Below are 92,460 nucleotides of genomic sequence, written 5' to 3' on the forward strand. Positions count from 1 at the left end.
AACAAGTGATTACTGGTTTGTAGTAGAATATAATGAACCTAATACAGGTGATAAAAAAGAATTTAAAGCCCATTTTACCCTGAAAAGATAAATTGGATTTTTAAAAGAAAGAATAAAAAGCAAAAAGCGGAGTGATAAATCTATCACTCCGCTTTTTTATTTAATGGGTTTTATTTTAAAGGTTAAAAGCTAAAGATAAAGTTACATTAGAATTTTTACCATCAATACGAGCTGCTTCTGTAAGACCAGTAGAATATAATTGATTATTAATTGTTCTGTCAGATTGGTCAAACGCTAAATCTAGTTTAGTGTTTCCAAAGCTATAACCTAAACCTAAAGAGTATCCTGTTAAATCACCATAAAAAGATTCATCATTATATGGGCTTTCCTCAAAACGGTAACCACCTCTAAAACTAAATTTTTTATAACGATATTCGCCTCCAAACTTGTAAGTGTTAGCTGTTTTAAGCGAGTTATTGATAATAGTGTTTTGTGCAGCAAATTGTGGGTCTGATGTTGGTTTAAATTTTGTATTCCCAAAATCTTTTCTAGAATAATCAAAACTAATTAATCCTTGTTCACCAAAAACATAAGCTAAGCTTCCTGTTAATTTCCCAGGTGTTTGTAATTTGTAATCTGGAAATATAGTTAAGACATCTGAAACATATATGATGTCTGGATCAGCATTATTTGAGCTTATGTTTTGAATTAATTCATCTTTAATTGTATACCAAGTAGGAGAGTCATAGGTTAAACCTGCTCTTAGCTCTTTAGTTACCTTTAGAATAGCGCCTAGTTGAAAAGAAAAGCCATTTCCAGTTGTTGCTAAAGAGTTTTCAAATAAGATATTATTGACAACAGATACAGGATTATTGTTCGTTTCTCTTAAACCTGTGTATTTTTCAAAGTTGATAAAATGAGAATTTAAATTTAAACCTAAATAAAGATTGTCTTCATATTGAGCAGCAATGTTAAAACTAAATTTTCCATTATAACCTTTAGATAGGTATAGGTAATTTTGATTAAAATTTCCAGGAGACACGTTAGTATTATAATCTATATTGTCATCATTTGTGTCATCGTCTAAGTTTACTGGATCTATAATACCAGACCAATACCCTAAAAACGCTTGTTGAAACCCATAACCATAGTTTGGGTTGCTACCAATGTTTACATAGGCTTCTTCAACAAATTCTCCAGGTTGTAACTTTAATACGCCAAAAGGGATTTCTTGATTATCAGTAAATGATAAAAAATAGCTATCAATAGAGTTTGTGTTTGTGCCTGAGGCAACCCAATCATTATCATAATTAGATGTTTTATCATAAGCAATACTTAAAACGAATTTTTTCCAAGAGGAGTTTTGATTAGAATTACTAAATACAAAAGCTGCTCCACCTTGATTTAAATCAATATTAGAATCTGATGAAGAGCTAAACCTATTTAGATAAGAGACATCATTATTTACATTTAAATTTGATAATGATATCGAAGCATGACTTCTAGTAAATATTGCTGAACCTGCAGGATTAATACTTACTGCAGACATATCACCTCCAAGTGCTCCAAATGCGCCACTCATACTTCTAAATCTTGCAGTTCCTTGAATTTCATCTGATGAAAATCGAACTGCATCAGTAATGTCTTGTGCTATCAAATTAGACATAGATAGAACACCTATGAATAGTAAACTTAACTTTTTCATATTAGAATTTTTATTTTTTTAACTGCTTATCTTCTTCTTGAACTTCTTGTAGATGATGATCTTGTAGAGCTACTACTTGAACGTCTAACAGAAGAAGAACGACTAGGTGTAGAGCTTCTTCTTATAGATGGCGAGTTACTTCGTCTAGGACCTGAATTAACTCTAGTTCTTGTATTACTTCTTGAAGAATTTGCATTGGGTCTAATTGTTCTTCTTGTTGTGGTACGAGGTGTTTGAGAATTAGTTCTTACTCTTGGTGAAGTAACTCTTGTAGAATTGCTTCTTCTAATCGTAGTTGAGTTTGAACGAATTCTTGAAGAGTTATTTGATCTTCTCGTTCTTGTATTTGAATATGAGCTTCTTCTATTGTTATATCCATTTCTGTTAACAACAGAGTTTCCACGTCTGCTAGAATTATATGCTAAGTTACCTCTTCTGTAATAATTGTTTCCATAAAAGTTATTGCGATAACCTCTATATGGATAGTAATAATTGTAACCGTAATTGTAATAAGGAGGACACCAATAGTTATTCCAGCCAAACCCTGCATTCCATCCCCAATTATTATAACCCCAAAAACCAGTATTCCAACCCCATCTATTCCATCTGTTCCAGCCATATCCATAGTTCCAACCCCAAGGTTGATTCCAACCATAGTTTGAATATACATTTATAGTAACATCGGTATTGTCTTGTCCCCAACCAGCATAACCAGTTTCAATATCTACTTGCTCTTCTTCATTATAATTACCTGCGTATGCATCTATATCTGTAAAAATTACATCATCTTCAACAATATCATCATATTGTTGAGATTTTTCGTTAAAATAGTTTTTATAGTAGCTGTTACCTTCGGTACTTGCAACTTCTACATTAGAAGCTTCTTGATAAGTTGAGTCATCATCACTATAAATACCATCACTGCTATTACCTACATATTGGTAAGAGCCACAAGAAGCTAAAACAAAAGTAAAGCTTAGTGCAACAAAAAATGGCAATTTTGATTTTAAGTAGTTATTAAATTGCATATCTCTATATTTTTATTGTTGAACATTACAAAAATAGTTAGTTTTGTTGAACTATTTTTTTATTTAACATAAGCACAAATTTTGTGCCAAAATACTGACAATGAGCAAAAACCTTACAAGTAGGACTGAAGATTATTCTAAATGGTATAACGAATTGGTTGTAAAGGCTGATTTAGCTGAGAATTCAGCCGTTAGAGGATGTATGGTAATTAAGCCTTATGGCTTTGCAATTTGGGAGAAAATGCAAGCTGAATTAGACAGAATGTTTAAAGAAACAGGTCATGAAAATGCATATTTTCCACTTTTTGTGCCTAAAAGTTTGTTTGAAGCCGAAGAAAAAAACGCTGAAGGTTTTGCAAAAGAGTGTGCAGTTGTAACTCATTATAGATTACAAAACGATCCAGATAATGAAGGAAAACTAAGAGTTGATCCTGAAGCTAAGTTAGAAGAAGAGTTGGTTGTTAGACCAACTAGTGAAGCTATAATTTGGAATACTTATAAAGGTTGGATTCAATCTTATAGAGATTTACCATTATTAATAAACCAATGGGCAAATGTTGTACGTTGGGAAATGCGTACACGATTGTTTTTACGTACAGCAGAATTTTTATGGCAAGAAGGTCATACAGCGCATGCTACAAAAAAAGAAGCAATTGTTGAGTCAATACAAATGCAAGAAGTTTATGCTGAATTTGCTGAGAAATTTATGGCAATGCCAGTTATTAAAGGCGCAAAATCTGAAAGTGAACGTTTTGCAGGAGCTGAAGAAACTTTTACTATTGAGGCTTTAATGCAGGACGGAAAAGCTTTGCAAGCTGGAACGTCTCACTTTTTAGGACAAAATTTTGCTAAAGCTTTTGATGTAAAATACACATCTAAAGAAGGAAAACAAGAATATGTTTGGGCAACTTCTTGGGGCGTTTCTACACGTTTGATTGGTGGCTTAATAATGACACACTCTGATGATAAAGGTTTAGTATTGCCTCCAAAATTGGCACCAATACAAGTTGCTATTGTTCCTATATATAAAGGAGAAGAACAATTAGAAGCAATTTCTAATAAAATGGACATTATTGTAAAAAAACTTCGCAAAAAAGGAATTTCTGTAAAGTTTGATACAAGAGATACTTTTAGACCTGGAGCTAAATTTGCAGAATACGAATTAAAAGGAGTTCCTGTAAGAATTGCTATAGGGAATCGAGATTTAGAAAACGGAACTTTAGAGATAGCTAGAAGAGATACTTTAGAGAAACAAACAGTTACTCAAGATGAAGCAGTTTCTTTTGTTGAAAACCTGTTAGAAGAAATTCAAGAGAGTTTATTTAATAAAGCAATTGATTACAGGAAAGAACATACAACTGAAGTTTCTACTTTTGATGAGTTTAAAGATGTAATAAAAAACAAAGGAGGTTTTGTTTCTGCGCATTGGGATGGTACTGAAGAAACAGAAGATAAGATTAAAGAGCTTACCAAAGCTACTATTAGATGTATTCCTATGGATGCAAAAGAAGAAGAAGGAAAGTGTGTTTTTACTGGAAAAACATCAAGTAGAAGAGTGCTATTTGCAAAAGCATATTAATTTTTTTAAAAAAAGTTGCACTAGGTGTTGCAACATTTAAAAATAGTTGTATTTTTGCATCCGCAATGAATAATTGCATGTTCATTTGAAAATAGTATTAGTTTATCTTTTTTAGTTTAAATTAATATTGATAATAAAACAAATGGCCCGTTCGTCTATCGGCTAGGACGCCAGGTTTTCATCCTGGTAAGAGGGGTTCGATTCCCCTACGGGCTACAATTTTTAATAAGAAAGAATAAAATGGCAAATCATAAGTCAGCATTAAAGAGAATTAGAAGTAACGAAGCAAAGCGTTTAACTAATAGATACCAACATAAAACTACGCGTAATGCTATTAAAAAATTACGTGATATGGAAAAAGCTAAAGATGCTCAAGCATTTTTACCTTCTGTAGTTTCTATGATTGATAAATTAGCTAAGAAAAATGTTATTCATGTTAATAAAGCTGCTAATTTAAAATCTGGATTAACTAAGCATGTTGCTTCTTTATAAGATTTAATTTAAAGTATTATACAATTTAAAGCTTCTCATTTGAGAAGCTTTTTTTGTTTGCCTATGCTAGATTTTAATTAAAAATAATATAGAGTTTTCATTTGTAAGCATAAAAAAACCCTTGATTAATCAAAGGCTTTTTTATTTATGTTTAGGTTATCTTTTACCCATTCATTGATACTAAAAACTCTTCGTTGTTTCTAGTTTGCTTAAAACGGTCATTAATAAATTCCATAGCTTCAACAGGATTCATATCTGCTAAGTACTTACGCATCACCCACATTCTTTGAATAGTAGATGGATCTAATAAAATATCATCACGTCTTGTACTTGAAGATGTAAGGTCTATAGCTGGAAAAATTCTTCGATTAGATATTTTTCTGTCTAATTGTAACTCCATATTACCAGTTCCTTTAAACTCTTCAAAAATTACTTCATCCATTTTAGAGCCAGTCTCTGTTAAAGCAGTAGCTATAATGGTTAAAGACCCACCATTTTCAATATTACGAGCTGCACCAAAGAAACGCTTTGGTTTGTGTAAAGCATTAGCATCAACACCACCACTTAATATTTTTCCAGATGCAGGCTGAACCGAGTTATATGCTCTAGCAAGTCTGGTAATAGAATCTAGTAATATAACAACATCATGTCCACACTCAACTAAACGCTTTGCTTTTTCAAGAACAATATTTGCAATTTTTACATGCTCATGAGCTTCTTTGTCAAATGTAGAAGCAATTACTTCACCACGAACGTTACGTTGCATATCTGTAACTTCTTCAGGACGTTCATCAATTAGTAAAATCATTTGATAAACTTCAGGATGATTTGCTGCAATTGCATTAGCGACATCCTTAAGTAGCATAGTTTTACCAGTTTTTGGTTGTGAAACAATCATACCACGTTGCCCTTTTCCTATAGGAGCGAACAAATCCATAATACGTGTAGATATGGTTGCTTGCTTTTCTGCTATATTAAATTTCTCTTGTGGGAATAAAGGTGTTAAGTGTTCAAATGAAACTCGATCTCTAACAACCTCAGGTTTTTGACCATTAATTTTACTTACTTTAATTAAAGGGAAATATTTTTCACCTTCTTTTGGAGGTCTTACATTGCCAAAAACAGTGTCGCCCATTTTTAACCCAAATAAACGAATTTGAGATTGTGATACATAAATATCGTCTGGAGATGATAGGTAGTTATAATCTGATGATCTTAAAAAACCATAACCATCTTGCATAATATCTAAAACACCTTCACTCTCAATAATGGCATCAAACTCAAAATCTGGTTCTCTATAACGGTTACGACTATCTTTGTTTCCGTTATTTTTATGAGTATTCCCATCTTTTTGACGAGGGTTTGGTTTGTGTTCGTTTTTCTGACGAGGGTTTGGTTTGTTCTCATTAGACTGACGTTGTTTAGTGTCATTATCTTTTTGAGTATGTTGTTGCTTAGGATTTTCTTTTCTAGGCTCTTTTGGTTTGTTTTTTGTGTTTGAGCTGTTCTGCTGCTGTTTTTCTTCATTTACTTCAGGCAACTCCATTTTTTGTTGAGATGTGTTTTGTGTTGGTTTTTTTTGAACACGTTGTCTTGGTTTGCGATCTGTAGCAGGTTTGTCTTGTAAAGGAGTTTTAGGTGCAACTTCTTTTTTAACAGCTTCAGGATTTGCGGCTTGAAAATCTAGTATTTGATATACTAAATCTAATTTTTTAAGTGTACGATATTTAGGTACTTTTAGTTTTTGAGCTATCTCTTGAAGTTCAGGTAGCTTTTTCTCTTTTAGTTGTGAAATTTCAAACATGTATGTTTATTGAATAATTTTTTAAATTGAAATTGATTGATTTCGTATGCTTTTCTGAAAAAATAAAATTTGAAAGAATCTGAAAAAAATCTGAAGATTTAATAATCTGTAACTCTGTGAGTAACAATTACTATTGCAATAATACAATTTTATTTTAAAAATTTATACATCTTTTTAAAAAGAAACCATTAATTTTGTCGCCTTAGTACAAGAAGTTAAATGTTACAACGCATTCAAACCATTTATTTGTTAGTAGCTGCAGTTATTTCTGCTGGCCTTATATTTGTATTTCATTTATGGACAAATGCTGCTGATGAACCAGTTTTTGCAATAGATGTTATGTATTACTTTATAATGTTTCTTGGTTCTGCTGTTTTATCATTAGTTTCAATATTTAGTTATAGCAATAGGAAGTTTCAATTTGTTTTGGGACGACTTAACATCATATTAAACTTTATTTTATTAGGATTTTTTGTGTATCAATCACTAAACATATCTGGAGAAGCTGATGTTTCTGAGAAAGGTATTGGGATTCTTCTACCTATTTTATCTATCGTGTTTTTGGTTTTAGCCAATAAGGCCATAAAAAAGGATGAAGATCTTGTAAAATCTGTAGATCGATTACGATAAAACCTATTATCTTAATTATTTAGTGCGTGAACCCAGAGTGAAGACTCTGGGTTTTTTTATTTTTTAAACTCTATAACTTCTAGGTTGTCTATTTTTTTTCCATCAATAGTAAAGCGTAGCATTGTTCTTACTTTATGAAACCCATGTTTACCAACAGCTCCAGGATTCATGTGTATGAGGTTTAGTTTTTTGTCTGGCATCACTTTTAATATGTGAGAATGCCCGCAAATAAATAACTTTGGAGGATTTAATTGTAAGTCTTCTCTAACCCTTAAGTTATATTTTGGAGGATAACCACCTATGTGAGTAATCCATACATCTACATCTTCGCACATAAACCTATTATGCTCGGGAAATTCTACTCTTGCTTTTGCATCATCTATGTTTCCGTAAACTGCTTTTAATGGTTTTAAGCGTTTAATTGTATCTGTAACTTTTAAATTTCCAATATCACCAGCATGCCATACTTCATCAGCTTGTTTTACATATTTTATAATAGTGTCGTCAATGTAACTATGCGTGTCTGATAGTAAGAGAATTTTTTTCATGTTTATCTTCCGCGAAAGCGAAACCCTTATTTTAGTTAAACCTTAATTAAATTAAAGTTACAAATACTATTACTCGCAAATCTAATTATCTTTGTGGTTTACAAAAGTAGTAGTTTATATTGAGGTATTTTATCGAATTATCATATAACGGAAAGGCATATCATGGCTGGCAAAATCAGCCCAATGCTATTTCGGTACAACAAGTTTTAGAAGAAGCCTTATCAAGGATTTTGCAATCTAAAATTAGTGTTGTAGGTGCTGGACGAACAGATGCTGGTGTACATGCTTTACAGTTATTTGCTCATTTTGATATAGATAAACCATTAATAGAAAATTTAATTTTTAAGCTTAATTCTTTTTTGCCAAATGATATCGTTGTGCATGCTATTTTTAAAGTTACTGATGATGCTCATGCGCGATTTGATGCACTAAGTAGAACGTATAATTATAGTATTTCTACCAAAAAAGATGTGTTTAATTTCGATTTCTCTTATGCGTTTCATCTACCTCTTGATATTAAAAAAATGAATGAAGCATGCAACATCTTATTGCAGTATAAAGATTTTCAATGTTTTTCTAAAAGTAATACAGATGTAAAAACGTATAATTGTACAATTGAGCATGCACAATGGGAACTTACTAATAATGAATTGAAATTTGTTATTACAGCAGACCGTTTTTTAAGAAACATGGTAAGAGCAATTGTTGGTACGCTTATAAATATAGGACAAGGAAAAACATCTATTGATGATTTACATGAAATTATAAAATCTAAAGATAGAAGCCGTGCAGGAACTTCAGTTCCAGCACACGGACTATATTTAGTAAAAATAGAATACCCAGAAACAATAAAAGCATAGATTAAGTATATGGCAAAATCAACCAAAAATGTTTTTGATATGACGCTTTTTAAGCGCTTATTACAATTTATTAAACCTTATAAATGGGTGTTTTTTAGCACGCTTGTTTTTGTAGTAGGTTTGGCTGTTTTTGGAGCATTGCGTCCTTGGGTTTTACAACAGGCAATAGACAACCATGTTGTAGTTAAAGATTACAATGGGTTTATGTTTTATATCATTGTAATGTTTGTGCTTTTAGTTTTAGAGGTTACAACTCAGTTGTTGTTTATTTATTACGCAAGTTGGCTTGGGCAATCTGTGGTTAAAGATATAAGAGTAAAACTTTATGAACACATGTTGAGTTTTAGAATGAAATATTTTGACAATTCATCAGTTGGTGTTTTAATAACTAGAGCCGTAACAGATATGGAGCGTATTGCTGATATTTTTGGACAAGGTTTGTTTATGATATTTAGTGATATACTAAAAATGGCTGTTGTAGCTGGTTTTATGCTTTTTTTGAATTGGAAACTTTGTCTTATAGCTTTTGTAACCATGCCTATTGTATTATACGCCACAAAGATTTTTCAGAGGTATATGAAACGTGCTTTTGAAGAAGTACGAACAGAAGTTTCTAATCTAAATTCTTTTGTTCAAGAGCGTGTAACAGGTATGAAGATTCTTCAGCTATTTACACGAGAAGAAACAGAATATAAAAAGTTTAAAGCCATTAATGAGCGTCATAAAAAGGGATGGTTAAAAACAGTTTGGTATAATTCTATTTTCTTTCCAATAGCTGATTTTTTATCATCTATTACCTTAGGAACAATTATTTGGGTTGGTGGTTTTATGGTAGTTAATACTAAAACGGCTTCAATAGGTGATTTAACAGCCTTTATTATGTATATTCCTATGTTGTTTAGACCATTAAACCAGATTGCAAATAAGTTTAATACGTTACAAATGGGAATGGTTGCTGCAGATCGTGTTTTTAAAGTCTTAGATACGACTTCGCAAATTGATGATACAGGAACTAAAATAGCATCTCATTTTAAAGGCAATATTGGTTTTAAAGATGTTCACTTTTCTTATGTTGAAGACGAAGAAGTTTTAAAAAGTATTTCTTTAGATGTAAAAACGGGTCAAACAATAGCTATTGTTGGATCTACTGGAGCCGGAAAATCTACCATTATAAATTTACTTAACCGTTTTTATGATATTCAAAAAGGAAGCATTTGTATTGACAATGTAGATATAAAAGAATTGACGTTAAAGTCTTTAAGAGCACAAATAGCTGTTGTCTTGCAAGATGTATTTTTATTTGCTGATACTATTTTAAACAATATTACACTTAAAAATCCTGATATTTCTGAAGCCGAAGTGCAGCAAGCTGCAAAGGATATTGGAATCCATGATTTTATTATGAGTTTGCCAAATAACTATCACTATAATGTAAAAGAACGTGGTGTGATGTTATCTTCTGGTCAACGACAACTAATTTCATTTTTAAGAGCTTATGTAACCAATCCAAGTATTTTGGTTTTAGATGAAGCCACATCATCTGTAGATTCATATTCAGAGCAATTAATCCAAGATGCAACAGATAAAATTACAAGAGGAAGAACATCAATAGTTATTGCTCACAGATTGGCAACCATTCAAAAAGCAGATCAAATCATTGTTATGGATTCTGGTCGCATTGTGGAGCAAGGTACACATAACGAATTGCTTAAAAAACAAGATGGTTACTATAGAAACCTTTATGAAGTACAATTTTTAAAAGAGGAAGTTGCTTAACCTTTTTTTAATGCTTTTTTTGCTTCAATCATATCATCAAACATTCCAGATTTAAACATAAAAACTGTACTTGCTGTAATAATAAGAACCATAGCAATTCCCAAAAGAACAATAAATATTAATGTTTTTACTAACATATTAAGTTTGTTTAACCCATAAACACGTTTTAAACAATACGTAAAGTAAAGAAACATAAGTGGAAATATAAATAAACTAATTGTAGTAAAAGAAACTATGTTTAATGGGATTAGTATGGCAGTAATTAAGGCTATACAAATTGAAACCTGAGCTTGAGCATATAAAAAGACAACTATCAATTCTGTGTAATTGAATTTTTTGTTGTCATAAAAAACAATTTTTGCAAGTAAGGCATAAAAAGGAATGTATGACATCATTACAAGCGATTGATAATCTGTAGAGAAATTAAAAATTTTAGAAAACACTTCTTGCTGTTTTCTGCCTATCTCAGTACTAGTATCATAAAACGTAAAGTCGGTTTGAAATTTTTGAATAATATAAATCTGAAGTCCAGACAATGTAATTGCAAGAGCAAAGTAACTAATTACATTTACATATTTTTTGCGCGTTCCATTTATATAACCACCAATTACATCTTCAGGGCTTTTAAATAAGTTTAAAAAGGTTCTAAGTAGTTTGTTGTCGTAATTAAAAAAGGTTTCGCTAATATGTTCAAATAAGTTTTTAAATGTTAAACGATTTCTAATTACTTTGCCACCACATCTGTTGCAATAATCACTATTTTCTTGTAAGTTATTTTTACAGTTTTTACAATTCATTTACACTAAATCTTTTTTAATCATTTCGGTCAATTCATTTATATTATTATAGATTATAAATTCACCGTTTTTAATGTAAGATATTTGTCCGGTTTCTTCGCTAACAACAATAGCTACTGCATCTGTTTTTTCTGTAATTCCAACAGCAGCTCTATGGCGTAACCCAAAACGATTAGGTATGTTTTTTTCGTTGTTTACTGGTAAAATTACACGTGTAGCTTTTACAATATTATTCTCAATAATAATTGCGCCATCATGTAAAGGGCTGTTTTTAAAAAAGATGCTTTCTATAATGGGTTGTGTTACTGCGATATTCATTTCATCTCCAGTTCCTGTTAAAAAATCGAGGCTATTATTGCGCTCTAAAACAATTAAAGCGCCAGTTTGTGTAGTTCCCATTTTATTACAAGCTGTAATAATTGCATCAACATCAATTTCTGTTTCAGCATCACTTTTTAAGAATTTCATTTTACTAAAAAGCTTTCCGCGACCGCTCAGGTTTGTGGAGCCAACCATCAATAGAAATTTTCTTATTTCTGGCTGGAAAACAACAATTAAAGCAATAATACCAACTTTCATAAAACCATCAAAGATATTATGAAGCATGTGCATGTTTAGAAAATCTGTGAGTTTCCAAACAGAATAAATGATTATTATACCGATAAAAATATTAATGGCAACTGTACCTTTTACTAACTTATAGACATAGTAGAGTAGAATGGCTACAAGAAAGACATCTATGAAGTCTACAATTCCGAAATCCCAAAATTTGAATTTATCCAAGGTTGAGGTGTTTGTGTAAATTTAACAAAATAAGATTAATAAATGAACTCGTTGTTGTCAATAGAAATACTGTCTGATTCTAATTCTAAAACTAGTGATTTAAATGTTATATAATCTTGAAAAGTTAAGCTTTTACTCATAGTTAACTTTAATTGTATTTTTTTATATTCAGGATTTTTTGCTAGTTCTTTTATTTTAGTTGTTAAGTCTTCAATTTTAAAGCTGTTTTTATGCATGTAAATTGTATGATCTTCATGAAAATTAATAGAAAAGATGTTTAAAGAATCTTCTAACTCATTTACGGAATCAATTTTTTTATAACTCGTAAGTATTTGTTTGAAATCTAAAGAAGATTCAATAAATTCATAAACCACATCTGTAAATTCAATAAAGCCTAAATTTTTAATGCTAGTAGCGTTGCACGTAAAATAGTTTTTTGCATTTTCGTTTTTATGCATTTGTGCATTTCGCTTTTTATCTTGTAAGAATTTAATTTTTGGGATGGCTTGTTTTAATGTTAAGCGTTTATCAACATTTACTAGCCAGTTTGTTGTGCTTATAATGTTTTTTCGATTAAGTTCAATGCTGTCAGTTAATGTTTCATTATAAAATAAATAAGCTGGAGAAACATCTAGTACTTCAGTTATTTTTGCATTTTCAATTTCTGGTAGTAAGATAACTTTATCTTTTCCGCAGGAAAAACATAAAAGTAAGACCATAAAAAACAAATATCTCATAGTTTAAGATTTAAGTAGGTTAACAAGTTTAATACATTCCATGGCTTCTTTAACATCATGAACTCGTAAAATCGAAGCACCTTTTTGTAAGGCTATTGTGTTTAAAATAGAGGTTCCGTTAAGGGCTTCATTTGCTGTGTTGCCCAATGATTTGTATATCATTGATTTTCTTGAAACACCAATTAGAAGCGGTAAATCTAAATTATTAAAAAGCTCAAGTTGGTTAAGTAATTCAAAATTTTGCTCTGTAGTTTTTGCGAATCCAAAACCAGGATCAGCAATTAAATCTACAATTCCTAATTCTCTGGCTTTAGCAATACGTTTAGAAAAATAAGATAAAATGTCTTTAATTAAATCATCATAATGTGTTTGCTCTTGCATAGTTTGCGGCGTTCCTTTCATATGCATCATTATATATGGCACTTGAAGATTTGCTATGGTTTGTAACATGTTTTCGTCTATATGACCAGCAGAAATATCATTTATCAAACTTGCTCCTGAGTTTATGCATTGTTTTGCAACTTCACTTCTAAACGTATCTATAGATAAAAGTGCATCTGGAAATTCTTTTAAAATCAATTCTATAATTGGGAGCATGCGTTGTAGCTCTTCGGTTTCAGAAATATGCGTTGCGTTTGGTCGCGAGCTATAGGCACCAACATCTATAAAAGTGGCACCATCTTTAAGCATTATATAAACTTGAGATAAAATATCGCTATTGTTTTTATAAGCGCCACCATCATAAAAAGAATCTGGTGTAATGTTTAAAATCCCCATCACTTTTGGCGTGTTGAGGTCTATAAGTTGTCCTTTACAGTTAATTGATTTTGCCAAAACTATTTCAGTAAGGTTAAAGTTTTTAAATTCGATTAATTTATGCGAAATTTACGCAAAATTAAATGTATTAGATGCAAGATACTTCAAAACAATATGACAATGTAATTGAAAGCTGTAGAAGTCTTTTTATTAATAAAATGAAAGACTACGGAAGCGCATGGCGAATATTAAGATTACCATCATTAACAGACCAAATTTTTATTAAAGCACAACGCATAAGAAGTCTTCAGCAAAATGATGTGAGAAAGGTAGATGAAGGAGAGACAAGTGAGTTTATAGGTATTATTAACTATTGCACAATGGCCTTAGTTCAATTAGAAAAAGGTGTTGTAGAGCAACCTGATTTATCGGTAAAAGAGGCTACAGAATTATATGATAAGCATGTTGGAGTAACTAAGCAACTTATGTTAGACAAAAATCATGATTATGGTGAAGCTTGGCGAGACATGAGAGTGAGTAGTCTAACCGATTTAATTTTACAAAAGCTATTGCGTGTTAAGCAAATTGAAGATAACTCAGGAAAAACTATTGTAAGCGAAGGTATTGATGCTAATTATCAAGATATGATTAATTATGCTGTTTTTGCTTTAATTCATTTAAACGAAAAATAAGACTATGAAATTTCTTGTTGCTATAAGTAGAGTATTTGTTGGCGTATTATTTATAATTTCTGGATTTATAAAGCTTAATGACCCTTTGGGATTTTCATATAAATTGCAAGAGTATTTCAGTGCAGATGTTTTAAATATTACATTTTTAGAACCATATGCTTTAGGGATTTCGGTTTTTGTGGTGATTTTTGAAGTTGTTTTAGGTGTGTTTTTGCTCATAGGTTATAAACCAAAATTTACGGTTTGGAGCTTATTGGCAATGATAGTGTTTTTTACCTTTTTAACCTTTTATTCGGCTTATTATGATAAGGTTAAAGACTGTGGCTGTTTTGGTGATGCATTAAAGTTAACACCTTGGGAATCGTTTACAAAAGATATAATCTTACTGTTTTTTATATTAATTCTGTTTTTTGGTATAAAGTATATTAAGCCAATTTTTAGCAAACTAGGGCTTTCAATTGCATCGTTATTAACATTTATAGCATGTTTGAGCTTTGCATATTATGTGTTAATGCATTTGCCAGCAATAGATTTTAGAGCTTATAAAATTGGTGATAATATTAGTGAAAATATGAAGCTTCCAGCAGATGCTCAAAAAGAAGTTTCAGAATGGACATGGTTATTTAATGTTAACGGAGAAGAAAAAGAGTTTATTACCAATGGAGCATATCCAACAGTAGATGGAGAATACATAAGTTATACTAAGAAAATAATTGTTGAAGCAGACGAACCTAAAATATTTGATTTCTCAATTGAATCTGAAGATGAAGACGTAACGCAACAATTTTTAGAAGAAGATAAGTTAGTTGTTATTGTAGCTTACAATTTAGAAACAGCAGAAGCAGATGGTTTAAGCAAATTAAAAACTATAGCAGATGAAGCTGTAAAAAAAGGTTATAAGGTTATAGGTTTAACTGCATCTGGAGCTAATAAAAAGCAAGAAGTTAAAGAAGTTTATCATCTAAATTTTGATTTTTATTTATGTGATGAAAAGGTACTTAAAACTATAGTACGATCTAATCCTGGAATTATTATTCTTAATAAAGGAACAGTAATAGACAAGGCACATTGGAATGACTTTGAAGACTTACAATTATAATCTATTTGATAAACTATTTACTAAATAAAATCTTTTACGCCTTACTCACATTATTTGGGGTAATTACAGTTATTTTCTTTTTGTTTAATGTGCTTCCCGGAGATCCAGCTCAAATGATGCTTGGTCAAAATGAAGATAGTAATCAGGTTGCCATTGTAAAAAAGAAATATGGTTTTGATAAACCCGTTACAACGCAATACTTATACTATTTAAATGATTTGTCACCTTTGTCTTTTCATTCAAAAAATAAAGACGACTATACATTTTTAAGAGCCAATAAGTATTCGGCTACTCAGCTTTTTTCAATAGGCAATACAACAACAGTATTAAAACTACCTTACTTAAGAGAATCGTTTACTAAACAAGGAAAAAAAGTATCGCAAGTAATAGCCGAAACTTTGCCAAACACATTTGTTTTAGCGGTTTCTGCAATTACTATTGCTTTGTTAATAGGACTGATTCTAGGTGTTATTTCAGCTTTAAAAAAAGATACTTGGATCGATCGACTCATACAAGTTGTAAGTACATTAGGTATGAGTGTGCCTTCTTTTTTTAGCGCTATTCTTTTTGCTTGGTTGTTTGGTTTTGTGTTGCATAAATACACAAATCTAGAAATGACAGGTAGCTTATATGAATTAGATGATTTTGGCGAGAAAGTGAACATTAAATGGAAAAATTTAATTCTTCCAGCATTGGTTTTGGGTATTCGTCCTTTGGCAGTTGTTATTCAACTTATGCGAAATTCGTTATTAGAAGTTTTTAATCAAGACTATATACGTACAGCAAGAGCTAAAGGCTTGAGTGAGTTTCAAATCATTAAAAGTCATGCTATAAAAAATGCATTAAATCCTGTTGTTACGGCAATTTCTGGTTGGTTTGCCTCTATGCTTGCTGGTGCCGTTTTTGTCGAATATATCTTTGGTTGGAATGGCCTTGGTAAAGAAATTGTAAACGCACTAAACACCTTAGACTTACCAGTAATTATGGGCTCAGTTTTGGTTATTGCAACTCTGTTTGTAATTATAAATATTTTTGTCGACTTAATATATACTTGGTTAGACCCAAAGGTAACCTTAGATTAAAACTAATTACGTTTGTCATTCTGAACACAGCTGAAGAATCTTATTATTAACGTCTTAAATGAAAAAAATAATTCACTTTATACTTATTACATGTTTGACTTTTAGTTGTGCAGAACCACCACTTCAGTTTTCTGAAGAAGCTCTAAACGAAAAAGTAATAACACTAGACGGAAACGCAATAACACTTTCTGAGGTTTTGGAGCTACATCAAGGTAAAACCGTATTAATAGATGTTTGGGCATCTTGGTGTGGTGATTGTATACAAGGCATGCCAAAAGTAAAAGCTATTCAAAACCAATTTAAGACTATTGATTATGTGTTTTTATCTGTAGATAGGAGCCAAGCAGCTTGGAAACGTGGTATAGAAAAATATAAGGTAAAAGGCTTCCATTATTTTATTCCTAAAGGTCAAAAAGGCGCTTTTGGTAAATTTCTTAACTCCAATTGGATTCCAAGATACATGGTTATTAATCCTGACGGAAGCATTAAGTTGTATAAGGCAACAAAAGCAACAGATCAAAGTATTATAGAAGCATTAAAATAGTTATTTTTGTAAAGGTTAATTTAATAGTTTCTCATTCTATTGAGAACAATAAATATATTTAGTTGATGAGAAAACATATTGTCGCAGGAAATTGGAAAATGAATAATGATTTAAAAGCCACGAAAAAGTTGGTGAAGCAAATCAGAAAATCAATTAAAAAAGCAGACTTAAGTAATACTAGAGTAATTGTTGCCCCAACGTTTGTAAATCTAGCTACAGCGGTAAAACGTACTAAGAAGTCTAAAATAGAAGTTGTAGCTCAAAATATGCATCAGGCTAGTAATGGTGCTTTTACAGGAGAGATTTCTGCTAAAATGTTAAAAAGTATAGGTGTTAAAACAGTGATTTTAGGGCATTCAGAAAGACGTGCTTATTTTGGTGAAACAGACGCTTTGCTAGCAGAAAAAGTTAACGCAGCATTAGAGAATAAATTAGAAGTTATCTTTTGTTTTGGAGAAGAACTTTCAGATAGAAAAGAAAACAATCAAGAAGGTGTTGTTAAGTCGCAAATTAAAAACGCTTTATTTCATTTAGATGCTGACGCTTTTAAAAACATTGTTTTAGCATACGAACCTGTATGGGCTATTGGTACAGGAGAAACAGCAAGTCCAGAGCAAGCTCAAGACATGCATGCATTTATAAGAAAAACACTTTCAGATAAATATGGAGAAGAAGTAGCTAACACTGTTTCTATTCTTTATGGAGGAAGCGTAAAACCAGGAAATGCAAAAGAGATTTTTTCTAAGCCAGATGTAGATGGCGGATTAATTGGTGGAGCTGCTTTAAAAGCTGAAGATTTTTTCGCAATTGTAAATGCGTTTTAAAAAACATACATGTCAAATATCATTTATATAGGTTATTATTTTAAAGTGCTGCCGTTGCAACCAGCAGTAGAAATTTTAATTGCTGAACTTGGTTATGCAGGTTTTGAAAGTTTTGTTGAAACCCAAGAAGGTGTTACTGCCTATATTCAAAAAGAAGAATGGTATGATACTATTCTTGATGAAATTCACATACTTAAATCTGATGAATTTCAAATTTCTTATGCATTTGAAGAAATTAAGCAAACCAATTGGAATGCAGAATGGGAGAAAAATTTTAATCCAATTATAGTTGATGATATTTGTGCAGTAAGAGCACCATTTCACGAAAAGTTTAATACACAATATGATATTGTAATTGAGCCTAAAATGAGTTTTGGTACTGGTCATCATGAAACCACACATATGATGATTCAACACATTCTAAAAAATGAATTTGCAGATAAATCAGTTTTAGATATGGGTTGTGGTACAGGAGTTTTAGCTATTCTAGCAGAACTAAAAGGCGCAAAGCCTATTGATGCTATAGATATAGACAATTGGTGTTATATAAATAGCTTAGAGAATGTCGAACGAAATAATTGTAAGCGTATTTCAGTTTATGAAGGCGATGCTAGTTTATTAAGTGGTAAGAAGTATGACATTGTTGTAGCTAATATTAATAGAAATATTCTGCTTAATGATTTAAAAACATATGCTTCTTGTTTAAATGAAAATGGAATGCTACTTTTAAGTGGATTTTACAAAGATGATATACCAATTATTGAAGCTAAATGTAATAAACATAAGTTAAGACACGTTGAAACTCTAGAAAAGAACCATTGGGTTTCATTAAAATTTATAAATTAGCTTTAGTTTTATAATATTGAAATTTATTGGTTACTGATACTGTAAACTGAATACTAAAAGAAATGAGTACTAGAGAAAAAACATCAGAAGAGGTTCTTCTAGATGAAGACGTCTTAAAAAATAATGAGATTGTGTTGTTTAATGATGATGTTAATACATTTGATCATGTTATTGATACACTTATGTATGCATGTGATCATACACCAGAACAAGCAGAGCAATGTTCTATCATTGTTCATTATAAAGGAAAATGTACTGTAAAAACAGGTTCTTATGATGAACTTGAACCTCGTTGCTCTATGTTATTACAAGCTGGATTAAGTGCTGAAATTGTCTAACTGTTAATTCTTCCTACAGCACAACTCACAAAAGATTTTGCCTTTTTTGTAATTGGATTTAATTCTCCTTCAGCTGGATATCCTAATTTTGATAACAATGCTTTAGCTTCATCATAATCATTTTCAGTTTCATAAGAAAAAGAAACAGAATGATTATCATTATCTACTATTACATTGTTAATATGCTTTAAATCTTCAAGTCGTGTAATAATTGTGTTAGCACAACCACCACATTTTAAGTTTTGTATATTTAGTGTTGTTTTCATAATTAAAGTGTTGAAGGACAAACAAAGTCGGTTAGTTTTAAGTCGGTTTTTTTAATAGCATTAAAACCTCCAGCCACATCTACAACATTGTGAAATCCACGAGCTTTTAAAATAGAAGCAGCAATAACCGAACGGTAACCACCTAAGCAATGTACGTGATAGGTTTTATTTTTTTCTACCTGATTCATATTTGTATTAATATAATCTAAAGCAAAATGCTGTGCATTTTCTATATGTGAAGCAGTAAATTCTCCATCTTTTCTAACATCTAAAATATTAGTGTCAGTATTTTTTACATGCTCAGCAAAAGTTTCAGCCGAAATAGATTTAAGGGTTTCAATGTCTTTCCCTGCAGCATTCCATGAATCAATACCACCTTCTAAATAACCAAGTGTATTATCATAACCAACACGAGATAATCGTGTTACGGCTTCAGCACTTTTACCTTCAGGAACAACTAAAATAATAGGTTGCTTTAAATCTGTAATTAATGCACCAACCCATGGTGCAAATCCGCCATGTAAACCAATAAAAATAGAATTTGGAACATGACCTTTAATAAAATCACTTTCACGTCTTACATCTAACACTAATGCACCTTCATGATTAGCTAAAGCTTCAAATTCTTCAACATTTAATGCTACATTACCAGTTTTTAAAACGTTTTCAAAAGTGTCATATCCAGTTTTGTTTAGCATTGCATTTTTAGCAAAATATTGAGGTGGTGGTGCAATACCGTCAAGAACCTCTTCTACAAACTCTGCTTTAGTCATGTTTTCTCTTAAGGCGTAATTGGTTTGTTTTTGATTACCAATAGTGCCAACTGTTTCTTTACTTAAATTTTTCCCACAAGCTGAACCTGCTCCATGTGCTGGATATACAATAACATCATCTGCTAAAGGCATAATTTTATTGCGTAAAGAATCGTAAAGCATTCCTGCCAAATCCTTTTTTGTTAAATTAGATTTTATAGCTAAATCTGGTCTGCCAACGTCGCCTAAAAATAAGGTGTCTCCAGAAAATATAGCGTGATTTTTTCCGTGTTTATCGATTAAGAGGTATGTAGTTGACTCTAATGTATGTCCTGGTGTATGTAAAGCTTTAATTGTGATATTCCCTATTTTAAATTCTTCATTATCTTCTGCGGTATGGATATCATAATTGGTTGTTGCTCCGGGTCCAAATACTATAGTTGCTCCAGTTTTTTTTGCTAAATCTACATGGCCAGAAACAAAATCGGCATGAAAATGCGTTTCAAACACATACTTTATTTTTGCATTGTTTTTATTTGCTTTTTCTACATATGCTTGAGTTTCTCGCAAAGGATCAATAATTGCAACTTCACCTTGAGACTCAATATAATAAGCACCTTGTGCTAAACAGCCTGTGTATATTTGTTCTATAGTCATAATAATTCGCTTAGAATTTACAAAGATAAGGAGTAATACTATTCTATAATATGATATATGTTATATTTTAGTTAATGTGGTAATTTGTCTTTTATTACACCATAAATATAGGTACCAAAAGTAGCTGCGCCTAAAACAATTAAAACTGAAAATGCTCCTGTGCCAACTAATATATACATTGGTCCAGGACAAGCGCCAGATAAAGCCCAACCTAAGCCAAATAGTATTCCTCCAATAATATATCGATAAAGACCTCTTTCTTTTTTTGGTACGTTCATTACTGCTCCATTTATGTTTTTGAATCTTAGTTTTTTTGTTAGTAGCATAAGGATTATTCCTGTAGTAACAGCACTTCCAATGATTCCGTACATATGAAATGATTCAAACTTAAACATTTCATAAATACGATACCATGATACAGCTTCAGATTTTACGAGTACAACTCCAAAGATAATCCCGACGAGTAAAAATTTTAAATACTTCATATTAACCAAAAATTAAAGGAAATACTAAATGAATCATAATCAATCCACCGATAAAAAAACCAATTACAGCTACAAGTGATGGTAATTGTAAACTACTTAGTCCTGTAATAGCATGACCAGAAGTACAACCACCTGCATATCGCGTTCCAAACCCTACTAGAAAACCACCAATAATTAAAATGGTTAATCCTTTAATGCTAAAAACAGAGTCCCAACTATACAATTCTGCTGGTAGCAATGTTTTGCCTGCATTTTCAAAACCTAGCTGTGATAATTCTGAAACAGTTTTTGGGTTTAAATCTATATTGGTAGGAATGGATAAATAGTGGTGCGCAATAAAACCACCAATTATAGCTCCAAGAACAACAGTAAGATTCCATTTTTGAGATTTCCAATTAAAGTCAAAAAATTTAGTTTTTTTTCCTGCGCCTGCAAGTGTGCAAAAAGTTCTTAAGTTAGACGACATGCCAAATGTTTTTCCGAAATAAATAAGAACAAACATAATTAAAGCAATGAGAGGACCTGAGATATACCAAGGCCAAGGTTGTAATATAGATTCCATAAACTTGTTTTGAAATAGAGCTCAAAAATAAGAATTTAGAATTTTGAAATAAATAGTTTGGTAGTTTTTTAATAAAAGTGCTATATTTGCATCCCAATTTAAAGGCCTCGTGGCGCAACTGAATAGCGCACTTGATTACGGCTCAAGAGGTTATAGGTTTGAATCCTATCGAGGTCACTAGAATTAAATCGCAATTATCTTTTTAGATGTTGCGATTTTTTTGTTTTATTAATATTTAGTTGACTTTTTAATTTTAAAACCTCCTTTTAAATAAAAAAAATGTTGAGTTATATTTCTAACTTCTTTTTCAATATAGTTTTTGTTGATTATAGTGGATCTATTTACTCTTGAGAATGTTTCTTTTGGCAATATATGATGTATTTCTTTAAGCGTTTTTCTGATAAGCATAGTTGTTTTTTCAATTTTGAAAATTTTACAGTAATAACCATCAGCTTTAATTAAGATAATAGTATTAGGCAATAAATAATGAGTTTTAGTTCCTTCTACTAATATTAGTTTTTCTTCATTTGATTTAGTTTGTGTTTTGTGCAATAGTTTTAATAATGTGTTTATATCTGTTTTATATTGTTGCTGTTTTGCTTTTTCAATAGCTTCATTGAAACGATTCTCATCATATGGTTTTAAGAGATAGTCTGTAGCAGAGATATTAAAAGCTTTAACAGCATATTTATTATAAGCAGTTGTAAAAATGATTTGACCTTTAAATGGAGCTTTTAGATTTGATAAAACATCAAAAGCTGTCATGTCTTTTAACTCTATATCTAATAAAATTAATTCAGGATTTAAGTTGTTTATTGACTCAACTGCTTTTTTTCCAGTTTTCACTGTGTTTATTACCTCTAAAAAAGGGTTGTTGGTTGCAAATTTGTTAAGCCTTCTAAGAGCTGCGCCTTCGTCTTCTATAAGTAATGTGCTAATTTTATTCATTTAATTTTTTAAAAATTAATTCATTTATAACCCAATTTTCTTCTTGAAAAATTTTAAAAGTTGAGGCTTTATAAAAATGAGTTGATAAACGTTGCTTTACTAATTGTAATCCATTGCCTTCAGTTGTTTTGTTAGACAGTTTATTACCATTATTCTTTATAACAACTACTTTTTCTTTAGAGTTTACTTCGATTACTAAAATTAAGGTTTTATGGATGTTTTTAAACCCATGTTTTATTGAGTTTTCAACTATTGGTTGTAAAATCATTGCAGGAAGATTGAAAGAGGATTCTAGATTGTTAATTACCCATTTTACTTGAAGTTGATTTTCGTATCTAGCTTTTTCAATAGTAATATACTTTTTTAATAAAACTAGTTCTTCATTAATAGGTATCATTTTTTCTGGTTTAATATTCATAGAATATCTTAGCAAGTCGCTTAGTGAAATTAATGAATTTTGCGCCTTGATTTTGTTTTCATCTATTAAGGCTACAATACTATTTAGTGCATTAAATAAGAAATGAGGTTGTAGTTTAGCTTTGAGAGCATTGTGTTTAGTAATTATTAGCTCTTTTTCAATATTGTTTTTTAAAACGATTGTTTCTTTTTTGTCTTTAAAATAATTGAAAGCGAAAATTATTGCTGTTAAAAAGATATAACTCTTCAAAACGTTATGAAGATCGGTAATAAAAAACTTAGACACTGTATTGTAATACCATTCAATGTTAAGATAATTAGCCCAAATACCAAATACAAAAAAAATGGCTAATACGTATAAAGCCATATATCCCATACCATGAATTATAAAGAGTGAAACTCTTAAATAGTTGTCAAATTTTGAAATGAATTTGTATCCAGGTACGATCCATAAAAAAATGAGCAAAATTCCTATGATGTAAGTAATTATAGGGAATTTAAAAACCCACATCCAAGAATATTTTGGTGCAACTGTTAGTTTGTAAATTAAAGTTTGTAGAACATTTATTAAAACTAAAAGGCTCCAAGCTAAAATAAGCCAAGTATAGATGTGTTTAAATAAATGTTTGAGTGTTTTCATATCTTTAAAAATACCAAAAAGTTAAGATCTTAATTTTTATCTTACTTCTAATTTAGCGTGTTTTACTTCAAATTTTAACTATTTGATTTAAATTGATGTAATTATTTGGCTTTACTTCTTAAATTCTTGAGTTTAAAAGAATATTTAAACACTTAAACTTAATTTGTATGAAACCTATACTCTTATTATTGTTTTCTTTTTTATCGTTAAACTCTAGCTATAGTCAAGAAAAGAAAGCACCAGAATATGTGACGTATTATTTTGTTGAATTGATTCCGAATACTGAGAAAACAGATTTTACAGCAGAAGAGTTACGTGAAATTCAAACAAAACATTTAAGAAATATTAGAAAAATGGTAAGTGACGGATTGTTGTTGTTAGCTGGTCCATTTCCAGAAACCGGAGGAGGTTTGTTTATCTTGAAAACAAAATCTATAGATGAGGCTGAAAATCTAGTTATGATTGACCCAGCTGTAAAGGCAGGGCGATTTAAGTACGAAATAAAAACATGGATTACTCAAAAGGGCTTGCTAGCATTAGAAGATGGTATTAATGATTAAGTTTACTTTGAGTTGATAAATTAAATACTCTACTTCATATTTAATTAGTTACACTTCATTTTTATTTTTATTAACAACTAGTTCAGGTGTATGTGTCTAATTTTGAGTAAAAGTCAAATATAAAAGTCATGAATCGAAAAGCATTTATTAATAAAGGATTATTAACATCAGTAGGCGTTGTATTGGTTCCAACAATGGGGTTTTCAAAAGAGAGTCTAATTCAAAATGAAAAAACTAATCCGTTAGATAAAGAAATGGTATATCAATTTGTAGCTAAAGCACATGGTGATTTTAATACTGTAAAGGCAATGCTAAATAAAACACCTGAGCTTTTAAATGCTACTCATGATTGGGGAAATGGAGATTTTGAAACAGCTTTAGGAGCTGCAAGTCATATAGGTCACAATAGTATAGTGAAATTTTTAATAAGTAAAGGAGCTCGTTTTAATATGTTTACAGCAGCAATGCTAGGTGATTTTGTGATTATTAAACAATTATTAGCTAGCTATCCTGAACTTATTAATGCTAAGGGACCTCATGGATTAGATTTAATACATCATGCAAAAGTAGGAGGTGAGCAGTCAAAGCTAGTTTTAGAATTTCTACAAGATTTTAAAAATTTAGATAAAAAAGTTTTACCACCTAGAAAAGATACAGTTAAACCAAAAAATAGTTACGAAAAAAGAGCAGTAGCTATTGTTGATTTTATTCACAATCAAAACGGAATAAGCATAGAACAATTTGTTAATTTAAATTTTCATCCTGAATATATTAAGCAAAGCGGGAAAGCTTTTTTTAATAACGTTTTTAATAAATGTATAGAAGATATTCCACCAGCAAGTGTGATTTTTTTAGATGGTAAAAATAGTGATGGATCGTATAAAATGAAATTACAAAAAACTGATAAATCAACACATTATTATTTTAGATTTAAATTTTCAGATGTGTCTCCTCATTTGATTACTCAAATGGCAGCTGGAGGAAGTAGTAGAGTTTTTGACTAATCCAATGCGTTTTTGGTAACGTAAACTTTCCACCCAAATATTGCCATTTGCAATTTTGTAGCTTTACTTAAGTCTAAGCGTTGTTTAGTATAGCTAGGTAAGATTGCTTTATTCAATTTTGCTAAAAATTTGAATGCTTGTTTTTTCATTTTAAAAGTCTTTGAGGTAAAGATAATCTTTATTAAAAAATAAATGTAAAACTTATTCTAGACTAAGTTTTACACTTTTACTCGATAATCGAGATTTAATTGTTTTAAGTTACTTGCTTATATAATTGAGAAAATAACTTCGATTAAAAATATTGCTAATGTCATCATAGTGTTTTGGTTTTAAAGGTTAATATTTTACTTTGTTTTTCGATTGAGATTTCAATATATAGAATTGGTAATCTTACCGCCAAACGTTTATAATAAAATCTATGAAGTTGAATATAAAATTATAACTAAAAAGATGATATTGATTTCAAAAAAAATGTGACTATCTTATGTAATGTTATTATTTGTAACTTTAAATTAAGTATTAGTATATATATGTAATAATTCAAGGGTGTTTTTTATAGTGATTTAAAAAACCAAGGGAGCTTTTGTTATAAAAACTGCGATTTTTAGCGTTTTCATCTTTTTGTTTGAAATAAAAGAGAATAGTTCAGTAACCAAAAAACATATTAATATTTAGTGTCTGGTACTAAAATTTAAATGCATTTTACTTTATTAGGTTGTGAGTTGCTTACATTTGTAAAAATTCTCCTTTAAATGAAAACTAAAATTACCCTATTGGCATTTTTATGCCTTGTTCAATTGACTTTTAGCCAAGTAGTTATAAACGAATTAGATTGTGATACACCTGGAGTAGACACTTTAGAGTTTTTAGAGCTAAAGTCTGATGTTCCTAATTTTTCTTTAAATGGCTACGTTGTTGTCTTTTTTAATGGTTCTAGTTCTGGTATGGACTCAAGTTACCTAACAATAGATTTAGATGGTTATACAACAGATGTAAATGGGCTATTAGTGATAGGAAGTAGTTCTTTAATTCCGTTCCCTCAATTATTAATACCAGAAAGTGTAATACAAAATGGAGCAGATGCAGTTGCTATTTATCAAGGGAATGATTTTGATTTTCCAGGAGGAACTGTTGCTTTTTCTGGAACAGATCCTAGTACAGGAGCAACTTTAATTGACGCTTTAGCATATGATACGAGTGATTCTGATGATACTGTATTAATGGGTTTACTTGGTTTGTCTCAACAAATAAATGAAGGCTCTGGTAATAACACTAACTCTATTCAGCGTTTTGTTGATATTAATGATAATGTCACATACACATCAACTACACCAACACCAAGACAGTTAAATGATGGTTCTGGAATAATCTTTAATGGTGTAAGTGTTTCAGTAGCACAAACACAATATAATGAAGACGATACGTTTGATATTATTTTTACAACAGACACTAATGTAGCATCAGATTTAAATTTTAATATTAGTTTAAATAATGGAACTTTTGATGACACAGATTTTACCGGAAATACATCATTAACAATTCCTTCAGGCCAAAACACTACAAGTACTACAATTTCTCTAGTAGACGATAATGATGATGAAGGTGATGAGGTGTTAATTATATCAATGATAGATTTGGTCGAACCAATTATACCAAATAATGGTAGTATTCAAGTTAGAGTAGTAGATAATGATTTTACAATGGCATCATACGGAGTGCCAACTGCACCAACTTATGGCATGGTAAGTAGTACACAACCAACAGGATATTATGATAGTTTAGATGGTTTTGCTGATGCTCAATTAAAACAAGCTTTACAAGATATAATTGCAGAAGAAGGTGTTGTAAGGGCTCAGACTTACACAGATGTTATTGATATTTTAAAAGAAGCTGATCAAAATCCAGCAAATAGCAATCAAGTTTGGTTGTTATATACAGAAGAAGGACGAGCAAAATTAGATTTTCAAACATCATCTGATAATAACGGAAAATGGAATAGAGAACATACGTTTCCTAGATCAAGAGGTGGTTTTAATAGTATTGATGCCGATGATATTGCAGATGAAAGAAATATTTTTTGGAATACAACCGCAGATTCTCTACGACATGGTAATTCAGACGCTCATGCTTTAAGAGCTGCTGATGGTTCAGAAAATAGTTCTCGAGGAAATCAGCATTACGGGCAATATGTTGGACCTAGCGGCAATAGCGGAAGTTTTTATGGAGACGTGGCTAGAAGCGTTTTATATATGGAGATTAGATATAACGGTTTACAAGTGGTTGATGGTTTTCCTGATACGCCTGGTCAGTTAGGAGATTTAGCAGTCTTATTAGATTGGCACAGAAATGATCCTCCAGATGATTTTGAAATGAATAGAAACAATGTAGTCTATAATTGGCAGTTTAATAGAAACCCATTTATAGATCAGCCAGATTTAGTAGAATACATTTGGGGAAATATGGTTGGCCAAACATGGGATCAGCAATTAAGCGTTGAGGAACATAACTTATTGAATATCCAAGTGTATCCAAACCCAACATCTAATCGCGTTTATATTAAAGGCATTAAAAATAAAACAAAAGTTGAAGTGTTTTCTGTAGATGGACGCCAGATTAAAACAATAGGTTTGCTTGAAGACACATTTATAGATTTTAATTTACCAAACGGAATTTATATGTTGAATATATCTTCTGAAAATGAATTTATAGTAAAGAAATTGGTGGTTAAGTAAAACACCAACTTATATAAAATAAAAAACCTCAAGTCGACTAACTAAGACTTGAGGTTTTTTGTTGATAAGTGTAAGTCTAATTTTTGTTTTTAGTATACATTAGCACAACACCATCTTTTCCTTTTTTGCCATATTTTTCTGTGGCTTTATCTCCTTTTAAAACTTCAACTTTTTTTATAGTATCTGAGTTTATGTTCTCTATGTCTTTTTTAGAAATCTCTTTCCCATCTAAAATAAATAAAGGCTTTTCATTAGCATCTGATATAAAAACAAGATTGCCTTTGTCAGAAGTTTTTATTTCAAAATGATTGTCGTCATCGTCATGCAAAATGGATACTTTACTTTTTCCATTATTTTTAATAACATAAACATCTTCATGATGGTTTTCTTGTTCGTTATCAGTATCGCTTTCTACTATTACTTCTACAACATTATGATCATCATCTCCAGATAATATTTGCACATTTTTGCTTCTCTTTATCTTTTTGTGTTTTCCATTCTTTCCATTGCTTCTAATAATGATTTTGTCTTCATTACTATGGTGTTCATGTTCCGTATCACAGTTATGTTTATTTTTTTCGTCACAATGATGTTCATGCTCATCGTCATCAGAAAACACAAATACATTGTTTCCTTTTCCAGACTTGTAAATTTTATGTTTTCCTCCTTTAGATTTGTAAGCAAAAGTATTGTTACCATGTTGATAATGACCATTACCAATTGAGATGTTATTGTTTTTAGCATCAAAAACAATTTTAATTGGCTCTATCGTTTCATCAGAATTGACATTGTAACTTGTGCTTGAGTTTTTAGATTTTGCTTCAATTTTTATAGCAGTAATTTCTCCATCACTATTACGTTTAATGCTTTTAAACTTAATAGTTATTTCTTTCTTTTTAAATGAGGCTTTTATCTCATCTAAATCACTATCTGATGCATTTTTGGTAACCATAACCATTTCAACATCGTTATTGCCATGTGTTACTTTTGTTTTCTGTTTTGTACTAGTGAGTTTACTTGCTTTTTTTTGTGAACTTTTAGTAGCAACTCGTTGATCTGTTCTTTTTTCTTCTATTGTATTTGAAGATAAGTTAGCTGTAGTGTCTGTTAATAAATTACTAGTTAGATATGGGCCTAATATTGGTGTTTGCTTTTCAACTAAAACATGTTTTGTATTAAAGCTCATTAAAAATAATGCTAGCGCAGGAAGTATAAACATGTATTTCCAGAGACTTGATTGTTTTGATTTTGGTTTGTGTAACATAACGATTCGATTTTTGATTAATGAATTATAAAAATTATTTGTTAATGCTAATTGATACTGCGGCACACTGGTTTTTAGTAATAGATGCTGATAGCTTTTTTCACAGTTAGATTTTTGTTGTGCCTTGTTGTCGGCTATAAATTCTAAATTTTGTTGAAGTTCTTTTTTATATAGCCAAATAAGCGGATTGCACCAAAATACAATTGTTGCTATTTCTATAAGAATGATGTCTAATGAGTGGTATTGGTTTACATGTACTTTCTCGTGCGTAATAATTTGCTTGAGCTCATTATTATTAAACTGATTTGGATTATAAACTACCCAATTAAAGAACGAGAAAGGAGAAATGTTATCTTCTACTTTTACGTGTATATATTTACCCGAACGATATTTATTACTTCTATATATAAGAGTAGATAAAGAATACATTTGAATAAGCAAACGCGCTCCCAAAATACTCGTACCTAAAAAATATAATACTAAAAATAGCGAATCCCAGTTTATAGTCTCAATAGTTTCACTAGATTCTATAGTTGTAATTATATTGTTAGAAAATGTATGAAGCGTTTGTTTAGGCTCAATATAGGTGTATATAGGAATTATAATTAATGGCGCAACAAAAGATGTTATGACACCAATTATAATAAACCATCTGTTACTTTGAAAAAAAGTTTCACGCTGTAAAAATAGTTTATAACATACATAGAATATACCAATTATTACTGATGCTTTTATTAAATATGCCATGATTATTTTTTATTTTCAATAAGTTTTATAATCTCTTTTAGCTCATCAACGCTTATTTTTTCCTCTTTAGCAAAAAAGGAAACAACATTTTTATATGAGCTATTAAAATAATTGTCAATTGCAGAATTCATAAAGCGTTTTCTGTAAGCCTCTTTACTAATTACAGGAAAGTATTGATGTGTTTTTCCATAAGCATTATAACTAACATAACCTTTGTCTTCTAGGTTTCTTATAATAGTAGAAAGTGTATTATAATGTGGTTTGTCTGTAGAAATCTCTGCTAAAACATCTTTTACAAAAGCTTTTTCTAGCTTCCAGAGTACATGCATTATTTCTTCCTCTTTATTGGTTAATTTTTGCATAAGCTTTTTAATTCAAAATAGTTTGATAAATCAAACCTATAACTATTTTCGTAGTTACACAACTATTTTAATAGTTATTTAACGATTTTTTTAGTTTTAGTTAAAGATTAAAATGAAATAGTATCTTCGCATTCAAAATATTGGTACATTATTTATGAGCTTGTTCTGGATTATTTTAGGATTGATTTTATTGGTTGTAGGAGGTGAGTTTTTGGTAAGAGCTTCTGTTGCACTATCATTTAAGTTTAGTATTTCTAAGTTAGTAATAGGTATGACCGTTGTTTCATTTGCAACATCAGCACCTGAGCTATTAGTGAGTTTAAATGCTGCATTGTCAGGCTCTCCAGCTATAGCAATAAATAATGTTGTTGGTTCTAACATTGCTAACATCGGTCTTGTATTAGGTATTACTGCTCTTATTGGTTCTATAGCTGTCGATAAATCATTTTATAAATTAACATGGCCGTCAATGATGGTTTTTTCTTTGTTAATGTATTATTTTTTATATAATGACGATCAACTTACTTCAATTGAAGGTGTTGTGTTGTTAGTAGCATTAATCATATTTTTAATTGTGCTTATTAAAAGCTCTAAAAAAGAAGAGGAAATTGAAGATGTAGATGATGCGCTTGCCAATGTTAGAAATTATAAAATTTTTGTTTGGCTACTAATAGGCGCAGTTGCATTGTATTTTGGTTCAGAATGGTTAGTCGATGGCGCAAAAGAAATGGCAGTTGCTTTAGGTGTAAGTGAAGCCGTAATATCTGTTACCATGATAGCAATTGGTACAAGTGTTCCAGAGCTTGCAGCTTCTGTAATTGCTGCTGTTAAACAAGAAAGAGCAATTTCTTTAGGTAACTTAATTGGGTCTAATATTTTTAATATAGGTTCAGTTTTAGGGATTACATCTATAATTAAAACAATTCCAGTAACAGAACCTCAAATTTTGACACGAGATATATTTTGGATGCTAGCGTTTGCTGCGGTATTAATTCCTTTAATACTGTTGCCTAAACAACTTCAAATAAGCAGATACAAAGGTTTAGTTTTGGTAGCTGGTTATGTTTGTTTTATTTATTTAGTCTTTAAAGGGTGATTTTTAAAGGGTGCAATCTTAAAATTTTATTTATTATTAGTATTTAACCCTGTTTTTTTTAGGGTTGAATGGTTTTTTAGCATAAATTTAATAAATTTGTCCCTGTTAAAATTAGTTTAAGCAATTAAAATTATAATTATGTCAACTTTAAGATTTCATGCTATTAAAGAATCTCTTAACCGTAAACCAATTGAGATAGAAGAAAAAGAACGCCGTTCTGCTATGTTTGGATCTAATGTGTTTAACGAAACAGCTATGCGTCAATATTTAACTAAAGCTGCTTATAATAGTGTTATGGACGCTATTAAAAATGGTTCTAAAATCGACAGGTCTGTTGCAGATCACATTTCTACAGGAATGAAAGAATGGGCTTTATCTAAAGGTGCTACTCATTATACACATTGGTTTCAACCTTTAACAGGTGCAACGGCAGAAAAACATGATGCTTTTTTTGAAACTATTGGAGGCGGTTTGGCTATTGAAAAATTTGGTGGAGGCCAATTAGTGCAACAAGAGCCAGATGCGTCAAGTTTTCCAAATGGAGGCATAAGAAATACTTTTGAAGCTAGAGGATATACAGCTTGGGATCCTACATCTCCAGCATTTATTTATGATACTACACTTTGTATTCCAACCGTTTTTGTGTCTTATACAGGTGAAGCTTTAGATTACAAAACTCCGTTATTAAGAGCACTTCAAGCAGTAGATCATGCTGCAGTTGCGGTTTGTAAATATTTTGATAAAAACGTTAAAAAAGTAAATGCATCTTTAGGTTGGGAACAAGAGTACTTTTTAATAGATAGTGCCTTGGCAAACGCTAGACCAGATATAGTATTAACTGGACGTACATTACTTGGGCATTCACCTGCTAAAGGTCAGCAATTAGATGATCACTATTTTGGCACCATACCAAATAGAGCAATGCAGTACATGAAGGATTTAGAAACAGAATGTATGCTTTTAGGTATTCCTGTTAAAACAAGACATAATGAGGTAGCGCCAAATCAGTTTGAATTAGCACCAATTTACGACGAAGCAAATTTAGCAGTAGATCATAATTCATTATTAATGGATGTGATGGATAAGATTGCCGACCGACATAATTTTAAAGTATTGTTTCATGAAAAACCATTTGCAGGCGTAAACGGTTCAGGAAAACATAACAATTGGAGTTTGAGTACAGATACTGGAGTTAACTTATTAGGCCCAGGAAAAACACCAATGAGTAATCTTCAATTTTTAACATTCTTTATTAATACAATTAAAGCAGTTTATGATAACGAAGAATTGTTAAGAGCGGCAATTGCGTCTGCAAGTAATGATCATCGATTAGGGGCAAATGAAGCTCCGCCAGCAATTATTTCAGTATTTATTGGCGAACAATTAACTAATGTTTTAAATGAATTAGAACATGTTACAAATGGTAAATTATCTCCAGAAGAAAAAACAGATTTAAAGCTAAATGTTGTTGGTAAAATACCAGATGTGTTATTAGATAATACAGATCGTAACAGAACGTCACCTTTTGCATTTACAGGTAACAAGTTTGAATTTAGAGCAGTAGGATCCACAGCAAATTGTGCAAACCCTATGACGGTTTTAAATGCTATTGTAGCAAAGCAATTAACAGAGTTTAAAACTGAAGTAGATGCGCTTATTGATAAAAAGGATATGAAAAAGGACGATGCCATTTTTAATATTCTTAGAGAGTATATCAAGAAGTCAAAACATATTTTGTTTGAAGGAAATGGTTATGGTGAAGCTTGGGAAAAAGAAGCAAAAAAACGAGGCTTAAGTAATAATAAAACAACACCTGAAGCACTTAAAGCCAAGGTATCTAAAAAGGCAATTAACTTGTATGGCGATTTAGGTATTATGAATAAAGTTGAGGTAGAAGCACGTTATGAGATTGAAGTTGAAGAGTATGTTTTGCGTATTCAAATTGAAGGTCGTGTTTTAGGCGATATTGCTCGTAATCATATAGTGCCAACAGCAGTAAAATATCAAAATGTTTTAATAGAGAATGTTAAAGGTTTAAAAGAAATTTATGGAGCAGATTTTAAAAAGCTAGCTAAAGAACAGTTAAATCTTATCGAAGAAATATCTAGGCATATTGAAGCTATAAATTCTAACGTTACAACAATGACTAACGAAAGAAAGAAAGCCAATAAGATTGAAAATGCTAACAAAAAAGCTGAGGCATATTGTAATAAAGTAAAACCTCTGTTTGATAAAATTAGGTATCATTCAGATAAATTAGAATTGCTTGTAGACGACGAGCTTTGGCCTTTAGTTAAGTATAGAGAGTTGTTATTTACTAAATAAATTTGGTTTTATTTCATTGATTATCAGTTAGGTTTAGGTAGTTGTGTACGTAGTCATACGTATATATAAAACCTGAAAAGGGTATTTCATCCTATTATTTTACAAATAATCGAAAATAAAGACAATGCCGCATGCACAGTAGTTTATTTCATTAAATTTGTAATGCTATTAATCAATTTTTGTAAAAATGAAAAAGTTACTACTAAGTGTGGCTGCATTAATGTTTGCTACCTTGTTGTTTTCTCAGGCCGACTCTAATGATGTTAAACAAGATTCAAATCAGGATGACATTGCTAAGACCGAAATGAAATTACAATTAGAATCGTAAACTAAATTTTGTTGCTTACAAAAAACGTTTTTAAGAGAAGTATCATATTTTTTGATTAACCTCTAAAAAAACTTAAAAGACAGATGAATTATAAATTGATTCATTTGTCTTTTTTTTTTTTTTTTGTGCAAATAACTCATTTAGAGTTGATTGTTAATTATTTTGTTATATTGCACTTTGTTCTAGCCCCAAAAATTGAACTTCAATTCTATTTTGTTATTAATTAAAAATGTTTAATTAATATTAAAATTGATGATAGCACAACCATTTTATATTAAAACATTAGCTATATTTATTTTGAGTTTTTTGTCATTCTCAGGGATTGCTCAAAATGCTAATGAAACAATAGAATTAACCTCTATTGAAACGGCCAAAAAGGCATCAGAAAAAGTGCCCAAAACAGAATTCTTTGATTTAAGAGGAAATAATGTATTTGACCTAGCATTAGGAACATCTGTAATAAATGGAGATTTTGTTGACCCTGAGTTTGAAATTTATTTTAGAATAGGTTACAAACGCTATTTGTTTCCACATTTAAATATAAATTTTAGCTATAATAAATTCAACCTTGCTTATATAGATGTCTATAATGAAGGATTTATGTCTTTTGATTTAAATCTTGAGTGCACAGTTTTGCCACATAGTAAATTTTCACCATTTGTTTTTGCAGGAGCAGGTTATAATGCTTCAAATCATTTTAAAGAAACAGCAACAAAATTTCAAGGCGGCGGCGGAATTGAGTATCTAGTTTTAGATGGTTTTGGTCTTAAGCTTTTTACAGATTATAACTATGTACTTAGCGATATTTTAGATGGATTAGAAGCTGGAAATTCTGATGACACCTATTTTAGATTAGCCTTTGGTGTTAACTTTTATTTTGGAGGAGCAAAGAAAAAAGCCAAGCTGTCAGATGGACAAGCTACAGTTATAGATTCTAATCTTTTAATTGATAAGAATTACACAAAAAAATAATTACAATGCTTATTTTTGCAACTCAATTGTAAGCAATGAGTCAAGATATAAGTAAGCGTTATGCACAAAGAGGAGTTTCTGCTTCAAAAGAAGATGTACACAACGCTATAAAAAACATTGATAAAGGGTTATTTCCTAAAGCATTTTGCAAAATAGTTCCAGATTATTTAACTAACGATGATGCATATTGTATAATTATGCATGCAGATGGTGCAGGCACAAAATCGTCATTAGCCTATATGTATTGGAAAGAAACTGGAGATATTTCTGTATGGAAAGGTATTGCTCAAGATGCCTTAATTATGAATATTGACGATTTACTTTGTGTTGGAGCAACAGACAATATTATGCTGTCTTCTACAATTGGTAGAAATAAAAATTTAATTCCTGGAGAAGTCATTTCTGCAATTATTAACGGAACGGAAGATTTAATTTCCGAATTAAAAAGTTTTGGAGTAACTATTCATTCAACAGGTGGAGAAACTGCAGATGTAGGTGACTTGGTGAGAACCATAATTGTAGATTCAACTGTAACTGCTCGTATGAAACGAAGCAATGTTATTGATAATGCAAACATAGAAGCTGGTGATGTTATTGTTGGTTTAGAAAGTTTTGGTCAAGCAACATATGAGAAAGAGTACAATGGTGGTATGGGAAGTAATGGACTTACTTCTGCACGTCATGATGTATTTCATAAATACCTTGCTAATAAATACCCAGAGAGTTTTGATGCATCTGTGCCAGAAGATTTAGTGTATTCTGGTCAAACTAAATTAACAGATACTGTTGAAGATTCTCCAATTGACGCAGGTAAATTAGTATTATCGCCAACGCGTACGTATGCACCAATTATTAAATCAATTCTTTCAAAGTATAATAGCGATACTGTACATGGTATGGTGCATTGTTCTGGTGGAGCACAAACTAAGATTCTTCATTTTATAGATAATTTACATATTGTAAAAGATAACATGTTTGCAATTCCACCTTTATTCAAATTAATTCAAGAGCAATCTAAAACAGATTGGAAAGAGATGTATCAAGTTTTTAATTGTGGACATCGTATGGAATTATACGTAACTCCAGAAATAGCTGAAGATATTATTTCAATTTCTAAATCGTTTAATGTTGATGCAATAATTGTTGGTCACGTTGAAGCATCAGAGAAAAAGAAACTGACTATAAAAAGTGAATTTGGAGTTTTTGAATATTAAAGGTTAAGTTATATTAGAAAGTGTAATCATTTAAATTCTTTAAATACAATTAAGAAGCTAATAGTGAGAACAATATCTATAATAAATATAACAGCAAATAACGTAAAGGTGTTAATGCCTAATTTTTTGTAAAAAGAGAATCTTTTCTTTTCATTAGTCTCTGTAACCAAATACCACACAAAAACTGCTAAAAACAATTTTGTTATGATGGCAGGAATTATTTCAGGATTAAAAAACCCTATAAGCGCATTAATAACAAAAGACCAAATAACAAAAGGTCTATAAAATGCAAGTATAGTTAGGAGTTTTTGCATGATATAATCTAAACGTATTTTGCTTTTAATTATTTCTTAATTGTTAATATGATTGTATTTCTAGATATTAAAAACTCATAAATTATTGTATTTTTGATGCAGAATTTTAGGATAGATGTTAGAGAAATTACAGATAATAAAGCAGCGTTTTGATGAGGTGAGTGATTTAATCATTCAGCCAGATATTATTACAGATCAAAAACGTTATGTTCAGCTTAATAAAGAATATAAAGATTTACGCTTGTTAATGGACAAGCGAGAAGATTATATTGAGTTGACAAATAACTTAAAAGAAGCCGAAGAAATTATAGCTGATGGCAGTGACGCCGAAATGGTAGATATGGCCAAAATGCAATATGATGAAGCAAAAACAGGTATTCCTAAATTAGAAGAAGAAATAAAAGTACTCTTAATACCTAAAGATCCAGAAGATGCTAAAAATGCTGTTGTTGAGCTAAGAGCAGGAACTGGTGGAGATGAAGCTAGTATTTTTGCAGGAGATTTGTTTAGAATGTACACTAAATATTGTGAAAGCAAGGGCTGGAAAGTAGATACAGTAGATTATAGTGAAGGTACAAATGGAGGTTTTAAAGAAATTCAGTTTGAAGTTACCGGTGATGATGTTTATGGCACCTTAAAGTTTGAAGCTGGCGTACATCGTGTACAGCGTGTACCACAAACTGAAACACAAGGACGTGTGCATACAAGTGCGGCTACAGTAATGGTGTTTCCTGAAGCTGAAGAGTTTGATGTAGAGATTAACCCTAAAGATGTAAGAATAGATTTTTTCTGTTCATCTGGTCCAGGAGGACAATCTGTAAACACCACGTATTCTGCAGTACGTTTAACTCACGTGCCTACAGGTTTGGTAGCACAATGTCAAGACCAAAAATCGCAGCATAAAAACAAAGAAAAAGCTTTTAAAGTATTGCGTTCTCGTTTATACGAAATGGAATTAGCTAAAAAGAACGCTGCCGATGCCGAAAAAAGAGGATCAATGGTAAGCTCTGGAGACAGAAGTGCCAAAATTAGAACCTATAATTATTCGCAAGGACGCGTAACTGATCATAGAATCGGGTTAACGCTTTATGATTTATCTAATATTGTAAATGGAGATATTCAAAAAATAATTGACGAATTACAACTCGCTGAAAATACTGAAAAGTTAAAAGCAAGCGACGAACATATTTAATATTAAGCCTCATTTTGAGGCTTTTTTTATAACAGCAAATGACAACACAACAACTTACTGAGCAAATTAAAAAAAAGAAATCTTTTCTGTGCATAGGATTAGATGTCGATTTAAACAAAATACCAAAGCATTTACTTAAAGATGAAGACCCAATATTTGCATTTAATAAAGCTATTATTGACGCAACACATAATCTTTGCGTAGCCTACAAACCTAACACGGCTTTTTATGAAGCCTACGGACTTAAAGGCTGGAAAGCACTTGAAAAAACGATAAGTTATTTAAATAAAAACCATCCAGAAATATTTACAATTGCTGATGCTAAACGTGGCGATATTGGCAATACAAGCACCATGTATGCTAAAGCCTTTTTTGAAGATTTAGCTTTTGATAGTGTTACTGTTGCACCTTATATGGGAAAAGATTCGGTAGAACCTTTTTTGGCTTTTAAAAATAAGCATACTATTATGTTGGCTTTAACATCTAATCAAGGCGCTTTCGATTTTCAAACTAAAACAGTAGATGGTAAAGAGTTGTATAAGCAAGTTTTAGAAACGTCAAAATCTTGGGTTAACTCTAAAAACTTAATGTATGTTGTTGGCGCAACTAAAGCCGAATACTTTGCAGATATTAGACAGATTATACCAGATAGTTTTTTACTAGTTCCAGGTGTTGGTGCTCAAGGCGGAAACTTGCAAGATGTTTGTAAGTATGGAATGAGTAGTAATGTTGGATTGCTTATTAATTCTTCTCGCGGAATTATTTATGCTTCAAATGAAATTGATTTTGCACAAGCTGCTGCTTTAAAAGCTAGTGAGTTGCAAAAGCAGATGGAAGTGATTTTAGAATAAATTAATGGGTGAAATTTAGAGACCAACTCAATAGAACTATACACTTAAAAAGTGTACCAAAACGCATCGTATCTCTAGTGCCAAGTCAAACAGAGTTGTTATGCGACTTGGGTTTGGAGTCTTCAATTATTGGCGTTACAAAGTTTTGTGTGCATCCACATTATATAAAAACTAAGGTTGCTGTTGTTGGAGGAACCAAGCAAGTTAATTTTGATAAAATTAAAGCTTTAGACCCAGATATTATTCTTTGTAATAAGGAGGAAAACACATTAGAAATGATTATTAGATTAGAGCAAATAGCTCCAGTTCATATAAGTGATATTTATACTATTGATGATTGTTTGGAACTAATAAAAATGTATGGTGAGCTTTTTTTGAAAAAGATGGAAGCAGAAACAATAGCTGAAAAAATTCAGACAAAGCATTTAGAATTTAAGACATTTATAGAAAAGAAACCTATAAAGAAAGTGGTTTACTTTATCTGGAAAAACCCATGGATGGTTGCAGCAAGCCATACTTTTATTAATGAAATGCTTAGGCTTAATAAATTTGAAAACAGTTATAAAAATTTAGAACGTTATCCAGAAGTTCAGCTAGACGAAATTAAAAAAAATACAGATTTAGTACTCTTATCAAGTGAACCATATCCTTTTAAAGAAGAACATATAAGTGAATTAAAAACGCATTTAAAAACACCTAAAATACAATTAGTTGATGGCGAAATGTTTTCGTGGTACGGATCCAGACTAACAAAAGCGTTTAACTATTTTAAAACACTACATTAATTATAGCTTACAGGAATCTGTTTGTTTTCTCTGTTTAAATACTTAAGTCTATTAAGTTTATTTAAAAGCTTGATCGCTTTGTATTCTGATATGTCACTTTGTGCATGATCAGTTTGACGTAAGTTGTAGGCTTGTTCAATAAGTTGCTTATAACGCAGTTGTAATTTGAGTTGGTGCTTTTTTATTTCAGATAAATCTTTCATTACTACAACGGTTAGGACATTAAATATATTTAAAATATTGCTAAACAGCAACTTAAAAGCTCTTAATGTTAATAAAAAAATCGACTTAGATTTTTAAGCCGACTTTTTACTAACCTAAATAAGGAATAAAGATGTATTCCTATGCTAACTAACTATTGCAAAGGTGAAACTTATTTAAATATTTAATGTTATGTTAATATTAGCGTTGTATTAAATGTTGTTCATTAATTTTAGAAGAATTAACACAACAGTTATGAAAACAATACTACTATTTTTTACTTTAATTATGACTTCTAGTTTAAGTGCGCAAACCACACCTTGTAATTGTTGTACCGAGAAACATGCTGAATTTGATTTTTGGATTGGAGAATGGACAGTCACAAACCCTGATGGTACATTAGCAGGAACAAACAGTATTGAAAAAATTCAAGACAACTGTATTTTGAGAGAAAATTGGGCAAGTGCAAAAGGAAAATATACAGGAACAAGCAACAACTTTTATAATTATAAAGACAAACAATGGGAGCAAGTCTGGATAGATAATCAAGGTGGCAGCTTACATTTAAAAGGAAATAGAGTAGGTAACCAAATGATTCTAAAAACGGACGAAGAAAAGAATAAAGATGGTCAGCCATTTTATCATCGAGTTACCTGGACCTTAAATGATGATGGTTCTGTTCGTCAATATTGGGAAACCATTACAAATAATAAAGATATTATAGTGGCCTTTGATGGCTTGTATAAGAAAAAGTAGTTTTGTTAGATGTTAGATGTTAGATGTTAGATGTTAGATGGTTATGGGAAAGACATTTTAATTGTGTTTTACTAATTTAGAATAATGTAGTTTTCACTAATCACTAATCACTAATCACTAATCACTAATCACTAATCACTAATCACTAATCACTAATCACTAATCACTAATCACTAATCTTGAAGCGCAAATACTTTCTTTAGTAAATCTGTTGTTCTAGACCCAACTTTGTTACGTATTTCTTTTTCTTCAACGGCAATCATTTTATAGACACCTTTTAAAGCTTCTCCAGTAACATAATCTGTTAAATCTGGATTTACATTATTAGTAAAAGGTAATGCGTTGTATTTGTTAATTAAGTTCGCCCAAATTTGATCAGCACCAACTTTAGAAAACGAATTATTAATTACAGGTTGAAATTTGTTGTATAACGATGTTTGCGTTTTACTAGTTAAATAAGATGTTGCGGCATCATCTTGTCCTAATAGAATGTTTTTTGCATCTGCAAAAGTGATGTCTTTAACAGCATTAATAAATATAGGAGTAGCTTCTTTTACAGCATCTTCGGCTGCTCTGTTTAAAATTTTTAGACCATCGTCAGCAAGGCTACTTAGTCCAATGTCACGTAAGGCTTTATCTACTTTTTTTAGTTCTTCAGGAAGTAATATTTTAACCAATTCGTTTTTAAAGAATCCATCTTTTTGCGTTAGCTTACTAACTTGTTTGTCGATACCAAAGTCTAAAGCTTGACGCAACCCTGAGGCAATATCAGCATTGCTTAAAACGCCTCCACCTTGTGGTAGCTGGTCTACAATACCTTGCAATTCTGCGCATGCAGTTAAATTAAAAATAAGAATAAAAGCTAAAATTTTTTTCAACATGGTTTAGGGTTTTTTATATCTTTAACAAAGATAAGTTATACAGGTGTAAGTTATTCAATTAGTATTCCAAATTTTATAATTTGTTCTAAAAAATAAAAACTTTAATTTATTGAAAATGAAGCAATAATTAAAATAATTAGGATAAAATATTATTTTAGCATAATAGTTGTTATTTACGACTAGAATTACAATTTATTTATGATTAATAGCACATATTTTAAACGGTCAATTTTTGTGTTTTTCATCTTGTTTTTTACAAGTTTCATGTCAGCGCAAATACGATTTTCTGAATATATTCAAAAATCAAAATCTGCACAAAGTGCTGAGAGCTCATTATTTTTTATTGATTTTTGGGCTACTTGGTGTGGACCATGTGTATATGCTTCAGAGTATTTAGGAGTATTGCAAAAACAGTATCCAAATCGTTTTTATGTAGTATCACTTACAAAAGAGAACCCAGATAAAGTTAGACGTTTTATAAAAAAGCATCCTACAGATTTAGCCGTTGCAATTGATTATAAGGGTGAGACTTTTGCTGCTAATAATACTAGAACCTTACCTTATGGATTATTGGTAAATGCTTATGGAGATGTTTTATGGAAAGGTAGTCCTACAGATTTTAAGCAAGGTGATTTAGAACGATTTCTTAGGCAAAATCAGAAAAGAAGAGATGTAGATATAGTGTTTAAAATTCAACGCATTAAAGAAGAGGTTGTAAAGGCAGATTATAAGCCAAAAGAGGATTTTGAAATTAAAGAATTAAAAAATCAAACTTTTGAAACGCTTATTGTTGAACCAAAGCAAGAGTTTGTTGAATATAGTGGTGATTTGCAAAGTATTTTAGCGTATCAATTAAAAGTGCTTAAAAGCCAAATTAATGTGCCGCCAGCTTTAAATAAAACATACCAAATTTTTGTAAGTAAAACTTCACCTTATTTTATTAATTCTAGTTTCGAAATTTTAGAGCATCTAAAATTAGATTTATTTCATACTGAGATTAAAGGTGAAGTAATGGTTTTAGATATTGAACAACCTCAGTTTTGGGATACAGAACAAATAGATTGGGGAAAGGATACTGCTAATTACTTAATTGATGATTCGCAAATACAAGCTGATAATGTATCGTTTAAAGATGTGATGTATCAATTAGCATTAGTTTTAGATATGCCAGTGGTAACAACTAATAATAAGCTAGATGTTAATAAGAAACATGATTGGCAAATACACCATAAGTTTTATGCTTTAATGCAAACAGATTTGCTAGACAATTATGGTATAAATGCTGAAAAGAAATTATCTAAATATAGAATGTATAGGTTAGAAAAAAAGGCTCCATAATTGGAGCCTTTTAATATTGAATAATACAACCTTTTCTTAGTTGTTTAAAATTCTAAATTCAGTACGTCTATTTTTTTTGTGTTGAGATTCAGCACAATCTACACCATTAGAGCAACGGTTTGTTAATCTAGATTCCCCATATCCTTTTGCAGATAATCTACTTCTAGAGATGCCTTTTCCAACCAAATAGTTTACAACAGAATTAGCACGTTGTTGAGATAAAGACATGTTGTAATCATCATTACCTCTAGAATCTGTATGAGATAAAATTTCGATGCTTACTGGCTTATCCTTTAAAATCGGTAATAAAGTTTCATCTATAACCCGTTTAGAAGCTGGAGTTAAACGAGCACTAGCTAGTTCGTAAAAAATTGGAATTACAGTTGGGTCTAAAAGAGCACATTCAACTTCTTCCCATGTAGTAATACCACCTTTCTTATCTAAAACAGTTCTGGTAACAGTTTCATTTCTGGCAGGTATAGTAGTACTTCTAGTTGTAGCTGGTGTGTCAACAACTTGGCGTGTAATAGTTTTGTACTCAGCAGGGATTTCAATTTTATCCATACGAGCAGGAGTTTTAATCACACGTTTTTTGTATGTTGACATTCTTTCAGGTACAGGATTGCTAGTTGTGCTAGCATCTGTAGCTAAAGTTGTAAATTGTACATCTCTAAAAGAAGCTGGATATTCAACAAAACATGCAGCAACACAATCGTCTTTATTTACTGATGGACAATCTTCAAGAATTTTGTACTCCCATCCAGAAGTAGCTGGATACGTTTCAAAAGTTCTAGAATCTCTTCCAAAAGTTGCAGGTACAATATTTAAATCAGTTCGACCTTCTTTACTTAAATAAGATACATCTACAGTTTCATATGTAGCTGGAGTATACGTGTATCTTTCTGTAGCTTCTTTTACCAATACTGTTTCTTCAACTGTTTTGTAAGTTGCAGGAACAATTTCTAAAGTTGTGTAGGCTGGATAAACTTGTAAAGTTTCAGTTACTTCCTTAAAAGTGTCTTTTGTAATACATTTTACATAGCATTTTCCAGGTTCCGGATTAGTTGGTAAGCCTTGAGCTTGTGCGAAACCTATGCCAGAAATAAGACATAAGCTTAAAAATAATTTTTGTTTCATAATAAAAATAGTTAATGGTTATAGTTGTATAACTGTGATAAGTATTTACCACCATGATTTTGACACAGAATAAAATGATAAGTCACTTTTTTTACTTTTTGAACAGAAACAAGAGCATGATACATATCTTAAACTATTCTGAAAATTCTATCTATAATTTTGAAAATTCCGTAAATTTGTAGCTCTAAAATCAAGTTTTTTAAGAATGATACAAACTACTCCCTATAAACCTAAGTATAAAGTTAGAATTGTTACTGCAGCATCATTGTTTGATGGTCATGACGCATCTATAAATATAATGAGACGTATTATTCAGGCAACTGGAGTTGAAGTTATTCATTTAGGACATGATCGTAGTGTTGAAGAAGTGGTTAATACAGCCATTCAAGAAGATGCAAATGCTATTTGCTTAACCTCATATCAAGGCGGTCATAACGAATACTTTAAGTATATGCGTGATTTGTTGAACGAGCGAGGAGCAGAACATATTAAAATTTTTGGAGGTGGTGGTGGCGTTATCCTTCCAACTGAAATAAAAGAGTTGATGGATTACGGGATTGATCGTATTTATTCTCCTGATGATGGTCGCGAAATGGGTTTACAAGGCATGATTAATGACTTGGTTGAGAAATCTGACTTTGCTATTGGCGACACTTTAAATGGCGAAGTTGATATTTTAGCTGAAAAGAACCCAAAAGCGATTGCTCGCGTTATTTCTTCAGCTGAAAATTTTCCTGAGGTAGCAAAAGAGACTTTAGATAAAATTCATGTTAAAAATAAAGATTCTAAAACACCAGTTTTAGGAATTACAGGAACAGGTGGCGCAGGAAAATCTAGTTTGGTTGATGAGTTAGTACGTCGTTTTTTAATAGATTTTCCAGAAAAAACAATTGGACTTGTTTCTGTAGACCCTTCAAAACGAAAAACTGGAGGTGCGCTTTTAGGAGATCGTATTCGCATGAATGCGATTAATTCACCTAGAGTGTACATGCGTAGTTTGGCAACACGTCAATCTAATTTGGCATTATCAAAATATGTAAATGAAGCGGTTGAGGTTTTAAAAGCAGCAGAATACGATTTAATTATTTTAGAAACATCTGGTATTGGTCAATCTGATACTGAGATTATAGAACATTCTGATGTGTCATTATATGTGATGACTCCAGAATTTGGTGCAGCAACGCAGCTAGAAAAAATCGATATGCTTGATTTTGCCGATTTAGTTGCAATAAATAAGTTTGACAAACGCGGTTCTTTAGATGCTTTACGTGATGTAAAAAAGCAATACATGCGTAACAATAATCTTTGGGATATTCCTCAAGATGAATTACCAGTTTACGGAACAATTGCATCTCAATTTAACGATCCAGGAATGAATACGCTTTATAAAGCGATTATGGATAAGTTAGTTGAAAAAGCTGATGCTGATTTAAAATCGACATTCGAGATTTCTAAAGAAATGAGCGAAAAGATTTTTGTGATTCCACCTAATAGAACACGTTATTTATCTGAAATTGCAGAAAACAACCGTGCTTACGATAAAAAAGCAATAGAGCAAGTTGAAGTTGCTCAGAAATTGTATGGAATTTATAAAACAATTTGTTCTGTTGCTGTCATTTCTAACGAAAGTGAGAAATCTCATTTGAATAAATTTGGTATTGACCAAGAAGAGATTCTTCGTACTGCTCAGAATGACAAAAAAGACTTTATTAAGTTGTTAATAGCTGAATTCGACCGTGTAAAATTAAATCTTGATCCATATAACTGGGAAATGATAACGGGTTGGGATGAGAAAGTAAATAAATACAAGAACCCTATATATTCATTTAAAGTAAGAGATAAGGAGATTAAAATAGAAACGCATACAGAGTCATTATCGCATCTTCAAATTCCTAAAGTAGCTTTACCAAAGTATCAAGCTTGGGGAGATATTTTAAAATGGAATTTACAAGAAAATGTACCTGGAGAATTTCCTTATACTTCAGGTTTATATCCTTTTAAACGTACCGGAGAAGATCCAGCACGTATGTTTGCAGGAGAAGGTGGACCAGAACGTACTAACAGACGTTTTCATTATGTAAGTGCAGGTTTGCCAGCAAAACGTTTATCTACGGCTTTTGATAGTGTAACTTTATATGGTAATGACCCCGATCATCGTCCTGATATTTATGGTAAAATTGGAAATGCTGGTGTATCTATCTGTTGTTTAGATGATGCTAAAAAACTCTATTCGGGTTTTGATTTAGCAAACGTAATGACGTCTGTGAGTATGACTATTAATGGTCCTGCGCCAATGTTATTAGGCTTTTTTATGAATGCCGCTATCGATCAGCAATGTGAGATTTATATTAAAGAAAATAATTTAGAAAAGGACGTTGAAACTAAAATTGAAAAACTATATAAAGGTAATGAGCGTCCTAAATACAATGGTGATTTACCAGAAGGAAACAATGGTTTAGGCTTAATGCTATTAGGTGTTACAGGAGATCAGGTGTTACCAGAAGATGTTTATCAAGATATAAAAGTTAGAACTATAGCTCAAGTACGCGGAACAGTACAAGCAGATATTTTAAAAGAAGATCAGGCACAAAACACTTGTATTTTTTCTACTGAATTTGCATTGCGTTTAATGGGAGATGTACAAGAATATTTTATTGAAAATAACGTTCGTAATTTTTATTCGGTTTCTATTTCAGGCTATCATATTGCAGAAGCTGGTGCAAACCCAATTACGCAATTAGCATTAACCTTATCTAATGGTTTCACTTATGTGGAATATTATTTAAGTCGTGGCATGGACATTAATAAATTTGGACCAAACTTATCGTTCTTTTTCTCTAACGGAATTGATCCAGAATATGCAGTAATTGGTCGTGTGGCTCGTAAAATTTGGGCAAAAGCTATGAAGCATAAATATGGAGCAAATGCTAGAGCGCAAATGCTTAAGTATCATATTCAAACTTCTGGTCGTAGTTTACACGCTCAAGAAATTGATTTTAATGATATTCGTACAACGCTACAGGCGTTATATGCCATTTACGACAATTGTAATTCGTTGCATACCAATGCTTATGATGAGGCTATAACGACACCAACAGAAGAATCTGTGCGTCGTGCAATGGCAATTCAACTTATTATAAACAAAGAATTAGGATTAAATAAAAACGAAAACCCAATTCAAGGCTCTTTTATTATTGAAGAACTAACAGATTTAGTTGAAGAAGCTGTGCTATTAGAGTTTGATCGTATTACAGAACGTGGTGGTGTTTTAGGTGCAATGGAAACCATGTATCAACGCTCTAAAATTCAAGAAGAGAGTTTATATTATGAAACTTTGAAACATAATGGTAAATTTCCAATTGTTGGAGTGAATACGTTTTTAAGCTCTAAAGGTTCGCCAACAGTTATTCCTGCTGAAGTTATTCGAGCTACGGAAGAAGAGAAACAATTTCAAATTAAGACTTTAGAGAATCTTCATAAAGCAAATGATACAAAAGCATTATTAAAGGAATTGCAAAAGAAAGCTATCAATAACGAAAATATTTTTGAAGCCTTAATGGATGTTTGTAAAGTATGTTCTCTTGGAGAAATCACTTCATCATTGTTTGAAGTTGGTGGTCAGTATAGACGCAACATGTAAAAGTATAATCACTTTATTGTTTTACGGAATTTAATTATTTAAAACATGAGTTTTTATTTAAAAAAATAAAACACTCTGATTTTTAAATAATTACAGCTGTTGGTCGTTTTTTTAAGCATACTACTACAAGTTATATTGCTAATTATGCTTTTGGTCTAATTTGCAATTAGATTTAGTAATTTTTATTTTCTTGGATGTAAATTTATATTCCCTCGATTTAATGTTTAACCCAATAATACATTTAGCGTTATGGAATCTACTTTAAATTATAAATTTAAAAGACAATCAAAAAACCATTTAGAATGGTTATTAAATACAATCAAATCTGAAAGATATTTTCAAGCTGAAAGTTATATAGTTACTGCTGATTATAGTACTAGTAAGATGATGTAATTTAATGTTTTATGATTGTATGGGGAATGTTTTTTAAATCCCAATCAATTACTAAACCTTGAGCTAGACGTTGCGCTACCTTTTTTCCGTACAAATACTCACATAAATATAAAGCAGCTTCAAAAGATTTTGCGCCACCTGCTGATGTAATATATTTTCCGTCATGTACAAAGAGTACATTTTTTCTAATATCTAAATTTGGAAACATTTCGCGCATAGCATTTATGTCACTAGGAAATGTAGTAGAAACAGAATTATTAAGTAATCCGGCTTTTGCCAATACAAATGCGCCATCACAATGTGATGTTATAAATTTTGCTTCTTTATCGACTTGCTTTATAAAGTTTAGCATAGCAACATCTTCTAAATCTGAATCTAAATGATGTTCTGCACTTGGCACAACCAGAATATCAATTTTTGGTAAATTGTCTTTAATGTAATTAAAATCAGGGATAATACGCATGCCTTCAAACGTAACAATTGGATTGTCGGTATTTGCAACAGTAAAAACATTCATAGGTTTTATACGATCTCTAAAAATGGTGTGTTGAAAAATATCAAAAGGTGCAGTTAATTCTGTATTAAAAACACCATCCATAATTAAAAATGCTACATTATATCTGTTAGGTTTTAATTTTGGGAACTCTTTTTTGTCTTGTTGAGTTTGCTTCAGCACCTCATTATTAAAACCTTCCTTTTTATCTTCAGTAGAATTACAACTTACTAAAGCAGTTAAGATTATTATAAATAAAATATGTTTCATTTCAGTATTACGGATTAATTCGCCAAGGTGGATTTGTTCTGTTTTTTCCTGCTTTATAAAGTATAATATGATTGCCATCTAAATCATTAAGATGTGCTTCTCGCCATAACCAATTTTTATCTTCAGCTTCAGAAGTAAATATAATTCCTTTTTGTTGAAGTTGTTTTACCAATTCATCCAGATTGTCATCTTCAAAATAAATAGTAATACCATCACCTTTTGGTAATGTACTCACCTTATGTATTGAAAACGTTGAGTTTCCGTCAGGACATTCAAATCGTACATAACGAGGTAGTGCATCAACTATTAAAAGTAATCCTAATTTTTTGTAAAATTCTGTCGCTTTAACAACGTCTAACGACGGAATTGTAATTTGATTTAAATTCATGAAGTCTCATTTTTTATTCTTAAATATTGCTTTAAAATATACAGTAATATAATGCATAGAAATCCTAAACCAATCATGATATACCAAGTGGAGTTAAATCCTAATTTATCTACCATTTGCATTCCTGCATTATGACCAAAAATATGAGCAATTGAGAATGAAATGGTGTATAGTGCCATATATTCTCCTTGATTCCCTTTTTTTGCACGTTCCATTGCAAAAGCATTAGAAAAAGGGAACACAATCATTTCTCCTACAGTCATGAATAACATTCCTACTAATAAAATGCCAACCCATGATGTTGTATTTAAAACTAAAAAACTTACTGCTGTTAAAATAGCTCCCAATAGCATTAAGCCAACCTTAGTATGTTTGCTATTTTCTAACCATTTTATCAATGGCATTTCTAAAATGAATATAAATAACCCATTTAAACCTAATAATAAGCCAATTTCTAATTCGGTTAGCATATGTATGTCTTTGTAGTATAATGGCATTGTAGAGAAATATTGTAGAAACATAATTCCAAAAATTGTCATTGATGCCAGAAAAATCCAAAATACTTTGTCTTTGTATGCAGATTCTGGTTTTTCATTTTTTATACTATCTAAAGGTGTTGTGCTTTTTGGGTTTAAAACTTTTACTAAAAGTATTGTTGCTAAAATACACGTTATTCCATCTATCCAAAACAAACCGCCATAGCTCATAGTGGTGATAATTAATCCTCCAACAGCTGGACCAGCAGAAAAGCCAAGATTAATAGCTAATCTTATAAGTGTTACAGAACGCGTTTTGTTTTCTGGTTTACTATATGTGCTCATAGCAACAAACATAGCAGGTCTAAAGGTATCAGCTACAGTCATTACTAAGAAAATTCCAAAACAGATAGAATAGAAAGTATTTAAAAATTGAAGTGCGATGAACAAAATACCTGTACTAAGTAAACTTCTTACCATGACTTTATAGTAACCTATCTTATCAGTTAGTTTTCCACCTAACCAAGAACCAACTACTGATCCTAATCCAAAAGAAGTCATTACCCAACCTACATCACTAAGACTAAATTCTAAGTTCGTAGTAAGGTATAGTGACAGAAATGGAATTACCATAGTTCCAGCTCTATTAATTAATGTGATAAGTGCGAGCCACCAAACCTCTTTAGAGAGACCTCTAAATGTATCGATGTAATTGTTAAATAGCGTTTTCATTTGGTTGATTGATTAGTATAAAAATAAAAAGTCCAACTTTGCAGTTGGACTTTTACATATTGTATTATTAAATAATAATATCGTCATAATATATAAGAAGCCCAACTCTTGTAAAAAGAGGTACACTGTTGCTTATAATTTTTGACGTTATTACGCATTGTTTTATTTTAAGATGGTTAAAGCTATGAAAAAAAAGTTTAAGTTGTATTTTTGATTTCTGAAAATATATTAAAATGAAACATATTACTCTTTTGTTTTTAGTGGTGTCAATATTAAGTTGTGCTCAAGAAAAAAGACCTATAGAAGGTGATACTGAATGGCAACGTGAGATTAATGCTAGTTATAAAGATGCATCGAGTTCACCTTTAAAAGATAAAGACCGAAAAAAGTTTACGGGTTTAGATTTTTATAAATTTGATTCTGTTTATGTTGTAACAGCGAAGTTAAAAAGAACACCAAACGCAAAACCGTTTAAGATGAAAACAACTACTGAGCGTTTACCAGAATATGTGCAATATGGAATAGTTACTTTTAGTTTAAATGAAAAAGAGTATCAACTTAGTATTTATCAAAATTTAGGATTATTAACCGAAGAAGGCTATGAAGATTATTTATTTCTTCCTTTTTTAGACGATACAAATGGAGAAGGAAGTTATTCTGGAGGACGATACACTGAAGCTCGTATACCAGAAGGAGACATTATAGTTATAGATTTCAATACAGCATATAATCCTTATTGCGCTTATAACGAAAAATATTCTTGTCCTATAGTACCAAGAGAAAATTATATTGCAGCAGAAATTAAAGCTGGTGTGAAGGCTTTTAAAAAAGATTAAGCTTTTACTAAATACATACCAAAGAAAACTGCCAAAAAACCAATTACAAAACTTGCTATAGTATAGATGGCAAAACTTGTAAAGTCACCAGATTTTAATAGTACATGGTTTTCATAGGCAAAAGTTGAAAAGGTTGTGAAACCTCCGCAAAATCCAGTTGCTAATAATAAAGTTTGGTTTTGAGTAAGTGTGTCATTTTTTGCAGCTAAGCCTAAAATAAGCCCTATAAGTAAGCTTCCTAAAATATTTGCAGCAAATGTACCATAAGGTATTCCTGATTCTGGATTGTTTAAATATTTACCTATTAGGTATCGTAAAACACTTCCAAATCCACCACCAATAAAAACAAGTAAGAGTTGTTTCATTATGTAAAAATATAAAAGTTGCCATATAAATATGACAACTTTTTATGATTTGTTTTGTGTGGTTATTTTACTGGATAGTAAATATCTGTTTGTATATCTTCAGGTTTAACTTGTGTAGGATCATTAACGTAAAGTTCCCAAATCATTTCTTTGCGTTCTAAACCTTTTTCTTTTATGTATGCATCTAAAGCCATGTGCGCTTTTTCGTCGCCATTACCATAATTTCCGTATTTAGAAACAGTAAGCGTATTTCCTTCTGGCAAACTTATTGCTGACATCCCATCTGCTGGAGCTAAGTCTTTTTTAAGCACTAGACCTATATAAAACTCTGCTTCACCTTTTTCTTCATCCCAACTTGTAAATACTGATGCTGGTGTAAACTCACCATATTTTAAATGTTGCATAGCATACATTCCTGCTTTTGGCATAAACTCCATAAAAAGTTTTGTCATTGCATCGTGGTTTATTTTAGTTTTTTGATAATAGCCAATAAAATTTTGTGTAGGAAGATTAACTTGACTAATGTCTCCAATTCTAAAGTTGTTTTGAGCTGTCATTTTAGTTTTTATTTCTGATGATACAATACTATCGAGTTTAAATAATCCTCTATCAAAATCTGGTCCAGTATTGTCTTCAATACTTCCTGAAAATGTTGTGTACATTTTAGTCATAAAGTCTTGTTTACCTTTCATCGACCATGTTACTTTTGTACCATCATTAGTTGTCTCGAAGGTCCAATTAATATCAGATTCAGATTCAAAAGGTTTAATAAATGTAATGCGTTGTGCTATCGATTTATCTTTTTCAATTCCAGTAGTTTGCATATTGCCTTCACCAAGTATTTCACCATTCCAACCATAGCTTGCATTAACTCCAGATGTGTTTTCACTATAAGTCAATTTTGCATCAGGTTCATGCTCAATCCAAGGAGAAAAACTTGGCCATTCTTTGTAATCATTTACTTTATTAAATAAGTCAGATACTGGAGCTTTAATAACTCGGCTTCTGTTAAAATTAAATTCATTTGGTTGTACAGCAATATAAATTGCTAAACCAATAATTAGGATTAAGAGTAGAAAAAAAATGTATTTTAAAGCTTTCATGTGTTAATTTATATTTTGTTAATTAGATCACATGCAACATCTTATAACTGTTTTTTTAGATAGTCATATTTTAATGATAGATGTTTCATAATTTTAATTAATTGATGTTTTACCAAAGATAATTAAAATTATTTAAGCTTATTTGTAATGCTTTATTATAGAAATTAATTTGAAGTTTTATTTTTATTAACACTAAATTTAAGTAGTAGTAAATTAATAACGATTAAAGCCGTAATAAGAAATAAAGTAGTCATTGTTTTGTTTTTTATTATATCGTTTTTTTATTAAAATGTCATCAGTGTTATAATTTGTTTTGTTGTAAATTATTTAGAATAGCATATTCAATTAGTTTTCCTTTTCCTACTAGGTTTAATTTTTTTCTAATATTTTTTCTATGTGTTTCTATAGTAGAACTACTTCGTTTTAATTGAATGGCTATTTCTGAGGTTTTAAGTCCATTACCTATTAAGTATAGTATTTGTTGTTCTCTGTTAGTTAATTTTTTTAAATGAGAATTTTTATTTATTGTAGTAAACAAAAAAATTAAAGAATTAATTATTTTTTTATGAATACTAACTTCTTTTGTGGCTTCTAAAATTAAAATTACGTCTTCTTTAGATAATAACTTTCCTTTTTTGTTTATACCATTAAGTGCATTTATAACATGTTTAATACTACTCATTTTAGTGTTAATTTAATACTAATGTAGTTGTTATATGTACAAGGAAAAATCCCCATTGCTGGGGATTTTTGAATAGCTGGCTTATTTGTTTCCCTAAGACTAAATAGCAAAACCAGCTATATTAACTAACACGTATCAACTTAATTTTGTTTTTATAAAACTACTAAATGGTGTAAGACAAAAAAATCCCCAGTATTGGGGATTTTAGCAAGAGATGGCTAGGTGTTAAAATTTATATTTTTTTTCTATAGCATAGCGCATTAATTCACCTTTACCCTGAAGACCTAAAATACGTACCATGTTTTTACGATGTGTATCTACAGTTGTTATACCAATAAAAAGTTCTTCAGCAATTTCTCGTGAGGTTTTACCTTGAGCTATAAGTTGCAAAATTTCTATCTGTCGTTTGGTAAGTAAACCCTTCTTTTTTGTAGAAGCTTCAGAATTTAAACTATTAGTATTAATATTTGCATCAAAATAAGTGTTTCCTTGATGAACAGAGACTATGGCATTTAAGACTTCAGACAATGCTGAGTTTTTTAAAATATATCCTGATGCTCCTGCAGCTAACATTTGTTCAATAGCTTGAGTTTGATCAAACATCGAAAAAGCTAAAATTTTAATTTTTGGGTGTTTTTTTTTGATTTGTTTTGTAGCTTCTATGCCATCTAGTTTTGGCATTCTTATATCTGTTAAAATCACGTTTGGAGATTTTTTTTCTACAATATCTAGAAGTGCTTCTCCATCGTTAGCTGTACCAACAATAGTTATGTTATCTTCATACTCTAAGAGTAACTGTATGCCATCAATTAAAGATTGATGGTCTTCTGCAATTGCTAGTCGTATCATATGGGTATATCTATAATTATGGTTGTGCCTTTTTTTATTTCAGATTCTATTATCATTTTGCCATTTAAATGCTCTATACGTTTGTCTATACTGCTTATTCCCATGCCTTTATGTTTGGTTGTGATTTGACTGGTATTAAATCCTTTACCATTATCTTCTACCATAATGTTAAGAGTGTCTTCATGGTTTGTTAAATGTATTGTAGCTTCTGATGCTTCAGCATGTTTTATAATATTGGCGACTAACTCCTGTATAATCCTAAATAGTGTTAGTTCTAGACTGTTTTCTAAACGATCATCTAAACCGTGATCTATAACATCTATAGTAATTTTGTTGGATGCCGAAATTTTTTCAGCCATATGCTCGACAGCTTTTAATAAACCTTGTTTTGCAATTACACCTGAGTTTTTTGCATGAGCTACAGTACGTACTTTATTATAGGCTTCGTCTATAAGTTGGTTTGTTTTATTAAAAAGTTCTGGCGAGTTTTTATCTTTTAAGGCATTAAAGTGTAGCTTTACAGTGGCCATTAGCCCACCAAGGTCATCATGTAAATCATTGGCAATGCGTTGACGTTCTTTTTCTTGACCTTCAATCATAGCATCAATAGCTGTAAGCTCTTGCTCTTTTAATACTGTTGCAAGTTTTTGAGTTTCGAGTGCTTTTTCTTGCTCGGCTAATTTTTGTTTACGACGTGTGTTTTTTTGAATTAGAAATGCTGTAATTCCTCCAAATAAAAGTAATGCTAAAGCAGCGATTAATAAGTTTCTATTTTGTTTTCGTTTGGCTTCGCTTTCTAGATTATCTGCTCTTAACTTTTCGTTATCAAACTCTTCTTTTATTCTGGCAATACCTTCACGCTGTTCTTCTAATTTTATACTATCTGAAAGCTTGTTATATTCTAATAAATGTGAGTATGCTGCTTTGTAATTCTTTTTTTGAGCATATAGACGAGAAAGATTTTCTTTAATCATCGATTTATAAAAAACAGTATGCTCAAGTAAAGTGATAGAGTCTGCTAACAAATAGTAATGTTCTGCATGTTTTAAATCATTCTTACTCAAATATGAATTCCCTATATTCATATAAGTAGTAAAGTAGTTACTGGGATATTGTAGAGCTTTATTAGAATTAATAATCTGTAATTTTTTATTATAAAAAAAGATAGCAGAATCTGGAATTTCAATGTTTACTTCGTACAACACACCTAAACTATTTAATGTGTTAATTAAAACGGCACTGTCTCTTTTTTTAAATTTAAACTGCAATGTTTTATTATAATATTCTGCAGCTTTTTTATTTTCATCCCTAAATAAATAATAGTTGCCTTTTAAAAAGGAATAGATGATTTTATGTGAATTGCTATTATATAACTTTGCTTTTTCTTCTAGCTTGTTTAAATAATCGAGTCTATAGGAATTGTCATCATTATAGTCGTAAGACTGTGCTAAGCCAGAAAGTGATGATAATATTGTTAATGTATCTTTATTAGTTTTTGCTAGATTTAAAGCTTTAGTATGAAAAATAAAACTAAGCGAATCGTTTTGAGATATTCTATGAAAATAGGCGGTAAAGTATAGGAGTTTTATTTTTTTATTTTTCGGTAATTTATTATCCTTTTCTAAGATAGAGATATACTTTTCTATTGAATCTAATTGGCGTAGTTTGCTAAAATAAATTAGCCTAAAGTAGTTCTTTAAAGATGAGCTTTTTTCAGCATCAATTTTTGAAAGTATAGATTCAACTGGAGTGACTCTGTCAAAATAATAATAAGTAGAGTCGTTCTGAGAATAGCAGAACGACCCAATCATTAAAATTAATACTGTAATTATCTTCATTCTTAATTTAATTAAAATAAGAAGGTGTCTCTTTGATTCTTTTGATGTTTTATTAATAAACCTATTCCTTACTTTTAATTAGTAATATATAGAGGTAATTGGGTTAGTTTTTAGTTGTGGCATTATCTGGTAGAAATGGAGAGCCCACAACTATTGAATTTTTTTTCCTTTTGCCTAAAATAATAATAGAATTACTTGGGCATTCATAATGAGCATCATCATAATCAAAGATTACATCTATATATAGTTTTTGTTTATTAATACCTTTAATTAATCCTTTAACGACCACCTTGTCTTCTATCTTTGTGTTATTTCCGTATGACTTTCCTACGCTGTTGAATACCAATTTATTTTTGCTTTTATCACTTTTTTTAGCATTATAAGTTAAAGTATGGTCATGCGGGATTTGAAACCAGAGCGTAGCTTCTCCTTTTTCGGTGTCATATTCAGAATCATTTTCTGGATACTCAACCAAATCATCTAAAACTGCTTCTTTAGAATTACAAAATGTATGCTTTAAGTTTTCCTCTTCAGAAATATTAATTTGCTTTTTTATTTCTGTAATCTCAGTTTTTAAACTGTCTATTATATTATTGTTTTTTTCTACTTGGGTTTTTAAGTTGCCCGTACATCCTATAAATAGAAAAGTAAAAAGTAATGTTGAAACATTGAAATAAAGTTTTTGTGAGGTTTTCATAATTTAATAATTTAGTTAGCTATTGTTACAAAGATGCAAAGTAGGACGGCATCAAAACATACCCATTACTAGGTATATTAAGCTATTAAGTTACTAAAAAAAGAAAAAACATAAAGAAAATTCGGACAAGTGCTAAAAAACAATCGAAGAACTGTTTTATACAAATACAAATTTTATAGCAGCAATCATTAGTAAAAAAGCGATGAAAGCAATTAAAACCCAAATACTGCCTTTGTAGTATTTTCTATGAAGTTTTAGGTCTTTTCTGTAAGTATAAATCATAATAACTATAAATGCTATAGCAAATAAAATTCCGAAAATCAATTGACCTTTAGTAAACATATAGTTATTTTTATGCAAAATTAAGATAATTAAAATGAAGAATAAAATAGAAGCTGTTAAAGCATTTCATACAGCATTTAAAATTGGCCATAGAGAAACACCAAAAGCAGATTTAGGAGTAGATAAAAACACCTTGCGTTTTGAACTGATGAAAGAAGAAAATGAAGAATACCTTGAAGCTGCAAACAATAATGATCTTGTTGAGGTTGCAGATGCTTTAGGAGATATGTTATATATATTATGCGGTACCATAATAGAACATGGATTACAGCATAAAATTGAAGATGTATTTAATGAAATACAACAAAGTAATATGAGTAAGCTTGGAGAAAATGGCGAACCTATTTATAGAGAAGATGGTAAAGTACTTAAAGGTCCAAATTACTTTAAACCAAATATTTTATCTGTTTTAGAAGAATAAAAAAAAGAAGCCAATTTGGCTTCTTTTTTTATTTATTTAATCTCGTACCTCCAATTGTGTTTATCATCAGTTAGATTATGTTGTATGTTTAATAATTGGGTTTTGAAAAGTGATGCATAAGAATCCTTGGTTGTTGGAATCTCAAATACTTCTTCAGAATGCTCAAAAGCAGAAATCGGACTTATAACCGCAGCAGTTCCTGCTCCAAATATTTCTTTTAACGAACCATTTCTTGAAGCTTCTTTTATTTCATTAACACTTACACGTCTAACTTCAATATCAATATTATTATCGTTTGCTAGTTGAATAACACTCTTACGTGTAATACCATCTAAAATACGATCGTTATTTGGTGCCGTAACCAGCTTATCATTAATTCTAAAAAAGATGTTCATGGTACCAGCTTCTTCTAAGTAATCATGTGTGCTAGCATCGGTCCAAATAATTTGCTGAAATCCTTTTTTCTGAGCTAAGCTAGTTGGGTAAAATTGAGCAGCATAATTTCCAGCAGCTTTTGCAAAACCAACGCCTCCATCTGCAGATCGACTATATTTTTCTGCAAACAAAACACGAACAGGCTCTGTATAATAAGCTTTAGCAGGAGAACAAATTATCATAAAACGGTAAGATGCAGCTGGTGAAGCAGAAATTGCAGGTTCTGTAGCAATAACAAAAGGACGAACATATAACGAGTTTCCAATACCAGGCTTAATCCATGCCGAGTCTAAATTTAAAAGGGTTTGTAAGCCATTAAAAAAATAATCTTCAGGAAATTCTGGCATCGCTAAACGCGCAGCAGATTTATTAATACGTTTAAAGTTTTCTTTAGGTCTAAACAAAAAGACCTTTTCATTATCATCTTTATAAGCCTTCATGCCTTCAAAAACCGCTTGACCATAATGAAACACTCTAGCAGAAGGTTCTATGGTCATTGGCTGATAAGGAGCAACTGTAGGCTGTTGCCATTCGCCATTTTCAAAATCACAGTAAAACATATAATCTGTAAACGTTCTTCCAAAAGTTAGATTGTTAAAATCTATACCTTCAATTTTTGAAGTTTCAGTTTTTACTACAACGATTTCGTTGGTTTTGGTACTTAACATTCTTTATTTATTTATTAGTGCAAAATTAGGTATTTATAGTGGTTAAAAAAACATAATGTTTTCTAAAAAAATGCGTAACTTTAGGTCCTTAAAAATCAATAAAATTTTAGATTAATTATGAAGAAGTTCTTAGCACTTTTTGTTATTGTATTAGTAATAATGTCTTGTAAAAATGAAGAGAAAAAAACTGAAGCTAAAGCAGAAGCCAATAAAGAGATTGCTTATGCTTCTTTTGGCAAGGAGATAAATGATAATGATGCATTGAGAGCTGATCGTATGGCTGTACATTACGCAAACATGACTGTTGGTGATTCTGTAAATTCAAAAATGATTGCTAAGGTTGATGAGGTTTGTCAAGCTAAAGGTTGCTGGATGAAGTTAAACCTTGAAAACGGTGAGCAGGTTATGGTTAAGTTTAAAGACTATGGTTTTTTTATGCCTAAAGATATTGCAGGAAAAGAGGTTGTGATAAATGGAAAAGCTTTTGTAAACGAAGTACCAGTAGATGAGCAACGTCATTATGCCGAAGATGCTGGCAAATCTCCAGAAGAAATTGCTAAAATTACAGAGCCTAAAAAAACATATTCATTTGTGGCAGATGGTGTTTTGCTAAAAGAGGAATAATGTTTAAATATTTTTGCTTAAGTGTACTAGTTTTGATGTTAAGTTGTAACACTTCTGAAAAAAAAGTAACAATAGTTGATGGCACTAAAAAGTATGATGTCTATCAAGGTTCAGAAATGGCTATTTTAATGAGAGGTATGCATGCCTTTAATTTACAGCTTAAAAAAGAAGTTGAAAATGGTAAAATTACAACAGAATTTCCAGAAGAGTTTTTAAAGATTTATACAGCCGAATTTTCTGAGTCTAAATCTAGAAATAGTACATTTGATCAGTATTCTGGTAAATTTATTGAAGCTCAAAAAATGGTGTTTACTGAGGATTCATCTGTCTCTCTTTCTAAACGATATAATACTGCAATTAACTTATGTATATCTTGTCATCAAACAGAATGTACAGGGCCAATACCTAAAATTAAAAAGTTACTGATTAAATAAGTTAAGTGCAACGAAAAATAATAACAACAAAAGACGGTTCAAAAACCATACAAATTGAAGAATGGAATGAGCAATATCATTCTGTTCATGGAGCAATACAAGAAGCAAATCATGTGTTTATAAAACATGGTTTGCTTTTTTGTTATTCTGAATTTTTCTCACAAACAAAAAATGAAATTTCTATTCTTGAAATTGGTTTTGGTACAGGTTTAAATGCTTTAATAACATTATTAGAAGCTGAAAAATTAAAACTAAAAATAAACTATACTGGAGTAGAAGCTTATCCTGTACTTCAAAAAGAAATTGAGCAACTTAATTATGCTGAAGAATTAAACGCAGATAACAGTATTTTTTTAGAGATGCATAATGCCCAATGGGAAACGCAAAGAGAAATTACAGAAAACTTCATTCTTAATAAACAACAAAAATTCTTCAAAGATATTACAGAAACAAACACATATAATCTTATTTATTTTGATGCTTTTGGCGCAAGAGTACAGCCAGATTTATGGACAGAAGTAATATTTAAAGCAATGTATAAGGCGTTAAAAAATAAAGGTGTGTTGGTGACTTATTCTGCTAAAGGTAGTGTGCGCCGTGCTATGCAAGCTGTAGGTTTTATTGTTGAACGTTTACCTGGTCCTCCAGGAAAACGTGAAATGTTGAGAGCCACGAAATATGGCAATCAACATTCAACGATTTGAAATAAATAATAGATGAGTTAAATGTTGAGAGCCACGAAATATGGCAATCAACATTCAACGATTTAAAATAAATAATAGATGAGTTAAATGCTAAGAGCCAGGAAATGCTTTTAGTATTTGGTAATTTTTTTTGAGTTAAATGTTGAGAGCCACGAAATATGACGATTAATATTAAACTACTTCAAATAACGAGTATAGTTCATAAATTAACTTAAGCTCTTGTTAAACCTTCATAATAGTAAGAGGTCATCAGTTTTGGTTTTGTAACTTTGTTAGGCTATGAAAACAAAAATTCTTATAACTGGAGCAACAGGACTAATTGGTCAAGAAATTGCAAAAGCATGTCTCGAAAAAGGATATAAGATTCATTATTTAACAACTTCTAAAGTAAAGATTAGTAATGAAGATAACTACAAAGGGTTTTATTGGAACCCTAAAGAAGGTGAAATTGACAAGTCTTGTTTTAAAAACGTTTCAGTAATTATAAACTTAGCTGGTGCTTCAATTTCAAAACGATGGACGGATAGTTATAAAAAAGAAATTTTAGAAAGCAGAACACAAGCGTTACAGCTTTTAAAAGAAACCATTAAAGTTTATGGTTTTAAAATACAGCATATTATTTCTGCAAGTGCCATAGGTATTTATCCAGATTCACTTATCAATTATTATAAAGAGGACTATCATGAAGTTTCATCTTCTTTTTTAGGGCAAGTTGTTAGCCAATGGGAAAGTGCCGTTGATGAGTTTTCAAATTTAAAAATTAAAGTAACCAAAATTAGAATTGGTTTAGTGCTTTCAAATAAAGGTGGAGCTTTGCTAGAAATTGCTAAGCCAATTCAATTTGGGTTTGGTGCTGCTTTTGGTTCAGGTAAGCAATGGCAATCTTGGATTCATATTAAAGATTTGGCCGAGTTGTTTGTGTTTATAAAGCAGCATAACATTGAAGGAACTTATAATGCAGTGGCACCAAATCCTGTATCAAATAAAGAACTTGTTAAAGCTGTAGCAAAAGTGCTAAAAAAACCATTGCTTTTGCCTAATATACCTAAGTCTGTAATGAAATTAATACTAGGTGAAATGCACGAATTATTATTTGAAAGCCACAGAGTGAGTTCTAGAAAAACAGAAAATTTAGGTTTCAATTTTAAATATCATCATTTGCAAAAAGCATTAAGGGATTTATTTCCGTTTAAAACAAATTATATCCAAAAATAAATGAAGTTCTTGGGTATTTATTTTCCCATAAGGAATTTGCTATTATAGTTTGATTTGGTGAAAATCTTGCTTCTAAGCTAAATTTATCATTAAATTTAAAACCAATACTTAAGGCAATATAATTATGAGGTTTGATACCCAAATCAACTAAACCGGTAGCCGAAAAATCAAAACTAGAAGATAAGTCAATAGAATTAAAGTTATATAAAGCACTTAAATATATTTTTGAAAAATCATTTATTGGTATATAATATTTGATTCCAAAAAGTATGTCAATGGCTTTATAGTCAATTTTTGCTGAAGATGTTTCTGTTAATACTGGTGTATTAATATAAATAAAATCATTTATTTCTGAGGAATAGTTTTTAAATGTTGGTTCAAGAATTAATGAGAGTCTATTATTATTAAAAGGTAAAACATATTCAAGTTCAATACCAAATCCAATATTTGTTTTACTTCCAAAATCTAACTCACCTCTATTGTCAAAATCATTCTTTGTTGATAGAGAAGAAAAGTTTATGCTTGGTTTTATAGATAAGTTAAAATTTCCTGATTTTTTTTCATTTTTAAATGAATTAATATAATTAGAATCATCACAAGTATTATAATCTATAAAATAAGTTATTAAGTCTTTAGATTTATAGTTTAATTTTTTTACATCATTAAGTGATAAATTATCACATTTTAAATTATTCCATAATTGTTGTTTATAATCAGTATTTTCTTTATACTGAGTTGCAGCTACATAATACTTTTTATAAATTAATTGATTTGGGTTAGAGTCGTTTAAATTGTAGAAATACAATTTAGCATTATCATCGCAATAAGAAAATAAGTTAGACTTTCCTTCAACTAAGTATTTTAAAAAGAGGTTTTTTTCTATTAAATTAGGTTCCTTTTTTTTACTTAATTGATTTGTTTGAGTACTTGATATATCTATTTTTACTAAAAACCTTTTATACCTTATGTTGTTAAATCCAAACTCAATTATAGTACTTAAATCACCTTTTAAGTCTTCTGAACTTTCATTAATCTTATAGGTAAATGTGTCTGGGTTGTTTTTCCAATCTTCATTTTTAATAAGGCATTCAACCTTTTTATTATTAGTATCAATTAAGTATCCTTTTTCATAATTACTTTGAGAGTTTGCAGTAATACTAAAAATTACTGCAAGTATAAGTGTTATTTTTTTAGTCATTCTTTTGTTTTTATAAGTAGTTTTTAGATTTGTCTTGAATATATTTAAAAACCACTCTAGACTCTAGAGTGGTTTTAAATTGTATTTAATATTAAGGTAATTACGCCTTTTTAGCTACAATTTTAATCTTTAATTCCATATCGTCATTAATAAACTTGTCACCAAGATTATCAAAAACAGATTTAGAACCATAGTTGATTCCCCATTTAGTTCTATCAATTGTAAATGCTTCACTTTCAATAGTCATTAAGTCACCATTGTTAGACACAGTTACAGGGAAAGTTATATTGTGTTTTTGTCCTTTTAAAGACAAGTTACCAGAAAGCATAGTTTTACCATCTTCAGTTTTAGTTCCAGTAACTTCAAATGCTCCAGTAGGGAATTTAGTTACATTAAAAAAATCACCTTCTTTGCCTTCAACAGTTCCTTTTAAATGCTCTTCTAGACTTGTTTTGTACTCACCTTCTTCCATATCTGTAGAGACAATTGATTTCATATCAATTAAAAAAGTACCACTTTTTATACGTCCAGCATCTGTCTTAAAAACACCACTTTCAATGTTTACAGTTCCGTTATGACTTCCAGTAGGTTTAAAACCTTTCCACTCTATAGTAGATTCTGCTACATTAGCAACATATTTTTCAGATGTGCTTTCTGCAACAGCAGCTGCCTCAGCGTCACTTGTATTTGCCTCAGCGGCTTTATCTTTACAACTAACAAATGCAATACTAATAGCTACAATTGTAAACATGTTTAAAATTCTTTTTTTCATCGTTTTGTGTTTATTTAAAAATTATACACAAAAATAGTGATTGTTACTAAAAGACATTAAGTCTAATCAATTATTTTAATGACATTTTGACATTTTAAAAATAATGGCAGTACTTTTGCCATCCCTAAATCGAAGATTTAAAATAATGTTCACTATAATGAGTAAAAAAGATAAAAACGAAAACATAGAAGACACGCAAGTGCAGGAAGAAACTACAGAAACAACACAAGTTGAAGAATTAACTGTAGAAGAGCAATTGCAAGAAAATTTAGCTAAAGAAAAAGATAAGTTTATGCGCTTATTTGCTGAATTTGAAAATTATAAAAAACGTACAAGTAAAGAACGTATTGATTTGTTTAAAACAGCAAGTCAAGATGTGATGATCTCACTATTACCAGTTTTAGACGATTTTGAGCGTGCACTAAGTCATATAGAAGAAGATAAAGAAGCTGAAGATTTACGAAAAGGAGTTATGCTTATTTATCAAAAATTATTAACAACATTAGAACAAAAAGGTTTGTCAAAAATTGGAGTTAAAAAAGGTGATACTTTTAATGCAGATGACCATGAAGCAATAACACAAGTTCCTGCGCCAAATGAAGATCTTAAAGGAAAAATAATTGATGTAGTAGAAAGAGGTTATAAATTAGGAGAAAAAGTAATTCGTTTTCCAAAAGTGGTTATCGGACAATAATTTTAGAATATGGCAAAAAGAGATTATTACGAGATATTAGGTGTTAGCAAAGGAGCAACAGCTACCGAAATAAAAAAAGCATATCGTAAGATGGCTTTAAAATACCATCCAGATAAGAATCCAGATGATAAAGATGCTGAAGCAAAATTTAAAGAAGCAGCAGAAGCTTATGAGGTTTTAAGTAATGACGATAAAAAAGCACGATACGACCAATTTGGTCATCAGGCTTTTGAAGGTGCAGGTGGCTTTGGCGGAGGCGGCATGAACATGGACGACATCTTTAGTCACTTTGGCGATATTTTTGGTGGCGGAGGTGGTTTCTCTGGCTTTGGAGGCGGTTTTGGCAGCGGTGGTCAAAGACGTGTTAAAGGGAGCAATCTTAGAATTCGTGTAACACTTACTTTAGAAGAGATTGCTAATGGTGTTGAGAAAAAAATAAAGGTAAAACGTAAAGTTCAAGCGCCTGGAACAACCTATAAAACATGTTCTACTTGTAATGGTTCTGGTCAAGTAGCTAGAGTAACCAATACTATTTTAGGACGCATGCAAACTGCTTCTGCCTGCCCAACATGTGGCGGAGCAGGACAGAGCATTGATAAAAAACCTGCAGATGCAGATGCTCAAGGTTTAAAGCCAACAGAAGAAACAGTATCGGTTAAAATACCAGCTGGAGTTGTAGATAATATGCAACTTAAAGTTAGTGGAAAAGGAAATGAAGCTCCAGGTAACGGAATCTCAGGAGATTTGTTAGTGGTTATTGAAGAAGAAGATCATGCTACTTTAAAGCGAGAAGGAGATAACTTGCATTACGATTTGTATGTAAGTCTTCCCGATGCTGTTTTAGGTACGTCTAAAGAAATAGATACTGTTACCGGTAAAGTGAGAATAAAAGTAGAAGCCGGTGTGCAATCGGGTAAAATTTTACGCTTACGCGGAAAAGGTATTCCAAGCATAAATGGTTATGGTAAAGGAGACTTATTGGTACATGTAAACGTATGGACACCAAAGACTTTAAGTAAACAACAAAAAGAGTTTTTTGAGAACATGAAAAATGACGAACATTTTGAGCCTAAGCCAGAAAGCAGCGATAAATCATTTTTCGAAAAAGTAAAAGATATGTTTTCATAACAAAGCAAATTTTAATAAAAAACACTATATTTGAATAATCACTAATTAATTTTAGTGGTAATTTTTCTTTTTCATAGCAATTTTTTCCCATCCTTATCTTGATAAGGGTGGGTTTTGTTTTTTAAATCAAATTGTAGTTTAATATTACAACTTTTAGCTTTCAATAAGCTATAGTTTGTAACATTTAATATCTTTACGCCACTTATAATAATAGACACTCAAAACAATATATATGAATGATTTATTAGTTGCTAATTCAGTTTCTAAAAATTTTGGAGACTTTAAAGCACTAAACAATGTTTCAATAGCTGTTCCTAAAGGCAGTATTTTTGGGCTACTTGGTCCAAATGGAGCTGGAAAAACTACTTTAATTAGAATTATAAATCAAATTACAATGCCAGACCAAGGTAATGTGTTGTTAGATGGTAATGCGTTACAACCAAATCATATACAAGATATTGGTTATTTACCAGAAGAACGCGGACTGTATAAATCTATGAAAGTTGGCGAACAAGCGTTGTACTTAGCACAATTAAAAGGTTTGTCTAAACAAGAAGCTAAGTCACGTTTAAAATACTGGTTCGATAAATTAGATATTGGTGATTGGTGGAACAAAAAAATACAAGAGCTAAGTAAAGGACAAGCTCAAAAAATTCAGTTTATAGTTACCGTTTTACATCAACCTAAACTGCTAATATTTGACGAACCTTTTTCAGGTTTTGATCCAATTAATGCAAACCTAATTAAAGACGAAATTTTACAACTTAGAGATGAAGGCGCGACTGTTATTTTTTCTACACATCGTATGGAATCGGTAGAAGAGTTGTGTGATCACATTGCTTTAATACATAAGTCTAATAAAATATTAGACGGTAAATTAACAGACATTAAGCGGCAGTATAAAACCAATACATTTGAGGTAGGTTTACAAACACCAAATGTAGATGAGGTAACAAAAATTATTCAAGATAAATTTCAAGTGTTGCCAGCAACATTTAAAAATTTAAATGATGATTTAAAACTAAATATTAAATTGAATGAACAAGATTCTTCTAACGATTTACTATCTTTTTTAACCTCTAAAGCTGAGGTTCACCATTTTGTAGAGGTGATACCAAGTGCTAACGATATTTTTATTCAAACTGTCAAAAACAACTAGTAATGAATCATTTACCACTCATTATAAAGAGAGAATACCTAACTAAGGTAAAAAACAAATCGTTTATTGTTATGACGTTTTTGAGCCCATTAATTATGATTGCTCTTATAGCCGTTGTAGCTTATTTGTCTCAAATGAATAACAATAAAGAACGCACAATTGCTATTCTTGATGAAACAGGTTTAGTAAGTGAGATTTTTGTTAATACAGAACATACAACGTACTCTATTTTAAATAACTTATCATTAGATGAGGCAAAAGAACAAGTTAAAGAGAAAGAAGACTATGGACTACTATACATTGAAAAAGGCAGCAATGATTCTAAAATCTCTAAAACTATTAAGTTCTATTCTGAAGATACACCTTCATTAACAATCATATCTAGTTTAGAAAGTAAGATTGAAAAAAAGATAACAGACTTAAAATTACAACAAGGTGGCGTTGATATTAAAAAAATAAAAGCGTCTAAAACTAATATTAATATTGCACAAGAAAGTTTTACTGGAGAAAAAACTTCAAAAATCGACAATATTATAAAACTGGCATTTGGCGGAATTGCTGGATATCTACTGTTTATGTTTATCATCATTTATGGTAATATGATTATGCGTAGCGTGATAGAAGAAAAAACGAGTCGTATAATTGAGGTTATTATATCTTCGGTAAAACCTATTCAATTAATGATGGGTAAAATTATAGGGACTTCATTAGCCGGAATTACACAATTTGCAATTTGGGTAGTTTTAGGTGGTGTCATGGTTTTTATTCTTACAGCTATTTTTGGTATTAATCTAGATGTCAATACACCACAGCAAGAGTTGATGCAACAAGCAATGCAATCTGAAGGTATAGAAATGCAGGTGCAATTGGCTATGCAGTCATTTTTTAATTTACCAATTTCTAATCTTATTGTAGCTTTTGTATTTTTCTTTATTGGTGGATATTTACTTTATAGTTCGTTATACGCTGCAATTGGTGCTGCTGTAGATAACGAAACAGATACACAGCAATTTATGATGCCAATTTTAATGCCTTTAATTTTGGCTGTTTACGTTGGTATTTTTACGGTAATTGAAGATCCTCATGGTACAGTTTCTACCGTGTTTTCATTTATTCCGTTTACTTCACCTGTGGTAATGCTAATGAGAATTCCGTTTGGCGTACCAATTTGGCAGCAAATAATATCATTAGTATTACTGATAGGGACTTTTGTATTTACTGTTTGGTTTGCAGCAAAAATTTATCGTGTTGGTATTTTAATGTATGGTAAAAAACCAAGTTATAAAGAACTTTATAAATGGTTAAAATATTAAAAATGAATAAAGTAAAAGAGATTTTAAATTATAACTTCCAGTTTAGTGAAAATATTCATATTACTGTAAAAACAATTCTAATTGTAATAGTAATAATGGTTTTAACAGCATTGCTGCTAAAAGGAATAAAAAACCTAGTAACTCGAAAACTTCCAGCCAACGATAAGCCTAAATTTAAATCGGTATTTTCTTTTGTTAGATACTTTATTTATTTAGTAGTTCTGCTCATTACAATGCAAAATATGGGCGTTCAACTAACAGCCATATTAACAGCATCTGCAGCCTTGTTGGTTGGTGTTGGACTGGCTTTACAAACCTTTTTTCAAGACATAATTTCCGGAATCTTTATATTAATAGACCAATCGGTACATGTTGGTGATATTATTGAAATTGATGGTAAAGTTGGTCGCGTAGTAGAAATTAAATTAAGAACAACAAGAGCTGTCACCATAGATAACAAAGTTTTAGTCATTCCTAATCACAAATATTTAACCTCAATATTATATAATTGGACAGAAAATGGAGTGCTTACAAGAGAAAGTGTAAGTGTTGGTGTTGCTTATGGCACAGATGTTGAAAAGGTAAAACTATTATTAATTGAAGCTGCAAATTCTAACACTTCGGTTTTAGATAAACCAGAGCCATTAGTATTGTTTGCAGACTTTGGAGAAAGCTCTTTAGACTTTAAAATTATATTTACAATCAATAATAGTTTTGAAGCTAGTATAGTTAAAAGCGAAGTTCGTTTTAAAATAAATGAACTATTTAAAGAAAATAATATTACAATTCCGTTTCCACAACGTGATATATATATTCAAAAATAAATAGAAATAAGTATGCCTAAAATATTAGTAATAGAAGACGAAGCAGCAATTAGACGTGTATTGGTTAAAATTTTATCAGAAGAAAGCGATACTTATTCTGTTGATGAAGCTGAAGATGGTCTCGTTGGAATAGAAAAAATTAAAAAAGAAGATTTCGATTTAGTGCTTTGTGATATCAAGATGCCAAAAATGGATGGGGTTGAAGTGTTAGAAGCTGTTAAAAAGATAAAACCAGAAATACCTATGGTTATGATTTCTGGTCATGGCGATTTAGATACTGCAGTTAATACAATGCGCTTAGGAGCCTTTGATTATATATCAAAACCACCAGATTTAAATAGATTATTAAATACAGTTAGAATTGCTTTAGATAGAAAAGAACTAGTCGTAGAAAATAAAATGCTCAAGAAAAAAGTGAGCAAAAAATATGAGATGATTGGCGAAAGCAAAGCAATAACTCATATTAAAGAAATGATTGAAAAAGTATCTGCTACAGATGCTCGTGTGTTAATTACAGGACCAAACGGAACAGGAAAAGAATTAGTAGCACATTGGTTGCACCAAAAAAGCGAACGTTCTAAAGGACCATTAATTGAAGTGAATTGTGCTGCAATTCCTGCTGAACTTATAGAAAGTGAATTGTTTGGTCATGTTAAAGGAGCATTTACAAGTGCTGTAAAAGATAGAGCAGGTAAATTTGAAGCTGCAAATGGCGGAACAATTTTTTTAGACGAAGTTGGTGATATGAGTTTATCTGCTCAAGCAAAAGTGTTAAGAGCTTTGCAAGAAAGCAAAATTCAACGTGTAGGTAATGATAAAGATATTAAGGTTAATGTTAGAGTTGTTGCGGCAACAAATAAAGACCTTAAAATGGAGATAAAAGAAGGCAGATTTAGAGAAGATTTATATCATAGACTAGCAGTTATCTTAATTAAAGTTCCAGCTTTAAATGATAGGCGAGATGATATTCCTTTATTAATAGAACATTTTTCTAGTAAAATAGCTAACGAGCAAGGCACAGTAAAAAAATCATTTTCTGCTAAAGCAATTAAATTGTTGCAAGAATATGATTGGACAGGAAATATACGTGAACTTCGTAATGTTGTAGAACGTCTCATTATTCTTGGTGAAAAAGAAGTCAGCGAAAATGATGTAAAGTTATTTGCAAGTAAATAAAGTAAAGAGGTTGTCTAAAAAGTAATTATCTTGTCATTTTGAGCGGAGTCGAAAAATCTAAATTATTTATAAATTAAATTTTTAATTTTATTGGGATTCTTCATTATCATTCAGAATGACACTTTTTATACAAGGCTAAATTTAGATTTTTGAATTAGTAGAATTTTATATATTTAATAGCAATAAATTTCATAAAATGAATAACTATAAAGTCTCCCAAAACATAAAACTAAAAAATATAGCTACTAATGTAGTAATTGATGATGCTGAAGACGAATTAAGACGTGTTAGAAAAAAATTAGGTAAACTTCAAGACACACTATATGCACATGGTAAATATGCAGTTCTAGTTTGTTTACAAGGTATGGACACCGCTGGTAAAGACAGCCTAATAAGAGAAGTTTTTAAAGATTTTAATGCGAGAGGCGTAGTTGTGCATAGTTTTAAAGTGCCTACAGAATTAGAACTTAAACACGATTATTTATGGCGGCATTATATAGCACTTCCTGCACGCGGAAAATTTGGTGTGTTTAATAGAACACATTATGAAAATGTGTTAGTAACACGTGTTCATCCTGATTATATCTTGGGAGAAAATATTCCTTCAGTAAATTCTATTGATGATATAAACGGTGCATTTTGGGATAAACGATTTGAGCAAATCAATAACTTTGAAAAACATATAGCAGAAAACGGAACCATAATCTTCAAATTCTTTTTACATCTTTCAAAAGAAGAACAAAAAAACAGACTTTTACGTCGTTTAAATAAGCAAGAAAAAAACTGGAAGTTTTCATCAGGTGATTTAAAAGAGCGTAAACTTTGGGATACATATCAAGCTTGTTATGAAGATGCTATTAACAGAACGTCTAAGTCATACGCACCATGGTTTACTATTCCAGCAGACGATAAACCATCTGCACGTTATATAGTTGCTAAGACTATGTATGACGCTTTAAAAGAATATTCAGATATTAAAGAACCAGAATTAGACGATAAGCATAAAGCAAATATTGAACTATATAAACAAGAGTTGAATAACGAATAATTAGTTTGCACTTATTTTTTATGATTTCTTTTTAATTTCATAAGTGCATTTAGCACTATATTTATGCTTTATTAATAATTACCATCACATGAAGCATATTGTTGCCCTACTTTGTCTTTTTATTTCATTACAATCTTCAGCTCAAAAAGTAGATGCTGAAACCCTTAAAACTATTTACAATACCTCTTTAACTAATGGTAAAAGCTATGAGTGGCTTGACCATTTATCTAACCAAATTGGCGGACGTCTTTCGGGTTCTCTAAATGCAGAAAGAGCTGTTGAGTATACTAAAGAAGAGTTAGAGAGTTTAGGCTTAGATAAAGTCTGGTTGCAGCCAGTTATGGTACCGCGTTGGGTTAGAGGCGCACCAGAATTTGCATATATAGAAACTGCTCCAGGTAAAACTACAAGTGTAAATATTTGTGCACTTGGAGGCTCTATTGCAACACCATATGGAGGCGTGAAAGCAAATTTGGTAGAGGTAAAAAGTATAGAAGATTTAAAAGCTCTTGGCAAAGAAAAAATTAAAGGTAAGATTGTGTTTTTTAATCGCCCAATGCAAGCCGATTTAATTAACACCTTTGAGGCTTACAGTGGTTGTGTAGATCAACGTTATTCTGGAGCAATAGAAGCAGCAAAATTTGGTGCAGCTGGTGTTATTGTGCGTTCAATGAATCTGCGTTTAGACGACTTTCCTCATACAGGAAGTATGAGTTATGGCGATTTGCCAAACTCACAACGTATTCCTTCCGCAGCTATAAGTACAAATGATGCCGAGCTACTTAGTGGTATGTTGTCATTAGACAAGAACATAAAATTATATTTTAGCCAAAATTGCAAGCAGCTTAAAGATGTGCAATCTTACAATGTAATAGGAGAAATAACAGGAAGCGAATTTCCAAATGAGTATATTGTAGTTGGCGGTCATCTTGATTCTTGGGATTTAGGAGATGGTTCACATGATGATGGAGCAGGTGTTGTACAATCTATGGATGTTGTTAGACTATTAAAAGAAAGTGGCATTAAGCCTAAACGTAGCATCCGTGTTGTTCTGTTTATGAATGAAGAAAATGGTTTACGTGGCGGAAAAAAATATGCCAAAGTAGCTAAAGCCAAAGGAGAAAATCATGTCTTTGCTTTAGAAAGTGATTCTGGTGGATTTACACCACGTGGGTTTACATTTGATTGTAGTGACGCAGTTTTTAATAAAGTATTACAATGGCAACCTTTATTTAAACCTTATTTAATTCATTATTTTGAAAAAGGATATGGAGGCGCAGACATAAATCCATTAAAAGAATCATCAAAAACACTTGTTTTAGCAGGATTACGTCCAGACACGCAACGTTATTTTGACCATCATCATGCAAGTAATGATACATTTGATGCTGTAAATAAACGCGAACTAGAACTTGGAGCTGCAACAATGACAGCACTTGTTTATCTATTTGATAAATATGGAACTTCAACAATTACAGCAGAAAAACAATTAAAAAACTAAAATTATGCGTAGTGTAGTGTTTATTTTAATAGCATTATTTTCATTTAATGTTACAGCTCAGGAAACAGAAAAGTTACCATACTACCAAATTCCTGAATACCCAGAAAGCTATACAGCTGGAGCAGTTGCAGCTAGATTAGTAGATGGTTTAGGGTTTAGATATTATTGGGCTACAGAAGCATTAAGAGATGAAGACTTAGCTTTTAAGCCAAATGAAGATGCACGAACTACAGCTGAAACAATAGATCATATTTATGGACTTTCTAATGTAATCGTGAATTCTACGTTAAAGCAACCAAATGATAGAACAAAAGAGCGCCCAGAACTTACTTATACAGAGAAGCGTAAACAAACTTTAATTAACTTAAAAACTGCTGCTGATATTTTAAGAACAAGTAAGGATATTTCTCAATTTATGATTATTTTTAAAAGTGATAAAGGAACTTCGGAATTTCCTTTTTGGAACAATATAAATGGACCAATTGCCGATGCTATATGGCATTGTGGTCAAGTTGTATTATTAAGGCGTTCATCCGGTAATCCGTTTAATTCTAAGGCAAGTCTTTTTAGAGGAAAGCTTAGAGATTAACTACAAATTTCGTTTATATCGTTTTCCTTGTTTTAATTTTTTTTTCATGCTTAATGTTTATATAAAGATGTAGTTTTAAAGCTAGAATTATATTAAACTACTCTTTTACTGTATCCTTAAAGCGTTCTTCTATTTTTGTAAGAATAGTTTCTGCATTTTGTTTGTAAGCTTGTATAAAACGCAAATGGTTATTTGCTGCTAAAACATTATGAGATGCAACGCGTTTTCTGTAATCTTCACTTTCAGTGAAATATAATATCATTTCATCTGTTAGTTTTTGCTGCGTCCAATCTATAAACCAAGGTTGGTTTTTATAGCTTTCTATATTCCTAAAAATTTCATCTTTTATAAAGGCATTGCTTTGGTCTATTAAATCAGGCAGAATGGTATAAAATTGAGATATATCTGCAATTAAAGAATCACTTTGTGAACTGTGTTGATCTGAAAAATTTTTCAAAAGATTGTAGCCTTTCTTTTGTACAGAAAAAGGTTGATAAATGGTTGTAAGACTTCTACATGAACGGCATTCGTCAAAATTATCTTTTGTGATTTCTTTATTGATTATTCTAAGACTATTTTTTTGATTGTCTTCATAAAATTTTATGATTGCAGACGCTGTAATTGTGTCCCTAACTAAATCGTTAGAAACGGTTTTTAAAATAGTATTAAGCTGTTGTCTTTGCTGTCTTTTTTCTTTCCAATTATTAACTTGTAGTGCTAATAAAATTCCAATCATAACTAGAGCTATTTCTCCAATAGCGTAAAGCAAGTAATTTGTAATTCTATTTTCTTTTAAAAATTTCTTACGCAGTTTTCTAAAGACACTAATCATAGGTTACTTATTTTTCATTATCTTTTTTAATATGCTTTTTCATTTTAATATACCCAGTAACTAAACGCACACCTAACCTAGCAAATAGGATGATGGCAATAACCATGACAATATCAAACCCGTTCATTGCAACAAGGTAATATTTTTTTGAAAATTAGTTTTATAAGTTTTAATCAATTATTCTAATTGACTTTATGGTTACTGGAGTTATTAATTTTTGACCACTATTTTTTTGCGATTGAATTTTTAGCACGATATCCATGCCTTTAACGACTTTGCCAAAAGCTGCAAAGCCCTGTTTGTCTGGATGGCGCTTGCCTTGATAGTCTAATTCTGGTTGGTCATTAATACAAATAAAAAAATTGCTTTGCGCAGAATTTGGAGTATCTCTTGCCATAGATATGGTTCCGTGTTTGTGTTTAATTCCTGTTTGTGATGTAGTTTCCATTTCTATTGGGGGAAACAATTTGTCCTCAGAAATATCGCCACCTTGTATAACTTCAATTTTTATATCCCTATCTGCTTCATTTTCCTTAGTGCAAACTCTAAAGAAATTTGAGTTATCATATAAGTTATTCGATACATATTTCGTAAAATTTGCAACGGTATTTGGTGCTTTATCAGGATATAGCTCCACAATAATTAAGCCTTTGGTTGTTTTTATTTCGCAGATAGTTGCTTCTTTTGAGCAAGCAAGAAATACTAAAGAAAATAATAAGATGATAAAGTGTTTAAGTCTCATTCTTTTTTGCACTAATTTACAAATAACTAAGCCACCATTTATCTCTGTTATTTGCTTTGTATAACATATATTTTTTGCTCGGAAAATAGAGTAGTACTATAACACCTACCCAAATTACATAAACGGTAAAGAGAGAATACCCATAGTTTAAAAGTTTTCCGCTACTAAAAACATCTTTGGTTAAAATCATATCTTGCCAATTTCCTCCTAAATTAATAACACCAATGATTGCAAAAAGATGAATAACTAGTATATGCATGAAGTAATAAAATAAAGGAACACGGCCAAACACTAAAAAGAAGTTGGTTACTTTATTCTTTACTGGTTCAATTACATAAAGAAATAAAAGAGATGGTCCAATTGTAATTAAAATATAAGCTAAAGAAGGTGGATATTTGGTTACGTTAAAAAAAGATAATATGGTATAAGTTGTATTTTTTTGAGTAGTCCATGGCACTAAATCACCATAAATATTGATGCCTCTAAGAATAAAAAATAGTAGTATTGCTCCAAATCCTAAACGGAGTAACCATATTTTTCTTAAAACTGGGCTATAATCTTTTTGATAAAAATACCCTAAAGAATAGCCTAATACCATTAGTCCAATCCATGGTAATATTGGATAAAATATACCAATATCTGAAGTGCTATTAATGGTAATAATATTAGATTGATGCAAAATATACCAGGCTATAGATCGAAAACTATTGCCTTGCATTACAATACCATCTAATAAATTATGACCAGTAACAATAATAAAACCTATAATTAAAATCACTTTTCGAGATAAAAAGATTAAAAAGGACAATGCTATCATACTTAAACCAATAGCCCAGATTACTTGTAGTATTAATCGGCTAAAAGTTATATCAAACTTCCATAATAAATTGTTTAAAGTAATTTCTAGAAAGATAAGCCATAAACCACGTGTAAATAAGAATTTAAATAGTTTGGGTTTTGTTTTTTTATTGCCATATAAAAATGCTGATGTACCGGCAAGAAACACAAATACTGGAGCGCAATAATGAGTTATAAAACGTGTGAAAAATAGAATAGGTGTAGTTGTATCAAGATCTGTAGGATTGGTTAAAAACAAACCATAATGAAAAAAATCTCTTACATGATCTAGAGCCATAATGACCATAACAACACCTCTTAAAATATCTATAGATTCTATTCGGGTTGATTTAACTAATGTCATATACTATTTTGCTTTTTTACATCTATGTAATCTTATTAATAGATTAATTTATTAATAGTTTGAAAGCTTGTGTTGCTATTAAATACGGTTATATCACAATCTTTTACAAAATCTTTTAAAGCAGATTTATCATTAATGTCAAGCTCACACACGTGTAATCTATCTGCATTTTCTAAAAGCATTAAGTGTTGATAGGTTTCTTTTTTATTAATATCACTTGTTGAAATCTTAACATCAAAACTTTGATCTAAAAAAAGTTTAGGGATGTCACTATCTATAAAACCTGAACCTCCTATAATGCCTATTTTTTTCATTATATATGATGTTACTTTTTGTGATTATTTATTACAATCCAATTACCAGCATAGGTTTGTAGATGAATTTGCTTAAAGTCATTTGTTGAATTTTTTGTCTCTTGAAAATCTATTTTCTTGTGATTTAAATACTTTACCAAAGTTTTAAAATCTAACTTATTTAAAGCATATACTTTTTGTCTTGTTGTATTTGTTGAATTGAGGTTTTTAAATTTAAAATTTGAAAATTCCCAAGAGGTTAACCTGTAATTTTGATGTAGCTTAATGTTATTAAGCTGAGTATACGCCATATTTTTATATAGTTCTTCACATCGATTATAATCATTAAGTATAATAAAAGAGTTACAGCGTTTAAAATTATGTTCTTGACTATAACTATTTGTCGTAATACAAGCTAAAATGATTACTTGAAATGCTATTTTAAGTAATGCCTTCATGCTAAAAATGTTTTCATATGGTCAAAAAGTTCTGAGGTCATTGACATTATAATCTCAGTTATAAGGTAATAGAGCATTAAGATTGAAATAATGGTTATTACTATTATTAAAGCTTCATTATTAGAATTTTTAAGCTTACTTTTTTTCATCACTGGTTAGTTTAAAGTTAGTAGTAGGCTTATTAAATATATTGTTCTTGAAAACAGGTAGATTTGACAATAGCATTAAGACATCGATTATTTAACTAAAACCATCACACTAAAACTAAATACTGTCTTTGATGTTACTGTCAAATGTTTTCTCTATAGAAAAAGTTACGCTACTCTACCTGTTTGATTTTTTTTTGAAAGAGTAAGTTTAATCTAATTGTGTTTATTACTAGGTTTATTAGATCACACAAAGTAATATTTAATCACTTACAGTTTCATCAATAGCTTGAAGGTTCTTTTCAGCTTCTATAGCTTGGAGTTGAAGTATAATTTGAGACGAATCCCACATACCAACTTCTCTTACAATTTTACCATCAACAAATCTGTACGTTAGATGTATTGGTAAGCTTACATCTTCGTTGTTGCCTGCTAACGTGCCTTTCCAATCTAACCAACAGTTTACCCAAGTTTCGCCATCGTCTGTAATAACCATTTCGTATTCTGGGTCGTCACCTGTAAAACCTCTATTAGAGTATAGCGCATCATTTTTTTTATGAAAAGCTATGGTTTCACTTGGAGACATAGATTCTCCTTTGGTTGCATTATAAAATGTTTTTGAGGTATCTGCATAAATGCTAACGTCGTAGGTTTTATTATTGTAGTTTGCAATTAATGTTTTTACGGTTTCAATCTCTGGAGATTGTTGTGTATATCTTTTGTCTTTTGTTTGGCAAGATGCTAATAAAAGTGTGGCAAGGCCAAATAGAATTAAATGTTTTAAAGTTTTCATTTTAAGTTAGATTTAAAACCTGCTGAAATTAACAGCAGGTTTATATGAGTTGATAGGTTACTTTTTTGCTGTAAACGAGTAAGATAAGTCTGGTCTCATTGACCCAGTAACTTCTTCGTAACGAGATGCTAAATTGAATACTGCATCAAAAACAGCTTTGCTTTCTTTTCCTAAAAGTGTTCTGTTTTCTGAGCTTTTTTTGGCATAATCTTCTGCGTTTTTAGCAGATACAACCACAAGAAAATAGTCTTCCATTTGTCCGAAACCTTTGGTATAAATGCGATAGTGTACTTTTGAGTTTTTGTTTACAAATAAATCTTTAACGGCCTTTAGCTTTTTAACCATATCGCTTCTGTTTTCAGGCGTAACATAGATATAATGCCATTTTCTGTAATCTTGACCTTCTTGTGTGGTGCTCATTCCATCTGGCATATAAGACAGATCATTGTTTCTTAAAACTACATAACTACCATGTTTATCGTAGCATTTGTCATAGCGATTAAAATAAGAGGCAAACTTTTCTTTCCCTATTTTTTCTACTAGAGGCACCATTGAGAAATTATCGATATCTCCAAGGTTTTTAATGGCTGAAATACTTAAAAACTTACCGTTAGATGTTTGTGCAACATTCCATGTGCCTTCAAAATTGTGCTTTTTACAATCTTCGTTAAACTCTTTAGAGATGGCTTCGTATTCACTAGTTTTAGATGGCTTTACTTGATCTTCATGAACTAAGAATGCTTGAAAGTTGTCATCTTGCGCTTGAGCACTAAATGAGGTTAATACTGTTACAAATACTAATAAGATAGTTTGTTTAAATGTTTTCATAATTAATAGCTTTTAATGGTTTATAATTAATTGAATCAATATTGATTCTTAGTCTAAGTTGCTATTAATCAGAAGAAAATACAATTGATTTAGGACGAAGGGTATAAAACATTGTCCGAAGCTATCTAATAAGTTTTCAGAAGAAAATTGATTATGCATTTATATGGTTTGTAACCTTTTAAGAAGTTCAATGCGTAGTGTTTTACTAATTGGTATTGCTTTTTTTGCAATAACGACATGTGTTCCTGCAACTTCATCTATTTGCGATAGATTAACTATAAAAGATCGATGGATGCGTAAAAAATGCATGCTGGGTAATTTTACATTAAGATCTTTTAAGGTTATTACTAAAAGGTATTCTTTATCTTTTGAATAAATTCTACAATAATTACGTTCGGCCTCTATGTAAAGAATGTCTTTGATTCCTACTTTTACCATGCGTTCATGATGCTTTACAAAAATACAGTCGCTTAAAATAAATGGAGAGGTTTCATCTTTTGTTGAATTATTATTTTGGTTGTTTTCTAAATGAAGTCTATTTATAGTAAGTTCAATTGCATGTTGTAAGTCTAATTTTTTAAATGGCTTTGAAATAAAAGCAAAAGGATTAGTGGCTTTTGCTTTATTAAAATGTTCTTCATCTGCATTTGCGGTTAAGTATATTACAGGTATATTATATTGGTTTTGAATTTGTTTTACTGTTTCTATACCATCTAATTTTCCTCTTAGATTAATGTCCATTAAAATGATATCTGGTTGATTTTCATTTATATGCATTAAAGCTTCTTCGCCTCTAGGAATTATACCAGTTACTTCGTAACCTAAATTGGTTAATTCTAAAGAGATGTTTGCCGCTATTAGCATTTCATCTTCAACAACTAATATTTTTATAGGTTTTTCCATAGTTATGCTGCTTTTAATTTAAATTGAAATGATATAGAAGTTCCTTTATCGTTGTTTTCTTGCATTTTTCCGTTGAGTTGTTGTGTTAGTAAATTAATAAGTTGACTGCCAAAACCAGTGCCTTTTGGTTTTTCATTTTTTACTTTGCCAATACCATTATCTGTAACATGAAGTGTTAGAATATTATTATTTTTTTTAGACATACTAATTTTAATATTACCATGATTGTTTTCTGGAAAAGCGTATTTTAAAGCATTGGTTAATAGCTCATTAACAATGAGACCTATTGGTACTGCTGTGTCTACATCGAGTTCAAGATTATCCATTGCGCATTCTATTTTTACCTTGTCTTCTGCATTGAATGTGTCAAGAATACCTTCGCTTAAATTAAGAAAGTAGTCTTTCATCTCAATACTGCCTAAATTATCACCTTGATATAGTTTCTGATGAATAATTCCCATAGATTGAACTCTATGTTGGCTAGCTAACATAGCTTCTTTTGAGGCTTTATCATCTAGTTGTGCAGATTGCAATGCGATTAAACTTTTTACCATTTCGAGGTTGTTTTTTACTCGATGGTGTATTTCTTTTAGTAGTAATTCGTTTTGTTTGTTTTTTGAATCTAATTCTGTATTTAAAATTTGTAATGCTTTTCTTTTTTTACGAATAGTTCTAACACTAGAAATAGTATGAACTAAGCCTAAAGCTAATAAGGCAGCAATACTTATATACAGAATTTTAGTTTTTTCTTGTTGAGCAATTTTTTCATCTTGAAAAACAATGGTTGCATTTTTTTTTCCAGTTTCATATTTAGCTTGAGATTCAGATTCTAAGCGATGTATAATAGTTTCTCGATATTCGTCATAATGAACAGAATATAGTTTATGATACTCTAAGGCTTTTTCGTAATTACCTAAAGCAGAATAAATATCTGAAACATGCATATAGTTTTCCCATAGGTTTCTTTCTCTACCTGTTTTTTTAATAAGCTCAATCGCTTGTAAATTATAAGGTAAAGCATCGCTGTATTTTTCTTGTAAGAGATACACATGACCAATGTTGGCTACTGATGGAATTAAGTAACGCTCTAATCCTAATTTTTTTGAAATGTCAATATTATGTTGGTAGTCAACAATTGCTTCTTCATAACGCTCTAAGTACTTCAAGATATTACCTCTCCAATTTATAGCTGCCATATATAGTATTCCAGATTCTCCAGAATTATTATATATATTAATAGCTTTATTTATGTTTTTGAGTGCATCTTTTAAATCTGCTCCAGAAAATAGTTGATTGGCGGCTTTGTATCTATATGATAGTGCTAAATCTTCGTTTACTTTAAGTTTCTCTTGTATGGCAATTGCCTTGTCGCAATAGGCTACGCTTTCTTGATATCTATGTTCATAATATAATAAATCGCATATATGAGTATAACAAATTGCAATGCCTTTTTGATTGTTAGAGGCTTCGTAAATTTCTAAAGCTTTATGTACAAATACTAAAGACTTATCGTATTCAACTTTTAAATTATGAAGCACTTTTAATTCAAGATATGTTGTTGCTAAACTTTCACTTTGATTTGATTTTTTATAAAAATTCTTTACTAAGTTTATATAGTAAAACGCCGAATCTAACTTAGAATATTCTCTATGGTAAGTTGCTAAATGGTTATATGATTTTATTAATGCATTTTGATTATTACTAGTTTTAGAAAGACGAATTGTTTGGTGAGCAGTTTTATATATTAAAGTCGAATCTTTAATGTTTTTAATATGGTTGTCTAACCAATTTAAATGTGTATGTATTTCTTTTGAAACTAAATTCTGGGCACACAAAAATATAGGCACACAAAAAAGTGTAATAATTATGGTTAGTTGTTTATTCATAAGCCTTTATTGTTGCTATCAAAAAGACTTGGGAGAATGGATGTTAAAGATACGAATTTTTTTACAGATGCGTAAATAACTGCAATATGTTAATCTAAGATATAATTTATTTGTTTTATAATATTGTTAATTAGTATTTTCGCTTTATAATTTGCTAGTAATCAAAAAAATAATAAGCTTATGAAAACAAAATTACTTTATTTATTTTCGATTTTAACAGGAGTCTGTTATTCTCAATCGCCCATAAACAATTATAATAGTGCACCAATGACAACTTATGCTATAGTGACATCTGGCACAGCAATAGATCAAAGTACAGGAGGATCTAATTTAATATGGGATTTTACTAATCTAACACAAGTTGGAGGTACAACAGATACTTATGCATCACCAACTGCTGGAGAACTTACTACGTATCCAGGGACGACATCTGTATTAACCATCACAGATGCTGCTATGGTAGAAAGCAAAGGGTTTATTAAAGATGTTGCTGGTGAAGTTTCATTAACTGGTATAGAACAAACAGAGTTTGTTTTAAACTATAATACAGATAATGCAACAATTGGGACTTTCCCAATGAGTTATACAAATACAAATTCTGATACAGCTGCAGGATCTTTTACCTATACCACTTATAACGGTACTTTTGAAGGTACAGTTGATACAACAATAGATGCTTACGGAACACTCTCAATGAATGATTTAGGTCAAGGTGCATATAGTAGTGATGTAACACGCTTAAAAACAGTTCAAAGTTTTAATTTGTCGTATAATATTTTTACTAATGTTGGTACAGCAGTTTTAACTATGTATAATTATTATGATGATACTAATGGTAATTTAGTATTTAGAACAAATACACTTGTTATTAATGTACCATTATTAGGCATCAACCAAACTACAACAATAATGGAAAGTATGTTAACTAGTACTTTAGGTGTGAATGACAATAATTTGCAATTAAGTCAAGTTAAAATAGTACCAAACCCCGTAGAAGACATTTTAAATATCAGCTTAACTAATAATCAAATTATTCGTTCTATTTCTTTAATAGACCTGAATGGAAGAGTTGTTTTAAATATAGAAGGAGATATTAGAAATATATCAGTAGATCATTTAAAAAAAGGACTATACTTTGCAACGATTACTACTGAGGAAAATAGTATAACTAGAAAATTTATTAAGAGATAATTCTTAATATATTCAAAATAGAATAGATGAAAGCGTTTCAATTTTTTGAAGCGCTTTTTTTATTTTAGATAAGTTGCAAGTAAGCTATGAAAATGATGCACACCTTTTTCTCTAGTAGGTGAAAACCGTCCTGTATTATAAAACCGTGATTGTACACCTTTATGAACACTCTCTACAACAAACTCATCTTCACGTTCTACCTTATCTAACAATGCTCCAGCACCTTTATTAAATTTAGATTCGTCATACATATAAGTAATAAACGAAACTTTAGTTTTGTTTAAACTTATTGGTTTTACAATGTTTATAGAAAGTCCCCAAGGATAAAAATTAAACATCATGTTTGGGAAAATCCAATAGTAATATGCACCAACGTGTTTACCATAATCTATATGATATTCTGGTAAATCAAAAACTTCTTCACCGTCGTTGGCATAACCTATTTGCAAATTACAGTGCTCATAAATTTCTGTAGTGTAATTACCATAATCTAAAACACTATTTAAATCGTCATGCACAAACGGAATATGAAATCCTTCTAAATAATTATCACAATATAATGCCCAATGACAATTTACCAAATAGTCTTTGCTTAAATCTTTTCTGTGTTTAAATTGATGTAAAGGAAGAAATCCAATACGTTCAATCATAATTTCTAAAACAGTATCAAAATCAAATACTGGGTTTAAACTAACAAAAATAAAGGGATCTAAAGTACCCACTAAAAATTGTCGTAAATCATCACAAGGTCGTGGGAAATTTTCAGCTTCTTCAAACTCTGGCATAGATTTAAATGAGCCATCTAAATTAAAACGTCTGCCATGATACATGCATTTTAATTGACTTACCTTTCCTGGGTTTGTAACAACAATATTTCCTCTATGTGTGCAAACATTACTAAAGCACATCACACTATCATCTTTGTCTCTAATGAGTACTAAAGGTTCAGTGATATAATTATCAAGCAAAATAAAAGGATGAACAGCTCCGGCAAATGGTACTAAATTTTCATCACCAACCCATTGCCATGTTTTAAGAAAAACAGATTCTTTTATAGCTTCAAAAATAGTTTCGCTTCTATAAAACTCGGCAGGCAAAGTTTCGGCAGATTTAATGTTTTGATCTATATTAAAAGTTTTGCCCATAAGTTTTTTTTGTTTTTATAAAGATAGAAAAAGCATAAGACTTTTATTTACACTTTAAATCTAATATTGTAATACTAAAGTTGTACAGAAAATTTATCTAATAGATGTGGTTTTTATATTCATGCTGATGCGTTTATTTTAAATTGAAAAGATATTGATGTGCCATTGTTATACGATTCTTTCATAATACCGTTAAGCTGTTGAGTAAGTAAGTTAATTAATCGCGTACCAAAACCTGTACCTTTTGCAACTGCATTTTCTGATTTACCAATACCATTATCAGTAACACTTAATGTTAAAACGTCTTGATTTAGTTGAGACATGCTAATTTTAATCTTACCATTATTATTGTCTGGAAAGGCATATTTTAAAGCATTTGTTAGAAGTTCATTTACAATTAAACCAATAGGAACAGCTGTATCCACATCGAGTTCAAGTTGATCCATAGCACATTCAATTTTAACTTTGTCATCAGCATCAAAAGTATCCAAAATACCACTACTTAAATTGATGAAATAATCTTTCATATCTATACTACCTAAATTTTTACCTTGATACAGTTTTTGATGTATAATTCCCATAGATTGCACTCTGTTTTGGCTTGCAATCATGGCATCTTTCGTTTTTGTGTCTGTGATTTCTGCAGATTGGAGTGCGATTAAACTTTTAACTAATTCGAGGTTGTTTTTTACACGATGATGGATTTCTTTAAGTAGTAATTCGTTTTCCTCATTTTTAGCCTTAATTATACTTGTTTTCTTTTTGCTTTTATTAAAAAAGTAGGCCATTGCAAAAAGTAAAATACCTAATAAACATGCTATAGCAATAATTAATGTTTGTACGCGATTTTTTTGTTCAAGTAATATATTTTGGGCTGCTAAAGCTTCATTTTTTTTGCCTGTTTCGTATTTAATGACCATTTCTGACTCAAGGTTTACTATTTTATTTTCTAGTACTTGTTTTTCGTTGTTGTTTGCTTTTTCCTTGTAAAATAAAGCATTTTTAAAATCACCTAAATGCGTATAGCATTGAGATAAGTCATTATACTGTTTAACCATGGTGTTTTTGCCTTGGCGTTCGTATTCTTTTACACCAGCCGATAAATGCTCTAAGGCTTTTTTATAGTCTTCTTGAAGTAAATATACTTGACCAATTTCTGTTCTATAAGTAGCACAACGTTTTTCGCCAATAATATCGACGCATAATTCCCAAGACTTAATATAATCTTTAAGTGCATTTTCATAATCATTTGCTAAAACATAAACTTCACCTCTATATGATAATGCTTTAACAGGAATAAATGTTTCTTCAGGAACTTTTTCTCTTACAACTTTTAAGGCATAATCTGTAGCTCGATACGCTTTTTCAAACTCTCCAAGTTTACCATGACTGATAATTAAATTGAATTGTGCCATACCAAGCAAGCCATAGTTTTTAGTTTTATCTAAAAACGGAATAGCTTTGTTAGTATATTCAATAGATTTTTTATAATCTTTCATAACACGGTATAAAACACCAAGTGTTCTGTAGGCCATTCCTAAACCTTCGTCGTCGTTAAGTTCTTCATAAATAGGAATAGCATTAAAAAGAGCACTTTGAGATTCTTCTAATCGCCGAGACTTTATATAATGTCTCGATAATAATTCATAAGTATCTGCTATCTTTTTTTTATCAGTTCCATTTTGGTGGTATTCCAAAACTTTTCCAGTATGATATACTGCAGAATCTGGAGAAAATAATCCATTATATGCATGCCAAACAGATATTTCTTCATGAACTTTAGCTATTGTAGAATCTACTTCATTGGTTTGAGCTCGTTTTAGAGTTTGTAATGCCATGTCATGATATACATCAACATTTTCAAAATTGCTTTTCATCCACGAAATACACGAATCGATAGAAACATTATTAAAAGCTTTAACATTTTTAGAGCCTTGTGAGTGACTATAAAAACATAGAAAGTACGCGGTTAAAAAGGTAATAGTTGGTTTAATCATATCTTTCAATGTAATAATTAAAAGACTTGCGGCTAAACCAAAGATATAAAAGCTTAGCATATTATTATACGAAACATCTTTAATCCTTTTAAAAAATATTGGTAAAACCCTTAAGTATGTTTATTTTTGTGCACGTAAAAAATCACTTCGAAAACGTATTCGAAGACTAACAATAAATTTCAAGACCAAATGAATTTACACGAATATCAAGGAAAAGAATTATTAAACAGTTTTGGCGTACGTATTCAACGTGGTATCGTTGCACAAAATGCTGATGAAGCAGTTGCTGCAGCTAAGAAATTAACTGAAGATACTGGTACTGGTTGGCATGTTATTAAAGCACAAGTTCACGCTGGCGGTCGTGGAAAAGGTGGCGGCGTTAAGTTGGCTAAAAGTCTTGACGATGTTAAAACTATAGCTGGTCAAATTATAGGTATGGATTTGGTTACACCTCAAACATCTGCAGAAGGAAAACGTGTACATCAAGTGTTAGTAGCTGAAGATGTTTACTATCCTGGAGATTCTGAACCAGAAGAATATTACATGTCTGTTTTATTAAATAGAGCTAATGGCCGTAATATGATTATGTATTCTACAGAAGGAGGAATGGATATTGAAACTGTTGCAGAAGAAACACCTCATTTAATTTTTACTGAAGAAATTGACCCTGCAACAGGAATTTTACCATTTCAAGCACGTAAAGTTGCTTTTAATTTAGGATTGTCTGGAGCAGCTTTTAAAGACATGACAAAATTTGTTACTGCTTTATATACCGCTTATGTAAAATCTGATTCATCTTTATTTGAAATCAATCCGGTTTTGAAAACAAGTGATGATAAAATTATGGCTGTAGATGCAAAAGTGTCTTTGGACGCGAATGCCTTATTTAGACATAAAGACTTAGCTGAATTACGTGATTTACGTGAAGAAAATCCTATTGAAGTTGAAGCTGGAGAATTAGGCTTAAATTATGTTGATCTTGACGGAAACGTTGGTTGCATGGTAAATGGCGCTGGTTTGGCAATGGCAACTATGGATTTAATTAAGCAAGCAGGTGGTGAGCCAGCAAACTTTTTAGATGTTGGTGGTACAGCTGATGCTGCTAGAGTAGAAGCTGCGTTTAAAATTATTTTAAAAGATCCAGCTGTAAAAGCTATTCTTATTAATATTTTTGGTGGAATTGTACGTTGTGATCGTGTAGCTCAAGGTGTTATTGATGCTTATAAAAACATGGGAAATATAGAGGTGCCAATTATTGTGCGCTTGCAAGGTACTAATGCAGATATCGCTAAAGAATTAATTGATAATTCTGGTTTAGATGTAATGAGTGCTACAGAATTTCAGGAAGCTGCAGATAAAGTGCAACAAGTATTAGGATAAAAAAATGTTATGCTGAACGTGTTTTAGTATAAATATTATAAAAAAAAAGAGCAACTTTAATCGTTGCTCTTTTTTTGTGGTTTTGTTTTGTTGGTGTCATTTTTTTTCGGCGGCATTGGTCCCCGTAAATGAATGACTAATCCATTAAGAAAGTTTCTTAGAATTTGGTCACCACATTCCATATATTTAGGATGATCTTCATTTCTAAATAATGCGTTTAATTCGCTTTTAGAAACTCTAAAATCTACAAGCTGTAAAATTTTTATAATATCGTCATCTCTTAATTTGTGAGCAACTCTTAGTTTTTTAAATATATCGTTATTAGTCATTTTAGTTATGCTTATTGTTAGAATTCGTGTGGTTTTAATGCCGAAACGAAAGTACTTAAAATATAGTAAATAAACAGTATTGCATTTCGTCGATCATTATTTTTAAACATGGTATTATCGATGAAACGCATGATAATTGTAATTGATTGATTTTCAATTGTTTGTAATTAAAAAAAGTACGAAAGTAGGAATTTTACGATGAATTGCAGTTTTTTTTTCGATAAGCTACGGTTTATCAACGTTTAAGGCAAAACGAAACTAATTAACTTTATAATGATTAAAATTTAGATTCCCTCAGTTATGATAAATCGTGTCGAAAAGTTGAGTTTACTGTCAGAAATGATAGCTTTTGCTCAAATAGATGAAAATATAAAGTCGATTGAATATAAGTTCCTTTCAGGTGTTGCTAAACAATTAGAGATATCAAAAGAAGATTTTGATTATTTAATTGTGAATCCTGTTACTTACAAACATTTAAAATCACATAGCGAGCGTATTGTACAGTTTCATAGATTAGTACTTCTTATGAATTTAGACAAAGATATTTCTAGAAAAGAATTGGTAAAGCTTCATAATTTTGGACTACGTATGGGCTTAAGTCATGAATCTATAAATAAAGTGTTAGATTTAATGGAAAGCTTTCCTAATAAGATAGTTCCGCCAGATTTTTTAATTGAAATCTTTAAAGTTCAATATAATTAGTTTTGTTAAAAGTTAAAAAGGATAATATTACCTAACACCTAAATTTTCAATTTTTCTAATTTATTCTGATACGCTTTTATTTCGTCTCTTAACTGAGCAGCTATTATAAAATCTAAAGCTTTAGCAGCTTGTTCCATAGTCTTTCTTTTTTCACGTATTTTCTTTTCTAACTGACTTTTTGTTAAATACTCACTTTCAGGTTCAGCAGCTTTTAGTGCTTCTAGTTCGTAACTATATGTGCTTACTGAATTTTTTGATAAAGCATTGTCTAAACTTTTGTTTAATGCTTTTGGTGTGATATTGTTTTCAACATTATAAGCAATTTGTTTTTCACGTCTATAATTAGTTTCGTCAATAGTTTTTTGCATGCTCTTAGTGATTTTATCAGCATACATAATAGCTTTACCATTTAAGTTTCTAGCCGCTCTACCAACAGTTTGAGTTAATGATCTAGCCGAACGTAAAAAGCCTTCTTTATCTGCATCTAAAATAGCAACTAATGAAACCTCAGGTAAATCTAAACCTTCACGTAATAAGTTAACACCTACCAAGACATCAAATAAGCCTTTACGCAAATCTTGCATAATCTCAACGCGCTCTAACGTGTCTACATCACTATGGATATAACGACAACGAATTTGAATACGATCAAGATACTTTGTCAGTTCTTCTGCCATACGTTTAGTAAGTGTGGTTACTAAAGTACGTTCGTCTTTTTCTATACGTTGTTGAATTTCTTCTATTAAATCATCGATTTGATTTAAACTTGGTCTTACTTCAATAATTGGATCCAGCAAACCAGTTGGTCTAATGACTTGCTCAACATAGACACCATCGGTTTTTTGTAATTCGTAATCGGCTGGTGTTGCACTTACATATATCACTTGGTTTTGAAGCGCTTCAAATTCTTCAAATTTTAACGGACGATTATCCATTGCAGCAGGTAATCTAAAACCATATTCTACTAGATTCTCTTTTCTACTTCTGTCGCCGCCATACATAGCATGAACTTGAGAAACGGTAACATGACTTTCATCTACAACCATTAAAAAGTCGTCAGGAAAATAATCTAATAAACAAAACGGACGTGTTCCTGGTTGTCTGCCATCTAAATATCTTGAATAGTTTTCTATACCAGAACAATAGCCTAATTCGCGAATCATTTCTAAATCAAATTCTGTACGCTCTTTAAGGCGCTTGGCTTCGAGATGCTTGCCAATTTCTTTAAAGTAATCATGTTGTTTGACTAAATCATCCTGAATGCTTTTTATAGCACCTTGTAAAACTTCAGGAGAAGTAACAAACATGTTTGCTGGATATATTGTAAGTCTGTCGTATTTTTCTATAACCTCATTGGTTTGAATATTAAACTGTTCAATTTCTTCAATTTCATCTCCAAAGAAGTGGATACGAAAAGCATCATCTGCATAACTAGGGAATACATCTACAGTATCTCCTTTTATTCTGAAGTTTCCGTGTTTAAAATCTGCTTCAGTACGAGAATATAAACTTTGTACTAAACTGTGTAATAACTTTGTACGTGAAATTTCTTGATTGGTTTCTAAAGTAATTACGTTTTTTTGAAACTCAACAGGATTACCAATACCATATAAACAAGATACAGAAGCTATAACAATAACGTCACGACGACCAGAAAGTAGGGAAGAGGTTGTGCTTAAACGCATCTTCTCTATTTCTTCGTTTATAGATAAGTCTTTTTCTATATATACGCCAGAAACTGGTATGTATGCTTCGGGTTGGTAGTAATCATAATAGGATACAAAATACTCAACGGCATTGTCAGGAAAAAACTGTTTAAACTCAGAGTATAATTGTGCTGCTAAAGTTTTATTATGTGCTAAAACAAGTGTTGGTCGTTGCACTTCTTCAATAACATTAGCAACTGTAAATGTTTTACCAGAACCAGTAACACCAAGTAAGGTTTGGTATTTCTCACTTGAGTTTACACCAGCAACTAATTGTTGTATCGCTTGTGGTTGATCTCCTGTTGGACTAAATTCTGATTGTACTTTAAAACGCATTTTGCGTATTTTATTTGTTTATACTTTACGAGTTTAAATAGGTAATTATCATTTGTGAATGATACTGTAAATTTACAATAAACTTGATGGGAAATAAAACTAGATTTAGCGCTTTAAGCTAAAATGTCCTGTGTATGTTCGACCATCAATTAATGTTACGGTAAACCAATAATCATCGCTTGGTAAAGGTTGGCCATTTAAAGTGCCATCCCAACCGTTGCTTAAATGATTTTGTTGTGCTAATAGTTTCCCGAAGCGATTAAAAATCTTAATATCAATACCTTGATTAAATTCTGAATTGACACCATAAATTTGCCAACGTTCGTGATAAGGATCTCCATTTGGTGTAAAGAATTTTGGAAAGCCTAAAACCGAAACAACTTGATTAGTAACTCCACAACCATTTCTATCTCTTACATATACAGTATGAAATCCAGGACTTACATTTGTAAATATGTTTTCTTCTTGATAAAATCCATTACCATCATCTATAGCATACTCATAAAAACCTTCTCCAGATGCAATAACTGTTATTGTATTATTTATCGAAGCTTCTTGTACAATAACCTCATCTATAGTAGCAACATTTGAAGCTTCAACTGTAATTGTTCTGCTTGAAGAACAACCATTTGGATCTGTAACAATAACGGTATATGTACCAGCTTCATTAATATCATTAAATGAAGTGTTTACAGATGTGGTTGTGCCATTTAATTGCCATTCATAATAGTAATTACTTGGAGAGTCGTTTTGAACGCCTCCAAATAATGTTATGGTTTCTGGAAAAGTGTTTAAACAATATATTTTAAATTCATCATCTAATAAAACTGGCGTGTAAAGCACAACTAAGTTTACTGTTGCAATAGCATAACATTGATTGTTGCTTTCTACTTTTACAAAAATAGTTTGCGTATTTGGTGTTGTATTTTGGTGTGTTACGCTTAAATTGTTTGTACCATTTAGAGCATCTATTTCAGTTTCATAAAAAGAAACCATAGCATCTGCTGGAATTTGAGTTTCAATAGCTATTGTAATATCGTTTAAATTAAAGTCTGCAAAACCATCTATTATATCTCCATCACAAGCTTCTAAATCTGGAATGGTAACTGTCTGTGTCGAAATTTGTAATTGTAATTCAGCAATTGTAAAGCATTGATTTTGGTTTTCTACTCTAGCAAAAACAGTTTGAAACGGATTTGCATTTTGGAACATGGTTGCATCAGCAATAACATTTATATTTTGAATAGCATCAACTTCAGTTAAGAAGAAGTTTGCAATAAAAATGGAGTTGTCATTATTTGTAATATTACTTTGTGCATCAAATAAGTTATAGGTAGTAATGCCATCTTGATTAAAATCACATTCAATTAAAACAGAATCAATAGCAACTGGGTTTAAAACATATTCAATAACAACTTCACCATAAGAAATACAATTATTATCTAATGTAACTTCTACATTATATGTTCCAGCCGAAGTAACTTCATATGTCGGATTTGTTTCAGTCAATAATTCAACACCATCTCGAAACCATTTGTAGCTATTATTTGCACCAGGTTGCAAGGCATTAAGTTCACGTGTATCATTCTCGCACAATGCGTTATTGGTAGAGACTAATAAGTTTGGACCCAAATCTGTTGATAGCTGAAAACTTCCAGCTTCTAGAAAAACAGCAGAATCAAATCTAAAATTCACATGATCAGCGATGACCAATTTCACATGATAGGTTTCATTAGGAACTACATTTGCTGTTGCAGTTAGCACTTTTGTTTGACCAGCAAAATTTGTTGGAGATACAGATCCGTTAAAACCCTCAAAATAAAATTCATTTTCAGCAGTACATGCATTTGGAATATCTGGGCGTACAGTTGTTACTTTAACAGGTGTTTGAGTTCCTGGAATAAGGGCAATATTTTCGTATTGCTGTTCAGTTACAGGACGAATTAAAAATCCGAATAAGTCTGAAAAACGACATGTGTTTGCATTCCCTTCTTGATATTCTTCTGAAGCAAATATGTATCTAAAACTAACTTGAGAAGCTACAGATGTAAAATCGAATTCTAAAATTGTAGCGTTAAACGTATCAGATTCATTTAAAACACTTTCTAACTCGTTATCACCAGCCCAATTTGGAGCATCATCATCGCTTAATGAGTTGTTTGGTCCGGGAACATTATTTAGTCGTCCAGTGCTTAAAACAATTCCGCTTTGAAATGGAAACGTTGTGCCAGTTGCATCAAAAAAACCATAACTTTGATCTGTACCACTAAAATCACCACCAACAACATTAGTAACCACAACGTTTTCAATACAATCACTATCAATAAGAATGTCTTCAACAAGTTGTTGAGGTGTATAGGTTTGACTATCAACCTGAATGTTTTGACCAACAGCTACAGCTGAAATTAAACAACATAAAATTTGGAGTACTCGGTTCATTTGCAATTTTTTGCCGACTGCAAAGATACAAATTGAATACTTGCTAAGAATTAAATGATATGTTAAAGGTAATTATTTTAGTATCTAAGTGCAAAATGCCCTTTTACTTCAAAGGCGATATCATTCTTTTTCACTTTGGCTAAAAACCAATAGTCAGATGCAGGCATGAGTGCACCATTATAAGTACCATCCCAACCTGGTGAATTTGAAGATAATTGTTTTAATAATTTTCCAAAACGGTCATATATATAAATAATTGTGCCAGGTAAAGTTTCTACTCCTGTAATATGCCATGTATCAAAATAAGTATCTCCATTTGGTGTCATAAATTTTGGTGCATCAATTACAACAATATCTTTGGTTACTTCTGCGCATCCATTTAAATCTATAATGGTAATCGTGTGGTAACCTAAACTCACGTTTTCAAACACATTAGATTC

General features: G+C 30.8%; 93 protein-coding genes and 2 tRNA genes. 45 read left to right on the forward strand and 50 right to left on the reverse strand.

Annotated features, from left to right (window positions below):
- Nucleotides 1-175: 175 nt before the first annotated feature.
- Nucleotides 176-1,705 carry an OmpP1/FadL family transporter gene (locus BXY80_RS12900; RefSeq protein ID WP_120202600.1) on the reverse strand — a complete coding sequence of 510 codons (1,530 nt, stop codon included), beginning with the start codon at nt 1,703-1,705 and terminating at the stop codon, nt 176-178.
- Between the two features lie 26 nt (nt 1,706-1,731).
- The gene (locus BXY80_RS12905; RefSeq protein ID WP_120202602.1) at nt 1,732-2,733 is read right to left on the reverse strand and encodes a hypothetical protein; all 1,002 of its coding nucleotides are present in this window, start codon (nt 2,731-2,733) and stop codon (nt 1,732-1,734) included.
- Nucleotides 2,734-2,833: 100 nt separating this feature from the next.
- Between BXY80_RS12905 and proS the strand changes: the two genes are divergently transcribed.
- From proS to rpsT, 3 genes are all read left to right on the forward strand, one after another.
- Nucleotides 2,834-4,312: a proline--tRNA ligase gene (proS, locus tag BXY80_RS12910; protein ID WP_120202604.1), complete on the forward strand. Its 1,479-nt coding sequence runs from the start codon at nt 2,834-2,836 to the stop codon at nt 4,310-4,312.
- 144 nt (nt 4,313-4,456) lie between these two features.
- A tRNA-Glu gene (locus BXY80_RS12915) sits at nt 4,457-4,528 on the forward strand.
- Nucleotides 4,529-4,552: 24 nt separating this feature from the next.
- Nucleotides 4,553-4,804: a 30S ribosomal protein S20 gene (gene rpsT, locus BXY80_RS12920; RefSeq protein ID WP_120202606.1), complete on the forward strand. Its 252-nt coding sequence runs from the start codon at nt 4,553-4,555 to the stop codon at nt 4,802-4,804.
- Between the two features lie 163 nt (nt 4,805-4,967).
- Here the strand turns inward: rpsT and rho are convergent, their stop codons facing one another.
- Entirely contained in the window at nt 4,968-6,608 is a 1,641-nt protein-coding gene (rho, locus tag BXY80_RS12925; protein WP_120202608.1) for a transcription termination factor Rho, read from the reverse strand.
- A gap of 219 nt (nt 6,609-6,827) precedes the next feature.
- Here rho and BXY80_RS12930 point away from each other — a divergent pair, with 219 nt between their 5' ends.
- Nucleotides 6,828-7,238 (forward strand): DUF4293 domain-containing protein, encoded by a 411-nt coding sequence (locus BXY80_RS12930; RefSeq protein WP_120202611.1) that lies wholly within the window; start codon nt 6,828-6,830, stop codon nt 7,236-7,238.
- Between the two features lie 56 nt (nt 7,239-7,294).
- On the opposite strand, the gene BXY80_RS12935 is transcribed toward BXY80_RS12930, so the two are convergent.
- Nucleotides 7,295-7,786, reverse strand: a complete 492-nt coding sequence (locus tag BXY80_RS12935) for a metallophosphoesterase family protein (RefSeq protein WP_120202613.1) — start codon at nt 7,784-7,786, stop codon at nt 7,295-7,297.
- A gap of 119 nt (nt 7,787-7,905) precedes the next feature.
- On the opposite strand from BXY80_RS12935, the gene truA reads away from it, so the two are divergent.
- A complete protein-coding gene (gene truA, locus BXY80_RS12940; RefSeq protein WP_120202615.1) occupies nt 7,906-8,646 on the forward strand; it encodes a tRNA pseudouridine(38-40) synthase TruA in 741 nt (246 codons plus the stop codon).
- Between the two features lie 9 nt (nt 8,647-8,655).
- Nucleotides 8,656-10,422: an ABC transporter ATP-binding protein gene (locus tag BXY80_RS12945; RefSeq protein ID WP_120202617.1), complete on the forward strand. Its 1,767-nt coding sequence runs from the start codon at nt 8,656-8,658 to the stop codon at nt 10,420-10,422.
- On the opposite strand, the gene BXY80_RS12950 is transcribed toward BXY80_RS12945, so the two are convergent.
- The 4 genes from BXY80_RS12950 to folP are packed head-to-tail and all read right to left on the reverse strand — an operon-like array spanning nt 10,419 to nt 13,516.
- Nucleotides 10,419-11,219, reverse strand: coding sequence for a DUF3667 domain-containing protein (locus BXY80_RS12950; RefSeq protein ID WP_120202619.1), 801 nt, complete (start codon nt 11,217-11,219; stop codon nt 10,419-10,421). The genes BXY80_RS12945 and BXY80_RS12950 overlap by 4 nt on opposite strands.
- Nucleotides 11,220-12,002 carry a diadenylate cyclase gene (locus BXY80_RS12955; RefSeq protein ID WP_120202621.1) on the reverse strand — a complete coding sequence of 261 codons (783 nt, stop codon included), beginning with the start codon at nt 12,000-12,002 and terminating at the stop codon, nt 11,220-11,222. It abuts the gene before it with no gap.
- A 35-nt stretch (nt 12,003-12,037) separates the two neighbouring features.
- A complete protein-coding gene (locus tag BXY80_RS12960) occupies nt 12,038-12,739 on the reverse strand; it encodes a hypothetical protein (RefSeq protein WP_147376138.1) in 702 nt (233 codons plus the stop codon).
- Between the two features lie 3 nt (nt 12,740-12,742).
- Nucleotides 12,743-13,516: a dihydropteroate synthase gene (gene folP, locus BXY80_RS12965; RefSeq protein WP_120202771.1), complete on the reverse strand. Its 774-nt coding sequence runs from the start codon at nt 13,514-13,516 to the stop codon at nt 12,743-12,745.
- A gap of 131 nt (nt 13,517-13,647) precedes the next feature.
- Between folP and BXY80_RS12970 the strand changes: the two genes are divergently transcribed.
- From BXY80_RS12970 to BXY80_RS13000, 7 genes are all read left to right on the forward strand, one after another.
- Nucleotides 13,648-14,187: a DUF1599 domain-containing protein gene (locus BXY80_RS12970; RefSeq protein WP_120202625.1), complete on the forward strand. Its 540-nt coding sequence runs from the start codon at nt 13,648-13,650 to the stop codon at nt 14,185-14,187.
- Nucleotides 14,188-14,191: 4 nt separating this feature from the next.
- Nucleotides 14,192-15,286, forward strand: coding sequence for a BT_3928 family protein (locus tag BXY80_RS12975; protein WP_120202627.1), 1,095 nt, complete (start codon nt 14,192-14,194; stop codon nt 15,284-15,286).
- A gap of 5 nt (nt 15,287-15,291) precedes the next feature.
- Nucleotides 15,292-16,368 (forward strand): ABC transporter permease, encoded by a 1,077-nt coding sequence (locus BXY80_RS12980; RefSeq protein WP_120202628.1) that lies wholly within the window; start codon nt 15,292-15,294, stop codon nt 16,366-16,368.
- Between the two features lie 58 nt (nt 16,369-16,426).
- A complete protein-coding gene (locus tag BXY80_RS12985; protein WP_120202630.1) occupies nt 16,427-16,912 on the forward strand; it encodes a TlpA family protein disulfide reductase in 486 nt (161 codons plus the stop codon).
- Nucleotides 16,913-16,977: 65 nt separating this feature from the next.
- Entirely contained in the window at nt 16,978-17,736 is a 759-nt protein-coding gene (gene tpiA / locus BXY80_RS12990) for a triose-phosphate isomerase (RefSeq protein WP_120202633.1), read from the forward strand.
- Between the two features lie 9 nt (nt 17,737-17,745).
- Complete coding sequence (gene prmA, locus BXY80_RS12995) at nt 17,746-18,582, forward strand: 50S ribosomal protein L11 methyltransferase (protein WP_120202635.1); 837 nt, start codon at nt 17,746-17,748, stop codon at nt 18,580-18,582.
- 62 nt (nt 18,583-18,644) lie between these two features.
- Nucleotides 18,645-18,920 (forward strand): ATP-dependent Clp protease adaptor ClpS, encoded by a 276-nt coding sequence (locus tag BXY80_RS13000; RefSeq protein WP_120202637.1) that lies wholly within the window; start codon nt 18,645-18,647, stop codon nt 18,918-18,920.
- Here the strand turns inward: BXY80_RS13000 and BXY80_RS13005 are convergent.
- The 4 genes from BXY80_RS13005 to BXY80_RS13020 form a co-directional block, all read right to left on the reverse strand.
- Nucleotides 18,917-19,186, reverse strand: coding sequence for a heavy-metal-associated domain-containing protein (locus BXY80_RS13005; RefSeq protein ID WP_120202639.1), 270 nt, complete (start codon nt 19,184-19,186; stop codon nt 18,917-18,919). The two genes, BXY80_RS13000 and BXY80_RS13005, sit on opposite strands and share 4 nt — an antisense overlap.
- Nucleotides 19,187-19,188: 2 nt before the next feature.
- Nucleotides 19,189-20,595: an MBL fold metallo-hydrolase gene (locus tag BXY80_RS13010; RefSeq protein ID WP_120202641.1), complete on the reverse strand. Its 1,407-nt coding sequence runs from the start codon at nt 20,593-20,595 to the stop codon at nt 19,189-19,191.
- 71 nt (nt 20,596-20,666) lie between these two features.
- On the reverse strand, nt 20,667-21,080 hold the full coding sequence (locus tag BXY80_RS13015; RefSeq protein WP_120202643.1) for a DUF6691 family protein: 414 nt from the start codon (nt 21,078-21,080) through the stop codon (nt 20,667-20,669).
- A 1-nt stretch (nt 21,081) separates the two neighbouring features.
- Nucleotides 21,082-21,642, reverse strand: a complete 561-nt coding sequence (locus tag BXY80_RS13020) for a YeeE/YedE family protein (protein WP_120202645.1) — start codon at nt 21,640-21,642, stop codon at nt 21,082-21,084.
- A 103-nt stretch (nt 21,643-21,745) separates the two neighbouring features.
- Here BXY80_RS13020 and BXY80_RS13025 point away from each other — a divergent pair.
- Nucleotides 21,746-21,819 (forward strand) — tRNA-Arg (locus tag BXY80_RS13025).
- A 51-nt stretch (nt 21,820-21,870) separates the two neighbouring features.
- On the opposite strand, the gene BXY80_RS13030 is transcribed toward BXY80_RS13025, so the two are convergent.
- Nucleotides 21,871-22,590 (reverse strand): LytR/AlgR family response regulator transcription factor, encoded by a 720-nt coding sequence (locus tag BXY80_RS13030; protein WP_120202647.1) that lies wholly within the window; start codon nt 22,588-22,590, stop codon nt 21,871-21,873.
- Nucleotides 22,583-23,647 (reverse strand): sensor histidine kinase, encoded by a 1,065-nt coding sequence (locus BXY80_RS13035; protein ID WP_120202649.1) that lies wholly within the window; start codon nt 23,645-23,647, stop codon nt 22,583-22,585. Before BXY80_RS13035 ends, BXY80_RS13030 begins: the two co-directional genes overlap by 8 nt.
- Before the next feature lie 167 nt (nt 23,648-23,814).
- Here BXY80_RS13035 and BXY80_RS13040 point away from each other — a divergent pair, with 167 nt between their 5' ends.
- Together BXY80_RS13040 and BXY80_RS14025 are read left to right on the forward strand one after the other, a co-directional pair.
- Nucleotides 23,815-24,207 carry a YciI family protein gene (locus tag BXY80_RS13040; RefSeq protein ID WP_120202651.1) on the forward strand — a complete coding sequence of 131 codons (393 nt, stop codon included), beginning with the start codon at nt 23,815-23,817 and terminating at the stop codon, nt 24,205-24,207.
- Between the two features lie 128 nt (nt 24,208-24,335).
- Complete coding sequence (locus BXY80_RS14025; protein ID WP_211328356.1) at nt 24,336-25,211, forward strand: ankyrin repeat domain-containing protein; 876 nt, start codon at nt 24,336-24,338, stop codon at nt 25,209-25,211.
- Here BXY80_RS14025 and BXY80_RS13050 read toward each other — a convergent pair.
- Nucleotides 25,208-25,360 carry an SsrA-binding protein gene (locus tag BXY80_RS13050; protein WP_120202653.1) on the reverse strand — a complete coding sequence of 51 codons (153 nt, stop codon included), beginning with the start codon at nt 25,358-25,360 and terminating at the stop codon, nt 25,208-25,210. The two genes, BXY80_RS14025 and BXY80_RS13050, sit on opposite strands and share 4 nt — an antisense overlap.
- 603 nt (nt 25,361-25,963) lie before the next feature.
- On the opposite strand from BXY80_RS13050, the gene BXY80_RS13055 reads away from it, so the two are divergent.
- Nucleotides 25,964-27,943 (forward strand): endonuclease, encoded by a 1,980-nt coding sequence (locus tag BXY80_RS13055; protein WP_120202655.1) that lies wholly within the window; start codon nt 25,964-25,966, stop codon nt 27,941-27,943.
- Nucleotides 27,944-28,019: 76 nt separating this feature from the next.
- On the opposite strand, the gene BXY80_RS13060 is transcribed toward BXY80_RS13055, so the two are convergent.
- Together BXY80_RS13060 and BXY80_RS13065 are read right to left on the reverse strand one after the other, a co-directional pair.
- Nucleotides 28,020-29,954 carry a M56 family metallopeptidase gene (locus BXY80_RS13060; protein ID WP_120202657.1) on the reverse strand — a complete coding sequence of 645 codons (1,935 nt, stop codon included), beginning with the start codon at nt 29,952-29,954 and terminating at the stop codon, nt 28,020-28,022.
- Nucleotides 29,955-29,956: 2 nt separating this feature from the next.
- Nucleotides 29,957-30,316, reverse strand: a complete 360-nt coding sequence (locus BXY80_RS13065; RefSeq protein ID WP_120202659.1) for a BlaI/MecI/CopY family transcriptional regulator — start codon at nt 30,314-30,316, stop codon at nt 29,957-29,959.
- A gap of 154 nt (nt 30,317-30,470) precedes the next feature.
- Between BXY80_RS13065 and BXY80_RS13070 the strand changes: the two genes are divergently transcribed.
- The 4 genes from BXY80_RS13070 to BXY80_RS13085 all read left to right on the forward strand — a co-directional run bounded on the left by BXY80_RS13070 (nt 30,471) and on the right by BXY80_RS13085 (nt 36,251).
- Nucleotides 30,471-31,412, forward strand: coding sequence for a calcium/sodium antiporter (locus BXY80_RS13070; protein ID WP_120202661.1), 942 nt, complete (start codon nt 30,471-30,473; stop codon nt 31,410-31,412).
- 138 nt (nt 31,413-31,550) lie between these two features.
- Complete coding sequence (locus tag BXY80_RS13075; RefSeq protein WP_120202663.1) at nt 31,551-33,737, forward strand: glutamine synthetase III family protein; 2,187 nt, start codon at nt 31,551-31,553, stop codon at nt 33,735-33,737.
- A gap of 580 nt (nt 33,738-34,317) precedes the next feature.
- Nucleotides 34,318-35,037: a Curli production assembly/transport component CsgG gene (locus tag BXY80_RS13080; RefSeq protein ID WP_245977306.1), complete on the forward strand. Its 720-nt coding sequence runs from the start codon at nt 34,318-34,320 to the stop codon at nt 35,035-35,037.
- A gap of 35 nt (nt 35,038-35,072) precedes the next feature.
- Nucleotides 35,073-36,251 carry an AIR synthase related protein gene (locus BXY80_RS13085; protein ID WP_120202665.1) on the forward strand — a complete coding sequence of 393 codons (1,179 nt, stop codon included), beginning with the start codon at nt 35,073-35,075 and terminating at the stop codon, nt 36,249-36,251.
- Nucleotides 36,252-36,277: 26 nt separating this feature from the next.
- Here BXY80_RS13085 and BXY80_RS13090 read toward each other — a convergent pair whose 3' ends face one another.
- On the reverse strand, nt 36,278-36,565 hold the full coding sequence (locus tag BXY80_RS13090) for a hypothetical protein (protein ID WP_120202667.1): 288 nt from the start codon (nt 36,563-36,565) through the stop codon (nt 36,278-36,280).
- A gap of 115 nt (nt 36,566-36,680) precedes the next feature.
- Between BXY80_RS13090 and prfA the strand changes: the two genes are divergently transcribed.
- From prfA to BXY80_RS13105, 3 genes are read left to right on the forward strand one after another with little or no spacing between them, the layout of a single operon-like run.
- Nucleotides 36,681-37,757, forward strand: a complete 1,077-nt coding sequence (prfA, locus tag BXY80_RS13095; RefSeq protein ID WP_120202669.1) for a peptide chain release factor 1 — start codon at nt 36,681-36,683, stop codon at nt 37,755-37,757.
- A gap of 38 nt (nt 37,758-37,795) precedes the next feature.
- Nucleotides 37,796-38,608: an orotidine-5'-phosphate decarboxylase gene (gene pyrF, locus BXY80_RS13100; RefSeq protein ID WP_120202672.1), complete on the forward strand. Its 813-nt coding sequence runs from the start codon at nt 37,796-37,798 to the stop codon at nt 38,606-38,608.
- Between the two features lie 8 nt (nt 38,609-38,616).
- Complete coding sequence (locus tag BXY80_RS13105; RefSeq protein ID WP_120202674.1) at nt 38,617-39,393, forward strand: ABC transporter substrate-binding protein; 777 nt, start codon at nt 38,617-38,619, stop codon at nt 39,391-39,393.
- Here the strand turns inward: BXY80_RS13105 and BXY80_RS13110 are convergent.
- Nucleotides 39,390-39,596 (reverse strand): Lacal_2735 family protein, encoded by a 207-nt coding sequence (locus tag BXY80_RS13110; protein WP_120202676.1) that lies wholly within the window; start codon nt 39,594-39,596, stop codon nt 39,390-39,392. The two genes, BXY80_RS13105 and BXY80_RS13110, sit on opposite strands and share 4 nt — an antisense overlap.
- A gap of 253 nt (nt 39,597-39,849) precedes the next feature.
- Between BXY80_RS13110 and BXY80_RS13115 the strand changes: the two genes are divergently transcribed.
- Nucleotides 39,850-40,350, forward strand: coding sequence for a hypothetical protein (locus tag BXY80_RS13115; RefSeq protein ID WP_120202774.1), 501 nt, complete (start codon nt 39,850-39,852; stop codon nt 40,348-40,350).
- A gap of 173 nt (nt 40,351-40,523) precedes the next feature.
- Here BXY80_RS13115 and BXY80_RS13120 read toward each other — a convergent pair whose 3' ends face one another.
- The gene (locus tag BXY80_RS13120; RefSeq protein ID WP_120202678.1) at nt 40,524-41,231 is read right to left on the reverse strand and encodes a DUF4197 domain-containing protein; all 708 of its coding nucleotides are present in this window, start codon (nt 41,229-41,231) and stop codon (nt 40,524-40,526) included.
- A 264-nt stretch (nt 41,232-41,495) separates the two neighbouring features.
- Here BXY80_RS13120 and BXY80_RS13125 point away from each other — a divergent pair, with 264 nt between their 5' ends.
- On the forward strand, nt 41,496-42,569 hold the full coding sequence (locus BXY80_RS13125; protein ID WP_162843318.1) for a TlpA family protein disulfide reductase: 1,074 nt from the start codon (nt 41,496-41,498) through the stop codon (nt 42,567-42,569).
- Between the two features lie 36 nt (nt 42,570-42,605).
- Here BXY80_RS13125 and BXY80_RS13130 read toward each other — a convergent pair whose 3' ends face one another.
- Nucleotides 42,606-43,706, reverse strand: coding sequence for an OmpA family protein (locus BXY80_RS13130; RefSeq protein WP_120202682.1), 1,101 nt, complete (start codon nt 43,704-43,706; stop codon nt 42,606-42,608).
- 205 nt (nt 43,707-43,911) lie between these two features.
- On the opposite strand from BXY80_RS13130, the gene BXY80_RS13135 reads away from it, so the two are divergent.
- Entirely contained in the window at nt 43,912-47,346 is a 3,435-nt protein-coding gene (locus BXY80_RS13135; RefSeq protein ID WP_120202684.1) for a methylmalonyl-CoA mutase family protein, read from the forward strand.
- Between the two features lie 394 nt (nt 47,347-47,740).
- On the opposite strand, the gene BXY80_RS13140 is transcribed toward BXY80_RS13135, so the two are convergent.
- The 3 genes from BXY80_RS13140 to BXY80_RS13150 are packed head-to-tail and all read right to left on the reverse strand — an operon-like array spanning nt 47,741 to nt 50,098.
- Nucleotides 47,741-48,502, reverse strand: a complete 762-nt coding sequence (locus BXY80_RS13140) for a DJ-1/PfpI family protein (RefSeq protein WP_120202686.1) — start codon at nt 48,500-48,502, stop codon at nt 47,741-47,743.
- Between the two features lie 7 nt (nt 48,503-48,509).
- Complete coding sequence (locus BXY80_RS13145) at nt 48,510-48,890, reverse strand: VOC family protein (protein ID WP_120202688.1); 381 nt, start codon at nt 48,888-48,890, stop codon at nt 48,510-48,512.
- The gene (locus BXY80_RS13150) at nt 48,887-50,098 is read right to left on the reverse strand and encodes an MDR family MFS transporter (protein ID WP_120202690.1); all 1,212 of its coding nucleotides are present in this window, start codon (nt 50,096-50,098) and stop codon (nt 48,887-48,889) included. Before BXY80_RS13150 ends, BXY80_RS13145 begins: the two co-directional genes overlap by 4 nt.
- A 233-nt stretch (nt 50,099-50,331) precedes the next feature.
- On the opposite strand from BXY80_RS13150, the gene BXY80_RS13155 reads away from it, so the two are divergent.
- The gene (locus BXY80_RS13155; RefSeq protein WP_120202692.1) at nt 50,332-50,934 is read left to right on the forward strand and encodes a DUF1684 domain-containing protein; all 603 of its coding nucleotides are present in this window, start codon (nt 50,332-50,334) and stop codon (nt 50,932-50,934) included.
- On the opposite strand, the gene crcB is transcribed toward BXY80_RS13155, so the two are convergent.
- The 7 genes from crcB to BXY80_RS13190 all read right to left on the reverse strand — a co-directional run bounded on the left by crcB (nt 50,931) and on the right by BXY80_RS13190 (nt 56,810).
- On the reverse strand, nt 50,931-51,299 hold the full coding sequence (gene crcB, locus BXY80_RS13160; protein ID WP_120202694.1) for a fluoride efflux transporter CrcB: 369 nt from the start codon (nt 51,297-51,299) through the stop codon (nt 50,931-50,933). The genes BXY80_RS13155 and crcB overlap by 4 nt on opposite strands.
- 62 nt (nt 51,300-51,361) lie before the next feature.
- Nucleotides 51,362-52,402 carry an SRPBCC family protein gene (locus tag BXY80_RS13165; protein ID WP_120202696.1) on the reverse strand — a complete coding sequence of 347 codons (1,041 nt, stop codon included), beginning with the start codon at nt 52,400-52,402 and terminating at the stop codon, nt 51,362-51,364.
- A 301-nt stretch (nt 52,403-52,703) separates the two neighbouring features.
- A complete protein-coding gene (locus BXY80_RS13170) occupies nt 52,704-53,084 on the reverse strand; it encodes a transcriptional regulator (protein WP_120202698.1) in 381 nt (126 codons plus the stop codon).
- A gap of 225 nt (nt 53,085-53,309) precedes the next feature.
- A complete protein-coding gene (locus tag BXY80_RS13175) occupies nt 53,310-53,933 on the reverse strand; it encodes a response regulator (RefSeq protein ID WP_120202700.1) in 624 nt (207 codons plus the stop codon).
- Complete coding sequence (locus tag BXY80_RS13180) at nt 53,930-55,771, reverse strand: tetratricopeptide repeat-containing sensor histidine kinase (protein ID WP_120202702.1); 1,842 nt, start codon at nt 55,769-55,771, stop codon at nt 53,930-53,932. Before BXY80_RS13180 ends, BXY80_RS13175 begins: the two co-directional genes overlap by 4 nt.
- Nucleotides 55,772-55,874: 103 nt before the next feature.
- A complete protein-coding gene (locus BXY80_RS13185) occupies nt 55,875-56,468 on the reverse strand; it encodes a hypothetical protein (RefSeq protein ID WP_120202703.1) in 594 nt (197 codons plus the stop codon).
- Nucleotides 56,469-56,624: 156 nt separating this feature from the next.
- Entirely contained in the window at nt 56,625-56,810 is a 186-nt protein-coding gene (locus BXY80_RS13190; protein WP_120202705.1) for a hypothetical protein, read from the reverse strand.
- 34 nt (nt 56,811-56,844) lie between these two features.
- Here BXY80_RS13190 and BXY80_RS13195 point away from each other — a divergent pair, with 34 nt between their 5' ends.
- Complete coding sequence (locus BXY80_RS13195) at nt 56,845-57,231, forward strand: pyrophosphohydrolase domain-containing protein (RefSeq protein WP_120202707.1); 387 nt, start codon at nt 56,845-56,847, stop codon at nt 57,229-57,231.
- A 32-nt stretch (nt 57,232-57,263) separates the two neighbouring features.
- Here the strand turns inward: BXY80_RS13195 and BXY80_RS13200 are convergent, their stop codons facing one another.
- Complete coding sequence (locus BXY80_RS13200) at nt 57,264-58,334, reverse strand: branched-chain amino acid aminotransferase (protein ID WP_120202709.1); 1,071 nt, start codon at nt 58,332-58,334, stop codon at nt 57,264-57,266.
- Nucleotides 58,335-58,451: 117 nt separating this feature from the next.
- On the opposite strand from BXY80_RS13200, the gene BXY80_RS13205 reads away from it, so the two are divergent.
- The 4 genes from BXY80_RS13205 (at nt 58,452) to BXY80_RS13220 (ending at nt 61,311) form a co-directional block, all read left to right on the forward strand.
- Complete coding sequence (locus BXY80_RS13205) at nt 58,452-58,958, forward strand: DUF4920 domain-containing protein (protein ID WP_120202711.1); 507 nt, start codon at nt 58,452-58,454, stop codon at nt 58,956-58,958.
- Nucleotides 58,958-59,392 (forward strand): hypothetical protein, encoded by a 435-nt coding sequence (locus BXY80_RS13210; RefSeq protein ID WP_120202713.1) that lies wholly within the window; start codon nt 58,958-58,960, stop codon nt 59,390-59,392. The genes BXY80_RS13205 and BXY80_RS13210 overlap by 1 nt, the downstream gene beginning before the upstream one ends.
- Before the next feature lie 5 nt (nt 59,393-59,397).
- The gene (gene mnmD / locus BXY80_RS13215) at nt 59,398-60,096 is read left to right on the forward strand and encodes a tRNA (5-methylaminomethyl-2-thiouridine)(34)-methyltransferase MnmD (protein ID WP_120202715.1); all 699 of its coding nucleotides are present in this window, start codon (nt 59,398-59,400) and stop codon (nt 60,094-60,096) included.
- 279 nt (nt 60,097-60,375) lie between these two features.
- Nucleotides 60,376-61,311: a TIGR01777 family oxidoreductase gene (locus BXY80_RS13220; protein ID WP_120202717.1), complete on the forward strand. Its 936-nt coding sequence runs from the start codon at nt 60,376-60,378 to the stop codon at nt 61,309-61,311.
- Here the strand turns inward: BXY80_RS13220 and BXY80_RS13225 are convergent.
- Together BXY80_RS13225 and BXY80_RS13230 are read right to left on the reverse strand one after the other, a co-directional pair.
- Nucleotides 61,286-62,509: a hypothetical protein gene (locus BXY80_RS13225; protein WP_120202719.1), complete on the reverse strand. Its 1,224-nt coding sequence runs from the start codon at nt 62,507-62,509 to the stop codon at nt 61,286-61,288. The genes BXY80_RS13220 and BXY80_RS13225 overlap by 26 nt on opposite strands.
- A 100-nt stretch (nt 62,510-62,609) precedes the next feature.
- On the reverse strand, nt 62,610-63,281 hold the full coding sequence (locus tag BXY80_RS13230) for a YceI family protein (RefSeq protein ID WP_120202721.1): 672 nt from the start codon (nt 63,279-63,281) through the stop codon (nt 62,610-62,612).
- Nucleotides 63,282-63,438: 157 nt separating this feature from the next.
- On the opposite strand from BXY80_RS13230, the gene BXY80_RS13235 reads away from it, so the two are divergent.
- The 9 genes from BXY80_RS13235 to BXY80_RS13275 all read left to right on the forward strand — a co-directional run bounded on the left by BXY80_RS13235 (nt 63,439) and on the right by BXY80_RS13275 (nt 72,713).
- Nucleotides 63,439-63,975 carry a nucleotide exchange factor GrpE gene (locus BXY80_RS13235; RefSeq protein WP_120202776.1) on the forward strand — a complete coding sequence of 179 codons (537 nt, stop codon included), beginning with the start codon at nt 63,439-63,441 and terminating at the stop codon, nt 63,973-63,975.
- Between the two features lie 9 nt (nt 63,976-63,984).
- A complete protein-coding gene (dnaJ, locus tag BXY80_RS13240; RefSeq protein WP_120202723.1) occupies nt 63,985-65,103 on the forward strand; it encodes a molecular chaperone DnaJ in 1,119 nt (372 codons plus the stop codon).
- A 232-nt stretch (nt 65,104-65,335) separates the two neighbouring features.
- Nucleotides 65,336-66,262 (forward strand): ABC transporter ATP-binding protein, encoded by a 927-nt coding sequence (locus BXY80_RS13245; RefSeq protein ID WP_120202725.1) that lies wholly within the window; start codon nt 65,336-65,338, stop codon nt 66,260-66,262.
- A 2-nt stretch (nt 66,263-66,264) separates the two neighbouring features.
- Entirely contained in the window at nt 66,265-67,575 is a 1,311-nt protein-coding gene (locus BXY80_RS13250; protein WP_120202727.1) for an ABC transporter permease, read from the forward strand.
- A gap of 2 nt (nt 67,576-67,577) precedes the next feature.
- Nucleotides 67,578-68,399 (forward strand): mechanosensitive ion channel family protein, encoded by an 822-nt coding sequence (locus BXY80_RS13255; protein ID WP_120202778.1) that lies wholly within the window; start codon nt 67,578-67,580, stop codon nt 68,397-68,399.
- 12 nt (nt 68,400-68,411) lie between these two features.
- Nucleotides 68,412-69,575: a sigma-54-dependent transcriptional regulator gene (locus BXY80_RS13260; RefSeq protein WP_120202729.1), complete on the forward strand. Its 1,164-nt coding sequence runs from the start codon at nt 68,412-68,414 to the stop codon at nt 69,573-69,575.
- A 196-nt stretch (nt 69,576-69,771) separates the two neighbouring features.
- A complete protein-coding gene (locus BXY80_RS13265) occupies nt 69,772-70,623 on the forward strand; it encodes a PPK2 family polyphosphate kinase (protein ID WP_120202731.1) in 852 nt (283 codons plus the stop codon).
- 88 nt (nt 70,624-70,711) lie between these two features.
- The gene (locus BXY80_RS13270; RefSeq protein ID WP_120202733.1) at nt 70,712-72,124 is read left to right on the forward strand and encodes a M20/M25/M40 family metallo-hydrolase; all 1,413 of its coding nucleotides are present in this window, start codon (nt 70,712-70,714) and stop codon (nt 72,122-72,124) included.
- Nucleotides 72,125-72,128: 4 nt separating this feature from the next.
- The gene (locus BXY80_RS13275; protein WP_120202734.1) at nt 72,129-72,713 is read left to right on the forward strand and encodes a hypothetical protein; all 585 of its coding nucleotides are present in this window, start codon (nt 72,129-72,131) and stop codon (nt 72,711-72,713) included.
- A gap of 97 nt (nt 72,714-72,810) precedes the next feature.
- Here the strand turns inward: BXY80_RS13275 and BXY80_RS13280 are convergent, their stop codons facing one another.
- The 10 genes from BXY80_RS13280 to BXY80_RS13320 all read right to left on the reverse strand — a co-directional run bounded on the left by BXY80_RS13280 (nt 72,811) and on the right by BXY80_RS13320 (nt 80,795).
- Nucleotides 72,811-73,545, reverse strand: coding sequence for a DUF6090 family protein (locus tag BXY80_RS13280; RefSeq protein WP_120202736.1), 735 nt, complete (start codon nt 73,543-73,545; stop codon nt 72,811-72,813).
- A gap of 169 nt (nt 73,546-73,714) precedes the next feature.
- A complete protein-coding gene (locus BXY80_RS13285; RefSeq protein ID WP_120202738.1) occupies nt 73,715-74,287 on the reverse strand; it encodes a peptidylprolyl isomerase in 573 nt (190 codons plus the stop codon).
- A 16-nt stretch (nt 74,288-74,303) separates the two neighbouring features.
- Nucleotides 74,304-75,488, reverse strand: coding sequence for a DUF1624 domain-containing protein (locus BXY80_RS13290; protein ID WP_120202740.1), 1,185 nt, complete (start codon nt 75,486-75,488; stop codon nt 74,304-74,306).
- 35 nt (nt 75,489-75,523) lie between these two features.
- Nucleotides 75,524-75,802: an NAD-dependent epimerase/dehydratase family protein gene (locus tag BXY80_RS13295; protein WP_120202742.1), complete on the reverse strand. Its 279-nt coding sequence runs from the start codon at nt 75,800-75,802 to the stop codon at nt 75,524-75,526.
- An 11-nt stretch (nt 75,803-75,813) separates the two neighbouring features.
- Complete coding sequence (locus BXY80_RS13300; protein ID WP_120202744.1) at nt 75,814-76,239, reverse strand: hypothetical protein; 426 nt, start codon at nt 76,237-76,239, stop codon at nt 75,814-75,816.
- A complete protein-coding gene (locus BXY80_RS13980; RefSeq protein ID WP_162843319.1) occupies nt 76,236-76,388 on the reverse strand; it encodes a hypothetical protein in 153 nt (50 codons plus the stop codon). Before BXY80_RS13980 ends, BXY80_RS13300 begins: the two co-directional genes overlap by 4 nt.
- Nucleotides 76,389-76,647: 259 nt before the next feature.
- Nucleotides 76,648-77,178 (reverse strand): nuclear transport factor 2 family protein, encoded by a 531-nt coding sequence (locus tag BXY80_RS13305; RefSeq protein ID WP_120202746.1) that lies wholly within the window; start codon nt 77,176-77,178, stop codon nt 76,648-76,650.
- Between the two features lie 57 nt (nt 77,179-77,235).
- Complete coding sequence (locus BXY80_RS13310; RefSeq protein ID WP_120202748.1) at nt 77,236-78,006, reverse strand: hypothetical protein; 771 nt, start codon at nt 78,004-78,006, stop codon at nt 77,236-77,238.
- A 159-nt stretch (nt 78,007-78,165) separates the two neighbouring features.
- Nucleotides 78,166-78,909 carry a LytR/AlgR family response regulator transcription factor gene (locus BXY80_RS13315; protein WP_120202750.1) on the reverse strand — a complete coding sequence of 248 codons (744 nt, stop codon included), beginning with the start codon at nt 78,907-78,909 and terminating at the stop codon, nt 78,166-78,168.
- Between the two features lie 2 nt (nt 78,910-78,911).
- On the reverse strand, nt 78,912-80,795 hold the full coding sequence (locus tag BXY80_RS13320; protein ID WP_120202752.1) for a tetratricopeptide repeat-containing sensor histidine kinase: 1,884 nt from the start codon (nt 80,793-80,795) through the stop codon (nt 78,912-78,914).
- 180 nt (nt 80,796-80,975) lie between these two features.
- Between BXY80_RS13320 and BXY80_RS13325 the strand changes: the two genes are divergently transcribed.
- Entirely contained in the window at nt 80,976-81,986 is a 1,011-nt protein-coding gene (locus tag BXY80_RS13325; protein WP_120202755.1) for a T9SS type A sorting domain-containing protein, read from the forward strand.
- A 59-nt stretch (nt 81,987-82,045) separates the two neighbouring features.
- Here BXY80_RS13325 and BXY80_RS13330 read toward each other — a convergent pair whose 3' ends face one another.
- Together BXY80_RS13330 and BXY80_RS13335 are read right to left on the reverse strand one after the other, a co-directional pair.
- Nucleotides 82,046-83,131 (reverse strand): aromatic ring-hydroxylating oxygenase subunit alpha, encoded by a 1,086-nt coding sequence (locus BXY80_RS13330; RefSeq protein WP_120202757.1) that lies wholly within the window; start codon nt 83,129-83,131, stop codon nt 82,046-82,048.
- Nucleotides 83,132-83,250: 119 nt separating this feature from the next.
- Nucleotides 83,251-85,128, reverse strand: a complete 1,878-nt coding sequence (locus tag BXY80_RS13335) for a histidine kinase dimerization/phosphoacceptor domain -containing protein (RefSeq protein ID WP_162843320.1) — start codon at nt 85,126-85,128, stop codon at nt 83,251-83,253.
- A gap of 189 nt (nt 85,129-85,317) precedes the next feature.
- On the opposite strand from BXY80_RS13335, the gene sucC reads away from it, so the two are divergent.
- Nucleotides 85,318-86,508, forward strand: coding sequence for an ADP-forming succinate--CoA ligase subunit beta (sucC, locus tag BXY80_RS13340; protein ID WP_120202762.1), 1,191 nt, complete (start codon nt 85,318-85,320; stop codon nt 86,506-86,508).
- Nucleotides 86,509-86,564: 56 nt separating this feature from the next.
- On the opposite strand, the gene BXY80_RS13345 is transcribed toward sucC, so the two are convergent.
- Nucleotides 86,565-86,837, reverse strand: coding sequence for a DUF1456 family protein (locus BXY80_RS13345; RefSeq protein WP_120202763.1), 273 nt, complete (start codon nt 86,835-86,837; stop codon nt 86,565-86,567).
- Nucleotides 86,838-87,137: 300 nt separating this feature from the next.
- On the opposite strand from BXY80_RS13345, the gene BXY80_RS13350 reads away from it, so the two are divergent.
- The gene (locus BXY80_RS13350; RefSeq protein ID WP_120202765.1) at nt 87,138-87,539 is read left to right on the forward strand and encodes a TerB family tellurite resistance protein; all 402 of its coding nucleotides are present in this window, start codon (nt 87,138-87,140) and stop codon (nt 87,537-87,539) included.
- 38 nt (nt 87,540-87,577) lie between these two features.
- On the opposite strand, the gene uvrB is transcribed toward BXY80_RS13350, so the two are convergent.
- From uvrB to BXY80_RS13365, 3 genes are all read right to left on the reverse strand, one after another.
- The gene (gene uvrB / locus BXY80_RS13355) at nt 87,578-89,581 is read right to left on the reverse strand and encodes an excinuclease ABC subunit UvrB (protein WP_120202767.1); all 2,004 of its coding nucleotides are present in this window, start codon (nt 89,579-89,581) and stop codon (nt 87,578-87,580) included.
- Nucleotides 89,582-89,686: 105 nt separating this feature from the next.
- Nucleotides 89,687-92,020, reverse strand: coding sequence for a choice-of-anchor L domain-containing protein (locus BXY80_RS13360; RefSeq protein WP_120202769.1), 2,334 nt, complete (start codon nt 92,018-92,020; stop codon nt 89,687-89,689).
- A 77-nt stretch (nt 92,021-92,097) separates the two neighbouring features.
- The coding region (locus BXY80_RS13365; protein WP_147376139.1) for a T9SS type B sorting domain-containing protein at nt 92,098-92,460 on the reverse strand (363 nt) is incomplete at its 5' end.

Origin of the sequence: Ichthyenterobacterium magnum (assembly GCF_003610635.1) — a bacterium.
Taxonomy (GTDB): Bacteria; Bacteroidota; Bacteroidia; order Flavobacteriales; family Flavobacteriaceae; genus Ichthyenterobacterium; species Ichthyenterobacterium magnum.

Coding starts and splice junctions, on each gene's coding strand:
- BXY80_RS12900 (WP_120202600.1), bottom strand. CDS start 1,705: ATGAAAAAGTTAAGTTTACTATTCATAGGTGTTCTATCTATGTCTAAT.
- BXY80_RS12905 (WP_120202602.1), bottom strand. CDS start 2,733: ATGCAATTTAATAACTACTTAAAATCAAAATTGCCATTTTTTGTTGCA.
- proS (WP_120202604.1), top strand. CDS start 2,834: ATGAGCAAAAACCTTACAAGTAGGACTGAAGATTATTCTAAATGGTAT.
- rpsT (WP_120202606.1), top strand. CDS start 4,553: ATGGCAAATCATAAGTCAGCATTAAAGAGAATTAGAAGTAACGAAGCA.
- rho (WP_120202608.1), bottom strand. CDS start 6,608: ATGTTTGAAATTTCACAACTAAAAGAGAAAAAGCTACCTGAACTTCAA.
- BXY80_RS12930 (WP_120202611.1), top strand. CDS start 6,828: ATGTTACAACGCATTCAAACCATTTATTTGTTAGTAGCTGCAGTTATT.
- BXY80_RS12935 (WP_120202613.1), bottom strand. CDS start 7,786: ATGAAAAAAATTCTCTTACTATCAGACACGCATAGTTACATTGACGAC.
- BXY80_RS12945 (WP_120202617.1), top strand. CDS start 8,656: ATGGCAAAATCAACCAAAAATGTTTTTGATATGACGCTTTTTAAGCGC.
- BXY80_RS12950 (WP_120202619.1), bottom strand. CDS start 11,219: ATGAATTGTAAAAACTGTAAAAATAACTTACAAGAAAATAGTGATTAT.
- BXY80_RS12960 (WP_147376138.1), bottom strand. CDS start 12,739: ATGAGATATTTGTTTTTTATGGTCTTACTTTTATGTTTTTCCTGCGGA.
- folP (WP_120202771.1), bottom strand. CDS start 13,516: ATGGGGATTTTAAACATTACACCAGATTCTTTTTATGATGGTGGCGCT.
- BXY80_RS12970 (WP_120202625.1), top strand. CDS start 13,648: ATGCAAGATACTTCAAAACAATATGACAATGTAATTGAAAGCTGTAGA.
- BXY80_RS12975 (WP_120202627.1), top strand. CDS start 14,192: ATGAAATTTCTTGTTGCTATAAGTAGAGTATTTGTTGGCGTATTATTT.
- BXY80_RS12985 (WP_120202630.1), top strand. CDS start 16,427: ATGAAAAAAATAATTCACTTTATACTTATTACATGTTTGACTTTTAGT.
- tpiA (WP_120202633.1), top strand. CDS start 16,978: ATGAGAAAACATATTGTCGCAGGAAATTGGAAAATGAATAATGATTTA.
- prmA (WP_120202635.1), top strand. CDS start 17,746: ATGTCAAATATCATTTATATAGGTTATTATTTTAAAGTGCTGCCGTTG.
- BXY80_RS13000 (WP_120202637.1), top strand. CDS start 18,645: ATGAGTACTAGAGAAAAAACATCAGAAGAGGTTCTTCTAGATGAAGAC.
- BXY80_RS13005 (WP_120202639.1), bottom strand. CDS start 19,186: ATGAAAACAACACTAAATATACAAAACTTAAAATGTGGTGGTTGTGCT.
- BXY80_RS13010 (WP_120202641.1), bottom strand. CDS start 20,595: ATGACTATAGAACAAATATACACAGGCTGTTTAGCACAAGGTGCTTAT.
- BXY80_RS13015 (WP_120202643.1), bottom strand. CDS start 21,080: ATGAAGTATTTAAAATTTTTACTCGTCGGGATTATCTTTGGAGTTGTA.
- BXY80_RS13020 (WP_120202645.1), bottom strand. CDS start 21,642: ATGGAATCTATATTACAACCTTGGCCTTGGTATATCTCAGGTCCTCTC.
- BXY80_RS13030 (WP_120202647.1), bottom strand. CDS start 22,590: ATGAATAAAATTAGCACATTACTTATAGAAGACGAAGGCGCAGCTCTT.
- BXY80_RS13035 (WP_120202649.1), bottom strand. CDS start 23,647: ATGAAAACACTCAAACATTTATTTAAACACATCTATACTTGGCTTATT.
- BXY80_RS13040 (WP_120202651.1), top strand. CDS start 23,815: ATGAAACCTATACTCTTATTATTGTTTTCTTTTTTATCGTTAAACTCT.
- BXY80_RS14025 (WP_211328356.1), top strand. CDS start 24,336: ATGAATCGAAAAGCATTTATTAATAAAGGATTATTAACATCAGTAGGC.
- BXY80_RS13050 (WP_120202653.1), bottom strand. CDS start 25,360: ATGAAAAAACAAGCATTCAAATTTTTAGCAAAATTGAATAAAGCAATC.
- BXY80_RS13055 (WP_120202655.1), top strand. CDS start 25,964: ATGAAAACTAAAATTACCCTATTGGCATTTTTATGCCTTGTTCAATTG.
- BXY80_RS13060 (WP_120202657.1), bottom strand. CDS start 29,954: ATGGCATATTTAATAAAAGCATCAGTAATAATTGGTATATTCTATGTA.
- BXY80_RS13065 (WP_120202659.1), bottom strand. CDS start 30,316: ATGCAAAAATTAACCAATAAAGAGGAAGAAATAATGCATGTACTCTGG.
- BXY80_RS13070 (WP_120202661.1), top strand. CDS start 30,471: ATGAGCTTGTTCTGGATTATTTTAGGATTGATTTTATTGGTTGTAGGA.
- BXY80_RS13075 (WP_120202663.1), top strand. CDS start 31,551: ATGTCAACTTTAAGATTTCATGCTATTAAAGAATCTCTTAACCGTAAA.
- BXY80_RS13080 (WP_245977306.1), top strand. CDS start 34,318: ATGATAGCACAACCATTTTATATTAAAACATTAGCTATATTTATTTTG.
- BXY80_RS13085 (WP_120202665.1), top strand. CDS start 35,073: ATGAGTCAAGATATAAGTAAGCGTTATGCACAAAGAGGAGTTTCTGCT.
- BXY80_RS13090 (WP_120202667.1), bottom strand. CDS start 36,565: ATGCAAAAACTCCTAACTATACTTGCATTTTATAGACCTTTTGTTATT.
- prfA (WP_120202669.1), top strand. CDS start 36,681: ATGTTAGAGAAATTACAGATAATAAAGCAGCGTTTTGATGAGGTGAGT.
- pyrF (WP_120202672.1), top strand. CDS start 37,796: ATGACAACACAACAACTTACTGAGCAAATTAAAAAAAAGAAATCTTTT.
- BXY80_RS13110 (WP_120202676.1), bottom strand. CDS start 39,596: ATGAAAGATTTATCTGAAATAAAAAAGCACCAACTCAAATTACAACTG.
- BXY80_RS13115 (WP_120202774.1), top strand. CDS start 39,850: ATGAAAACAATACTACTATTTTTTACTTTAATTATGACTTCTAGTTTA.
- BXY80_RS13120 (WP_120202678.1), bottom strand. CDS start 41,231: ATGTTGAAAAAAATTTTAGCTTTTATTCTTATTTTTAATTTAACTGCA.
- BXY80_RS13125 (WP_162843318.1), top strand. CDS start 41,496: ATGTCAGCGCAAATACGATTTTCTGAATATATTCAAAAATCAAAATCT.
- BXY80_RS13130 (WP_120202682.1), bottom strand. CDS start 43,706: ATGAAACAAAAATTATTTTTAAGCTTATGTCTTATTTCTGGCATAGGT.
- BXY80_RS13135 (WP_120202684.1), top strand. CDS start 43,912: ATGATACAAACTACTCCCTATAAACCTAAGTATAAAGTTAGAATTGTT.
- BXY80_RS13140 (WP_120202686.1), bottom strand. CDS start 48,502: ATGAAACATATTTTATTTATAATAATCTTAACTGCTTTAGTAAGTTGT.
- BXY80_RS13145 (WP_120202688.1), bottom strand. CDS start 48,890: ATGAATTTAAATCAAATTACAATTCCGTCGTTAGACGTTGTTAAAGCG.
- BXY80_RS13150 (WP_120202690.1), bottom strand. CDS start 50,098: ATGAAAACGCTATTTAACAATTACATCGATACATTTAGAGGTCTCTCT.
- BXY80_RS13155 (WP_120202692.1), top strand. CDS start 50,332: ATGAAACATATTACTCTTTTGTTTTTAGTGGTGTCAATATTAAGTTGT.
- crcB (WP_120202694.1), bottom strand. CDS start 51,299: ATGAAACAACTCTTACTTGTTTTTATTGGTGGTGGATTTGGAAGTGTT.
- BXY80_RS13165 (WP_120202696.1), bottom strand. CDS start 52,402: ATGAAAGCTTTAAAATACATTTTTTTTCTACTCTTAATCCTAATTATT.
- BXY80_RS13170 (WP_120202698.1), bottom strand. CDS start 53,084: ATGAGTAGTATTAAACATGTTATAAATGCACTTAATGGTATAAACAAA.
- BXY80_RS13175 (WP_120202700.1), bottom strand. CDS start 53,933: ATGATACGACTAGCAATTGCAGAAGACCATCAATCTTTAATTGATGGC.
- BXY80_RS13180 (WP_120202702.1), bottom strand. CDS start 55,771: ATGAAGATAATTACAGTATTAATTTTAATGATTGGGTCGTTCTGCTAT.
- BXY80_RS13185 (WP_120202703.1), bottom strand. CDS start 56,468: ATGAAAACCTCACAAAAACTTTATTTCAATGTTTCAACATTACTTTTT.
- BXY80_RS13190 (WP_120202705.1), bottom strand. CDS start 56,810: ATGTTTACTAAAGGTCAATTGATTTTCGGAATTTTATTTGCTATAGCA.
- BXY80_RS13195 (WP_120202707.1), top strand. CDS start 56,845: ATGAAGAATAAAATAGAAGCTGTTAAAGCATTTCATACAGCATTTAAA.
- BXY80_RS13200 (WP_120202709.1), bottom strand. CDS start 58,334: ATGTTAAGTACCAAAACCAACGAAATCGTTGTAGTAAAAACTGAAACT.
- BXY80_RS13205 (WP_120202711.1), top strand. CDS start 58,452: ATGAAGAAGTTCTTAGCACTTTTTGTTATTGTATTAGTAATAATGTCT.
- BXY80_RS13210 (WP_120202713.1), top strand. CDS start 58,958: ATGTTTAAATATTTTTGCTTAAGTGTACTAGTTTTGATGTTAAGTTGT.
- BXY80_RS13220 (WP_120202717.1), top strand. CDS start 60,376: ATGAAAACAAAAATTCTTATAACTGGAGCAACAGGACTAATTGGTCAA.
- BXY80_RS13225 (WP_120202719.1), bottom strand. CDS start 62,509: ATGACTAAAAAAATAACACTTATACTTGCAGTAATTTTTAGTATTACT.
- BXY80_RS13230 (WP_120202721.1), bottom strand. CDS start 63,281: ATGAAAAAAAGAATTTTAAACATGTTTACAATTGTAGCTATTAGTATT.
- BXY80_RS13235 (WP_120202776.1), top strand. CDS start 63,439: ATGAGTAAAAAAGATAAAAACGAAAACATAGAAGACACGCAAGTGCAG.
- dnaJ (WP_120202723.1), top strand. CDS start 63,985: ATGGCAAAAAGAGATTATTACGAGATATTAGGTGTTAGCAAAGGAGCA.
- BXY80_RS13245 (WP_120202725.1), top strand. CDS start 65,336: ATGAATGATTTATTAGTTGCTAATTCAGTTTCTAAAAATTTTGGAGAC.
- BXY80_RS13250 (WP_120202727.1), top strand. CDS start 66,265: ATGAATCATTTACCACTCATTATAAAGAGAGAATACCTAACTAAGGTA.
- BXY80_RS13255 (WP_120202778.1), top strand. CDS start 67,578: ATGAATAAAGTAAAAGAGATTTTAAATTATAACTTCCAGTTTAGTGAA.
- BXY80_RS13260 (WP_120202729.1), top strand. CDS start 68,412: ATGCCTAAAATATTAGTAATAGAAGACGAAGCAGCAATTAGACGTGTA.
- BXY80_RS13265 (WP_120202731.1), top strand. CDS start 69,772: ATGAATAACTATAAAGTCTCCCAAAACATAAAACTAAAAAATATAGCT.
- BXY80_RS13270 (WP_120202733.1), top strand. CDS start 70,712: ATGAAGCATATTGTTGCCCTACTTTGTCTTTTTATTTCATTACAATCT.
- BXY80_RS13275 (WP_120202734.1), top strand. CDS start 72,129: ATGCGTAGTGTAGTGTTTATTTTAATAGCATTATTTTCATTTAATGTT.
- BXY80_RS13280 (WP_120202736.1), bottom strand. CDS start 73,545: ATGATTAGTGTCTTTAGAAAACTGCGTAAGAAATTTTTAAAAGAAAAT.
- BXY80_RS13285 (WP_120202738.1), bottom strand. CDS start 74,287: ATGAGACTTAAACACTTTATCATCTTATTATTTTCTTTAGTATTTCTT.
- BXY80_RS13290 (WP_120202740.1), bottom strand. CDS start 75,488: ATGACATTAGTTAAATCAACCCGAATAGAATCTATAGATATTTTAAGA.
- BXY80_RS13295 (WP_120202742.1), bottom strand. CDS start 75,802: ATGAAAAAAATAGGCATTATAGGAGGTTCAGGTTTTATAGATAGTGAC.
- BXY80_RS13300 (WP_120202744.1), bottom strand. CDS start 76,239: ATGAAGGCATTACTTAAAATAGCATTTCAAGTAATCATTTTAGCTTGT.
- BXY80_RS13980 (WP_162843319.1), bottom strand. CDS start 76,388: ATGAAAAAAAGTAAGCTTAAAAATTCTAATAATGAAGCTTTAATAATA.
- BXY80_RS13305 (WP_120202746.1), bottom strand. CDS start 77,178: ATGAAAACTTTAAAACATTTAATTCTATTTGGCCTTGCCACACTTTTA.
- BXY80_RS13310 (WP_120202748.1), bottom strand. CDS start 78,006: ATGAAAACATTTAAACAAACTATCTTATTAGTATTTGTAACAGTATTA.
- BXY80_RS13315 (WP_120202750.1), bottom strand. CDS start 78,909: ATGGAAAAACCTATAAAAATATTAGTTGTTGAAGATGAAATGCTAATA.
- BXY80_RS13320 (WP_120202752.1), bottom strand. CDS start 80,795: ATGAATAAACAACTAACCATAATTATTACACTTTTTTGTGTGCCTATA.
- BXY80_RS13325 (WP_120202755.1), top strand. CDS start 80,976: ATGAAAACAAAATTACTTTATTTATTTTCGATTTTAACAGGAGTCTGT.
- BXY80_RS13330 (WP_120202757.1), bottom strand. CDS start 83,131: ATGGGCAAAACTTTTAATATAGATCAAAACATTAAATCTGCCGAAACT.
- BXY80_RS13335 (WP_162843320.1), bottom strand. CDS start 85,128: ATGATTAAACCAACTATTACCTTTTTAACCGCGTACTTTCTATGTTTT.
- sucC (WP_120202762.1), top strand. CDS start 85,318: ATGAATTTACACGAATATCAAGGAAAAGAATTATTAAACAGTTTTGGC.
- BXY80_RS13345 (WP_120202763.1), bottom strand. CDS start 86,837: ATGACTAATAACGATATATTTAAAAAACTAAGAGTTGCTCACAAATTA.
- BXY80_RS13350 (WP_120202765.1), top strand. CDS start 87,138: ATGATAAATCGTGTCGAAAAGTTGAGTTTACTGTCAGAAATGATAGCT.
- uvrB (WP_120202767.1), bottom strand. CDS start 89,581: ATGCGTTTTAAAGTACAATCAGAATTTAGTCCAACAGGAGATCAACCA.
- BXY80_RS13360 (WP_120202769.1), bottom strand. CDS start 92,020: ATGAACCGAGTACTCCAAATTTTATGTTGTTTAATTTCAGCTGTAGCT.